A 104,223-nucleotide genomic window follows, 5' to 3' on the forward strand; every position below is an offset into this window, starting at 1 on the left:
ATTCCACGGGTAGCTCCCTTTTTCTTCTGCTCTCTCCTGGGGGAGTTTTTTGTAGTGCCCCCAGGGAAACCCCCCCCCCCCCCCCCCCCCCCCCCCCCCCCCCCCTCTTTCCCTCCCCCCCCCCCCCCCCCCCCCACAGCGGTGTTTCCAGTGGTGTCTCAACAGCCCTTTCCGGGCCTGCCAGAGGAGTGAAATGGCACTGAGCCGACGCCAGCGACGATCGGCGTTCCGGGGTGCACAGTACGTCCTGCTGCTCGTGATCGTCGTGGTCTTCGCGTTCCTGGCCAACTGGGGTCAGATCGGGCGGGCGTTCTTCGACCTGGACGTCGCCGCGCAGCAGTTCCCCGACGTCATCACGGTCGCGCTCAAGAACACCATCATCTTCACCGCGCTCGGGTTCGCGCTGGGCCTGGGGCTCGGGCTCGTGCTCGCGCTGATGCGGCTGTCCTCGGTGGGGCCGTACCGGTGGTTCGCGCGCGGGTACATCGAGTTCTTCCGCGGGCTGCCCGCGCTGCTGATCTTCCTCGCGGTCGGGGTCGGCGTCCCGATCGCGTTCCCGGACACGCACCTGCCGCGCAACGTCTCCATCATGATCGCGCTCGGCATCGTGTCCTCGGCCTACATGGCGGAGACGATCCGGGCCGGCATCCAGGCGGTGCCGCGCGGGCAGGTCGAGGCCGCCCGGTCGCTGGGCATGTCGCCGGCCCGGTCGATGATCACCATCGTCATCCCCCAGGCCTTCCGGATCGTGCTGCCGCCGCTGGCCAACGAGCTGATCATGCTGACGAAGGACTCGTCGCTGGCGTTCCTGCTCGGCACGACGCCGGCGCAGCAGGAGCTCGCGCAGTTCAGCCGCCAGGCCCTGCTGGAGGCGAAGGGGCTCACCCCGATCGTCGTCGCGGGCCTCTGTTATCTCGTCATCACCATCCCGCTGTCGATCCTGCAGCAGCGGCTGGAGAAGAAATACGGCGCCGGGGTGTCCGGCGGAGGTGCCACATGACCGACGTCATCGTCGAAATTTCCGGTTTGCACAAGGCGTTCGGCCCGCTGGAGGTGCTGAAGGGCATCGACCTGCAGGTCGAACGCGGCCAGGTCGTCTGCATCATCGGGCCGTCCGGGTCGGGCAAGTCGACGCTGCTGCGCTGCGTGAACCTCCTGGAGGAGCCGCAGCAGGGCAAGATCGTGGTCAACGGCAACGAGATCACCGACGAGGACGTCGACATCGACGGCGCCCGGCGCAAGATCGGCATGGTCTTCCAGGGCTTCAACCTCTTCGCGCACCTGACCGTGCTGGACAACCTCACCGTCGCGCAGCGGAAGGTCCTCAAGCGCGGCAAGGAGGAGTCCGTCCGGATCGCCCGGGAGAACCTGGAGAAGGTCGGCCTGAGCGAGAAGGAGACGTCGCTGCCGGGGCAGCTTTCCGGCGGTCAGCAGCAGCGCGTCGCGATCGCGCGGGCGCTGTCGATGAACCCGGACGTGATGCTGTTCGACGAGCCGACGTCCGCACTGGACCCGGAGCTCGTCGGCGACGTGCTCGCGGTCATGCGGCAGCTGGCCGAAGAGGGCATGACGATGCTCGTCGTCACGCACGAGATGCAGTTCGCCCGCGAGGTGGCCGACAGCGTGCTGTTCATGGACGGCGGTGTGGTCGTCGAGCAGGGCCCGCCCGGCCAGGTGATCGGCGACCCGCAGCACGACCGCACGAAGTCGTTCCTCAACCGGGTCCTCAACCCGACGCAGAGCCTCGACGGTGAATGAAGCTGCTGCCGCCTCCGCGTCGGCAGCCCGTGCTTGATCGCCCGGCAAGTCCGTGTGGACGTGCCGGGCGATCAAATCGGCGGCTATTGCATCGGCGAACGCCGCCGTTCCGCCGAAAAGAAACGTGCCGCTGGTCGCCAAAGCCGCCGTGACCAGCGCTCGCGCCCGATTGTGCGCATTCTCCACCCCTCTGGAAAGGAATACGCACACTGGTCAATGGTTGCCGATTAGCCCCTCCTCCTGGAGGGACATCGTGAATCGATCACATCGCGAATGATCGGCAGCGGCAATCGGCCAGGCCGGTGATCATCCGATGTTATAGTCGGTGCGGGGCAATGGGGTGGGGGAGACGATGACGACCGAAAACGCGCTGCCACCCCTAGACCCGTTCGCGGGCATCCCCGACCGCCGCTACGAGGTCAAGGCGTCCGACCTGCTGAAACCCGGCAACGGCGGCCTGCTGCGCTGGCGGCGTCAGGCCACGAACGCGCCGATCGTCTACGTCGAGGACGCCTACATCACCGGGACGCTCGACCTGCGCGCCGCGGACCTGAAGTACCTGTTCCGGTTCGAGCGCTGCCGGTTCGAGCAGCCGCCGGACGTGCGTGAGGCGAACTTGCTCGGCCTGGTCTTCCGCAAGTGCTGGCTGCCCGGGCTCAAGGCCCGCAACCTGCGCAGCCGCAACGACGTCCGGCTGATCCGCTGCGTCGTGCAGGTCGACGGCGCCGACCGCGAGATCGAGGAAACCACCGTGCAGCGCGGCGACGACCGCGAACGCGGGATGCCGAACGCCGCGGTCAACCTCACCGACGCGGTGATCGAGGGCTCGCTGGTGCTCACCCGGACGGTGATCTCGCACCCGCACGGCAAGGCGATCCACGCCGACCGGCTCGTGCTCAACGGCGCGCTGCTGGCCTACCGGATGGTCGCGAACGGCGAAGTCCGGCTCCCCGGCCTGCGGACCGGCGGTAACGTCAACTTCTCGGGCGCCACGCTGAACAACCCGGACGGCTTCGCGCTCAACGGCAACGGCCTGCACATCGGCGGCAGCCTGCTCTGCGAGGTCGACAACTACGGGCCCGCCAGCCAGCGGAAACGCTTCTCCGCGACCGGGATCATGTACCTGCCGAGCGCCACCGTGGACAGCGACATCGTGCTGCGCGAAGCGAAGCTGACGGTGTCGCAGCACGGGCCGATCGCCATCGACGCGTGGAAGTCCAACGACCCGTACCTCGACCCGCGGCCCGCGCTGGTCGTCGACCGGCTGCGCGTCGACGGCAACCTGGAGCTGTCGGACGGCCTGCAGGCGCTCGGCACGCTGCGCATGGTCAACGCCCGGATCGGCGGCTCGCTGCGGCTGGCCGGCGCCGAGATCACCGTCGTGCGCGGCACGTCGCAGCCCTACTACGACCGCGCGCTGCACCTCGACGGCACCGAGATCGGCGGGGACATCGAGGCGACGAGCCTGCGGGTGCCCGCCGGGCAGCTGCGGCTGGCCGACGTCACCGTCGGGGGCAACTTCCTGGCCTGGAACTCGATGTTCCGCCACCCCGGCCGGGACGTCTTCTCCGCGCGCCGGTCGAAGATCGCGGGCAACTTCCAGCTCACCGACGCCACGATCCACGGCACGCTGCGGCTGCAGGGTGTCGAGGTCGGCGGCAGCATCAACCTGGCAGGCACCCGGCTCACCGACCCCGGCCGCCGCGCCACCAGCAGTTTCTCCCTCGACGTCCGGACCGGCCGGATCGGCCGTGATCTCACGCTGCGTGACAACAACAGCCGTCCGTTCGTCGCCGAGGGCGGGGTCAACCTCGACGGCGCCCAGGTCGCGCGGCGCGTCGACCTGCGGGGATCACAGCTCGGCTCGCTGCCGCCGTTCGCGGTGGCGCTCGACGCGGGTGACGTCGCCGCGGACGAGTTCACGCTGACCCCGAGCGTGCCCCCGGCCGGAAGGGTCGTCCTGCGGCGGGCGCACTGCGGCACGCTGAACGACAACGAGGCGTTCTGGGCCGCGTCCGAAGGCATCGAGCTGGAGGACTTCCGCTACGACGCGCTCGGCAAGGGCATCCCGCTCGCCGACGACAAGGCGCTCGACCACCGCATCGAGCTGCTGCGCAAGGCGATGCGCGGGTACCGGCCGGGCCCGTACGACCAGCTCGCCCACATGCTGCGCGCGGCCGGGAACGAAGAGCACGCGTCGACGGTGGCGCTGCGCAAACAGCAGTTCCGCTACGAGGCGCTGGCCCAGGGCTTCAAGTTCTTCGGCCCGGGTGTCCGGACGTGGAGCTGGCTGCAGCGCTCGATGGTCGGCTACGGCTACCGCCCGGTGCGCGCGCTCGGCTGGCTGTTCACGCTGCTCGTGCTGGGCAGCCTGTGGTTCGGCCTGGGCACCGACGACTGCGTCAACTGGACGAACCCGAACCCCGCGCACCAGGTCATCGCGAACGGCCGGCGGTGCGTGGTCAACCAGCAGGACACGGGCCTGCAGTGGAACCCGGTGATCTACACGGCCGACCTGCTGGTGCCGATCGTCGACTTCGGCAACAAGTCGCGCTGGTACATGCACGGCACGGACAACTGGGTGGCCGCGGGCTTCACGGCGTCCGGCTGGATCCTGGCGACCACCGTGGCGGCCGGTGTGAGCCGCATGCTGCGTCGAGAATACTGATCTCTGGCCGTTTATCGGGCTGTCTAGCGTCTGTCCAAGATTTGCTGAGAAGTGGCTAGTCGAGGAAGCGGGACCAGAACGGGATGTACCGCGGGCCGTCCGGCGGGGCCGTGCTGATGCCGCCGGTCGAGAACTCGCGGTGCAGGTAGTCCCGCAGGTCACAGCCATAAACGATGATGTCGGTCTGGTACACCGAGAGCACCGGGTAGCCCATCGTCCCGCGGATGCCGGGCAGGTAGCGGTGCCCGCAGACCGGCACCAGCTGCGGCACGTCGGCCAGGCGCCGGCGGGCCTCGCGGACCGCGTCCTCCGGGCCGACGGGGCGGGTGCCCCAGTCGGGCAGCCAGAAGCCGTTGTGCTCGACGTCGTACAGCACGCCGTCGACCGGCCAGGCCAACCGTTTGCGCAGCTGCTCGGGGTTGCCGCAACGCCAGTCGGGCCAGCGGTCGCCGATCGGCACACCGGCGGACAGGAACGTGCGGTGGTCCGCGGCGAAGCTGAAGCCGAACCGGCGCTCGACGTCGTCGAGCTCGGCTTCGCTCAGCCCGGGACGCACCGGTTCCCGGAGGTTCTCCTGCAGGTGCCGTGCCTCCTCCGGGGTGAGGGCGCCGGCCGGCTGGACTGGGGTCATGACCCGAGCCTAAGCGGCGGCTCACCCCGCCGCGCGTTCTTTTCCGCCGTCTTCACGGGCGTGAGTTTGTTCTCTCATCAGCTGGATGGGGGGAACAGAGCGTGAGCGGGTGTAGTTCACTCTTGCCGTGACCTCACCACGACCGCAGAGCCGCGTGCGCGCCCCCGAACTGCGCGGCGACACCTGGCTGAACACCGGCGGCCGCCCGCTCACCCTCGCCGAGCTGCGCGGGCGCGTCGTGCTGCTGGACTTCTGGACCAGCGGCTGCGTCAACTGCCTCCACGTGCTCGACGAGCTGCGTCCCCTCGAAGCCGAGTTCGCGGACGTGCTGGTCACGATCGGCGTCCACTCGCCGAAGTTCCTGCACGAGGGTGAGCCCGCTTCGATCGAGGCCGCGGTCCGTCGTTACGAGGTGCACCACCCCGTGGTCAACGACCCGAAGATGGAGCTGTGGTCGCAGTACGCGGTCCGCGCGTGGCCGACGCTGGCCGTCGTCGACCCCGAGGGGTACGTCGTGCACGTCGCCGCTGGTGAAGGGCACGAAGAGGCGCTTCGCCGCGTCATCGCGGAGCTCGTGACGAAGCACGAAGCGAAGGGGACGCTTCGCCGCGGCGGCAGCCTGTACGTGCCGGCCGAGGAGCAGAACGACGAGCTGCGGTTCCCGAGCAAGGCCGTCGCCACCGCCGAGGGGCGCGTGCTGGTCGCGGACACCGGGCACCACGCGATCGTCGAGTTCGCTTCGGACGGCGAGACCGTCGTCCGCCGCTTCGGCAGTGGTGAGCGCGGCGCCCAGGACGGGCCGTTCGACGTCGCGACCTTCACCGAACCGTCCGGCATCGCGCTGTTGCCCTACGAGGTCGCCGAGCGCGCCGGCTACCACGCGGTTGTCGCCGACACCGCCGGGCACCGGCTGCGCGGCCTCGACCTGATCACCGGCGAGGTGACCACGGTCGCCGGCACCGGCGCGCAGTGGCGCAGCGGGCCGGACTCGGGCAAGGGCATCGAGGTCGACCTCACGAGCCCGTGGGACGTCGCCTGGTACGGCCCGGCCGGCGGGATCGTCGTCGCGATGGCCGGCAACCACACCCTGAGCGTGTTCGACCCGATCGGCGGCACGATCCGCCGCTTCGCCGGGACGACCGTCGAAGGCCTCCGAGACGGCGACGTCACCGAAGCGTTCTTCGCGCAGACGTCCGGCCTCGCGGTGGACGGCGAGAAGCTGTGGCTCGCCGACGCGGAGACGTCGGCCCTGCGCTGGATCGAGCCCGACGGCGACTCGTTCACCGTGCACACGGCGATCGGCGTTGACCTCTTCTCCTTCGGTCACACGGACGGCCCGGCGGACCAGGCGCTGCTGCAGCACCCGCTCGGCCTCGCCGTGCTGCCCGGCGACAAGATCGCGATCGCGGACACCTACAACGGCGCCGTACGCCGCTTCGACGTCTTCACGCGCGAAGTGACCACGATCGCGACCGGGCTCCTGGAGCCGCAGGGGCTGCTGCTGCACGACGGGAACCTGCTGGTCGTCGAGTCCGCGGGCAACCGCGTCGGCCCGCTGCCCACGACCGAGCCGACGGTCGTCAGCGGTGACGCGCACGCGGTCCGCCGTCCGCCGACGGTGCTGGCCCCGGGTGAGATCGACTTTTCGGTGGTCTTCGCGGCGCCGCCCGGTGAGAAGCTGGACGACCGTTTCGGCCCGTCGACACGGCTGGAGATCAGCGCTTCGCCGCCGTCCCTGCTGGCCGACGGTGTTGGCGCCGGCACGGACCTGACGCGCAAGATCCTGCTGGCTTCGGGTGTCGGTGAGGGTGTGCTGCAGGTGGTGGCGCAGGCCGCGAGCTGCGACGAGGGTGGTGAGCACCCGGCGTGCCGCATCACGCGCCAGGACTGGGGCGTCCCGGTGCGACTGTCGCCGGACGGGGCGCGGGAGCTGAGCCTGGTCATGGCGGGTGAGCCGCGCTCCGACGGGTAACATGCTGCCCGTGTCTGCCGGGCCGAAACTCGAGATCCAGATGCTGCACGACCGGGTGCTCGTGCGGCTGTCGCCGGAAGAGGGCGAGCGCCGCAGCAGCGGCGGCATCGTGATCCCCGCGACCGCGCAGGTCGCGCGCCGGCTCGCGTGGGGTGATGTGCTGGGCGTGGGGAACAGCGTCCGCAACGTCAAGATCGGCGACCGGGTGCTCTTCAACCCGGACGACCAGCTCGAGGTGGAGATCCAGGGCGACGCCCACCTGGTGATGCGCGAACGTGACATCCACGCGGTGGCGACCGAGCGAACCGAGCACGGCACGGGGCTCTACCTCTAGGGTCGAGCCGGCGGAGGGCGGGGGCGTGTCAGACGACGACGTGCGCAAGCGCGCCGACCCGACCAAGGCCGACCGCGAGTCGGCGCCGGTCGAGCCCGCGACCGCCGGGGAGATGATCGAGCCCGCCGAGCCCGCCGAGCCCGCCGAGCCCGCCGGTGTCGCGGAGTCCGCGACCGTGGCCGCAGGGGAACCCGCGGCGGCCGAGGCGGCGCCCGCCGGGGAACCCTCGGGGGCCGAGTCTGCGCTCGCGCCGGCCGCGGAAACTTTGGCGGCCGAAGCTGCGGAACTGCCCGCCGAAACCGAGCCACCGGCCGCGCCTGCCGAAGGGGCCGCGCCGCTTCCCGAGCCGGATGCGCCCGAGTGGCCGGATGAGCCTGCGACCGTCCGAGCCGAGATCGCAGCCGCCGAAGTGCAGCCCCCTGCGGAGGCGACCGCCGTCGGTGGGGCCACTGCCACCACCGATCTCTTTGCCGATGATCTGCTCGGGGAGCTGCTCGAAAACCCCGCGCCGCCCGTTCCCGAGACTCCCGCGCGGAAGCTGCGCAAGGGCGTTGCCCGCACCATGATGGCCATCGGGCTCGCTCTCGGGCTCTTCGTCATCCTCTACGCCATCGACCTCATCGCCAGCGCCGGGGACGTTCCGCGGGGTGTCACCGTCGCGGGCATCGATGTCGGCGGCCTGTCGCACGCCGACGCGGAAGCCAAGCTGCGCAAAGAGCTCGAGCCGCGGCTGACTCGGCCCGTTGTCGTCCACGGCGGGGATGTGCAGGCCGAGCTCGTTCCCTCGAGCTCTGGGCTGGGGCTCGACTGGCCGAACACCCTCGGCCTCGCCGGGCACCAGCCGCTGAGTCCGATCACGCGGATCATGTCCTTCTTCAGCAGCCGCGAGGTCGGCGTCGCCACGCGGACCGATCCCCACCAGATCAGCCAGGCCGTGCGCGCGCTCGCCGAGGGCAAGCTCAACCACGCCGCCACCGAAGGCGCCGTCGGGTTCATGCCGCTCCAGGGCAGCGACGGCGGTGTGACGCCCTACCCGGTCCTGCCCAGGCAGGGCCAGCAGCTGACCGATCTCGACGCCGCCGTGCACACCGTCACCGACCACTGGCTCGACCCCGCCGGGGTCAAGCTGACCATGGCGATCACGCCGGTGAAGGCGACCGCCGCGGGCGTCCAAGCCGCCTTCCGGCAGATCGTCGTGCCCGCGGTGGCGACGCCCGTCGTCGTGCACGGGCAGGGCAAGGACGTCCCGCTCAAGCCGGACGCCATCGCCGCCTCCTTCCAGTTCGCCGCGGTCGAGGGCGGGGCCGTCGAGGTCCGCATCGACCAGGGCAAGCTGCAGGCCGCGCTCACCGACGGGCTCGCGAGCACCGAGACCGACGGCAAGGACGCCCAGATCGTCTTCACCGGCGACCAGCCGAGCGTCGAGCCGTCCGAAGACGCGCGGAAGATCAACTGGGAGAAGACCTTCCTGCCGCTGATCGACGTCCTGAAGAAGACCGGCGGCCGGGACCTCCCGGTCGTCTACAACGCGACGAAGCCCGGCGTGACCACCGAAGCCGCCGGGGCGCTCGGCATCACCGCCGTGATCGGCGAGTTCACCACCGCCGGCCTCACCGGCCCGGCCGCGACGAACAACCGCACCCTCGCCGACCGCGTGTCCGGCACGATCGTCAAGCCCGGCGAGACGTTCAGCCTCGGCGCCCGCTCCGGCCCGCGCACCGCGGACGCCGGTTACGTGCCCGCCCCGGCCGACGAAGACGGCACCGGCCCCACCGTCGTCGGTGGTGGGGTCTCGCAGCTGGCGTCCACTTTGTACAACGCCGGCTACCTCGCGGGCCTGGCCGACGGCGGCCACCTCGAGCACGACCACTACCTCGACCGCTACCCGGCCGCCCGCGACGCCAAGGCCGTCAACGCCGACGGCAGCCCCGTCGAGCTCAAGCTGACCAACGACTCGCCGACCGGGATCGCCGTCCAGGCCACGGTCTCCGGCGACTCCGTCACCGTCCGGATCTGGGGCACCCGCCACTACCGCGTCGAGAGCCAGACCGGCGCCCAGGTCCCCGGCGACCCGCCCCCCGTCCAGTTCGGGGGCGTCAGCCCCTGCCAGGCGTCCATCGGCACACCCGGCTTCAGCATCACCGACACGCGCGTGCTCTACGACGTCGGCAGCGGCGCCGAAGTCCGGCGGACGTCGCACACCGCGACCTACGGTCCGCGTCCGACCATCCTGTGTTGAGTTGTCAGCGAAGGACCATGCACCCCTCCTCTTCGAAGGAGCGCAACCACGCCGGCTCGCGGAAGTGCTTGTTCCACCGCAGATCCAGCTTGTCCAGTTTGGACAGTTGAGCGACCGAGCCCGGCAGCGAGACCAACGCGTTCTCCCGCAGGTCGAGCTGGCGGAGCTCACTCAGCGAGCCGATCGACTCCGGCAGCGAAGTCAGCCCGTTGCCCCGCAAGTGCAGCTCCCGCAACGTTCCCAGCGTGCCGATCGACGACGGCAGCTGCGTCAGCTCGTTGCGGTAGAGCCGGAGTTCCCGCAGCGAAGCCAAACCCGAGAGATCCGCCGGCAGCGCGCGGATCCGGTTGTCCGTGCAGCCCAGGTACTTCAGCTTCCCCAGCCGGCACCACGCCGAAGGAAACTCGGTCAGCTGGTTGTCGCTGACGTACAGGTACTCGGTGAGCCCGGCCAGCTCACCCAGCTCGTCGGGCAGTGACGGGAACCGGTTGTGCCCCAGGTCGAGCGTGTGCACCGACGTCAGCGCCGAGATTCCCGGCGGCAGCGAGGAAAGCCGGTTCGCCGCCAGGTTGAGCACCTCCAGTCCGGTGTGCTCCCACAGCGACGCGGGCACCGCCGTGAGCGAGTTCCGGTAGAGGTCGAGCCGTGTCAGACCCGCAGGCAGCGACGGCACCGAAGTCAGCTCCCGGCCGCTCAGGTCCACTGCTGTCACGACGACCTCCGCGTCTCCGGCAGCAACGCCCACGTGTGCGCGTCTTCCGGTGTGGACACCTGGATCCGCAGCCCCGGCGCCTCCGACACCGCGAGCTCGGTCAGCCGGAAGTCCATCCGCCCGGCCCGCGGGTGGTGCAGCCGTCGCAGCCGCGCCCGCGGTTCGGCGACCTCGTGGCGCGCCCACAGCTCGGTGAACTCCGGGCTCAGCGCCGAAAGCCGCCGGATGTCCTCCTCCCAGGCCGGGTCGCCGAGGTGCCGTCCGTACTCGGCCCGCATCCGCGCGACCATGTGCGGGACCTCCTCGTCGTAGTTCAGCAGGAACCCCCGCGCGCTCGGCTCGGTCACGCAGCACCACAGCAGGTTCTTGTGCAGGCACGGCAGGCTGTGCCACTCCCAGAACAGCTCCTCCTGAGCCGCGTTCGACGCCAGCACGTCGAAGCGGCCGTTGACCACCGTGGCGGGCAACGGATCCAGCGCGCGCAGCACCTCGCGCACCACGTCCGGCACCGCCTCGTCCGACGAAGGCAGCCGCGACGGCGTCAGCTCCGCCAGCCGGTAGAGGTGCTCCCGCTCGGGGTGGTCCATCCGCAGCGTGCGCGCCACGGCGTCGAGCACCTGCGCGCTCGCGTTGATCGGCCGCCCCTGCTCCAGCCACGTGTACCAGGTGACGCCGACCCCGGCGAGCAGCGCCACCTCCTCCCGCCGCAGGCCGCTGAGCCGACGGCGAGGCCCGGGCGCGAGGCCGACCTCCGCCGGGCCGATCCGCGCCCGGCACGCCTTGAGGAACCGGCCGAGCTCCTCCCGGCGGCTCGTGGGGACCTGCGTCTGGGTCATAAGGGACATGGTGCCCGAGGGGTACGACAGTTTTGGAAGATCCAGCGGGCGAAGCGGGTGCTCCCAGTACCAGCATCACCAGGCTCTCCCAGCCCCAGCGCCAAAAAACCCAGAGTCGACGGCATGACACTGACCACCCCTGCCCCGGCCACGGACCGGGAAGCCCGGCCGGACCGGCGGCCGTGGTTCATGCTGGCCGTCCTGCTGCTCGGCCAGTTCATGGCGCTGCTCGACGTCACCGTCGTGAACGTCGCCATGACCGACATCCGCACCGACCTGCACGCGTCCGGCGCCGCACTGCAGCTGGTCGTCTCCGGTTACACCGTGGGTTACGCGATGCTGCTGATCACCGGCGCCCGCCTCGGCGAGCTGTTCGGACGGCGACGGCTGTTCGTCACCGGCGTTGTCACCTTCACCGTCTGCTCGCTGCTGTGCGGGCTCGCGCCGAACCCCGCCACGCTGATCGTCGCCCGGATCGCCCAGGGCGCCGGCGCCGCGTTGATGATGCCGCAGGTCATCAGCGTCATCCAGGCCCGGTTCACCGGCGCCGCGCGGGCCAAGGCGCTCAGCGCGTACACCGCCGTCATCTCCGTCGCGTTCGTCGCGGGCCAGGTTGCCGGCGGCGTGCTCGTCGGCGCCGACCTGTTCGGCGCGGGCTGGCGGCCGATCTTCCTGGTGAACGTCCCGATCGGCGTGCTCGTGGCCGCGCTCGCGGTCAAGCTGGTGCCCGCCGGAGCGGCGAAAGCGGGCCGCCGGCTCGACGTCGGCGGGCTCACGATCGCCGTGCCGGCGGTGGTGCTCGTCGTGCTGCCGCTGGTGCTCGGGCACGAAACCGGCTGGCCCGCCTGGACGTTCGGCTCGCTCGCCGTCGGCGTGCTGCTGGCCGTGCTGTTCGTCTTGGTGGAACGCCGGGTGCGCGACCCGCTCGTCGATCTGGCCGTGCTCGAGATCCGTGGTGTCGCGCCGGGGCTGGCCACGCTCGGGGCGGGCGTCGCGTCCTACGGCGGGTTCCTCTTCTGCGTGGCCCTGCACCTGCAGTCCGGCCTCGGCAAGACGGCACTGGCCGCCGGCCTGGCGATGGCGCCGGGCGGCGTGGTCTTCGGCCTGTGCGGGTTCTTCTGGAACCGGCTGCCGCAGCGGGTGCACAAGTGGCTGACGCCGTGCGGTTACGTCGGTTCGGCGGTCGCGTACGCGCTGCTCGCGCTGGGTGCGGACGGCGGCGCGCTGTTCTTCGCCGCGCTGCTGCTGTTCGGCCTGTCGATGGGACCCGCGTTCGGCTCCCTGATGGTGAACGCGCTGACGCACGTCCCGCTCGACCGCGCGTCGGACGTCAGCGGTCTGCTGACCACGACGCTGCAGCTGGGCCAGGTCGTCGGCGTGGCCACGTTCGGCAGCCTGTTCCTGACGCTCGCCACGACGTCGTCCGCGCACGCCCTCACCGCGACGATGACCTGCGCCGCCGTGCTGCTGCTCGTCGGCGCAGGTCTCGCCGTCAGGCGCTAGTGCGGCTGCCGCCCTTGACCCTGGCGTAGATCGCCGAGGCCGCGATGACCCCGACGACGGCGGCGGCGATCTGGAAGATGTGCCGGATCCAGTCGATGCCGTTCGTGTCGCGGACGCCGAACACCCCCGCCAGCCAGTTGCCGATGAACGCGGCCACGATGCCGACGACGATGGTCAGCCAGATCGGGATCTTCTGGTCGCCGGGCGCGAACAGCCGGCCGAGCACGCCCAGGATCAGGCCCACGATGATCGTCGAGATGATGCCCCAAAGTCCGCCGAGCACGGTCCCTCCTCGGATCGTCCAATAAGGGCCACCGTGACACCGATCCCCGCGGACCGCTCGCTTTGCCCCTCGATGGGGTGACAGAAAAAGACCCGGTCCGGCGCGCCTCGAGGGCTGCGCCGGACCGGGCCGAGATACGGGGGTGTTACCTGCTCACCCCACGGCGTCCGTAGGCGCCGGCGGCGATGCTCACACCGATGGCGGCGAGGACGACCTGCGTCAGGATCTCCAGCCAGTCGATGCCGTTGGTGTCGGCGTACCCGAGACCGCGCGCGATGGCCGTGCCGATGAAAGCGGCGATGATGCCGATCACGATGGTCAGCCAGATCGGGATGCTCTGCTTGCCGGGAGCGACCAGGCGGCCGAGAACACCGATGATCAGCCCGACGATGAGTGCGCTGACGATGCCGGCGACAGTCATCACTTTCTCCTCTCAAGGATCCGCGAACCCGGCCATTCGGGTTCGTCGGACTCGGAGAGCGGAGTGCCCGCATCGGGTGACCCCGAAACGCGAAAAGGGCCCTCCTCACACGAGGAGAGCCCTTTTCGTGACCTGTCAGAACGCGGCTTCGTCGAGCTCCATGAGCGCGTTGTCGGCGGCCTCGACGATCGCGCGGCGCGCGGTCAGCTCCGGCAGCACCTGCTTCGAGAAGAACGACGCCACGGCGATCTTGCCCTCGTAGAACGGGACGTCCTTGGCGGACGCGCCCGCGTCGAGCTTGCCGATGGCGACCTCGGCGTGCTTGAGCAGCTGCCAGCCGATGAGCAGGTCGCCGACGGACATCAGCAGGCGGACCGTGTGCTGGCCGACCTTGTTGATGTTCTGCGGGTCTTCCTGCGACGTCGTCAGGTAGCCGATCAGCGAGCCCAGCATGCCCTGGGTGTCCTCGAGGGCCTGCTTGAGCAGCCCGCGCTCGTTCTTGAGCCGGCCGTTGCCCGCCTCGGACTCGATGAACTTGGTGATCTCGCCGGCGACGAAGGCCAGGGACGCGCCCTTGTCGCGGACGATCTTGCGGAAGAAGAAGTCCAGCGACTGGATCGCCGTGGTGCCCTCGTAGAGGGAGTCGATCTTGGCGTCGCGGATGTACTGCTCGATCGGGTAGTCCTGCAGGAAGCCGGACCCGCCGAGGGTCTGCAGCGACTGCACGAGCTGCTCGGTGGCGCGCTCGGAGCCGACACCCTTGACGATCGGCAGCAGCAGGTCGTTGACGCCGTGCGCGACCTTCTGGTCACCCTCGCCGGTCCACAGCTGGTCCTGGAACGACGCCGTGTACAGGTACACCGCGCGGAGGCCCTCGGCGTACGCCTTCTGGAGCATCAGCGAGCGGCGGACGTCCGGGTGGTGCGTGATGGTGACGCGCGGGGCGGCCTTGTTCAGCATGTTCGGCAGGTCGGCGCCCTGGACGCGCTCCTTGGCGTACTCGAGCGCGTTGAGGTAACCGGTCGACAGCGTCGCGATGGCCTTCGTGCCGACCATCATCCGGGCGTACTCGATGACCTGGAACATCTGCGCGATGCCGTCGTGGACCTCGCCGAGCAGCCAGCCCTTGGCCGGGGTGCCGTGCTGGCCGAAGGTCAGCTCGCACGTCGTCGAGGCCTTGATGCCCATCTTGTGCTCGACGTTCGTGACGTAGGCGCCGTTGCGCTCGCCCAGCTCACCGGTCTTCGAGTCGAAGTGGAACTTCGGCACGAGGAACAGCGACAGGCCCTTGGTGCCCGGCTTGGTCTCGATGCCCGGACCCTCGGGGCGCGCCAGCACGAGGTGCATGATGTTTTCGCTCATGTCGTGCTCTGCCGAGGTGATGAACCGCTTCACGCCGTCGATGTGCCAGGAGCCGTCCTCCTGCTGGACGGCCTTGGTGCGGCCCGCGCCGACGTCGGAGCCGGCGTCCGGCTCGGTCAGCACCATCGTCGCGCCCCAGGCGCGGTCGATCATCAGCTGCGCCCAGTGCTTCTGCTCTTCGGTGCCGTTCTTGTTCACGATCATCGCGAAGTTCGGGCCCGCCAGGTACATGAACAGCGGGGCGTTGGCGCCGAGGATGAGCTCGGACGCGGCCCACTGGACCGTGGGGGGCAGGCCGAAACCGCCGAGGTCGTTGGTGAGGCCGAGGCGCCACCACTCGCCGTCGAGGAGCTGCTGGTAGCTCTTCTTGAACGACTCGGGGATCTTGACGCTGAAGGTCTTCGGGTCGTACACGGGCGGGTTGCGGTCGGCGTCGGCGAAGGACTCGGCGAGCGGGCCGGTCGCGAGCTTGTTGAGCTCGGACAGCACCCCGCGGGCGGTCTCTTCGTCGGACTCGGCGAGCACACCCTTGCCCAGGCGTTCCTGGACGCCGAGCACCTCGAAGAGGTTGAACTCCAGGTCTCGGACGTTGCTCTTGTAGTGGCCCATGTCGTCACTCCAATGTGTTCGGCTCCCCGGCCGGGCACATGTTCGCCTTACTCGCCGGTAACTTCAGGATATTACCTGCGGGTAACTGGAGCAAGCAGATCCGCACTTCCGAGTAACGGAAATCTACCGAAAAGTGGCCCTCTAGCTGCTTGAGCGGCTCAGCGGCTGCCCGGCAGCGCCGTTGTGTCGGCGGTCACCGGCACGTGGCCGTCCTCGGTCCGGGCGACCAGTATCCCGCCGCGGAAGGCGATGGTCACCGCGTGTGTCCGGTCCCGCGCGGAGAGCTTCCGGAGGATGCTCTTGACGTGCGTCCGGACCGTCTCGACGGACAGGAAGAGCAGCTTCGCGATCGCCGAGTTCTCGAGCCCTTCGGCGACGAGCTGCAGCACCTGGTACTCGCGCCTGGACAGCGGCATCCCGCCGCGCGGCGACGGCGGGCTGTCGTGCGCGAGGTCCCCCTTCGGCACGGTCGAGCGCTTCGGCCGCGCGGTGAGCGCGGCCAGCGCCGGGTCGATGTACCGGCGCTCGCTGTGCGCCCGGCGGATCGCTTCGGCAAGCCGTCGTGAATCGATCGACCGCGGCACGATCGCGTGCGAGCCGGCTGCGATCGCGGCCGCTAGGTACTGCTGGGTGCGATTCGCGTCACGGATGAGCGTGACGATGACCAGCGCCGGGTCGCCGGCGTTGAGCAGCTTCGTCAGGTGGCAGTTCGGGTCCAGTGCCGAATCGAGCACCACGACGTCCGGTTTGACCTGTTCGCACAGCTGCAAAGCGGCGTGGTGGCTGGCTGCCTGCCCGGCCCAGTGCAGCCCCTGGCTGCGGTGGACGAGCGCGGCGAGGCCGTCTCGGTAGATCGGGACCGGGTCGACGACCGCCACGCCGAGACTGCGGCCGCCGGGTCCGATCGGCCCGCTGGGCCTGCGGGTGGGCTCGATGCCGTGCATCGTGGGCCTCCGTCTCTGCGCCGTCGCTACTGGGACGCCGGACGCGTCCCCTCGGTTCACGCGTTCGGCACCGTCCGGTCCCCCCTGCGGGACCGGCCAGAAGTGACTCCTCCTGCTTGGTACGAGTCGCGATTGCGCAGCTCATGACGCCAGTTCCCCCTCATGGCCCAACCGCCCGGTCACAGCAAACTCTGGGTAGAAAACCCCGTCGCGACAACGGCTCGACGGGCACGGGAATGCCCGGACGGGGCGGTGGGTGCTACTGAGGGTGGCCCGCGCCGACGGGGTGCCGTGCCGTCGGTCCGGACGCCGGAACCGGCCGTGCCTCCCCTTCCTCCCGGCCTCGTTGCGTCTAACGGGTCAGACGCCGGTTGGGTGCGGATCATTACTGGTCAGCGGGTCACAACGGCATCCCGCAGTGCGGCGAACTCCACCGCGAGCCCGGCCGGCGTCCAGTGCGCGTTGAGCCCGCTCGGGTTCGGCAGGACCCAGACGCCGGTGTCGCCGATCCGGTGTTCCTGCCGCCCCACGCGCGCCTTCGGGAAGCCGAACGCGGTCCGGTACGCCGTGATCCCGACTACGGCGAGCCACCGCGGCCGGAACTGCTCGACCTTGGCTTGGAGGAGCCGCCCGCCTTCGCGCAGTTCGTCGCCGGAGAGCTCGTCGGCGCGGGCGGTGGTCCGGGCGACGACGTTGGTGATGCCGAGCTTGAGGTCGAGGAGCTCGTCCTGCTCACTCGGCTTGAAGAGCCTCGGCGTGAAGCCGCCGTTGTGGAGAGCGGGCCAGAAGCGGTTGCCGGGGCGGGCGAAGTGCTGCCCGAGCGCGCCGGAGTAGAGGCCGGGGTTGATGCCGCAGAAGAGGACGTCGAGGTTGGCGGTGAGGACGTCAGGGATGGTCTTGTCGTGCGCGGCGGCCAGCTGGGCCTTCGTGGGTCGGGTGCTCACCCGGCCCAGTTTCCGGCACGCTCGGGAGATGGTCACCGCGGACGGCTGTCACGTCGAGGTTTATCTGCTGCTGCCGCCGGCTGGGGAGGCGGAGATCGTGCACGCGGCGGTTCCGCCTGGGGCGTCGGTTCTCGAGCTCGGTTGTGGTGTTGGGCGGGTCACGCACGCGCTGTCGGAGCTGGGGCACGACGTTGTCGCTGTGGACGACTCGGCGGAGATGCTTTCCCACGTGCGGGCGGAGACGGTCTGCGCTCGCATCGGCGATCTGGAGCTCGGCCGCACGTTCGACGCGGTGCTTCTCGCCAGCCACCTGGTGAACGCCGAGCGGGACGCCGACCGCGAGGCGATGCTCGCCGCCGCGCGCCGCCACTTGGCGCCGGACGGCCGGCTGATCGTCGAGTGGCATCCGCCGGAGTGGTTCGACACCGTGGCGTCCGGCCAAGGCGGCCGGCTCGGCGAGGTGTCGCTCGAGCTCGCGGACGTGGTCCGGCAGGGGGATCTGCTGTCGGCGACGGTCCGGTATTCGGCTCGGGGGCAGCGGTGGGAGCAGGAGTTCACCTGCCGCCGGTTGGTGCGCGAGGAGGTCCTGACCTCGGCTGGGTTGGTTTTTGATGGCTGGCTTGTGGCCGATCGGAGTTGGTTCGCCGCCCGTCCCTGTCGCTGGGGGTAGCGGATTCACCACGAACCTGCGTACCCTGTGTGATCTCCCGCACAGCGCCGTACCGAGGAGGATTTTGTGCAGCTCCCGATCGTCCTCGGGCTGGTCGCGCTGATCCTGGCCGTCGCGGCTTTTGTTGTTGTCCTCGAGGATCGGCGGGCCGCCAAGCGGGCGGCTCTGCAGCGGAAAGCGCGGCTAGCGCGTCTGGGCGAGGTGGACCCGCTCGCGCCGGGCCGGCTGCACCTCGACCGGTGAACGCCGGACCAGAGCCAGCAGCAGCGCGCCGAACACCCAGCCGACTCCGGCGCCGAACGTGTTGTTCATGAGGTCGTCGACGTCGAAGATGCGGTAGACGTACGGTGCCGTCCCGAAGTTGGCCGTGACCTGCGTGATCTCGATGAGCAGTGACGCCGTGAAGCCGATCAGCGCCGTGCCGACGAGGCCGCGCCGCCACAGGATCCGGGCGAACACGCCCAGCGGGACGAACAACAGCACGTTCAGGCACGCCTGCTGGAACGTCTGCGTCATGAACCACTGCGACCCGTGCTTGAGCATTTCCGTGTGGATGTCGGTGATCCACTGGAACGGGTGCAGCTGCACGACCTGGCTCAGCCGGCGCGTGCCCGGCCCGGGCAGCGGCAGGAAGACGACCGCGAGGGTCATGCACCCGTAGAGCAGCACCGCCGCCGTGGTGGCGATGCTCCGCAGCCGGAGACCGCCGTGGCGGGCGAGCTGCGTCAGCAGCTGCGGCACCAGCACCACGGTCCACAGCGCGAGGAAGCCGATGAAGCCGTACTGCAGGGCGGTGACCTGTGCGTTCGTCATGCCCTCGACGTTATGGATCTTGACCGGGGCATTGCTTCGGTCGAAGAGCCGGACGGCCGGGTCGTCCCTCGGCCACTTGGCCGACCCGCGGCCGGGCCGATCGGTCAGTCGTCCCCGGTGTCCTCGGAGCGGTCCGCGCGCGTCGCGCTGACCAGCGTGCCGACGATGAGCAGCACCACTACGGCCAGCACGACGAGGACAACCTCGATGCCCATTGCTTCCCCCACATGTCGTAGTGCCCGGCACATCGTGACCGCGTGAAGCGTTGTTACGGCGGTGATCGATGTCATGCCGGGACGAAGCAGTCGTAACCGGATGCGGCTTGCGCTCACGCGGGAATGCCCACGACGCTCGGCACGTCGAAGTCTTGTGCGGGGCAACGAAAGGAAAGCTCATGGCACCGGTCCGGGTCGGCATCGTCGGGCTCAGCGCGAACGGCGGCTGGGCCGCGACCGCGCACGTGCCCGCGCTGGCCGCGGTGGAGGGCTACGAACTCCGCGCGCTGAGCGCGAGCAGCGCCGAGTCGGCGCGCGTGGCCGGGGAGAAGTACGGCGTGCCGCTGACCTTCGGCGACGCCGGGGAGCTCGCCCGGCACCCGGAGGTCGACCTGGTGGTCGTCGCGGTGCGGGTGTCCGAGCACCGGGCGCTGATCGAGCCGGCGCTGGCCGCGGGCAAGCAGGTGCTCAGCGAGTGGCCGCTCGGCGTGAGCCTCGCGGAGAGCCAGGCGCTGGCCGAGGCCGCGAAGAGCGGACAGACGGCGGTCGGGCTGCAGGGGCGGTCCGCGCCGGCGCTGCGCTACTTGCGTGACCTCATCAAGGACGGCTACGTCGGCCGCGTGCTCTCGACGTCGCTGATCGCCTCCGGCGGGAACTGGGGCCCGTCGGTCCGGGCCGGGCGGGACTACCAGCTGCACCCCGAAGGCGGGGCGACGATGCTGACCATCCCGTTCGCCCACACCGCCGACGCGCTCGCCATGGTGCTCGGCGGCTTCACCGAGCTGTCGGCGACCATGGCGACCGTCCGGCCGCGGGTGCGCGACGAGGTCACCGGCGACGCCGTCCCGATGACCGTGCCCGACCAGATCGCCGTCTCCGGCGTGCTGAACGGCGGCGCGGTCGCGTCGTTGCACCTGCGCGGCGGGACGTCGCCCGCGACCGACTTCCTCTGGGAGATCAACGGCACCGAGGGCACGCTGGTCGTCAACGCCGCCGATCCGCTGTTCTGGATCGCGAAGCTGACCTTGCGCGGCAGCCGCACCGGCACGCTGGAACGGCTCTCCGTGCCGACGCGGTACGAGCTGCCGCAGCTGGCCGGGCGCAGCGCCGAGCCGTCCTACAACGTCGCGCACGCCTACGCGCGCCACCTCAAGGGCGACCTGCCGGACTTCGCGCACGCCGTGCGCGTGCACCGGGTGCTGGACGCCGTCCAGCGGTCGGCCGACACCGGGACGCGGGTTCACCCGGACGCAGAGTAACTGTTACCGGCGGTAGTAGATTTTCGCCCACGCCCGACTTACTCTCGGGTAATGGACGACGTTGTCTACGACCGCGCGGGCCGGGGCGAGCCGCTGGTGCTGATCCACGGCATCGGCCACCGCCGGCAGGCCTGGGCGCCGGTGGTTCCGCTGCTCACGCCGCATCGTGACGTCATCGCCGTCGACCTGCCCGGCTTCGGCGAGTCGCCCGAGCCGGCCGGCGGATACGGCGTCGAGCCCGCGCTGGTGATGTTCAAGGAGCTCTTCACCGAGCTGGGCCTGGACCGCCCGCACGTCGCGGGGAACTCGCTCGGCGGCCTCCTGTCACTGGCGCTCGGCCAGGCCGGGCTCGTCCGCAGTGTCACGGCGTTGTCGCCGGCCGGGTTGTGGAACCGGACGCAGAAGATGTACGCGATCGCCACGCTCAAGGCCCACCGCGCGCTCGCCCAGCGCACACCCCCGCACGTCGTGCGCCGCATCGCGGCGGCGGCGGCCGGGCGCAAGGCGCTGACCGGCATGATCGTCGGGAAGCCGGCCCTGCTGACGCCGGACGCCGTTGTCGAGGACGCCCACGCGCTCGCGACCGCGCCGGGGTTCGAGCCGACCGCCGCGCAGTCCCGCGGGGACTTCCGCTTCACCGGCCCGGTCACCGGCGTCCCGGTGACGATCGCCTGGGCCGAGCACGACCGGATCCTCGCCCGGCCGCGCGTCGCCGACCTGCGGAACGTCGCTCCGAACGGGACGTTCCGGCTGCTGCCGGGCTGCGGGCACGTGCCGATGAACGACGATCCGGCGCTGGTCGCGAAGGTGCTGCTCGAAGGCAGCCAGTAGGTGACATTCGCTTTACGTCCGTCTTTTGACCCTGGTAGCCGACTGCTCCGCGAGGCAGAATCCTCCGCCGTGCGCCCGTGAGGGGCTCTGGGCGCGAATCGGAGGAATTCACGCATGAGGCTTTCAACCCGGCTCGTGGTGCTCGCCGCGGCCGCGCTGGCGACGACGGCGGTGACCACCGCACCCGCGTCCGCGGGCCAGCGCCCGGACCCCACCACCGACGTCCGGATCATCACGTTCAACGACCTGCACGGCAACCTGGAGCCGCCGTCCGGCTCCAGCGGCCGCGTCACGCAGTCCGACGGGACCACTGTGGACGCCGGTGGCGCCGCATACCTGGCGACGCACGTGAAGCAGCTCCGCTCGCAGGTGCGCAACTCGCTCGTGCTGTCCGCCGGGGACAACGTCGGCGCGTCGCCGGTGATCTCGGCGCTGTTCCACGACGAGCCGACCATCGACTTCCTGAACCAGCTCGGCGTGAGCGCGTCCGTCGTCGGCAACCACGAGTTCGACGAGGGTTACAAAGAGCTGCAGCGCATGCAGTTCGGCGGCTGCCACCCGACCGACGGGTGCCAGTTCGACAAGAAGTTCAAGGGTGCGGACTTCCCGTTCCTCGGGTCCAATGTGTACTTCACCAACGGCCTGCCCGCCTTGTTGCCGTTCACCGTCAAGTTCGAGAGCGGGGTGCCGGTCGGGGTCATCGGCGCGACGCTGAAGGACCTGCCGACCGTCGTCACGCCGGAGGCCATCAAGGGCCTGAAGTTCGGCGACGAGGTCGAGGCGATCAACCGCACGGCGAACCTGCTCGACTTCTTCGGCGTCAAGTCCCAGGTCGTGCTGCTGCACCAGGGTGACAGCACCGAGATCGAGGGCCCGAACGACTGCCGCGTCCTGCCGGGCCCGGCCACCGCGATCGCGAAGGCGGTGTCCCCGAAGGTCGACGCGATCTTCACCGGCCACAGCCACCAGCAGTACAACTGCGTGGTCAACGACCCGGCCGGCCAGCCGCGCCCGGTCATCCAGGGCGCGTCCTTCGGCCGGCTGCTGTCCGTTGTGGACCTGAAGATCAACCTGAAGACGCGGGACGTCGTCCGGTCGGCGACGCAGGCGCACAACGAGATCGTCACCCGCACGGTCACGCCGGACCCGGCCGTGGCGGCGCTGGTCGCCGACGCCAAGGCGAAGTCCGGCCCGATCGCGAACAAGCCGGTCGGCTCGATCACGGCGGACCTGCCCGCGGCGGGCAACCCGGCCGGCGAGTCCTCGCTCGGCGACGTCATCGCCGACGCGCAGCTCGCGGGCACGACGTCGAACAACGCGGTCATCGCGATGACCAACCCGGGCGGCATCCGCGCCGACCTGACGTACAAGTCGTCCGCGAACAACGAGGGTGACGGCGTGGTGACCTACGGCGAGGCGTTCACCGTCCAGCCGTTCGCGAACATCATGCAGACGATCACGCTGACCGGCGCGAACCTGAAGAACGTGCTGGAGCAGCAGTGGGCGCCGGGGGTGAACCCGAAGTTCCTGCAGATCTCGAGCTCGCTGCACTACAGCTGGTCGGCGTCCGCGCCGCAGGGCTCGCGGGTCTCGAACATCACGGTCAACGGCACGCCGGTCGACCCGGCGGCGACGTTCCGCGTGTCGGTGAACAACTTCCTCGCCGCGGGCGGGGACGGCTTCACCGAGTTCACCAAGGGCACGAACCTGGCCGGCGGACCGGTGGACCTGGACGCGCTGATCGCGTACCTGGGCGCCCACCCGAACCTGGCCCCGCCCGCGGCCGACCGGATCACGCAGCTGCCGTAGTCCGGTTTTTCCAAGACGCCGTGGCGACAATGGAGCCATGACGACTTGGGAAGACGTCGTGCGCCTGGCCTCGGAACTGCCCGAGGTCGAGGCGTCGACCTGGTACCGCACGCCCGCCCTGAAGGTGGCGGGCAAGGGGTTCGCGCGGCTGCGCACCGAGGCCGAGGGCGGCCTGGTCGTGATGTGCGGGCAGGACGAGAAGGCCGCGTTGCTGGATTCCGGCGACGCGGCCTTCTTCACGACCCCGCACTACGACGGGTACGGCTCGATCATCGTCGACCTGGAGAAGGTGGACGTCGATCAGCTGCGTGAGCTGCTCGAAGAGGCGTGGCGGCTGAAGGCGCCTCGCCGGCTTCTCACGTGAGCTCGCCCTTGAGCATGCTCATCAGGATCATGTCGTGGCGCGTGCCGTCGTCGGCGACGAACGCTTCGCGGTGACGGCCGTCTTCGGAGAACCCGACCTTGCGGTAGACGTGCCGCGCGCGCTCGTTCTCGGCGACGACCCAGAGCGTGATCATGTGCAGCCGCATCGAGTTGAAACCGTAGCGGCACATCAGGCGCAGCGCTTCGGTGCCGTACCCGCCGCCGTTGCGGTATTCGGCGTCACCGATGTAAATGTCCAGCTCCGCGTTGCCGACCTCGGGCTCGGCGTCGCGGAGGTCGACGATGCCGATGAGCTTGCCGTCGGCTTCGATACCCAGGACGACGAGTTCGTAGGAGTTGACCGGGCGTTCCTCGGCGCGCTTGCGGTACTGCGCGAGCGACCGCGGGTAGCCGTTGTTCATCCAGCGGCCGACCTCGGGGTCGTTCCCCCACACGTGGATCTTGTCCGCGTCCTCCGGCTCCAACGCGCGCAGCCGGACGAGCTCCCCCTCGAGCACTTCTCCCCCTAGTCCCGCTTCAGCAGCAGGAAGTCGTCGACGTTGAGCAGGCCGAGGAACTGCCGGACCGGGGTCGGCATGGCCTGCCGCGACTCATCATGCACGAGCCGGGGTGAGTGCACGCGGTAATTTTTCCGCTGGGTGACGATGGTGCAACTCTCCGCGGCCAGCACGTTCTTCACCCAGTCGGTGTCAGGTCCGTAGGTGAGCGCGACGACAAAGCCGTCGTCCGCGCGGAAGACGTTCAGCGGCGTGCGGTACTCCTTGCCGGACTTACGTCCTTTGTGGACCAGCAGGCCGAAGCCCGGCGCCCAGTTCACGACGTACTTGTTGATCCGGTTGGTCACCACGCGGTTGAAGCGGGCGAGTCCTTTGGGCAGCACCATGGACCCACGATATCAACAAGCGATGAATTAATCGATCGGGTGACCCCGGCTCCCGGCGCGCACCGCGCCGATGGTGGGATATGGCGCATGTCGACCGAATGGCCGCTGCGCCAGGACCCGGAAGCGCCGGTGATCATCGCCCTGGCCCTGGTCAACGATCCGGCCGCGCTGGGCTTCGTCGTGCTCGACGACGAGGACGACTGGTTCATCAGCGACGGCACCGAGCTGTCCGACGACGTGCTCGTCAACCGCGAGAGCTTCGGCAAGATGTCGGTGCGCGAGGCGTTCGAGCTGCTCCCGCAGCTGGCGGCGCTGGCCGGGCTCCCGACGGGCATGGCCGCCGACTGGGACCCCGAGCGCCGCACGTGGCTGCTCTCGTCGGTGACGGGTTCCGACGACGAGGACGAGGACATCCGGCTGCTCTCACAGCGCCGCGCGGCCTGGAAGTTCGAGGGCTCCCCGGACGACGAAGCCCAGATCAGCACCGGCCTGACGGAGATCCCGACCGGCTCGGGCGCCCCGGCCCGCGCGGTCCGCCAGGTCGTCCGCGAGCAGGACGGCACGTGGCTGTTCGTCGGCTTCGAGGTCCCGGAGGCGGAGGACTTCGAGGTCGAGGGCCTGGAGTTGGAGCACGTCGCGAACCTGTACCCGGACGTCCGGACCGTGCTGAAGGCGGCGCCGGGCCAGGTGTACGACCGCGAGACGCCGGACTCCGAGTGGGAGCTCGTCGAGGGTTAGCGCAGCGCGGGCTCCCATGCGTCCCACCCCGCCCGGCAACTTTCCCCGCGACAAGTGTCCTGGCGCGACACCGTCCGTTCGTCCTTACAGTGAAAGCCGGCGATCGGCGCCGGTCAGGACCCGTGAGGAGCAGCAATGCCCAAGTACGCCGCAATCATCTACGCCTCCGACGTCGACCCGACCAAGCCCGAGGCCACGGACATGATGAAGGACTACGACGAGTTCGGCGCGGCCGCGCAGGCCGTGATCCGCGGCGGCGCGGCCCTGTACCCGACGGCGACCGCCACGACGGTCCGCGTAACCGGCGGCAAGGGCGGCGACGTCGTCACCAGCGACGGCCCGTACGCGGAGACGAAGGAAGCCCTGACCGGCTTCTACCTGCTCGAATGCGCCGACCTCGACGAAGCCGTCAAGGTCGCGTCGCAGATCCCGGGCGCCTGGGACGGCGCCATCGAGGTCCGGCCGGTCGTCGACTTCGGCAAGTGACCGGCGCCGGGGACGCGGTCGCGCGGCTGGTCCGGGACGAGGGCACCCGGGTACTGGCCACGCTGGTCCGCGTCACCGGCAGTGTCGACCTGGCCGAAGACGCGGTCCAGGACGCCGTCGTGCGCGCGTTGGAGACGTGGCCGCGCGACGGCGTCCCGGACAATCCGCGCGGCTGGCTGCTGGTCGCGGCCCGCCGCCGCGCGGTCGACGTCGTCCGCCGCGAGGCGAAGCGCCTCGGGAAGGAGGCGGACGCGATGCCGGCGTTCGACCCGCGCCCGGACCCGGTCTCGGTCCGCGACGACCTGTTGAGGCTCGTCTTCACGTGCTGTCACCCGGCGTTGTCGCTGGACGCCCAGGTGGCGCTGGCGCTCCGGACGTTGGGCGGCCTGTCGACCGCGGAAGTGGCCCGGGCGCTGCTGGTCCCGGAAGCGACGATGGCGAAGCGTCTGACGCGCGCGAAGCAGAAGATCGCGCAGGCTCGGATCCCGTACCGCGTGCCCTCGGCGGAGGAACTACCCGCGCGGCTGGCCGGCGTCGCGTCGACGGTGTACCTGATCTTCAACGAGGGTTACACGGGCCGCGTTTCCCTGCTGGCGGAGGCGGTCCGCCTGGCCCGCCTGCTGGCCGAGCTAATGCCCGACGAGCCGACGGCGCTGGGGTTGCTGGCGCTGGTGCTGCTGCAGGACGCGCGTCGCGCGGCCCGGTTCTCGTCGGGTGCACCGGTGCTGCTGGCCGACCAGGACCGTTCGGCGTGGGACTTCGAGCTGATCAAGGAGGGTGTGGCGCTGGTGGGCGTCGGCCTGCGCCGGACACCGTCGATCCCGAACCCGTACGTGGTCCAGGCGGCGATCGCGGCGTGCCACGACCTGGCCCCGTCGTACCCGGAGACGAACTGGGACGCGGTGATCTCCTGGTACGACGTGTTGTTGTCGATCCAGGACACCCCGGTGGTCCGCCTGAACCGCGCGGCGGCGGTGGCGGAGAGGGACGGGCCGGCGGCGGGGTTGGCTCTGGTGGATGCCTTGCCAGGGCTGGAGGACTACCCGTGGTGGCACGCGTCGCGGGCGGAGCTGTTGCACCGCTTGGGTTCGCCGTCGGCAGCTGACGCTTTGGGACTTGCGGTGGAAACCGGGTTGCCGGACGCTCACACAGCTCATTTACGAAGCAGAATCCGGTCGTCGTACTTGCGTTGAGCCCTATCGGTCTTCGGCTTTCGATTCATCCGGTTTACTGAGAGCCGTCTTGATCCCGTTCAACATAGTTTGCTCGCCGATGCGCCCTCCAGACCTCAGCACGACCATGGCCACCACGACCATGGCCACGAGTGCTGCTCCGGCGATTGCCAACGCAGTCCCGGTGCCTACCAGCAAGCCGGCTACGACATACACACCCACGACCAAGACGAGCGTGACGACCAGAAAACCACCCAGCTTCATGGCATTCGGCGGGGTCCACGGGGCTGCTTCGGTCGTAGCTTCGGGGTTGATACCACTGGCGGACAGTGTTCCGGCCGACTTGCTCGAAACCAGGGCTCTGTCAGTTGATTCTTCAACTCCGCTCAACAGGGCAGAAATCGAGAAATCTTCGGTCAAACCTTCGGGAACTACGCTCGTTCGTCCCGCTTCCTCCAGTCGAAGTAGGTGGTCGTAGGGCACCCAAACGTCGTCGTGCTCAGAAATGGGAACCTGTTCCGAGCCGGAAAGGCCTGGGATCGTCGCTTCGATCGACCGCAGTTCTGCGCGAATCGCTGTTAACAACCCGCGGCGACCTTTCTGTGGCCCGCTGACCAGGATCGTGAGGACACTGTCCTCACGATCCGCTTTGAGCAATGCCCGATTCTGATCCATTCGGAGAACGGCGCCGGTGCGCCACACTGTTCCTTTGCTTACCAGCCGGTTCATGCGAACGATCACGCGGCTCATCACGCTGAGTGGCAGCACTTCGTACCTGATGGAGAAGCGGAGAGAGTCGCCCCAGTCTCCGGTGTCCGGCTCTTCTTTAGTAAGGAGATCGGGAACCAAAAAGATTCCTTCCGACTCGAAGCATAACTCGAACTTCTTCATCATTTCGACGATGAAGATGCGTGAACTCGGAGGGTACTCTTCGCCGGATAGGATTGTGTCGACATTTCGCCACTCGAGCAAGCCCTTCAACTGGCCTGCAAGATTCGAATTCAGTATCCGATAGACGCCACCCGTGACCCATCTGGGGCTCAAGATATTCGTGTCGCGGAGCCGTGGATCTTCGCGGAAGCACAAAACTGTTCCCAAGTCATGCAGGAAACCAATCAAAAGTTCGCGTGACTGGGCCGTCGTCACCCCGTGGCGCACGCAGGCGGCTTCGTATTCGCTGTACGGAAGATAGTCTGCGGGAAGTTGTTCAAGGTACTCCTTTACCTTAAAAAATGACTCCGGAAGCGGATCCCAGACGTGCGGAAGCTTGTCGACTGTCTCGGCGATCACGGCCGCCAGCTCCTCGATGCCGACAACTTCGGCGCATGAAGTCTCGCATATGGCAATGATGTTTGGATACTTCAGCCGAAGCCCGCGGCGGTCGATGTCCAGGTTGATCCCTTCGCATTTGTTGCCTACAATGATAACGGGGGATCCGCCGGAGAATCCTTGGATGATCTTCAGCCAGTACTCGACACGATTTTGATCTTCGCTTTGTCGAGCGTCTAGTGCGAGCAAGTATACGCTGCGTTTTGTTAGGAAGAACTGGTGTGTCGCATGCATTATCTCTTGGCCGCCGAAGTCCCATGCGTTGACGGTGACCGTGCCGTTTCTTGTCGACGCATGGCGCCAACGAGTGATCTCTATCCCCTCGGTCTTGCGCTCGTCTGAATCGAACGTTCCGGACACCAGTCGCCTGATGAGTGAGGTTTTTCCTACTGAACCCTCGCCGACTACAAGGAGTTTTGCCTCTCCGAGTGGACGCGCATCGGATGTGTCGCGGATGTAATTCCATATGGCTCTGGGAGAACTGTGCAGGTCAAGGATCTCGGGTGGAAAGGGGAGGGCGTTGCCGGCCAGGTGCAATGAGCTGAGCTTGGGTGGCAGTGGTGACGTCGTCGGCAGCGAATCAATCAGATTAGAGGCGAGATCGATAACCTCGATTTGCTCAAGTTCAAGCAAACCTTGTGGAAACTCGGCAATCTTGTTTCCTGGCAGTACTGCGCCTTTCAAGTTGCGAAGGTTGCCGATATTCTCAGAAATGGATGTTAGCAGATTGTCGGCCAGGTCGATCCACTGCAGTTTCGGGCAGGAGTCGAAGAGCCACTCGGGAATGTGAGTGATTCGTTGAGTGCCGGAGCTGACACCGATGGTCCGGGCCATTGATGTGGGGAATTCCGGTTCCTCATAGGGAGACTCTGGGCCAGTGGCCCTCGCTCGTCGAGTACTGCCGGTGCCATGTGCGCTCAGGCAGAGCACCTTCAGGCTTTCGAGCTCTTTGACGCGTGGTGGAATTTCAGTCAGGCCATTGGCCCAAAGCTGCAGGTTTTCCAGCGATGAGGGAAGTGGAAATTCGCTGTAGCGAGCCGAGTTCTTGAGCCTGTTATTCGCCAAGTCGAGAGCCTTGAGATTTTGTAGCTCGACTAGTTGGCCGGGTAGCGTCTTTAGTCCGCAACCGTCGGCGACGAGTACTTCAAGTTTTGCAAGTTTGCCTATTGATTCGGGGAGAATCCCGATCGCATTGTCTGACAAGGACAGTTCGCGAAGGTTGATAAGATCAAGAATTTCCGACGGAAAGGTCTCTATGCCGCAGGTGTCAAGTTCGAGAACGTGCAGCATCGGGAACTTTTTTCGAATCAGGTCAAACGCTATGTTCGCATTGTGCAGGCGTCGCAGGTTCAGAGAATGTAACTCGTCGACTGCGTTGAAGAGAAAGAGAAGTTCAGTGCTGGAGATCGAAAGATCGGCCACGGCCAATCTTCCGGTCGCCCTGGCTTCCATTATCATGACCTGGAGGTTATTCTCGTTGCCCTTCTCGCGGGGGAAGATCGCCATTGCATCTCCTGGTCATTTACTGTTGGTCTGGGGCGCGCATCCGAGGCTGTTGTAGCGACTGTTCGCGTTGAACTTGTGCGATCGAGGTCGCGCGAAGGTCGAGAGATGTTACAGGGCGGTGGCGTTGGAGTGCGATCGACCGCAACCCTCAACGAAGAAGGCCCAGGGACTCTGTTCCCTGGGCCTTCTTCGGAGAGCGGATGACGGGAATCGAACCCGCGTATTCAGCTTGGGAAGCTGATGTTCTACCATTGAACTACATCCGCAGTGCGCCGCAAGCATACACGGCGGCGTGATCCCCTTGTCCAGGGCCCTCCCTGCTTGACGTCGGCGCGTCAAGTGACAACACTTGTTGTCGACCTCGGAGGTGAGTGCCATGGACGAGCCCGAGCTGTTCCGGCAAGGCGGGTTCCGGCTGGCCCAGCGGCTGTTCATCGACGGGGACATCCGGGGTGACGAGCGGCAGGTCGCCCGGCTCCGGGAGTTCGCCCAGGTCGAGGACCGGCTCGCCGACGACGTTGTCACCTGGATGGCGCAGCAGCCCAAAGGCCAGGGGCGGAAGCTTTTCGAAGACGCGCTGAAGGGTGGCGCTCCCGCTGAAGGGCCGCTGAAGGCCTTCTTCGACGAGGTCGACGCCAAGCCCTACTGGGTCGACGACGAGCGGATCGAGCGGGGCGCCAAAGCGATCACCCGCGCCGGGCTGCTCGGACTCTTTCCGCTCGGGGACATGTCGCTCATGGGCGGCTACCTCGCCTCGCGCGCGACAAAATCCCTGGTCGGGACCGGCGAGATCGAGTACAAGGCCACCCGTCGCCTCGTCGAGACCGCTGCCTGGTGGATCGACGTCACCACCCCCGGCGCCCTCAAGCACGGTGCGCAGGGGTACGCCTCCGCACTGCGGATCCGGCTCGTGCACGCCCATGTGCGCGCCGCCATGAACCGGCGGGACGACTGGGACTACGCCTCCTGGGACAAGCCCGTCAACCAGGTGCAGACCGCCGGAACGCTCCTGCTCTTCTCTCTCGTCTACGTCTTCGGCACGCAGCTGCTCGGCCTCCGCTACTCCGCGCGCGAACGCGGCGACATCCTGCACCTCTGGCGCTACATCGGCTGGCTCATGGGCGTCGACGACGAGCTGCTGCCCACCTCCGAAGAGGACGCCTGGCGGCTGCTCTGGCTGCTCGCCGCCACCGAGTTCATCCCCGACGACGACTCGAAGCGGCTCGCCAAAGCGCTGATCGAGGCCAACGCCGCCGTCGGCGAAGGGCGCGGCGCCGTCGGGAAGGTGCTTTCCCACGTCTCCGTCGCCGTGCACTCGTCGATCAGCCGGCTGGTGCTCGGGAAGAGCAACGCCGACTTCCTCGGGCTGCCGAACGATCCCGTCGCGCAGGCCGCGATCGTCGCCGTCGCCGGGGTGAACTTCGCCGCGGAGACCGTGCGGCGGTTCATTCCCGGGGCCACCGCGCTGCAGGAACGGATCGGTGAGGCCGGGCGCCGCGGGTACGTGAGGCGGCTCGAGAAGCTCTTCGCGCCCGACACCACGTACGCGCAGCACATGCGGGCCGCCTGAACCCACCGGATAGGCTTCGCGGCGTGCTGCTCAGTGACCGTGACCTCCGCAAAGAGCTCGAAGCCGGCCGGCTCGGCATCGACCCCTTCGACGCCGGCATGGTCCAGCCGTCCAGCGTCGACGTCCGGCTTGACCGGTACTTCCGCGTCTTCAACAACAGCAAGTACACCCACATCGACCCGCAGCTGCAGCAGGACGACCTGACCTCCATGGTCGAGAAGGAGGGCGACGAGCCCTTCGTGCTGCACCCGGGCGAGTTCGTCCTCGGCTCGACGTTCGAGCTCGTCACCCTGGCCGACGACCTCGCCGGCCGCCTCGAAGGCAAGTCCTCGCTCGGCCGGCTCGGGCTTCTCACGCACTCGACCGCCGGGTTCATCGACCCCGGCTTCTCCGGGCACATCACCCTGGAACTGTCGAACGTCGCGAACCTGCCGATCACGCTCTGGCCGGGCATGAAGATCGGCCAGCTGTGCATCTTCCGCCTGTCGAGCGCGGCCGAGTTCCCCTACGGCTCGAGTGAGGCCGGGTCCCGCTACCAGGGGCAGCGCGGCCCGACCCCGAGCCGGGCGTACAAGAACTTCCACCGCGTCGACACCTGGCGCTAGGCCGCGATCTTCTCGTCCCAGTCGATCCGGTGGTTCCACATGAAGGCGTTCGGGTCCTCGTCGAACGGCTTCGAGAACGCCCGCTTGATGAAGAAGTCGCGGACGACGCGCCCGACCGGGCCGATCACCTTGTCGTCGCCGTTGCGCTTCCCCGCCGCGACAACGGCCTCGACGCGCTCGCGCCGCAGGCCCTCGTACGTGCTCAGCGCGCGCTCGATGTCCGGCACGTCCCGCAGGCATTTGCCCAGCGTGACGGCGTCTTCGATGGCCATCGACGCGCCCTGGCCCGCCGCCGGTGACGTCGCGTGCGCCGCGTCGCCGATGATCACCATGCGGCCGCGGTGCCAGACCGGGACCGTCGGGAAGTCGAACGTCGGCCACGCCGGGTAGACCTCGCGGGTCGCGCGGATGATCTCCGCGGCCGGCGTCCGGTCGGGCGCCACCAGGTGCAGCAGTTCGGTGCGCAGCTTCTCGCCGGCGAGCGTGGCCAGCTCGGACGCCGTCGGCTCGGTCTTGCGGGCCGGGTTCGCGAACCACCAGACGCGGCCGTCCATCGGGCTGACGACGTGGCAGAAGAACACGCGCTTGCCGAAGACCATGTTCAGCACGCCGGGCTCGTCCGGCAGGGACAGGCCTTCGGCGAACCCGCCGGTGTTGAGCAGTGGCACGTACCGCGGTGACGGCGCGTCCGGGTCGATGATCGTGCGGACCCGCGAACGGAGGCCGTCGGCGCCGATCAGGAGGTCGCCGTCGGCGTGCGAGCCGTCCGAGAAATCCGCCCTGACCTGCGAAGACGTCTGGCTCGCGCCGATCAGGCGTTTGCCGTACTCGGCGTGGATCCCGCGTCGCGCGGCCTCGTCGCGGAGGGCGACGTAGAGGTCGGAGCGCAGCACAGTCTGGCTGACGGTGCCGTCCGGCAGCGTGCCGCCGAGCGGGAACTCGGCCAGCCGGGTGCCGTTGCCGAGGCCGATCGACATGCGTGGCGAGTCGAAGCCGGTGCTCTTGACGACGTCCTTCAGGCCGAGCGGCAGCAGCGCGTCCAGGCCGTTGACCGCCAGCGTGAGGAACGCGCCGACCCCCTCGGCCCCGCGGTCGTACGCCTCGAACAGCACCGGCTTGTGCCCGGCCTCGTGCAGCGCGATGGCCGTGATCGTGCCCGCGATGCCGCCCCCGATGATCAGCGCCTTGGTCATCTCGTTCATCCCCTCGAAACTCTTAGAAACTAATTCGTTCTGTCGAACTAAAGAGTGGGCTAGGCTGGGCGCTGTGTCAAGTGAGCGAGCGCACCTGGTCGAAGAAGTCCTGCTCAGGTCCCGTGAGCTGTCGACGGAGACGGTCATGTTCCACACCGCGATCTCCGAGACGCGGGGCCTGTCGGCGGTCGACAGCAAGGTGCTGGACTACCTCGCGCGGTTCGGGCCGCAGACGCCGAAGGAGCTGACGCGGCTGTCCGGCCTGGCGCCGGCGTCGGTGACGGCGATGATCGACCGGCTGGAGCGCAAGGGCATCGTCAACCGCCGTCCGCACCCGGACGACCGCCGCCGGGTCCTGATCGCGCTGGACGAACAGGCCATCGCGAGCGGCATCCACCTGTGGGACCACCTCGTCAAGCGCATGTACGAGCTTTGCGACCGCTACAGCGACGACGAGCTCCGCACGGTGATCGGGTTCGTCGAGACGGCCACGGCCATCACCCACGAGTCGACGGCGAGGCTGACCGGCTCCACGGACGGGTGAAGGTAGAGGCGCCCGGCCCGCTCTCGTGCCAGGCTCCGGAAGGTCGTCTCGGCCCCGGAGGTGGCAAGGAGTGCTGTTGCCCGCAAGACCGCTTCGCCTGGTTATCGTGCTGGCACTGGTCTTCTTGGCCTCGGCCCTCGTGCCGTCGGCGGGAGCGGCCGCCGATCCGCCGTTCAAGGTGGGCTACGACGGCGTCGTCTACGGAGACTTCCTGTACGCGGGCAACGGCGTCATGCGCTGCCCCGTCGCGGCGGACGGCGCGCCGGCGGGCGCGGCGGTGGCCACGCCCGCCGCGTGCGCGAACACCGCGGACCGCAAGGACACCCTGGCCAACGACGACTTCTTCATGCAGTGGGCGGACGTCGACACGGACGCGGCGACGTTCGACTCGGCCAGCGCGTCGGTGCGCATCCCGCCCGGCGCGAAGATCGTGTTCGCCCGGCTGAACTGGGCGGGCAACACCACCGCGAAGACGTGCGGCTCGCGCGAGGGCGCGCCCGCGGTGCTGCCGCCGGGGGCGCCTGCCACGCAGAACGTCCGGCTTTCGGTCGGCAGCGGAAAACCCGTCGACGTCGCGCCGACGGGGTTCGCCGAAGAGCCGGGGCAGTACTACTCGGCGCACGCTGACGTGACCGGCCAGTTCGCCGCCGCGCCGACCGGGGCGGCGCTCGCCGTGACGGTCGGCAATGTCTGGGCTCCCAAGGGTTTCGACTGCGCGGGCGGCTGGTCGCTCGCGCTCGTCTACGCCTACCCGGAGCGCAACGCCGACTACGCGCCGAACAAGCGCAAGGTGGTCGTCTACGACGGGCACGTCCAGCCCACCGACGTCCCCACCGAAACGACGGTCACGGGCTTCCGCGCCGCGGCCGCCGACGCGCACATCGGCGTCACCGCGTACGACGGCGACTGGGGCGGCTCCGGCGACCAGTTCCTCGTCGACGGTGTCCCGGCCGCCGAGCCGGCGACCGGCGGGACGTCGAACTTCTTCGTCTCGAACGCCGACAACGCCGCGGCGCCGGGCGTGAAGAACAACTTCAGCGTGGACGCGAAGGCGTTCAACGTCGACACCATCCCCGCCGGCGCGACGAGCGCGAAGCTCGGCTTCGTGACCAGCGGCGACACTTATCTCGCGCAGAACCTGGCGTTCTCGGTGCCGGTGCCCGAGCTCCAGATCGCGTTGCACACGAAGCAGCCGAAGGCGCACGCCGGCGACCCGGTGACCTTCGCCGTCACCGTGGCGAACCCCGCGAGCGTCCCGGCGTCCGACGTGCGGGTCGCCGACGACGCCGTCCCGGGGTGTGCGAAGCCGCTCGGGACACTCGCCCCGGGCCAGACGGTCGACTACACCTGCACCGGCCCCGCGCCCGCCGACGACTTCACGAACACCGCGAAGGTCACCGGCACGAGCGGACCCGGCGAGCCGCTCGACGGCGTCGCGTCGGCGCACGTCGACGTCATCCACCCGGCGCTCGGCCTCACGAAGACGGCCGACAAGCCCGCCTACCGCGCCGGCGACACCGCGACGTTCACGATCAGGGCCACGAACACCGGCGACACCGGTCTCGGCGGCTTCCAGGTGACCGACACGAAGACGCCGTCGTGCGCGCAGCCGTTGGCCGGATCGCTTGCGCCCGGCGAAAGCCGCACGCTGACGTGCACGGCGCGCGCCCCGATCGCCGACGGTGTCAACACCGCCGGCGTCGCGGGCACCGACGAGCTCGGCAAGCAGGTGAGCGCGACCGCGGACGCGCCGGCGCCGACGATCGCGCCCGCGATCGAGGTCACCAAGACCGTGGCGCCGCCGGTGATCCACGCGGGTGACGCCGTCACGTTCACCGTCGCGGTGAAGAACACCGGCGACAGCCCGCTCGCGCCGGTCAAGGTCACCGACGACACGACAACGTCGTGCTCGCGCACGCTCGATGGCCTGGCCGCGGGCGCGACGCAGACGTACACGTGCACGGCGAACCCGTCGTCGACAACGACGTCCCGCGTGACCGCGACCGGCACCGACCTGGCCGGCCGGCCCGTGAGCGCGAGCGCGTCGGCGACCGTCACGGTGATCACCCCGGCGCTGACGCTCACGAAGGACGCCACGCCCGGCGTCGTGCGGGCCGGCGACCTGATCACGTTCACGATCACGGTCGCCAACGCCGGTGACGCGCCGCTGACGGAGGTCGCGGTCACGGACGACCACACGCCGGCGTGCGCCAAGACGATCGGCGCGTTGCCGCCGCGGAGCAGGCAGACGTACACCTGCACCACGCCGGCGCCGGCCGACGACTTCACCAACACCGCGGTGGCCTCGGGCCAGGACCAGCTCGGCCGGACGGTGAAGGTCACCGACGACGCCGTGGTCGACGTCATCCACCCGGGGGTGGCGCTCGCCGCGCAGGCTTCGCCCGCGCAGGTCCGCGAAGGCGACACGGTGACCTGGACGATCACCGCGACCAACACGGGCGACGTGCCGCTGACCGGGGTGGCGGTCGCGGACGAGGTCGCTGGGTGCGCGAAGCCGCTGGGTGTGCTGGCGCCGCAGGCGACGCAGGCGTACACGTGCACGACTGTCGCGGGCGCGGCCGGGCTCACGAACCGTCCGGTGGTGACCGGGACGGATCCGACCGATCGGCCCGTGACGGCAACCGCGGAGGCCGCGTTCGTGGTGCAGCACCCGGCGGTGGCGATCACGGCCACGGTAACGGGCGGCCCGTTCCGGGAGGGCGATGTCGTGCCGCTGCGGATTGCGGTGCGCAATGCCGGTGACGTGCCGTTGACGGGGGTGCGGGTCGCGGACGTGCCTCAAGTGGCGGGGGCGCGCCCAGACTCCCGAGCCTCCGGCCCTACGGCCGCGACTCCACGAGCCACCGGTCCGCAGGCGCGGGCCACCGGCTGCGCCCAACTCCTCGACGGCTCCCTCGAGCCCGGCGCCACCCAGGACTTCGCCTGCAGCCTCACCGCTCCCGCCGACGACGTCACCGCCGCCGTGCAGGTCACCGCCACTCCGCCCGTCGGACCTGCGGTCGCCGCCACGGGGACCGCAGGCATCGACGTCATCCATCCCGCCATCACCATCGGCAGGACCGTTGACCGCGCGATGGTGCGCGAGGGCGACACCGTGACCTCGACGATCACCGTCACCAACACCGGTGACAGCCTGCTCCGCGACGTCTCCGTTGCCGACCAAGGCGCACCGGCATGCGCCAAAGCTCTCGGCACCTTCGAACCGCAAGCAAAGCAGACCTACACCTGCACCCAGACCGCCGGCGGAGCCGACTTCGCCGCCGCCGCGCGGGTCACCGGCACTGACGCCACGAACCGGACGGTGACCGGCGCTGCCGAGGTGCCCGTGGACGTCATCCACCCGGCAATCGCCGTCACGGATGACGCCGCACCCGCTCAGGTGCGGGTCGGCGACACCGTCACCTTCACCCTCGTCGTCACCAACACCGGGGACGTCCCACTGACCGATGTGTCCCTTGTGGACAGCCGCACTCCGGCGTGCGCTCTGACCATCGGCACCCTCCCTCCCGACGCCCTCCAGCGCCACTCCTGCACGGTAAACGCGGGCACCGACAATTTCGTGAGCTCAGCCACCGCAACCGGCACCGATCCGACGAAACGCCAGGTCAGCGCAACCGACGACGCCGCCTTCACCGTTCAGCACCCCAGCCTGCGGATCACCAAGGACGCGAAGCCCGGCACAGTCCGTCAAGGCGACGAAGTCACCTTCACGATCACCGTCACCAACACCGGTGACGTCCCCCTGACCGCCGTCAAAATCGCCGACGAGCCCGCTTGCGCCAAGACCTTCGACAAACTCGAAGTCCGGGAATCCCAGACGTACGACTGCAAGACCACAGCCCCGAAGGACGACGTCACCAGCACCGCCGAAGCAACCGCGGAAGCGCCGATCGGACCGCCGGTCACCGCCAAGGGTGACGCGAAAATCGACGTCATCCACCCGAATGTAGAAATAACGAAGGACGCGAAGCCCGCCACAGTCCGCGTAGGCGACGAAGTCACCTTCACCATCACCGTGACGAACAGCGGCGACGTTCCCCTGACCGCCGTCCAGGTCACCGACGAGCCCGCCTGCGCGAAGAGCTTCGACAAGCTCGAAACCCACCAAGCGCAGACCTACACCTGCACCCGCAAAGCGCCGGACGACGATTTCTCGACCACCGCCGAAGTGACCGGAATGGATCCGACCGGTCGCTCAGTGCAATCGACCGTCATCACGAAAATCGACGTCGTCCACCCCGAGATCGCGGTCATGAAGGACGCGGCTCCCTTCGAAGTCCGCCCGGGCGAAACCGTCACCTTCAGCGTTCTGGTCAAGAACACCGGCGACGTGCCGCTCGCCGCCGTGTCCGTCGTGGACGACCACACGCCGTCCTGTGGGCGCACCACTCCCGAGCTGGCCGCGGACGGGGAAATCACCTACACCTGCACGATGATCGCCGGTCAGGAAGGCTTCACGAGCAGGGCGACCGTCACCGGGCAAGATCCGACCGGGCGTCCCGTGAGCGCGTCCGGCGAGGCGACCTTCAAAGTCCGGAGCGGCTGAATGGAGTAACGCTGGAGCGCCCGATTGCCGCGGGTTCCGTGTCCGTCGGCGAACGGCGGGCCGAAGAATGTGACCAGTGCGTTCGTAGGGTTCTCGCTGTAATCGTTCCGTGATACGTTCTCGCGCCGTGTCCCCCATTGGTGAACGTGCTCGCGTGGTGATGGTGTCACTCAGTGTGCTGCTCGGCGTTTTCTCCGCCGCGACAGGCACCTGGATGGCCACCGCCGAAGGAAACACCGCTGAGCTCGGCGCCGCGGCCCTGGTGCTCCCCGACGCGCCCGGCGCCTCCGGTGGCGGCAGCGGCACCGACCTCGCCGGTGGCCAGGCCTCCACGACGAAGCAGCCTTCGGCCGAAACGCCGGCGCCGTCGTCCAGTGCGACGCCGACGCCGACCCCGACCGAGACCTCCGCGCCCCCGCCGACGACTTCCGAGGCCGCGCCGCCGCCGAGCACCAAGGCCGCCGCGCGGGTTGCCTCTTCGGTCGCCGAGCAGGTCATCAACCTCGTCAACAACGAGCGCGCCCAGGCGGGCTGCAAGGCGCTGGCCGAGGAGTCGCACCTGACGAAGGCCGCGCAGGACTACAGCGACGACATGTCGGCGCGCAACTTCTTCTCCCACACCAACCCCGAGGGCGTCACCTTCGACCAGCGCATCAAGAACGCCGGCAACCCGAAGCCGGGCGCGGAGAACATCGCGAAGGGCCAGACGTCCGCGGCACAGGTCATGGACTCCTGGATGAACTCCGAGGGCCACCGCGCGAACATCCTGAACTGCTCGCTCACGAAGCTCGGCGTCGGCTTCACCAAGGCGGGCAACTACTGGGTGCAGGACTTCGGCTACTGAGGCGCCTAAGCCGGGTTGTTCCACCGCTCCGCGATGTCGCCGTACCGAGCCAGCACGGTCGCCCGCAGGTCGGGATCCGACCGCGGCACCGGCTCGATGAACACCTCCGTGACGTCGTTGAACGTCTGGGTCAGTTCGGCCGCGATCCGGACGCAGGCGTGTTCGACGTCGGCGGCGCCGAGCGAGTCGTCGAAGTCGACGCGGGTGCAGACCAGGACCTGGTCGGTGCCCATGAGCATCGTCTGCAGGTCGACGACGGCCTCGATCTCCGGCGCGGCCGAGAGGTGGTCACGGACGCCGCGGACGATCTCCGGGTTGGCCTGGCGGCCGATGAGCAGGCCGCGGTTGGTCCGCCCGAGCAGGTACGCGACGAAGGCGAGCAGCACGCCGATGATGATCGACGCGAGGCCGTCCCAGACCTCCGAACCGGTGAGCTGGTGCAGGCCGATGCCGGCGAACGCGACGATGAGGCCGATCAGCGCCGCGGAGTCCTCGAAGAGCACGGTCTTCGGTGTCGGGTCGTCGATCAGGCGGAGGTACGCCCAGAATGACCGGTTTTCCGCTTTGGACTCCCGGACGGTCTGGCGCACGGCCTGCACCCACGACGTGCCTTCGAGCAGGAACGCCACGGCCAGCACGATGTAGCTGAGGATCGACGTGCTCTGCGCCTCACCGTGCCCGAACAGCGTCGAAACGCCCTCGTAGAGCGCGAACATCGAACCCGACGCGAAGATCGACACCGCGGCGAGCAGCGACCAGAAGTAGCGCTCCTTGCCGTACCCGAAGGGGTGCACGCGGTCGGCCGGGCGGTCGGAGCGCTTCAACGCCGTCAGCAGCAGGACTTCGGTGAAGGTGTCCGCCACGGAGTGGGCCGCTTCGGACAGCATCGCGCCCGAGCCGGTGATGATGCCCGCGATCAGCTTCATGATCGCGATCGCCAGGTTCACCCCGCCGGCGAGCAGGACGGTCAGCGTGCTTTCGCCACCGGGCTTTTCGGGTTCCTCGCTCACGGTGGTGAGCGTAATGGTCAGAGGCGGCGCAGGCCGTGCAGCACGCGCTCCATGAGCGCCACGGCCGGACGGCCGTCGGTGTTCACGCGTGTGTCGTGGATCGTCACCAGGCCCTGGTCGGCCATGTCGTCGAGCAGCACCCGGGCGACGCCGAGCGGGACGCTGAGCCGCGCGGCGACCTCGGCGACCGAGCGCGGGTGGTGGCAGATCGAGCGGACCGAACGGAACTCACCGGTCAGCCGGGCGCCGTTCCAGTGGGCGCCGGCCCGCGTCGAAACCATGGCTTCGATCGCCAGGTGGCGCCGCGACTGCGTGCGGCCGCGCGTCAGCACGTAGGGACGCACGAGCGTCCGCTGGCTGGGAACGTGATCGAGGGCTGGGGTGCCGCGAAGGGCGTGCCGGCCGGTGGCGGGGCGGGAATCTTCCCCGGTCCGCAGGTCCTCGCCCATCCTCGCTGCCCCCTGATTCCGTGATCGCCGAATTTGCCTCGCTGGCAGCGTTGGCGGCGAGGGAAAGGCCAGGATACGCCCGTTGTCCAGTCTTCAGGCCACTGTTTGTCCTTTGCCTGATAGGCCATTTCAGTGAATATCGCGGACATTGTGGCAGTAATCGATTGCCGCTACGAATTCCCAGCTAGTGGACGCCTTGATCGACTGGTGACAACCAGTAGTGCCACGGCTACGAGAATGAGGGCCGACTGCTCGACAATGGCGATCGTGCCGTAGGGAATGGTCGTTTTCATGCCCAGCCAGCAATAGGTCACCACCGCTCCCGCGGCCAGCGGAAACGCGGGCGGGCGCAGCCGCAGGACCACGACGGCGGTGATCGCTTCGAGCGCCAGGAGCAGTCCGACGAGCAGCCAAGGGTGGACGTCCAGACTGCGCAGGATCTGGAACGCGCTGCTCGCGCCGACGCCCAGGGCGAGCGCGACCCAGGGGTTGCCCGGCGTCGACGTCCAGACCGGCGAGCGGAACCGGAACGCCACGACGACCAGCGTGACGGCGACCACGGCGGCCCCGGCGAGCTGCGCGACGGGTGCGACGAAGGGCGCGAAGGAGTAGGTGATGGCGAAGGTGGCGACGGCGCCGACGACCAGCGACACGCTCCAGAGGCTCAGGCCGACCTTCTTCAGCCAAGGTTCGCGGCCGAAGAGCGCCTCGGCGACCGCGATCGGCGCGCCGATGCTCCACACGACGTGCAGGGTCAGCACGTAGACCGTCCACGGCGCGCCGATGCCGAGCCAGGCGATGTGCCCGGGTGTCAGCAGGTCCAGGCCGAGGTAGTACGGGTTGAACAGCGTCTGCGTCAGCAGGCCTTCTTCGAAGACGCCGAACGCGAGGGCGAGCGTGAGGATCGTGGGCCAGCCGCGGCCCCGGCGGCGGGCGGCTTCGCGGATCAGCAGCGCCGCCGCGCCGTAGAAGGCGACGTAAAGGGCGAACATGCCGAGCTGCTGCCCCAGTTCGGGCGGGCCGGCGAGGTACTGGTCGGCGAGCAGGAACTCGGCCGTGAACGGGGCGAGGATCGCCAGGGTGAGGGCCGCGGACTTTCGCATTCCCGCATCGTCGGGCGGACGGCGGGACGGTGCCTGGGCCAACGATCACGGCCCGGCCAGGACGAATGTCATGGCCGGGCCGCGGGTCGTCAGGCTTCTTCGGCGGGCTCCGCCGCGAGCGTCGGCGCCCCGAGGGCGATCGGCTTCGGCTCCGGCTTGCGCTTGACCGACTCCAGCAGCATCTGCGCGACGTCGACGATCTCGACCTTCTCGCTCGCGCTGCCGTCGCTCTGGCGGGCCGTCAGACCGTCGTTCAGCATCACCTTGCAGAACGGGCAGCCGGTCGCGATCTTCGACGGCGCGGTGCCGAGCGCCTCGTCGACGCGCTCGACGTTGATCCGCTTGCCGATCTTCTCTTCCATCCACATGCGGGCGCCGCCGGCGCCGCAGCACATCGACTTGTCGCCGTGCCGCGGCATCTCGCGCAGCCGCGCGCCGGTCGCGCCGACCAGCTCGCGCGGCGCCTCGTAGACCTTGTTGTGGCGGCCGAGGTAACACGGGTCGTGGTAGGTGACGTCCTCGGCGACCGGCGCCACCGGGACCAGCTGCTTCTCCCGCACCAGGCGGTTCAGCAGCTGCGTGTGGTGCACGACGTCGAACTGGCCGCCCAGCTCCGGGTACTCGTTGGCGAGCGTGTTGAAGCAGTGCGCGCAGGTCACGACGACCTTGCGGGCCTTCCGCTCACGTCCCTCGAACACCGAGTTCAGGACCTCGACGTTCTGCTGCGCCAGCATCTGGAACAGGAACTCGTTGCCCGCGCGGCGGGCCGGGTCACCGGTGCAGGACTCCTCCGAGCCGAGCACCTTGTACTTGACGTCGGCCATGTGCAGCAGCTCGGCGACCGCCCGCGTCGTCTTCTTCGCGCGGTCCTCGAACGCGCCGGCGCAGCCGACCCAGAAGAGGTACTCGGCGTCGCCCATGTCGCCGTCGAACACCGGGACCTCGAAGTCCAGGTCCTCGGTCCAGGCCAGCCGGTCCTTGGCGTTCTGGCCCCACGGGTTGCCCTTGTTCTCCAGGTTCTTGAACATGCCGTTCAGCTCGCTGGGGAACGACGACTCGATCATCACCTGGTAGCGGCGCATGTCGACGATGTGGTCGACGTGCTCGATGTCCACCGGGCACTGCTCGACGCAGGCGCCGCAGCTGGTGCACGACCACAGGACGTCGGGGTCGATGACACCGCCGTCGTCGCCGATCAGGGCCTTCTGGGATTCGGCGATCGCGAGGACGTCGATCCCGGCGTACATGTTGTCGCCGGACAGCCCGACCTCGTCGCCGGCCATGTCGCGCTTGCCGCCGGCCATCAAGTACGGCGCCTTCGCGTACGCGTGGTCGCGCAGCTGCGTGATGAGCAGCTTCGGCGACAGGGGCTTGCCGGTGTTCCACGCGGGGCACTGCTCCTGGCAGCGGCCGCACTCGGTGCACGTCGAGAAGTCCAGCCAGCCCTTCCAGCTGAAGTCCTCGATCTTGCCGACGCCGAAGGTGTCCTCGTCCGGGTCGGCTTCCTCGAGGTCGAGGACCTTGCCGCCGCTCATCATCGGCTTGAGCGCGCCGAGGGCGACGCCGCCGTCCTGCTCGCGCTTGAAGTAGATGTTGAAGAACGCGCTGAAGCGGTGCCACGCGATGCCCATGGTCATCGTGCGCGCGACGACGATCAGCCAGACCGTGGCGCTCATCAGCTTGACGAACGCGAACACCGTGACCAGGTTCGGGCTGGCCGGCAGCAGCTGGCCGATCGGGTTCGAGACGAAGGCGGCCCAGGTCGGCGTCTCGTGCGCGCCGAGCGCGGCCTTCGCGGCGCGGACGCCGATGATGCCGATGCCCTCGATCAGGACGACGGCCTCGATGAAGTAGGCCCACTTGAAGTTGGAGCCCTGGAAGCGCGACTGGCGGTCGGCGCGGCGCGGGTGGTTGCGCTGGCGGATCGCCATCAGCACCAGGATGCCGACGATCGTGCCGACCCCGAGCAGCTCCATGAGCAGCTGGAACGGCGGGAAGTCGTCGAGGATCGGCCAGCCCCAGTGCGGGACGAAGACCTCGCCGTAGGCCTCGAACAGGGCAAGCGAGCCGAGCAGGAAGCCCCACATGACCAGCCAGTGGGCCGGTCCGACGCTGCGCTTCCGGTTCATCCGGGTGTGGGCCGCGAACTCCTTGATCAGCGTCTTCATGCGGGGCATGAAGGGGCCGTTGCGGGTCGCGTCGGGCTGCCCGAGGCGGATGACCCGCACAAAACGGGCGATCGTCGCGGCGAACATGCCCCAGGCGACGAGGCCGAGCACGACGGAGATCCCGCCGAGCGTCAGTTGCAGAGCGCCCATCGTTCGGGTGCCTTTCGTCCGGATGGATCAGTGGTGGTGCCGGGAGACTAACCGTCCTTACTGATGAGTAACCCGTTGAGTGGGCCTAAGTCCCACCGATGTGGTGTACGTCGCTCTTTGTTTCGGGACGATCGTTCAGGTAGTTTTCACCCTATGGGTGCGTACCTTCTGCTTGCGCTGGCGATCGCCGCCGAGGTCTCCGCGACGGTCTCGCTGAAGCTCTCCGAGGGCTTCTCCAAGCTCGGGCCATCGATCGTCGTGGTGATCGGGTACGCGATCGCGTTCGTCGCGCTTTCGCAGGTGCTGAAGCTGGGGCTGTCCGTCGGCGTCGCGTACGCGATCTGGGCCGCGGCCGGGGTCGCGCTGGTGGCGATCATCGGCGTGGTGTTCCTCAAGGAGCCGGTCAACGCCGCCATGATCGCCGGGCTGGCGCTCGTGATCGGCGGGGTGGTGCTGATCGAGCTGGGGAGTGCGTCATCGTGAAACTGCAGGTCGACGGCCGGAAGGTACGCGGGGAGAAGCGGCGCGCGGAGATCATCGCGGCCGCGCTGCGCGTGATCGAGCGAGACGGCGTCGCGGGCGTGACGCACCGGACGGTCGCCGCCGAGGCCGGCGTGCCCACGACGTCCACGACCTACCACTTCTCGTCGCTGGACGACCTGCTGGTCGCGACGCTCATCTCGTGCGCCCGCGACATGGCGACCGAGGTCTACTGGATGATCGACCGCGCCCGCTCCCGCGGCTCGCGCGGCGCCGAGGAGGTCGCGGGCCTGCTCGCGGAGGCGCTCGGGCCGCGGCGCGGGCGGACCATGGCCGAGTACGAGCTGTACCTGCTGGCCGCGCGGAAGCCGGAGCTCCGCCCGGCCGCGCGGCGCTGGCTGGACGTCCTGACGTCGATGGTGAGGCACGACGACGAGGTGGCGTTCCGGGTGTTCCTCGCCGGGATCGACGGGCTGCTGATCCAGGGTTTGATCGACGACGGGCCGCCGTCCGCGGACGAGCTGCGGCCGGTGGTGGACTACCTGCTGAAACCGCGTTGACGCTTGGCTTAGTTTCGGATCATGCGGACTTTCGGTGCCTACGAGCTCGACGACGACCGGACGCGGCCGGACCTCGAAGTGGTGTGGAAGTTCCTCTCCACCGAGGCCTACTGGGGCCGCTGGCGCACGCGCGAACAGGTCGAAGCCGCGATCGAAAGCTCGTGGCGGGTCGTCGGCGCGTACCGCGATGGGGAGATGGTCGGCTTCGCGCGCGCCTTCTCGGACGGCGTCAGCAGCGCCTACCTCGCCGACGTCTTCGTGGTGGACTCCGCGCGCGGCAGCGGGCTCGGCAAGGAGATCGTGCGCGAGATGATCGACAACGGGCCCGGCGCCGGCTTCCGCTGGATGCTGCACACCGCCGACGCGCACGGGCTCTACCGGCAGTTCGGCTTCGGCGAGCACACCAAGGGCCGCTACCTCGAACGCGAAGGCGTCAACAAGGAAGCCTTGCGCTGAAGGGCGAAGTACAGCGCGCCCGGGACGGCCAGGCCGATCAGCCACGAGATGTCGGCGCCGCCGAGCAGGGGGGCCATCGGGCCGACGAAGATGCCTTCGACGTTCGAAAACGGGATCTGCACGGCGATCCCGGCGAAGTACGCGATCAGCGCCGGCGCCGCCCAGCGGCCGTAGCGGCCGTTCGGGTCGTACATCGCTTCGAGGTCGTAGGACTCCCTGCGCACCAGGTAGAAGTCGACCAGGTTGATCGAGCTCCACGGCGTCAGGAAGTACAGCAGGAAGTCCAGGAACAGCACGAAGTTCCCGAGGAACTCCCCGCGCCCGAGCACCGCGATGACCCCGCCGAGCACCCCGACGATCGCGATGTACCCGACGCGGGCCTGCTGCGACAGCGCGGCTTTGCGGCTGAACGCGGTGAGCGCGGTCGCGACCGTCATGTACCCGCCGTAGATGTTCAGCACGTTCACCGTGAACTTGCCGAGCGCGATCGCCAGCAGCAACGGGATGAGCAGCGCCTTACCGCCGAGGCCGACGACGTACGCGACTTCGTGGCCCTTGAACGCCTTCCCGGCGACGGCGTACGCGAGCGCGCCGAACGACATCGCCCACGTGGCGCCGAGGACCGTGCCGCCGTAGGTCCACCAGAAGGTCGCGCGCACCGACGTCGCCGACGGCAGGTAGCGCGAGGTGTCCGCGACGTACGGGCCGAACGTCAGCTGCCACGACGCCGTCAGGGAGAGGGCGAGCAGGAACTTCGGGAAGTCGAGGGTCGGCGCACTGAGGACGGCGCCGAGGTCGTGGCCGCCGACCAGGCGGACCGTGAGGTACACGAAGACGACGACGCTCAAGGCGGAAGCCACCCAGCCGAACCGGTGGATCAGCCGGTACCCGACGATCGCGATCAGCGCGGAAAGGGCGGCGTACACGCCGATCGCGGCGTCGGCCGGGAGGCCGGTGATCTCCGCGACGGCCTGTCCGCCCAGGACGTTCCCGCTGGCGAAGTACCCGAGGTACATCACGACGACCAGGACCAGCGGCAGGACGGCGCCGTACACGCCGAACTGCGCGCGCGACTGGATCATCTGCGGGATGCCCAGCTTCGGGCCTTGGGCGGCGTGCAACGCCATCGGGACGCCGCCGAGGACGTTCCCGCCCAGGACGGCGACCAGCGCCCACAGCGGGTGCACCCCGACGAGCACGGTCAGCGCCCCCGTGACGGCCGACGTGATCTGCATGTTCGCCGCGAACCAGAGCGTGAAGAGGCTGCGCGGGTGGCCGTGCCGTTCGGTCTCCGGGACCGGGTCGATGGACCTGCGTTCGAGCGTCGCCGCCACGGTGTGCCTCCTGCTGATCGTGCTTCGGGAGGTATTAACCGTCGCCCGGCGGGCCGGTCCTAGGCCTGTGGCGGCGATTTCGTCTGGTATTCCAGACGGCTGCCTGGTCAGGCGGAGGTCGCGCCACTCCCGTCAGTCGCCGGGGGTGACGGGCCGGATCACCGCGTGAGGTCGGTGCGGAGTGCTTCCCACGATCGGGGGGAAATCCGGAGGGTTCCGCCCGGGCGGTCCTTGGTGTCGCGGATCTGCACCACTTCCGCGAGCGCCACTTCGACGCACTCGGCTTCGGGCCCGCTGTGGCTGGACTTCCGCCAGGTCATGAAGCCTCCAGTTCGGCGATCACCCCCTCGATGAACTCGTGGGATTCGGCCGAGTCCATGGCGAGGGAGGTCATGGTCCGCGCGGCCGACTTGTAGTCCGCCACCTGATCCTCATCGTAGAGGTAGGCGCTGCCGCGGTACTGGTCCAGAAAGACGATCGCGGGCAGGTCGGAGTACTCGAAGACGCTGAAGGAACCGTTGAGCCCGGGGTGGTAGTCGCCGCCGGACGGAACGATCCGCGCGGCGAGCTTCGACGGGAGTTCGAGGAGGTGGCGAAGCTGGTCGAGCAGGGTCTCGGCGCCGCCGATCGGCTGCCGGAGGGCGGATTCGCCGATGAGGATGGAACATTCGGGCGCGCCGCGCTCGCGGAGCGCGGCCTGGCGGATCATGCGGACCCGCAGGCGCGATTCGAGCAGCTGGGCCGGCGTGCCGCCGCGAACCAGGACGGACCGCGCGTAGTCCGGGGTCTGCAACAACCCGTGCACCAGCATCGGCTGCCAGCTGAAGATCGAGGCGGCGGTGCGCTCGTACTCGGCCAGCGTGGTCAGGACCGGTGGGGCATCCGGCATGTCGCGCTCGAGCCAGTTGGGCTCGCGGGCGTTCTCCGCCAGCTCGAGCAGCCGCGTCCGCTCCTCGACGCTGACCTGCATCCGCCCGAGCAGGAGCGCGACCTCCTCGACCTTGGGCACCCGCAGCCCGAGCTCCCAGTTGGACAGGTCGCCCGGGCGGACGTCCGCCCCGCGAGCCAGCTCGCGCAGGCCGATGCCGCGCGCCTGGCGCGCCTTCCTCAGCCCGAACCCCAGTGCTCGCGACCGGGGTGTCGCTATCGGTGGTGACATGACCGCAGTGTGTCATCGGCCACCGACAAAAACGTGCCCGGCACTGTCGCCGATCCGCGACAGCGCCGGGCCGTGAAACCTGACCTGTGAAACCTAACCCTTGTTCTCGTACACCGGCGTGATCACCGCGCGCGCCAGTGTGTGGCCGAACATGGTGAAGCCCAGGAACGCCGGGGTCGCCTCACCATCGACCTCGAGCTTGTCGACGTCGAGCGCGTGCACCGCGAAGTAGTACCGGTGCGGGCCGTGGCCGGGCGGGGGAGCCGCGCCGAGGAACTGCTTGACGCCGCCGTCGCCCTTCAACGTCACCGCTCCGTCGGGGAGGCCGGAGCCGTCGCCCGCGCCCGAAGCCAGCTCCGTCACCGAGGCCGGGACGTTGAACACGGCCCAGTGCCAGAAGCCGCTGCCGGTCGGGGCGTCCGGGTCGTAACACGTGATGGCGAAGCTCTTCGTCTCCGCGGGGAAGCCTTCCCAGGCCAGGTGCGGCGAGCGGTCTTCGCCGCCGGCGCCGAAGATGCCGGACAAGTGGGGCGTGGCCAGGGTTTCGCCGTCGGCGACGTCGGTGCTCCGGACGGTGAAGGACGGCACGTCGGGCAGGGATTCGTACGGGCCGGGTGCTTGCGGCATGGATCCTCCTGATCATGGAACTGGAGTCTTGCGCCAGGTTAGGCCCCTCCCGCCACCCCCGCGTGTCAGGGACGGATCTCAGGGTCTTTCGGGGGGTTACCCCCATGTGCCGGCCATCCCTTCGCCAATACCGTTTTCGCAGCAGAGGAAACAACTGAGGGGACCAACGACCATGGCGCGCCCGCTTCTTGCCGTAGGTGGCATCGTCCTGATCGGCGTCGGCCTGGCGACCGCGTTCGGCTGGGGCTGGGGATCGGACTTCGAGAACACCAAGACGCTTTCGGAGTCGATCCGCAGCGTGAAGCTGGAAGGCGACTCGGGCTCGGTGAAGATCCGCGCGGGGTCGGGGCCCGCGACGGTCCACCAAGAGGTGAACTACCACTGGCGCGGCAACCCCGGTGACACCTTCTACCGCGTCGAGGGTGACCAGCTCGTGCTCACCGACTGCGGGACGAACTGCTCGGTCGACTTCGAGGTCGTCGTGCCGGCGAACATCCCCGTCACCGGGAAGGTCGACTCCGGTGGCCTCGACATCGCCGGGATGGCGAGCGTGGACGTCCAGGCCGACTCTGGGCACGCCCGGGTCGAGGACGTGCCCGGCCTGGTGAAGCTGCGGCTCGACAGCGGGGGGATCGACCTGCGGAACGTCGGGGAGGTCCAGCTGCACGCCGACTCCGGCAGCATCAGCGGCACCGACGTGCGCGGTCCGGTCGACGTGACGTCGTCGAGCGGGAGCGTCGAGTTCACCCTCGCCGAGCCGAACAACGTCAAGGTGAAGGCCGACAGCGGCAGCGTCGAGGTCGCCGTGCCGGGCGGGCCCTACCGCGTCCTCGGGGACAGCGACAGCGGGCACCGCGAGATCGACGTCCCGACCGACGGCTCCGCGCCGCACACCCTCGACCTCACGACCGACAGCGGCAGTGTGACCGTCCGCGCCGCCTGACCCTTTCTCACCACTGGAGCTTCCTTCACCATGGGCAAGATCGAACGGCGGGTCCTGGCCGCCGCACTGGCCGGCGCCATCACGATGTTCGGCGTCGTCGGCTTCCTCCGCAGCGAACCGGAACGCCCTGCGCCCGCGCAGGGCGTTCCGGTCAGCGTCACGTCCCCGCACCTGGCGAAGCTGGCCGTCGTGCACGTCCGGTGAGACCCCGTGAGCGGAGTCACACCCGTTCGGGGCGAGTTCGGGCGCCGAGGCCGGGAACAAGAACCCGGAGCCGGTCGTTAGGCTGGACGTAGAGGTTGAGCGCAGTCGACTCAAGTCCAGCTTGACGCGACACGCGAAGGCCCGATAGAACTTGCCAAGGCCCCGCTCAAGGCGGGGGCGAACGTGCAGGTCACGGACGAAGCAGGCTTACACAGGAGGAAAGCACCATGGCGCGAGCGGTCGGCATCGACCTCGGCACGACCAACTCGGTCGTCGCCGTCCTTGAGGGCGGCGAGCCGACGGTCATCGCCAACTCTGAAGGGTCCCGGACCACCCCCTCGATCGTCGCCTTCGCCAAGAACGGCGAAGTGCTGACGGGCCAGCCGGCCAAGAACCAGGCCGTGACGAACGTCGACCGGACGATCCGGTCCGTGAAGCGGCACATCGGCACCGACTGGAAGACCGAGATCGACGGGAAGAACTACACGTCGCAGGAGATCAGCGCGCGAGTGCTGATGAAGCTGAAGCGCGACGCCGAGGCGTACCTGGGCGAGACGATCACCGACGCGGTGATCACCGTCCCGGCGTACTTCGAGGACGCGCAGCGGCAGGCCACCAAGGAAGCCGGCCAGATCGCCGGCCTGAACGTGCTCCGCATCGTCAACGAGCCGACCGCCGCCGCGCTGGCGTACGGCCTGGACAAGGGCGAGAAGGAACAGACCATCCTGGTCTTCGACCTCGGTGGCGGCACGTTCGACGTCTCGCTGCTGGAGATCGGCGAGGGCGTCGTCGAGGTCCGCGCGACCTCCGGTGACAACCACCTCGGTGGCGACGACTGGGACGAGCGCATCGTCAAGTGGCTGGTCGACAAGTTCAAGGCCACGAACGGCATCGACCTGACCAAGGACAAGATGGCGCTGCAGCGCATCCGCGAGGCGGCGGAGAAGGCGAAGATCGAGCTGTCCAGCTCGAACTCGGCCGGCATCAACCTGCCCTACATCACGGTCGACGCCGACAAGAACCCGCTGTTCCTCGACGAGCAGCTCTCGCGCGCCGAGTTCCAGAAGATCACCTCGGACCTGCTCGAGCGCACCCGCAACCCGTTCAACAACGTGATCCGCGACGCGAACATCGCCGTCGGCGACATCGACCACGTCGTGCTCGTCGGTGGTTCCACCCGCATGCCGGCCGTGTCCGAGCTGGTCAAGGAGCTGACCGGCGGCCGCGAGCCGAACAAGGGCGTGAACCCGGACGAGGTCGTCGCGGTCGGCGCGGCGCTGCAGGCCGGTGTCCTGAAGGGCGAGGTCAAGGACGTCCTGCTGCTGGACGTCACGCCGCTGTCGCTGGGCATCGAGACCAAGGGTGGCGTGTTCACCAAGCTCATCGAGCGCAACACCACGATCCCGACCAAGCGCTCGGAGATCTTCTCCACCGCGGACGACAACCAGCCGTCGGTGCAGATCCAGGTGTTCCAGGGTGAGCGCGAGATCGCCGCGCACAACAAGAAGCTCGGCATGTTCGAGCTGACCGGTCTCCCGCCCGCCCCGCGTGGCGTGCCGCAGATCGAGGTCACCTTCGACATCGACGCGAACGGCATCGTGCACGTCCTGGCCAAGGACCTCGGCACGAACAAGGAGCAGTCGATGACGATCACCGGTGGCTCCGCGCTGCCGAAGGACGACATCGAGCGGATGGTCAAGGACGCCGAGGCGCACGCCGAGGAAGACAAGACCCGCCGCGAAGAGGCCGAGACCCGCAACCAGGCCGAGACGCTGGTCTACCAGACCGAGAAGTTCCTCAAGGACAACGACGACAAGCTGCCCGAGGACCTCAAGGCCAAGGTCAAGTCCGCGATCGACGAGTCGAACGAGGCGCTCAAGGGCACCGACTCGGCGAAGATCCGCGAGTCGATCGAGAAGCTGAACACCGCTTCGCAGGAGCTGGGCACCGCCCTGTACGCCAACGCGAACGCCGACACGGCCGCGGGTGCGGCCGGCGCTTCGGGCGCGGCCGGTGGCGACGCCGGTGCGGCCGGCGCGACGGGCGCCAAGGCCGATGACGTGGTGGACGCCGAGATCGTCGAAGAGGACGAAAAGAAGTGACCCACAGCTACGACGAATCCGAGAACCAGGGCCGCGGCCCCGAGGAGCCGGTGGTCGTGCGGGACCGGCGCCGGGTGGACCCCCAGACCGGGCAGGTCCGCCCGCCCGGTCCGGCCCACGCCGCGCCGGACCCCGACGAGGAGCCTGTGGAGCACGCGGGCCCCTCGCTGGGCGAGTCCATTGTGGACGACTCCGTCGTGGTGGTCTCCGGCGTGGAGAAGGAGCTGGCCGAGCGCACCGCCGACCTCCAGCGCCTGCAGGCCGAGTACGCCAACTACCGCAAGCGCGTCGAGCGTGACCGCGAGGCGGTCGTCCTCGGCGCGAAGGCGACGGTGGTGAACGACCTGCTGCCGCTGCTCGACGACCTCGAGCGGGCCGAGCAGCACGGTGACCTCACCGGGGCGTTCAAGGCCGTCGGCGACAAGCTGATCACCGGGCTCCAGCGCGCGGGGCTCGAGTCGTTCGGCGCCGAGGGCGAGGCCTTCGACCCGAGCGTGCACGAAGCCGTGCAGCACAACACCTCGCCCGACGTGGCGGGCCCGACGGTCACCGTGGTCATGCGCCGCGGGTACCGCTTCGGGGACCGCGTGCTGCGGGCGGCGCTGGTCGGCGTGACCGACCACGAGCCCGGCGCGGCCCCGGTGGACCCGTCCGTCGGTGGCGAGCTGCCACTCGACGGGCGCCTCGATGACCAGCAGCAGTAAGCAGTATCCGGTTCCAGTGGGAGGAGGAGACGCCCGATGAGCGCACGGGAATGGATCGGCAAGGACTTCTACCGTGAACTGGGCGTCTCCTCCGACGCCACAGCCGACGAGATCAAGAAGGCCTACCGGAAGCTGGCCAAGGAGAACCACCCGGACGCGAACGCCGGCAACGCGGAGGCGGAGCAGAAGTTCAAGGCCGTCTCCGAGGCGTACGGCGTGCTGTCCGACACGGCCAAGCGCAAGGAGTACGACGAGGCACGGCGGCTGTTCGGCGGCGGCGGGGGCGGGTTCAACTTCCCCGGTGGCGGCGGCACCGGCAGCTTCGACGTCGGGGACATCTTCGGCCAGGCCGGCGCCGGGCAGCAGGGCGGTTTCGGCGGGCTCGGCGACATCCTCGGCGGGTTGTTCGGCCGCGGCCGGACGACGGCGGGCGCGACGGCGAACCGGCCCCAGCGCGGGGCCGACGTCGAAACGGACGTCCGGATCGACTTCACCGAGGCGGTCAAGGGCGCGACCCTGCCGCTGCGGCTGTCGAGCCCGGCGACCTGCTCGACGTGCGGCGGCAACGGCGCGAAGCCGGGCACCTCGCCGCGGACCTGCCCGACCTGTTCCGGTTCGGGGCTGGTCAGCCGCAGCCAGGGCGCGTTCGCGTTCTCGGAGCCGTGCCGCGACTGCCGCGGCCGCGGGCAGATCATCGACGACCCGTGCCCCGAGTGCGGCGGCGAAGGCGTCAGCACGCGGACCCGCACGCTGACCGTCCGGATCCCGTCGGGTGTCGACGACGACCAGCGGATCCGGCTGGCCGGCCAAGGCGAGCCCGGCCGGGGTGGCGCGCAGGCGGGCGACCTCTACGTCCGGGTGCACGTGGCTCCGCACGCGCTGTTCGGGCGCAAGGGGCTCGACCTGACGATCTCCGTGCCGGTGGACTTCACCGAGCTCACGCTCGGCACCACGATCACCGTGCCGACCCTCGAAGGCAAGGTCTCGCTCAAGGTGCCGCCGGGCACCGCGAGCGGGCGGGTGCTGCGCGTGCGCGGCAAGGGCATCGCCAAGCGTGACGGCGCGCAGGGTGACCTGCTCGTCACCCTCACCGCGGCGATTCCCGCCAAACTGGACGACAAGGCGCGCGAAGCTCTGCAGGCGTACGCCGAGGCGATGGCCGGGCACGACCCCCGGCCCGAGATCACTGAGCTGCTCGAAGGCAGGTGAGTGGGATGTTCGGCGGGATTCCCCAGGAGGGGGACGAAGAGACCCCGGTGTTCGTCATCTCGGTGGCGGCCCAGCTGGCGGGGATGCACGCGCAGACGTTGCGCACCTACGACCGGCAGGGCCTGGTGTCCCCGGGCCGCACGTCCGGTGGCGGGCGGCGCTACTCGATGCGGGACATCGCGCTGCTGCGCGAAGTCCAGCGCCTGTCGCAGGAAGACGGCGTCAACCTGGCCGGCATCAAGCGCATCATCGAGCTGGAGAACCAGGTCGACGCGCTGCGGGCCCGCCTGCAGGAGCTGACCGAAGAACTGGCCGCGGCGTACGCGGCCGGGGAACAGGCCGCGGCGGCGGCGCACGCGTCCTACCGCCGGGACCTGGTTCCGCTGAACCCGCAGACCGCGATGGTGGTCTGGCGGCCGAAGCGCCGCTGACGTCCTGAGCACGCAAAGCCCTCCCCGGGTCTCCGGGGAGGGCTTTCGCGTTCAAGCCTTGAAGTTCAGCAGCTGCCGGACCTCGGCGGTCCGCGACTCGATGACGCGGCGGGCCAGGTCACGGGCGTCGGCGTTGATCCCGCCGGCGGCGCCGTTCTCGGTCTGGGCCAGCTCGACGGCGCCCTGTTGCTGGCCGGTCAGCACGTCCAGGTACTTGCGCGTGAACTCCGTGTCGTTCGTGGACTTCAGCGTGCCGACGAGGTCGGGCGCGGTCATCTTCATGCCGCCGTGGCCGGCGTGGACGTGCGGGTTCATGTCCATGCTCTCCGGCCGGTTCCAGGTGCGCAGCCAGCTCTTCATGGTGTCGACCTCGGTCTGCTGCGTCACCTCGATCGCCGCCGACAGCTCCTTCACCGGCGCCGGGAGCGGGCGCTGCTTCGCCAGCCGGACGATGTCGATGCCCTGCTGGTTCTGGGTGAGCAGCATCTGCAGGAACATCACGTCGGCGTCGTTGAACTTCGCCGGGGTCCACGTCGCGCTGCTGCCGCAACCGGCCAGCAGCAGCGCGACGACGACCAGGACCAGCCTCACTGACGCTGCCAGAGGGCCGGGGTGCTCGGCGGCTCCCAGCCCGCGATCGCCGTGTGCGGCTGGAGGCAGCGGTAGCTCACGCCGTTGTAGGTCACGACGTCACCGGCCTTGTACGCCGTGCCGGCCTTCCACGTTCCGCTCGACGGCGGGGTCGTCGTCGGGGGCGGGGTCGTGGTGGGCGGCGGGGTCGTGGTCGGGGGCGGCGTGGTGGTGGGCGGCGGGGTGCCGCCGCCACCGACCTGCAGGTCGATGCAGCTGTAGAAGGCGTTGGCCGTGTCGGAGATGTTCCAGATCGCCAGCACCTTCACCCGGCCGGAATACCCGGACAGGTTCACCGTGTGCTGCACGGTCGCGGGCGGCTGCTGGCCGTTGCCGTTGAACGACGCGACGAGCGTGTTGCCGACGTAGTACTCGTAGCTCTTCGTGGCGTGCCGGGCGGTGAACACCCAGTTGAACGTCACCGAAGAACCGACCGACTTGGCCGGCCACGGCTTCGACTCGTCGGCCAGCTCGGCGAACTGCGCCAGGCCGGCGTTGCAGCTGCGCAGGCCCTTGGGGCCTTCGACGCTCTGCGGTTCGTAGACGATCTGCCCGCAGTTCGGCACCTTCCCGGCCGCGCAGTTGGCCTGGCGGCTGGGCGGGTCGGAGACGTACCCGTGGGCACTCGCGGAGGTGGCGGGGAGGACGACGACCAGCACCGGCGCGAGGATCGCACCGGCGGCGGCCGCGAAGAGCTTTCGCTTCAGGGTCATTTCGGCTCCTCGTGGGGGAACGGCGGTGTTCCGGAGGGAGGACGAACGAGCACGTCCGGGGAAGACGTGGTCTAGACCATAAGGCGATTCGGGCACAACGGTCAACAAACAACGGCCGTTCGGAGACTTCGCTAGCCCGCTCGGCTCAGTGCGAAGGTCGGGCCGGTTGCTGCAGGTGTTCGCCGAAGAAAGACGTCACTCGGCGCCATGCGTCCTCGGACGCCTCGTGGTGGTAGGTGAACCCGACGACCTTGAGCAGCAGGTTCAGCGGCGGCTTGACCTCGATCTTGTTGGCGAACCCGTGGCTGGCGCCGTCGTACTCCTCGACGTCGTGCGGGATCTCACGCTCGGTCAGCGCGGTCTCCAGCTTGGCCGCGGCCCCGCGCAGCGAGAAGTCCTTCTTGCCGAAGCTCGCGACGATCGGGCACGCGTCGTCGAGCACCGACAGGTTCTTCGGCAGCTGCCCGTAGTACGGCGCCGACGCTTCGAAGCCGCGCGACGCCGCGACGAGCGCGAAGCCGCCGCCCATGCAGAACCCGGCGATGCCGATCCGGCCCGAGGAGTCCGGGCGCGCGGCCAGGAGCGCGCGCGACGCCTCGATGTCGTCGAACGTCCGGCCCTGGTTCGCGAACATGTCCGAGAACACCCGGCGCACGCACCGGCGGAAGCCGCCCCGCGCGTACAGGTCCGGGCTGAGCGCCAGGTAGCCCTCGCCGGCGAAGCGGTCGGTGATGTTCTTCGTGTCCTGGCTCAGCCCGAACGCGTCGTGGATGAGCACCACCCCCGGGTGCGGGCCCTCGCCGGCGGGCTCCGCCAGGTAACCGCCGATGGTGCCGTCCGAAACCGGAATAGTCGTCTCCATATAGCGACGATAGCGCGTTCAGTCCAGGGTGAACGGGTCGTAGGAGATGCGCTCGAGGTCGATCCCGGCGGCCAGCAGCTTCGCGATCGTCGCCTGGATCATCGGCGGTGAGCCCGACACGAGGACGTCGTGGTTCTTCCACTTCCCGCGCTGGGTCACCGCGTGCGCGAGCGTGCCGCGGTCACCTCCGGTCACCGCGCCCTCCTCGGTGACCGGGGTGACGGTCAGCCACTTCGACACCGCGGAGATCCGCCGCAGGTCGTCCAGCGCGTAGAGGTCTTCCGGTCTTCGGCCGCCGAAGAAGAGGTGCACCGGCGGGTTCCGCTTCCAGTGCGCCAGGTCGTCGAGGATCGACACGAACGGGGTGACGCCGGTGCCGCCGGCGATCATCAGGAGCCGCCGCCGGGTGGTCGTCGGCCGGACGAAGAGGTTGCCCATCGCCGGGCCGAGGCGCCAGACGTCACCCGGTTTGGTGTGGTTGACGATGCTGCCGCTGACCCAGCCGCCGGGCACCGTGCGGATGTGGAAGCTCATCTGACCGTCGCCGCGCGGGGCGCCCGCCGGCGAGAGGTACCGCCACATGCGGGGGCGCTGCGGCACCTCGACGCTCACGTAGCTGCCGGCGCGGTACGGGAGCAAGCCCTCGGTCTGCACGCGCACCAGTGCGACGTCGCGGTTGAGCTTGCGGTGCTCCAGGACGGTGGCCGCCCACGCCGCCGGCCCGGTCTCCGCCTGGGCGGCCTCGCGCATGGTCTTGGCGATGATCCCGTACGCCGTGGTCCACGCGGACTCGACCTCCGGGGTCCACTTCTCCTTGAGGAACCGCTTGAGGGCGGCCAGCAGCGCGATCCCGACGGCGTCGTAGTGCCGGGCGACCACGGCGAACTTGCGGTGGTCGCGGCCCAGCTGGCCGAGGAAGGTGACCAGCTCGTCGGGCCGGTCGACCATCTGCACCACGTACACGATCGCGCGCAGCAGCCTGCTCCGCTGCGTCGTCATGGTGACCGGGAAAAGATCGCGGCAATCGGGGGCGACCACGAACAACGCGCCGTAGAAGTACTGCGCCAGTTCGTCGGCTTTCGGCTCGACCGCCGCAAAACTTTCGCGGATCAACCGGGCCAGCTCGCGGCCTTCGACGGCCGAAACGGGAACGGCTTCGGGCGGTTCGAAGACCTTTACGGATTCAGCAGTCATCGGGAACGGTGATCTCCAGTCGTGCCAAGGATTTTCCACGTATGCATGCGGCGTCGCTGTCGCTGTGCCGCCCCCGAGGGTTCCCGACTGTAGGCGCATTCCCGTGCAGATGCGCGTGATTCCGCGCGGTCCCGCTCGAACGGAGCAATTTCACCACGCGCGGTAAACCTCGCCTGGCGCAGCGTAAAAACGATCACCCGAACGGATTCGGTGGACCCGGTAACAATTTCCGGAGTTCGGCCGACTCTTTCCCGGTACGAGTGTCGGACGCGATTTTCCGAACTAGTCGATCGTGAACGGGTCGTACTGGATCTGGTCCAGCGCGCTGCCCGCCACGAGCATGCGCGACACCGTCGCGCGGATCATCGCCGGCGAGCCGGCCACCAGGATGTCGTGGTCCGGCCAGGAGCCGTACCGGGTGACCGCCTCGGCCAGCGTGCCCTGCTCGAACCCGGGGACCTCACCGCCGCGCTCGACCACCGGCGTGATGTGCAGCCAGGGGTTGACCGACGCGAGCGCGCGCAGTTCTTCCAGGTCGTAGAGGTCCTCGCGGGCCGGCCCGCCGTAGAACATCCAGACCTTCGGGTTCTCGCCCCACAGCGCGAGGTGGTCGAGGATCGACCGCAGCGGGGCGACGCCGGTGCCGCCGGCGACCATCAGCACGCCCCGGGAGGACTCCCGGTCGACCGTCAGCCGGCCCAGCGGCGGGCCGAGCCGCCAGACGTCGCCGGGCTGGGTGTGGCTGACGATGGCGCGGGAGACCCAGCCGCCGTCGATCGCGCGGACGTGGAACTCGATGCCGCCGTCCTCGCGCGGCGCGTTGGCCGGCGAGAGGTAACGCCACAGCCGGGGCCGCTGCGGGACTTCGATGCTCATGTACTGGCCGGGGTGGTAGGGCACCGGCTGGTCGGGCAGCAGCCGGACCAGGGCGAGGTCCCAGGTCAGCCGCCGGTGTTCGACCACGGTGGCCTGCCACGACGGCGGGTTCGTGTCGGAGGCGGCGGCGTCCTGCATGGCCCGCGCGGCGATGGTGAACGCCTCGGCCCACGCGCGCTCGACCTCGGGCGTCCACTCCCGGCCGAGGTGGTTCTTCAGCGACGCCAGCAGCGCGGTGCCGACGGCCTCGTAGTGGCGCGGGACCACGCCGAACTTGCGGTGGTCGCGCCCCAGCTGCCGCAGGAACGGCGCGAGGTCGTCGGGCCGGTCGACCATCTGGACGATGTGCACGAGCGCGCGCACGAGCCGGCCGCGCTGGATCTCCATGTTGATCGGGAAGAAGTCGCGCGTGGTCGGCGCGAGGGTGAACAGCATCCCGTAGAAGAACTGGGAGATGTCGGCGATGTAGGGCTCGGACTTCGCCCAGCTGTCGCGGATGAGCTGGACCATCGCGGTGACGGCCGCCGGTGCTTCACGCGGGCTCGACGACCGCGGGAACGGGCTGACGGAATCGGCGGTCATGAGTCGGTGTCGGCCGCTTTTGGGGGGTCCAGGGGGGCCTGCCCCCCGGCCGGGGCCTGGGGCTCGGCCCCAGAAGACACTGGTCGGGGACGGCTGAGCGGGAGCACCCGGTCATTCACCGCCGGCCCGGGTGCGGCGAACGCGCTTCCGCTCAACACCGCCTCCTGGGTCCATCGCCACTGCTGCCACCTCGACACTCGGACGCGCCGCGCGCGCGGCTCGTCCGCAGGGTATCCGCCAAGCGGCCCTTTGCCCGCATTGTTGCTCCGACCGGGTGTATCGCCACCACGGACGGCGTGGGGGACCTCACCGGAGGCGTTCCTTGCCCGCGCAAGCGATGGACAATAAACTTGTATTGCACAAGTAATGGCCAAGGAGGGCTGATGGGCTTCGACGACACCGACGACGTCCGGGTCGAGCTCATGCGCGAGCTGAAGACCGCGTCCCAGCTCCAGCACGCCTGGATCATGCAGGCCTGGCAGGACCAGCCGGGGCTGCACCCGGCGGCCGCGATGCTGCTGTCCGACCTGGCGAAGAACGGCGAGGCGCGACCGTCCGAGCTGGCGAAACGCCGGTTCGTCGACCTCTCGGTGGTCAGCAGGCAGATCACCCAGCTCTCCGCCGCCGGGCTGGTCGACCGCCGTCCCGCGCCCGAAGACGGCCGGGCGTCACTGGTGAGCGTGTCCGAGAAGGGCCGGGCCGAGCTCGCCCGCTGGCGCGCCAACTACCTCGAGTTCATGGAGAAGGCGCTCGGCGACTGGGACGACGAGCGCGTCACCGACCTCATCGGCCGGCTCGCCGAGATGAACGCCGACCTCCGCCGTGCCCTCGGCAGCGCCGCGTGCCTCGCTGACACGACCAAGTGACCTCCGGTGAACCAGTCACACCCGGAGTGGCATTTTGCACTCCGGAAATTGTCCGTTCGGGCCTGACTCGGCGGTCGACCCCAGGGTTACCTTCGGTGGGTGGCGCGTAGCCGGGTCGCACTGCTGTGCGCGTTGGGGGTCGACAACTTCGGCTCGGGTCTTTTCCTCCCGTTGGCCCTGGTCTACGTGACGCAGGTCGTCGGGATGCCGCTCGTCGTGGCGGGCACCGCCGTCACGCTCGGCACCGTCGTCGGGCTCGTCGTGCCACCGCTGGCCGGCCGGCTCGTGGACCGCGTCGGGCCGCGCGCGGTGGTGATCGGCGCCCAGCTGCTGCAGGCCGCGGGGGCCGGCGCGTACCTCGTCGCCGACAGCGTGGGCCTGGTGGTCGCCGCCGCCGTGCTGCTCGCCTCCGGGCAGCAGCTGTTCTACAGCTCGTTGTTCGTGCTCATCGCCGACGTCGCGGGTGACGTCCCGAAGGATCGGCCGTTCGCCGAGGCGGGGATGGTGCGGGCCGGCTGCTTCGGCCTCGGCGGGCTCGTCGCGGGCGCGCTGCTGACCTGGCTCGGCGCGGCCGGCTACCGGATCGCGCTCCTGGTGGACGTCGTGACGTTCCTCGTCGCCGCCCTGGTCCTCGCCGTGTCCGTCCGGCTCGCGCGGCCGCACGAGCCGCACCGCGAACGGTCGGTCAAGGTGCTGCGCGACCGGCCGTACCTCGCCCTGATCCTCTTCAGCGCCCTGTTCGGCCTCTCCCTCGAGTTCTTCCTGATCGGCACGCCGGTGTTCGTGCTCGACCGGATGCACGGCCCGGCCTGGCTGCCCGGCGCGATCCTCGCCCTGCTGACCGTGGTGACCAGCCTCGGCGGCACGCTCGCGCTGCGGCTCACCGCGAAGCTGACCCGGATCGCCGCGATGCGGGCGGGCTCGGCGTTGTTCGCCGCGTGGTGCCTGGTCAGCCTGGGTGTGCTGCTCGTGCCGGACGGCTGGCGGGTCGCCTACCTGCTGGCGGCGACGCTGGTGTTCGCCGCGGGTGACCTCGTGTTCGGGCCGCGGTCGGGCGCGCTGGCCGAGGCCGCGGCACCTCCGGTCGCCCGCGGGCGTTATCTGGCTGCGTACCAGTACGCGTTCACGGTGGCGCAGGTGATCGCGCCCGCCGTGGTCGCGTTGTTTTCGGTGGCCGACTGGTTACCCTGGGTGCTGGTCGGGGCGTGCGCCGGCCTCGCCGTGGCCGGGCTCGGGATGCTCGGCAGCCGGTTGCCGGCCGACGCCGTCGCACCCGGTCAGAGTTGAGCGGAACAGACTCAAGTTTTCGTGCGTTAAGGATAGTGTCAGGTCTCGGTCAGGCCTGTCACCAGGACTTTTGAAGCATCGAGCATGAGGTGAGGGATGGACGCTTTCAACCCGACCACGAAGACCCAGCAGGCGATCTCGTCCGCGGCGCAGGCGGCCACCATGGCCGGCAACCCGCACGTGTCGGCCGCCCACCTGCTGGGCGCCCTGCTGGCGCAGGGTGAGGGGCTGACCGCACCGCTGCTGACCGCGGTCGGGGCCGACCCGGGGGTGGTGCACAAGGAGCTCGAGCCGATCATCGCGGCGCTGCCGTCGGCGACCGGCGCGACCGTGTCGAGCCCGCAGTTCGACACCTTCGCCGTCAAGTCGCTGACGCACGCCCAGAAGCTCGCGACCGAGCTGGGCGACGAGTACGTCTCGACCGAGCACCTGCTCGTCGGGCTCGCCACCGAGGGCGGCCAGGTGGCCGACCTGCTCAAGCGCCACGGCGCGACGCCGGACGCGTTGCAGGAGGCGTTCGTCAAGGTCCGCGGCTCCGCCCGGATCACCAGCGAAGACCCGGAGAGCACGTTCAAGGCGCTCGAGAAGTACGGCGTCGACCTGACCGCGCGGGCCCGCAACGGCGAGCTCGACCCGGTCATCGGCCGCGACACCGAGATCCGCCGCGTGGTGCAGGTGCTGTCGCGGCGCACGAAGAACAACCCGGTCCTGATCGGCGAGCCCGGCGTCGGCAAGACGGCGATCGTCGAAGGGCTGGCCCAGCGCATCGTCGCCGGCGACGTGCCGGAGTCGCTGCGCGGCAAGCGCGTCGTCGCCCTCGACCTGGGGTCGATGGTGGCCGGCGCGAAGTTCCGCGGCGAGTTCGAGGAGCGGCTGAAGGCCGTGCTCAAGGAGATCACCGACTCCGCGGGCGAGGTCGTCACGTTCATCGACGAGCTGCACACGATCGTCGGCGCCGGCGCGACCGGCGAGGGCGCGATGGACGCCGGCAACATGATCAAGCCGATGCTCGCCCGCGGTGAGCTGCGAATGGTCGGCGCGACCACGCTCGACGAGTACCGCCAGCACATCGAGAAGGACGCCGCCCTGGAGCGGCGCTTCCAGCAGGTGCTGGTCGGCGAGCCGTCGCCTGAAGACACCATCGCGATCCTGCGCGGTCTGAAGGAGCGTTACGAGGTCCACCACGGTGTCCGGATCACGGACGCCGCGCTGGTCGCCGCCGCGACGCTGTCCGACCGCTACATCACCGCGCGCTTCCTGCCGGACAAGGCCATCGACCTGGTCGACGAAGCCGCGTCCAAGCTGCGCATGGAGATCGACTCGCGGCCGGTGGAGATCGACGAGGTCGAACGCGCCGTCCGGCGGCTCGAGATCGAGGAGATGGCGCTCGCCAAGGAGAGCGACGCGGCTTCGAAGGACCGGCTGTCGGCGTTGCGCGCCGAGCTGGCCGAGAAGCGCGAGACGCTGACCGCGCTGACCGCGCGCTGGCAGAACGAGAAGGGCTCCATCGAGAAGGTCCGTGAGCTGAAGGAAGAGCTCGAGCAGCTGCGCGGCGAGTCCGAACGCGCCGAGCGTGACGGTGACCTGGGCAAGGCCGCCGAGCTGCGCTACGGCCGGATCCCGGCGCTGGAGAAGGAGTTCGAAGCGGCCACCGCGGCGAACGAGGCCAGCCAGCAGAACGTCATGCTGAAGGAAGAGGTCGGAGCGGACGACGTCGCCGACGTCGTGAGCGCGTGGACCGGCATCCCCGCCGGCCGGCTGCTCGAAGGCGAGACCGGCAAGCTGCTCCGGATGGAGGAGGAGCTGGGCCGCCGGGTCATCGGGCAGGCCGAGGCCGTGCAGGTCGTGTCCGACGCGGTGCGCCGCGCGCGGGCCGGCGTCGCCGACCCCGACCGGCCGACCGGTTCGTTCCTGTTCCTCGGCCCGACCGGCGTCGGCAAGACCGAGCTGGCCAAGGCGCTGGCGGAGTTCCTGTTCGACGACGAGCGGGCGATCCAGCGGATCGACATGAGCGAGTACGCCGAGAAGCACTCGGTGGCGCGCCTGGTCGGCGCTCCGCCGGGGTACGTCGGGTACGACCAGGGCGGGCAGCTGACCGAGGCCGTCCGGCGCCGGCCGTACTCGGTGGTGCTGCTCGACGAGGTCGAGAAGGCCCACCCGGACGTCTTCGACGTGCTGCTGCAGGTCCTCGACGACGGGCGGCTGACCGACGGCCAGGGCCGGACGGTGGACTTCCGGAACACCATCCTGATCCTGACGTCCAACCTCGGTTCGCAGGCCATCGCCGACCCGTCGCTCGACGAGCGGCAGCGGCGGGACGCGGTGCTGCAGGTGGTCCAGCGGCAGTTCAAGCCGGAGTTCCTCAACCGGCTCGACGACATCGTGGTGTTCCACGCGCTCGGCACCGAGCAGCTGACGTCCATTGTGGACATCCAGGTCGCGCGCCTGGCGGCCCGGCTGGCCCAGCGGCGCCTGAGCCTCGACGTCACCGAAGGCGCCCGCGAGTGGCTCGCGCTCAACGGCTTCGACCCGATCTACGGCGCCCGTCCGCTCCGGCGGCTGGTCCAGTCGGCGATCGGCGACAAGCTGGCGAAAGAGCTGCTGTCCGGCGAGATCCGTGACGGCGACACGGTCCGGGTCGACATCCCGGAGCTGGAAGCCGGTGACTCGCTGACCGTCACCCGCGTGTGAGTTTCACCAGGCCAACCGGCGTTCGTCTTCGTAGACGGCGCCGGTTGGCCCGTTTTCGTCCACAGTGGCCAGCCGGATGGCCACTTCGGCGCCTTCGTCAGGGGTGCGGGTGCCGCGGAAGCCGTTGAAGTCCGTGGCGACGTGACCGGGGGCGGCGCCGTTCACCTTGATCTTCGTGTCCGCGAGCTCTCGTGCGTAGTGGACGGTCAGCGCGTTGAGCGCGGTCTTCGAGGACGAGTAGGGCATGGACGGCTGCCCCACCCAGGCGCCTTCTTCGCCGAGGGAGCCGCGTTTGCTGGTCACGTTCACGATCCGGCCCGCGGGTGAGCGCCGCAGCAGCGGCAGGAACGCGTTGGTCACGCGGACGACCGCGAACACGTTGGTCTCGTAAACCCGGCGCAGCGTTTCCGCGGACTCTTCCGACGGCTTCCCGTAGCCGCCCGCGCTGATCCCCGCGTTGTTCACCAGCACGTCCAGTTCGCCGACCTCCGCCACGGCGTTTTCGACGTCCTCGTCGGAAAGGACGTCGAGCCGGACGAAGTGCGCCCCGACCTCCTCGGCCGCGGCTTTCCCGCGCCGGTCGTCCCGCGCTCCCAAGTAGACGGTGAATCCCCGCCGGACGAGCCCGGCCGCGATCGCCTTGCCGATGCCCTTGTTGCCGCCCGTCACCAATGCTGTTGTCATGACAACAGCGTACGCCGAAGTTTGTTGTCATGACAACAGCGCCGTAGGGTGGGGCGCGTGGAGCGGCTGAGCAAGGACGACCAGGCGTTGTGGCACGCGTGGAAGCGCGCGGCCGAAACCGTGCGCGCGCGGGTCGTCGAAGACGTCGCCGCCGCGACCGGACTGTCCGATCCGGACTTCGGCGTGCTCACCCGCGTCGCCGAAGACGGGCGGGGACGGCTGCGGCAGAACCTGCTCGCCGACTCCATGGGCTGGCACCGCAGCCGGTTGTCGCACCACCTGACCCGCATGGAGCAGCGCGGCCTGGTGACGCGGCGGGCCGTCGACGGCGGGGTCGAAGTGCTCATCACCGAGGCCGGCCGCGCGGAGGTCGCGCGGGCGCGGCCGGTGCACGCCGCCGCCGTGCGGGCCCACCTGGTCGAACCGCTGGGAAAGGCCGACCGCGCCACGTTCCTCGCCGGTCTTGAAGCCCTGGCCGAATCGCGCGATTAGGCGATTTGTCGACCCGGAAACGGCTAAATGGTCCGAACGGGCCCGGCGACACGGGTACCGGCGATCATCTCTTCGGCGTAGCAGGCGATACCCTCACCGTCGTGGGTATTCCGGCGTGGATCTGGTTCGTCATCGCGGCCGTCGCCCTGGTGGCGGGCCTCGGGCTGCTCGCGGCCGACCGGGCGAAGGAGGGCTCGCGCAACCGCGAGCGAATGCGCTGGGCGCAGTTGCGCGGCTGGCAGTTCGTCGAAGAGGACGAACGGCTGCCGCAGCAGTGGTCCGGCGGCGCGATCGGCTACTTCGGCGCGGACGCCGCCGTCAACGTCGTCGCGGGGTCGACCTTCACCTCCGACGGCCGCCGACCGGTGTTCATCTTCGACATCGAGTCCGAGGGGCAGATCCCCGCGGTCGTCGTCGCCGTGCGCTGCAACAAGAAGCACAAGATCCCGATCGAGATGTGGCTGTCCAGCGTGCCGTTCCAGCGCGCCGACATGCCCGAGATGCTCGGCCCGATCGGCTCGCGCTACGCCTTCGCGGACGACGCTGACGGCGCCCGCGTCGTGATCACCCAGGAGCTCGTCGACGCCGCGGACCAGCTCGGCGGCGACGTCGGCGTGGCGTGGCTGGAGAACGAGTGGGTGCTCGCCAGCGTCGTCCCGACCGCCGGGCCGTCGCGGCTCGAGCGCCTGCTGCGCGACCTCGGGGAGATCGCGGACATCGTCGACCCGTTCGACGAGGACTACGACGCCGGCCGCCACCAGGCGAGCGCGCCGATCCCGTCCACCGGGAGCACGCCGCCGACCCCGGCCGCGGGGATCCCGGCCCAGCAGCCCCCCGCGGAGCCGCCGGCCTCGCAGGACTAGAGCACCCGCTGGTCCAGCACGCTGACCGCCAGTGTGCCGCGCAGTGACGTCGTGCCGCCCTGGACGTGGACCACGTGGTCGACGCCGAGGTCGCCGCTGAACGCGCCTGATGTCGTCTTGACCAGGCCGGACGCCGGGCCGAGCTGGCCGCCCAGCTCGTGCTTCTGCTCGACGTCGAGGACGCCGGTGAAGCTGCCGTGCTGCTCGGACGTCGCGCCGATCGCGCCCAGCGTGCCGAGGTCGACGCCCTGGCCCGCGGACCGGTGCACGCTCACCCCGCCGGTGGTGACGTCGACCTGCTCCGCGTTTTCGGTGAGCACGTCGACGCCGTTCGGCAGCCACACCCCGGTGTGGCGGGTCTCGGCCGCTCCGGCTTGGGTGAGGCGCTGTTCGCCGGTCGTGATGGTGGTCAGCTCGCCCAGCTGCAGCTCGCGCCCGTCGTGGTGGCGGTAGTCGATCGGCAGAGTGCTCTCGGCCGGGCCGGCGAGCGCGGTGGCGGGGGCCGCGAAGAGCAGGGCCACGGGCGCCGCGCCGGCGGCGACCATGGGCAGGTAGCCGCTCTTGCGCCTGCTGTGCTTACCCATGATCGGGACGATAACCCGAGGCCGAACCGGCTGCACCCCGAGGCCCTGACCACTGGGTATCGTTCACTCACATGACCACCACCAACATCTTTTCCGGGGGTCCGGGTGGCGGAGCCCCCGGCCCGGGGCGAAGCCCCGGACGTCACACCGCTGTGATCACTGGGGCCACCGCGGGCATCGGCGCGCAGTTCGCGCGCACGCTCGCCGCCGAGAAGTACGACCTGGTGCTCGTCGCCCGGGACACCGCGCGCCTGGAGGCGTATGCCGCTGAGCTGCGGGAAAAGCACGGTGTCGCCGTCGAGGTGCTGCCCGCCGACCTGTCCGAAGTGGACGGACGAACCGCCGTCGAAGAGCGGCTCGCCGCCGGCCCGGTCGACCTGCTGGTGAACAACGCCGGGTTCGGGCTGAACGGCGACTTCTGGACCATTCCGCCGGACGCGCTGCAGCGCCAGCTCGACGTCAACGTCACCGCCGTGCTGCGGCTGACCCGCGCGGTGCTGCCCGGCATGATCGAGCGCGGTCACGGCGAGATCATCCAGGTCAGCAGCGTCGCGGGCTTCTTCAGCGGCCGCGGCTCGACCTACACGGCCAGCAAGAACTGGGTCACGTCGTTCACCGAAGGCATCGCCGCGTCGCTGCCGAAGGGTGTCCGGATGATGGCGCTGTGCCCGGGTTTCACCGCGACCGAGTTCCACGAGCGCGCGGGCATCGGCAAGCCCGGCCCGAAAATCGCCTGGCTGGGTGTCGAACAGGTGGTCGGCGAAGCGCTCGCGGACCTGCGCCGCGGCAAGGTGATCTCGGTGCCGAGCCTGCAGTACAAGGCCGTCGTCGCGATCGGTGGCCTGCTGCCCCGCGCGGTGCTGCGCCGGATCAGCGGCGGCCGCGGCCGGACCTGAGTCCGCACTTTCACGTGAAAGTGCGCGGTAGGGCTGTCCCTACCCCGAAGACGCGCGTGCGCACCAGGGTCATCGAAGGGCTGTCTCCCTAGCGTTCTCCGCATGACGAATGAGGCGGTTCGGCTCGAGGCCGTGCGCAAGGAGTACAACGGCGTGGTCGCGCTGGACGGGGTCTCGATCTCGTTCCCGCGCGGCGGGTTCACCGCGGTGATGGGCCCGTCCGGCTCGGGCAAGAGCACCTTCCTCCACTGCGCGGCCGGCCTCGACCGGCCGACGGCGGGCCGGGTCGTGCTCGACGGCCAGGACCTCGACGGCAAGAGCGAGACCTACCTGACGAAGCTGCGGCGCGACCGCGTCGGCTTCGTCTTCCAGGCGTTCAACCTGCTGCCGGCGCTGACGGTCGAGCAGAACGTCGTGCTGCCGCTGCAGCTGGCCGGGAAGCGCCCGGACAAGCGGCTCGTGGCGCGGATCCTCACGCACGTAGGGCTCGACGGCCGCCGCAAGCACCTGCCCGGGCAGCTCTCCGGCGGGCAGGCGCAGCGCGTGGCGATCGCGCGGGCACTGGTCACCGACCCGGCCGTGCTGTTCGCCGACGAGCCGACCGGCGCGCTCGACACCCGCACCGCTGCGGACGTGCTCGGCCTGCTGCGCGACTCCGTCCGGTCGTCGGGTCAGACGGTGATCATGGTGACGCACGACCCGGTCGCCGCGTCCTACGCCGACGAGGTCGTGTTCCTCGCCGACGGCCGGATCGCCGGCCGCCTCGCCCGGCCGACCGCGGAAGCCGTCGCCGAGCGGATGACCCACCTCGGCGCCTGGGGCCGGGTGGCGGCGTGATGTTCTCCCTCGCGATGCGGACCCTCCGCCTGCGCAAAGGCGGGTTCCTGGCGACGTTCGTCGCCGTGTTCTTCGGCGCGCTGATCGTCTCGGCGTGCGGCGGCCTGATGGAGACGGGTATCCGGTCCGAGACGCCGGTGCAGCGGCTGGCCGCGGCGCCGATCGTCGTCGGCGGGCCGCAAACGCTTGCGCTGCCCAGAGAGGACCCGGCCACCCTCGACCCCGAGGACAAGCACAAGGTCAAGAACGCGACCCTGCCCGAGCGCGTCCGGGTCGGCGCGGCGCTGGCCGACCGCCTGCGCGCGGTCCCGGGCGTCACGAACGTCGTCGGGGAGGTCAGCTTCCCGGCGCAGATCGGCACCGCGAGCGCGCTCGGGCACGCGTGGGACTCCGCCGTGCTCACGCCGTACACGCTGAAGGGCGAAGCGCCGAAGCCGGGCGAAGTCGTCGTCGACGCCGGGCTCGGGATCGCCGTCGGGGGCACCCTGCCGATCGCGGCGCACGGCGTTGTCGGCCAGTACCGCGTCTCGGGGATCGCCGAAGCGCCGCAGGCCATGCGGGACCCGGCGCTGTTCTTCGCGCCTTCGGACGCTGAAAGGCTCTCGGGACACCCGGGAACCTTCGACACCATCGGTGTCTTCGGCGGTGACGTCGCCGCGGTGTCGGCGGTCGTCGGGGACGCCGGGGTCGTGACGACCGGCGCCGACCGCGGCGCCCTGGAGTTCCCCGAGGTGAACCAGAGCGGCGAAAACCTGATCGTCCTGGCCGCCGTCTCCGGTGGGCTGTCGGCGATGGTGATGGTTTTTGTCGTCGCGGGCACGCTCTCGCTGTCGACCCAGCAGCGTCAACGTGAGCTCGCGCTGCTGCGGGCGATCGGGACGACCCCGCGTCAGCTGCGGCGGATGGTGCTCGGCGAGGCGCTGGTGGTCGGCCTGCTGGCGGTCGCGGCCGCGGTGGTGCTCGGCCCGGTGCTGGGGAACTGGCTGTTCGGCCGGCTCGCGGCCAACCACGTGGTCCCTGAGGTGCTGCGGTACGAGCAGGGCTGGCTGCCGGCGACGGTGGCCGCGGGCGCGTCGCTGCTGGCCACCGTGGCCGCGGCCTTCGTCGCCGGACGCCGCGCCTCGAAGGTCCGCCCGACCGAGGCGCTCGCCGAGGCCGCTGTCGAGCGGCGCTGGCTGACGCCGATCCGGCTGGTCACCGCGGTCCTGTGCTTCGCCGGCGGGACGGCGCTGGCCATCGTCACGGTCGCCGTGATGACCGGCCCGGTCGCGGCCAGCACGGCCGGTCCGGCAGTGATGCTGTGGGCGTTCGGCCTCGCGGCGATCAGCCCCGGCGTCACGAAGGTGATGGCGATGCTGCTGCGCTGGCCGGTCCAGGCCGTCAGCGGTGTCACGGGCCGGGTCGCGCTGCTCAACACACGCGTCGGCGCGGTCCGGACGGCCGGCGCGGTCACCCCGATCATGCTCGCGGTCGGCATCGCGACCGCCAACATCTACCTGCAGACCACGCAGGAAGCCGTCTCGAACGAGGCGTACACCGCGGACCTGCGCGCGGACGCCGTGGTGGCCGGCCCGGGCGGGCTCGACCCGTCGGTGCTGGGGCGCGTGCGCTCGGCGCCGGGGGTCGCGGGCGCGTCGGAGTACGTCACGAGCACGGTGTTCGTCGAAAAGCCGTACGACTCGAACAACGACCAGGACGGCTGGCCCGCGCTCGGCGTCAGCGAGCTGACGGGGACCGCCGTCGAGGTGCCGACGACGCTCGGCCGCCAGGTCGGCGACACCCTGTCGCTGCGGCTCGGCGACGGCGCGCCGGTGGACGTGCGGGTGTCCGCCGTCGTGAGCCAGCGGCCCGGGTTCGAACGGCTCGTGCTGCCCGCGTCGCTGCTGGCCCCGCACACGACAACCGGGCTCGCGCCGCAGCTGCTGGTCCGCGCCGCTCCCGGCGTCGACACGGCGACGCTGACTTCGCACCTTCGCGAGGCGACAGCGGGGTTGCCGGTGCAGGTCGGCGACCGCGACGACCTGATCGCGGCGCACGCCAAGGGCAACGAGATCGGCGCCTGGGTCAACTACCTGCTCGTCGGGATGATCATCGCGTACACGGTGATTTCGGTGGTGAACACGCTGGTGATGGCCACCGGCAAGCGACGCCGCGAGTTCGGCCTGCAGCGGCTGAGCGGGTTCACCCGCGGCCAGGTGCTGCGGATGGCCGGGGTCGAGGGCGGGCTGATCGCGACCATCGCGGTCCTGCTCGGCACGGCGACGGCGGCCGGCGCGATCGTGCCGTTCTGCCTGGTCGTGACCGGCACGGTGCTGCCGTCCGGGCCGCTGGCCGTCTACCTGGTGGTGCTCGCGCTCGCCGTGACCCTCTCGCTGGTGGCGATCCTGGTCCCGGCCTGGGCGGCGACGCGCGGGCGTGCGGTCGACGCCACATCCATCGGGGAGTGACGACGGCCGTGTGTAAGACTCTCGGCCGTGGCGAACCCCGGGTTGGATCAAGCGGCGAAACTCGAACTGGCCAGGCTGGTCACCGATCTTTCCGTGGTGCACGGAAAAGTGACCCTGGCGTCCGGCAAGGAAGCCGACTACTACATCGACCTCCGGCGGGCGACGCTGCACCACGCGGCCGCGCCGCTGATCGGCAAGCTCCTGCGCCAGCTCACGGCGGACTGGGACTACGTGGCGGCCGGCGGCCTGACGCTCGGCGCCGACCCGGTGGCGCTGGCGATGCTGCACTCGGCGGCCACCGACGGGGTGGTGCTCGACGCGTTCGTGGTCCGGAAGTCCGTCAAGGAACACGGCATGCAGCGCCGCATCGAGGGCATGGAGGTCCGCGGGCAGCGCGTGCTGGCGGTGGAGGACACCTCCACGACCGGCGGCAGTGTGCTCGACGCCGTCGCGGCCCTGCGTGAAGCGGGCGCGAACGTGATCGGCGTGGTCACGGTCGTCGACCGCGACACCGGGGCGCGGGAGGCCATCGAGAAGGAGGGCCTCGAGTACCGGTACGTCCTCGGCAAGGACGACCTCGGCCTGGACTGACCCACGCCTGTCGTGAGTGGTAATTAGGGTTAGAACCCCAATTACCACTCACGACCGCCAGGTCACTTCTTGAACAGGTCCTTCGCCGCGTCCTTGACGTTCTCCACGGCGCCCTTGAGCCCGGCCTTCGCCTGGTCGGCCTGGCCCTCGGCCTGCAGCTGCTCGTCGCCGGTCGCCTTCCCGGCCGTCTCCTTGGCCTTGCCACCCAGCTCTTCGGCCTTGTTGCTGATCTTGTCGCCCAGCGACATGGGGCACCTCCTCCTCCGGCGGCGCCCCGGCGGGGCGCGCTCGTGTCGGAAGGACCACCGAGGCGCGTGATCGTCACGGACTCGCCCCGGTGACCACCGTCACCCACAATCAAGCCGTGACGTTCTCCGGCTCCCGGTGTCCTGTCTTCAAGGAGGTGCCGTGACGACCACCGCCACGCCGCTCGACGACGCGACCCTCGTGGGCCGCGCGCGGGACGGCGACGTCCGGGCGTACGAGCAGCTCGTGCTGCGCTACCAGGGCCCGATGTTCCGGCTCGCGGTGAAGATGCTCGCCCACCGCGGCGACGCCGAGGACGTCGTGCAGGAGGTGTTCCTCAACGCCTGGCGCAAGCTCGACCAGCTCGGCGAGGACGCGGCTTTCGTCGGCTGGCTCTACCGGGCCACCACGAACCGCTGCCTCAACACGATCCGGGCGCGGCGGCCGCAGGCCGACGTCGACCTGGACACGGCCGAGTCGCCGCGGGCGGACCTCCAGCCGGAGCGGGCCGCGCAGGTGAGCGGCCAGCTCGCGGCGTTGAACGCGGCACTGGCCGAGCTCACGCCCGAGCAGCGGGCGTGCTGGCTGCTGCGGGAAGTGCACGGCCGGTCCTACGAAGAGATCGGCGAAGTCGTCGGCGCGAACACGACCGCGGTCCGCGGCCGGATCGCGCGGGCACGGGCCCAGCTGGCGGAGGTGATGAAGCCATGGCGATGACGGACTACGAGCTGCCCTGCGAACGCGATGTCGAGCAGGTGTGGGAGCGACTGGACGCGGTCGGCGCCGGGCTGGCCGACGAGCACGAGCTGACCTGCCCGCACTGCCGCGCCGCGCGCGAAAGCCTGCTGGCGCTGCGCGAGGCCACGGCGGAACTGGTTCTCGAGGACGACGTGCCGTCGCCCGACCTGTTCGGCCGGATCATGTCGGCGGTGCGGGCCGAGGTGCGGCGCGACCGGATGGTGCGGCTGCCGACCCCGGAACCCGGGTTCGTCGAGATCAGCGAGCAGGCGGTGGCGGCGGTGCTGCGCTACGCGGCGGACACCGTCGACGGCGTCCGCGCGCGACGCTGCCGGGTGCGCACCGGCGCCGACGGCGTGGTCGAAGTCGACCTCACCCTCGCGGTGAGTTTGCGGAACGCTACCGGCGGTGAAGCGTTGGCGAAGGTGCGGGAGCGGGTGACCGCGGCGGCCGCGGCCCGGGTGGGCCTGACGCTGGCGAAACTCGACCTGCTGGTCGACGACGTTTATGAAGTTCACGGGGAGCCAGGGGAATGAGCGTGGAGTACGTCATCGCCGATCCGGTGATCGCCAGCGTGGCGGCGAGGGCGGCGATCACCACGCCCGGCGTGGTGCGGCTCGAGCCGGGCCTGCGCGGCCTGGTGACGGCGTGGACGCGGGCGGCCCGCCAACGCTGGAAGGGCCTCGACCCGGCCCCGGCGGACGGCATCCGCGTCCGCACGGCCGACGGCCGGGTGAGCGTGCAGATCGACCTGGTGACGGCGTCCGCTGACCAGGCCGGGGCGGTGGGCCGCGCGGTCCAGCGCGCGGTCGGCCGGTACGTGGCCGAGCAGACCGGGCTGGCCGTCGACGAGGTCTCGGTGTCCATCATGGACATCGAGCCGGCGCCCCGGTGACCGCGCGCGAAGCCGTCGAGAAGATCGTCGGCGCACTGTCGGGGGTGGACGGCCTGCGGCCGGCGACCCCGGTGTCCCCCGAGACGACGTGGCTGCCGGTGGACTGGGAAGGCATGGCGGTCGACCTGACACCGGAACTGGTGCAGATCCGCCTGATCGCGACCCGGCTGCCGATCCCGCCGTTGCTGGACCTGGCCGCGGAGCTCGTGCGGCCGGTGCTGGCGGGGACGGAGTGGTCGCAGGCCAAGCTGCGCTTGGTGGTCACGGACATCGACGGCGCGGCCTTCGTCTGAGGTCGAGAGCCACGTCACACGATCGAGCGAGTGACGATCTCCCTCCCGCTGGGTCTTACCTACACACGAGGCAGAAAGCCTTGAGGGACAGGACATCCGGGAGGACCCCATGACCGCGACCGCCGAGAAGAACACCGTGGCCACCAAGGCCGAGACGGCTCTCGTCAGCACGCAGGGCACCACGACCATCGCCGACACCGTGGTCCAGAAGATCGCCGGGCTCGCCGCGCGTGAGGTCGCCGGTGTCCACGCTCTCGGTGGTGGCGCGGCTCGGGCGCTGAGCGCCATCCGCGACCGCATCCCGGGTGCGTCCGCCAGTGCCGGCCAGGGTGTGTCGGTCGAGGTCGGGGAGAAGCAGGCCGCCGTCGACCTGCAGATCCTCGTCGAGTACGGCGTGGCCATCGCGGACCTCGCGCGGGCCGTGCGCCGCAATGTGATCACCGCGATCGAGCAGATGACCGGGCTGGAGGTCGTCGAGGTGAACATCAACGTCAACGACGTCCACATCCCCGGGGACGACGAAGAGCCCACCACCAGCGACCGGGTGCAGTGACCGTGAGCGCGACGCTGCTCGGCCTGCTTTACGGTCTGGCGCTGGGTTTCGCCGCCGGTTTCGGCGGGTTCGGCGCGTTCATCGCGGTGCTGGTGCTCGGCGGGCTCGGCCTGCTGGCCGGCCGCTGGCTCGACGGCAAGCTCGACCTCTCGGCGCTCGTCGGCGCCGCGCGCGATCGGAGGTGACGCGTGGAACGCGGAGTGACCACTGTGGACCCGCGGGCGGTGCGGCGGATCGCCGCGCGCGCCGCCCGCGAGGTGGACGGCGTCGCGGGGGACGTCACCGCCGAGGCCACAGTGGACGGTTCATCGGCCACAGTGGACGTCCGGCTCCCGCTCGCCTACCCGGCCCCGATCACGGCGACCGTCGAGAAGGTCCGGGCGCACCTGCTCGGCCGCACGACGGAACTGACCGGGCTCACCACGAGCCGGGTGGACATCACGGTCGCGCTTTCGCGCCCGGAACAGCCCCGTCGGAGGGTCCAGTGAGGCGGCCCAGGCGGAGCGTGCCCGCGGTTCTGACGGCGCTGGTCCTGCTCGCGGCGTGCGCGCTCGTCGTGACGGCGCTGGTCCAGCGCCTGCTCGGCGAGCGGCCGCTGGTGTCCTACGACGCGGTCGCCGCCCGCGTGCACGAGACCTCCTGGAACGAACTGCCCGTGCTCGTCGGGGGCGGGGCAGCGGTTCTGGCGGGGTTCGTGCTGCTGGCGGCGGCCGTGCTCCGCGGGCGGCCGTTGGTCGTGCCGCTGGTCGCGGCGCCGGGATTCGCCACGGGGACAGCACGCCACGGCTTGCGCACGTCGTTGCGAGCCACGGCGGCCGGGGTGGACGGCGTCTCGTCGGCCGCGCTGAAGCTGGGACGGCGGAAGGTGAAGGTGCGCGTGAAGACGAAACGGACGAACCGGGACGGGCTGGCCGAAGCGGTCGAAGCCGCGGTGCAGCAGAGGCTGGACGACGTCGGGCTGGCCCGGCCGCCGAAGGTGCGAGTCCGAGTGAGGGGAACACGATGAACCGGCCCGCCGCTCTCAACCGGACTCTCCTCGCGCTGGTCGGCCTGCTTCTCCTCGCTGCGGGCGCGTTCGCGCTGGCGACCCACTTCGGCCGTCTCCACGTCCTCGACCCGGCCGCACCCCTTGTTCCCGGCAACGCGCCCCCGCCGACCTGGGTATTCTGGGTGGCGATCGCCGTCGCGGTCGTCCTCGGGCTGTTGTGCCTGCGGTGGCTGGCCGCGCAGGCGTTCCGGCGGCCCAAGTCCGTCGCCTGGCGGTCTGAGGACACCGCCGGGGCCACCGTGCTCGACTCCGCCACCGCCGCCGCGCCCCTGGCCGAGGACGTCGAGACCTACGAAGGCGTCCGGTCCGCGTCGGCCTGGCTGTCGGGGACGCGGGACGCGCCTGAGCTGCTGCTCGTCGTCACGACGGACCGCGACGCCGGCGCCACCGCCGTGCGGGAGCGGATCGCCGAGCACGCCGTGCCCCGGCTCAAGCGGGCCTTGGAGGTCGATGAGCTCCCGGTACGGCTGGAAATTCGGCTGACGGCGAAATCCGGGGTCCGGGCGCGGTGAGCCGGGCGTAGCGTCGCCCGGTATGGAAGAGCCCCGTGAGCCGCCGCGGCCGTCCGATCCGAACCGGAAGAAACCGGACGGCGCGCCCGACCAGTACCCACACGAGGAGCCGACCACCTATCCCGCCAAGCGGCCGCCGGAATTTCCACCGGGTGTAACGCCTCCGTCACCGCCCAGGTGAAGAAGTTGCTCCGGTGGGTTGAACATCACAGCTCTGGGCATCCTGGAGGGCGGCCGATCTCGATCAGCGGAGTAAAGTCGCTGGTAGGGGTCGGTGAAGGGGGCGTGTGGTGGCGAAGTTCCTGGCCGAAATGACCGTCGCGGTGCACATGCTCGCCCTGCTGCTCATCGGGTTCGGCGGGTTCGTCGCCTGGCGCTGGCCGAAGCTGATCTTCGTCCACATGTTCGCGGCGGCCTGGGGCATCCTCGTCAACGTCACCCCGGTGCCGTGCCCGTTCACCGCGCTGGAGAACTTCTTCCGTCACCAGCAGGGCCTCGGAGACCTGCCCGGCGGCTTCAACGCGTACTACCTGTACGACACGGTCTTCCCCCGGTCGTGGCTGCCGGCGATCGGCATCATCGCGATCGCCGTGGTCGCGTACTCCTACGTCGGCGTCTACCAGCGCTGGCGCCACCGCCACCACCCCGAAGACACCCAGCCCCGCGCGGTCCACCTCGGCTGAGGCACTATCAGCGCATGGAACGTGTGCTCGGCATCGGTGGTTACTTCCTCCGCGCCGCGGACCCGGCGGCCCTGGGCGCCTGGTACCGCGACTGCCTCGGCCTCGACGCCGACGAACACGGCCTGTGGCAGCAGGCGGCGGGCCCGACGGTCTTCGCGCCGTTCGAGGCCGGCACCGACTACTTCGGCTCGCCTGCCCAGCAGACCATGCTGAACTTCCGGGTCCGCGACCTCGACGCGATGCTCGCCCAGCTCCGAGCCCAAGGCGCCGACGTCGCCGAGGAGACGCAGGACATGGCGGGGGTCGGCCGGTTCGGCTGGGTCACCGATCCCGAGGGCAACCGCATCGAGCTTTGGCAGTCCGCCTAGAGCCGCGGCCGCGGGTGGGGCGACAATCGACGCTGTGAGCGCATCGCACGACGTCGGACCCACCGAGTGGGTGAGCCGCGAAGAGGTCGGCGTCGGTCCGTGGCCGGGTGAGTGGCCGTCCGACGAGCGGTACGACCCGGACCTGCTGCGGGACGGCGACCGCCGCAACGTCGTCGACGCCTACCGCTACTGGCGGCGCGAAGCAATTGTGTCCGATGTGGACAGCCGTCGGCACCCGTTCCACGTCGCCATCGAGAACTTCCAGCACGACCACAACATCGGCACGGTCGTCCGCACGGCCAACGCGTTCGCCGCGGCCGAGGTGCACATCGTCGGCCGCCGCCGCTGGAACCGGCGCGGCGCCATGGTGACCGACCGCTACCAGCACCTCCGCCACCACGAGGACGTCGACGGGCTGCTCGCCTTCGCCGCGGAAAACCGCCTCGCCCTCGTCGCGGTCGACAACACGCCCGGTTCGCAGCCGGTCGAGACGGCCGAAATCCCGCGCGAGTGCGTCCTGCTGTTCGGTCAGGAAGGGCCAGGGCTGTCGGCGGGCGCGCAGGAAGCGGCGTCCCTGGTCGTGTCGATCGCCCAGTTCGGCACCACCCGGTCGATCAACGCCGGGGTCGCGGCCGGGATCGTCATGCACGCCTGGGTCCGGCAGCACGCCGACCTGACCACCGCCTGGTGACTACGCCGGCGCGACCTCGACCGGGATGCCGTTCAGCACCGATGTCCCGGACGGCACGTCCAGCAGCGTCTCGTCGGCGACCAGGTTCGAGTTGACGCCGGGGTTCGCGCGCGCCACCCGGGTGCGCGAACCGTCGACGTCGTGGCCCCAGCCGTGCGGGATGCTGACCACGCCTTCGCGGACCTCGTCGGTCACCTCCACCGGCACTTCCAGCTTGCCGGCGCGGGAAGTCACCGACGCGAGCGCGCCATCGGTGAGGCCCAGGCGGGTGGCGTCGGCCGGGTGCACCTGCACCGTGCACCGGTTGCCGCCGCGGACCAGCGGTTTCAGGTTGTGCATCCACGAGTTGTTCGAGCTCAGGTGCCGTCGCCCGATCAGCACAAGACCGTCTTCTTCGGGCTTGGCGAGCTCGGCGCGCAGCCTCGGGACGTCCGCGACGATCGTCTCCGGCGCCAGTTCGATCCGCCCGGACGCCGTGCACAGCACCTCCGGGATCCGCGGCTTCAGCGGCCCGAAGTCCATCCCGTGCGGCGCGGCTTCGAGGTCGGCCAGCGTGACGTCGTAGGGCCCGGCGCGCAGCATCAGGTCGACCAGCCGCGCGGGGCCGGTCCGGTCGTGGGTGACCTCGAGCTTGGCGCGGCGCGCGACGTCCGCGGCGACGAAGTCGTCGAGCGCCTCGACGTCCGCTTCGGGGCCCTGACCGGTGACGATGCCGGTGAGCCGCAGCATCGTCTCCCACTCCTGCGGCAGTTTCGACGGCAGCGTCGCCGGGGTCCAGTTGGCGACGTTGCGCACCGAGAGCTGGTAGAAGGCCAGGTCGAAGTGCGGCCGTTCGAGCGGCGACGGCCCGGGCAGGATGACGTCCGCCTGGCGTGACGTCTCGTTCAGGTAGACGTCGACGGAGATCATGAAGTCGAGCTTCTTCAGCGCCTCGCTCAGGCGCCCGGCGTTCGGCGTGCTCAGGCACGGGTTGCCGCTGACGGTGACCAGCGCGCGGACCTGGCCCTCGCCCGGGGTTTCGATCTCGTCGGCGAGCGTCGCGACCGGCAGCTCGCCGACCACCTCGGGGTACCCGCGCACCCGGCTGTGCCACCGGCCGACGGCGAACGGGCGCCGGTTGCCGGTGGGCTGGCACGCGGCCAGCGGGAACATCGCGCCGCCCGGCTCGTCGAGGTTGCCGGTGAGCACGTTGAGGACGTCGACCAGCCAGCTCGCGACCGTGCCGAACCGCTGGGTCGTGGTGCCGATCCGGCCGTAGACGACGGCGTTCTCGGTGGCGAGTTCGAGCGCCATCCGGCGGATCTCGGCGGCGGGGATGCCGGTGCGCGGCGCGACGGCTTCGGGGGTGAACGGGCGGGCCAGCGTGCGGACGTCGTCGAGGCCGGTGAGGTGGGGTTCGAGCCGGCCGGGGCGTACCCGGTTTTCCGCGAACAGGACGTTGACCAGTGCGAACAGCAGCAGGGCGTCGGTGCCGGGCCGGATGGCGTGGTGCTCGTCGGCGAACTGCGCGGTGCGCGTGCGGCGCGGGTCGACCACGACGATCTTGCCGCCGCGGTCGCGGATCCCGCGCAACCGGCCGCGGACGTCCGGCGCGGTCATCAGGCTGCCGTTCGAGACGAGCGGGTTGGCGCCGAGGATCAGCAGGTGCCGCGTGCGGTCGAGGTCGGGCACGGGGATGGCGAGGGGGTCGCCGAACATCGTGCCGGACGAGTAGTGCTTCGGCATCTGGTCGACCGACGTCGCGCTGTAGAAGTTCTTGGTGCCCAAGGCTTTGTAGAGCACCCGGCCGTAGAGCGTGAGCGCGATGTTGTGCACACCGGGGTTGCCCGCGTACACGGCGACGGCGTCCCGGCCGTGCTCCTCGAGGATCGGCGGGAGGCGCCGGTCGATCTCGTCGTAGGCCTCCTGCCAGCTGACCTCGACGAACTCGCCGTCGCGCTTGAGCAGCGGTGCGGTCAGCCGATCGGGGTCGTGGTGCAGCGCCCCGAGCGACGCGCCCTTAGGGCAGATGTAACCCTTCGAGAAGACGTCGTTCTCGTCGCCCTTCACGCGCGTGACCTGCTGGTTCTCGTCAAGCGTCACCTCGAGCCCACAGGTCGCTTCGCACAGCGGGCAGGTGACGTGGGCTGTGGTCATAACAAGTGAACATACCGAGCGGTATGTCGACGGGCAAGGCAGGATTGCGTCATGGACGTCTCGGCCGCCGAACGTGCGGTGACCGCCCGCCACCTGCGCCGCGTCTGGGCGCTCCCGGCGACGGTGCTGGGCCGCAGCGGCTGGCCGGCTTCGGCCGGACAGCGGGTGCACTGGCATTGGAACTACTGGTGGCAGGCGCACCTGCTGGACACCCTCGTGGACGCGCAGCTGCGTTCGCCCACTGCGTCGCGCCTGGCGGTGATCCGGTCGTTCGTGCGTTCCGTGCGGTTGCGCAACTTCGGCCGCTGGACCAACGACTACTACGACGACATCGCGTGGCTCGGCCTTGCGCTGCAACGGGTCCAGCACCTCGGAACCGACGTCGGCCCGGCCCTGGCGGCCATCGACACCCAGCTCCTGTCCGGCTGGACGGAGGCGGCGGGCGGCGGAATCTGGTGGCGCCGCGGCGACGACTTCAAGAACACCCCGGCCAACGGCCCGGCGGCGATCTTCCACGCGCGGTCGGGAAACCTGCCCCGCGCCCGCGAGATGACCGCATGGCTGACGTCCACTTTGGTCGATCCCGCGTCCGGCCTGGTCTGGGACGGGATCCACGCGGACACGGGCGAGCTGGTGAAGCACATTTACACGTACTGCCAAGGGGTTTACCTCGGCGCATGCTTGGAGCTGTCCGAACTGGACAATGCGGCGCGCACGGTGCGCGCGGTGGCCGAGCACTGCGCACCGGGTGGCGTGATCCGCGGCCAGAGCGGCGGAGACGGAGGATTGTTCGCGGCGATCTTGGCCCGGTACTTGGCTTTGGCGGCGGGAATATTGCCCGGCCCGGAGGCGGCGGTGGCGCGGTCGCTGGTGCTCCGCTCCGCCGAGGCGTGCTGGTCGGGGGCTGCGGAGGGGCTGGTGTTCAGCGCTTTCTGGGATCGTCCGGCGCCGCCGTTGCCCTTGCCTTCGGACGCGCCGGAGCGAGACATGTCGGTACAGGTGGGCGGCTGGATGCTCCTGGAAGCCGCGGCGACGCTGTCGGATTGACTCAGCTGGACTTCGGAGGTTCCTTCAGAGATCGTCAGGAACAACGTGAGGTTGTAGACCGCAAGGCCATCCTCGGCCCGCGTACAGCGGTGCCCCTGCCGATGACGCGCTCAACGCTCCCACCTCGTACCCCGGCAGCAGCTGCTCCATCGAGGTCATCAGCTCGCTCGCGATCCCCCGCCGCCGGTGGGCGGGGTGGACCGCGACGCCCTCGACGTGGCCCGTGTTCAGGATGCGGCCGTCGTGCGTCAGGCGGCGTTGCACCAGGGACGCGTGGCCGACCAGCTCGGCGCCGGAGAACGCCAGCGCGTGCATTCCGCCGAGCGTGTTTTCCCAGCCCGGGAGGTCGAAGTCCCGGTAGGCGCCTTCGAGCAGGTCTCGAACCGCGCCGAGCTCGGCGGGCGGCAGCTGGGCGGTGTGCGCGAGTCGGATCACGCTTCAGCAGCCGCAGGAGGCGCCGTGCAAAAACTTCGGTGTCAGGTGGATCGACTCCGGGGGCCGGTCCGGGTCCGCCATGCGGGACATCAGCAGCCGCACAGCTCGTTGGCCGATGTCCGCGACCGGCTGAGCCAACGTTGTCACCGCCGGGCTGACGCGGCGGGCCCACTCCATGTCGCCGTACCCGACCACCGCCAGCTCCGACCCGATGCGGATGCCGCGGCGGTGGGCCTCGTACTGGACGCCCACCAGCATCGACTCGTCCGCGACCACCAGCGCCGTCGGGGAGGGCCAGCCGTCGAGGAGCTTGGCCGTCGCGCGGGCCGCTCCACCTGACGTCGACAAACCGGACTCCACCAGCTCGCGGTTGAACCGCAGGCCCGCCTGCTCCAGCCCCAGCCGGTACCCGCGGACGCGCTCGCGGCTGACCTCCAGGCTCTCCTCGCCCGAAATCAACCCGATCTTGCGGTGCCGCCCCGACGTCAGGTGCCGGACCAGCGACGCCACCGCGTGCACGTTCTCCGTGCCCACCTGGTCGACGTCGTTGCGCGCGGCGACGCGGTCGACCAGCACCGTCGGCACCCCCATCCGGACCAGGCCGTTGACCACCGCCTCATCGCCGGGGGACGGGACCAGCAGCACGCCGTCCACCAGGTCCGCCCGCAACGCGCGCACGATGGCGGCCTCTTCGGTGACGCTGTCTTCGGTGTCGGCCAGCATGACGTCGCAGCCCGCCTGGGCGGCCGCGCCGCGGATCGAGCGCAGCAGCGCCCCTGAGTACGGGTTGGCGTGCACCCCCATGGCGACGCCGATCCGGTAGGTGACCGGGGGGTCCCACAACCGGAGCTCTGGCGAAAGTGCGGTCATCAGGCCTCGCAGACGCTCAGCCGAACGGTATCCGCTGAACGCTCCGCGCGAGACCCCTATCCTGATTAATCACTGATGTGAGTGAACCGGCGGGCAACCGCACGACTCACGGTGACGCAGAGTGGGCGCGAGCCGCACCGTCTCGGCCTTGCGGGCCGGGTCGTTGATCCGGGCCAGGAGCAGCCGCACGGCCTGCCGCCCGATCTCCTCGATCGGCTGGGCCATCGTCGTGAGCGGCGGGTCGACCAGGTCCGCCCACTCGACGTCGTCATAGACCACGACCGGCAGGTCACGCCCGATGCGCAGGCCCCGCCGGCGCGCCTCGTGCAGCACCCCGACCATCATGCTGTCGTTCCCGACCACCAGCGCGGTCGGCGGCTCGGGCAGCGCCAGCAGCGTGCTCAGCGCCAGCGAGCCGCCATCGCCTGAGGAGTTTCCGCAGGCCACGAGCTCGGACGACCACGTGAGCCCGGACCGGCCGAGCCCCAGCCGGTACCCCAGCACCCGCTCCTCGCTCGTCGACAGCCCGGGCGCGCCGCTGATCATCCCGATCCGCCGGTGCCCGAGCGTCGCCAGGTGCGCGGTCAGCGCCGACGTGGCCTGGATGTTCTCCGTGCCCACCTGGTCGACGTCGGCGCGGGTGGTCAGCCGGTCGATCAGCACCGTCGGGACGTCGAGCGACACGAGCTCGCCGATCACCGGCGCGTCGCCGGGCGCCGGGGTGATGAGCAGGCCGTCCACCCGGCGGGAGCGCAGCGCGCGCACCGTGTCACGCTCCGTGTCCGCGGTGTCGTGCGTGTCGGCCAGCAGGACGGTGTACCCGTGCGTGGACGCCTCCCGTTCGATCGCTTGCATCAGCGTCGCGAAGTACGGGTTCGCCACCAGCGAGATCGCCATGCCGATCGACCGGGTCCCGCCGGTGACCAGCGAGCGCGCGATGGCGTCGCCGGTGTAGCCGGTCGTCTCGATCGCCCGCAGCACCGCGGCCTTCGTGTCCTCGGCGACCGCGCGGGTCCCGTTCACGACGTGCGACACGGTGGTGATCGAGACGCCGGCGAGCTCGGCGATGTCGCGTTGGGTCGGCCGCGACGATCTCGGCTGGGGCATGCCAATCCTTTCCGGCAAGCGTTTGCGCAAACGCTTGCGTCCGAGGTGCAGTCTGTCTACCTTCCCGACCATCGGCAAGCTTCGACACGAACAAAGGGTGGGAACCCATGAGACAGCGCAGTCTCACCGCCGTCGTGTTGGCCGCCGTCCTCGCCGCGACGACCGGATGCACGGTCGAACGCCACTGGGGCGGCAACACCACCACCGGCGGGAGCGGCAAGGCCAAGGTCGGCTTGGTCACCAAGACCGACACCAACCCCTACTTCGTGGCGCTTCGCGATTCCGCGAGAGCCACCGCGCAGGCCAACGGCGCCGACTTCAACGCCCTCGCCGGGCAGTTCGACGGGGACAACGACGGCCAGGTCCGCGCCATCGAGAACCTCATGCAGCAGGGCGTGACCACGATCCTGATCACGCCCAGCTCCTCGACCGGCGTGCTGAAGGCCATCAAGGACGCCCGCGACGCGGGGGTCCTGGTCATCGCCCTCGACACCGCCACCGAACCGCCGGACGCCGTCGACGCCACTTTCGCCACCGACAACTTCGCGGCCGGCGAGCAGCAGGGCGCGTACGTCAAGGCCGCGCTCAAGGGCGTCCCGCCCAAGCTGCTGATGGTCGACGGCACCGCGGGCAGCTCGGTCGACACCCAGCGCCACGGCGGCTTCCTCAAGGGCATCGGGCTGACCGACGGCTCGCCCGAGATCAAGGGGCACACCGCCGCCAACGGCGACCAGAGCCTCGCCCAGCAGGGCATGGAGAACCTGCTCCAGCGCAGCACCGACATCAACGCCGTGTACTCGATGAACGAGCCGATGGGCCGCGGCTCCTACGCGGCGCTGCAGGCCCGCGGGCTCACCGGGCAGATCGTGATGGGCTCGATCGACGGCGGTTGCGAAGGCGTCCAAAACGTCAAGGACGGCCAGTACGCCGCGACCGTCATGCAGTTCCCCAAGAAGATGGCCGAGCAGGGTGTGCTCGCGGCCGTCGAGTACGCGAAGACGGGGAAGAAGCCCACGGGCTTCCTCAACACCGGTTCCGCCGTGATCACCGACAAGCCGATGCCCGGGGTCGAAAGCCACGACACCGCGTGGGGCCTGCAGAACTGCTGGGGAGGAACGAAGTGACTACGGCAACCGTTGCTCGTCCATCCACAAAGGAACGCGAGTCGCTGGGCGAGTTCCTCCTCCGCGCGCCCGCGGTGGGCCCGGCGCTCGCGCTGGTCGTCGCGATCGTGGTGTTCTCGCTGGCCACGGACACGTTCTTCGACCTCGACAACCTGTCCACGGTAGTCCAGCAGTCCCTGGTCGTCGGGACCCTCGCGCTGGGCCAGACGCTCGTCATCCTCATCGCGGGCATCGACCTGTCGAACGCGTCGTCGATGGTCGTCGCGACGCTGATCATGGCGAAGCTGGCCGCGGCCGGCACGAACGGGTTCGTCGCGCTGCTGGCCGGGATCGTGCTGACGGTCATCGTCGGCATGTTCATCGGCGGGCTCGCGACGCGCGTCAAGCTCCCGGCGTTCATCATCACGCTCGGCACGTTCACCATGCTCACCGCGGTGTCGAAGCTGATCGCGGGCGGCCAGGCCGTCCCGGTGACCGACGGGCTGCTGCAGTGGCTCGGCACCAAGCGGTACCTCTTCGGCGGCATCCCGATCACGTACGGCATGACGCTGGCGCTGCTGATGTACCTCGGTGTCTGGTACGCGCTCACGAAAACCGCGTGGGGCAAGCACGTCTACGCGGTCGGCAACGCGCCGGAGTCCGCACGGCTGTCCGGCATCAAGGTCAACCGCACGGTCCTCTCGGTGTACATCGTGGCCGGGCTGGCCTTCGGGCTCGCCGCGTGGCAGGCGCTCGGCCGGACGCCGAACGCCGACCCGAACCAGTTCCAGCTCGGCAACCTCGACTCGATCACCGCCGTCGTCCTCGGCGGGACGAGCCTCTTCGGCGGCCGCGGCTCGGTGCTCGGGACGCTGATGGGCGCGCTGGTCGTGGCGGTGCTGCGGTCGGGGCTGACGCAGATGAACGTGGATGGCAACTACCAGGACCTCGCCACCGGCGCCCTGCTGATCGCCGCCGTTGTGGTGGACCGGATCGCGAGGAGGCAGCAGCAGTCATGACCGAACCGATCCTGCAGGCCCGTGGCCTGGTGAAGCGCTACGGCCGGGTGACCGCCATCGACGGCGCCGACTTCGACCTGCTGCCCGGCGAGGTGCTCGCCGTGGTCGGCGACAACGGCGCCGGGAAGTCGTCGCTGATCAAAACCCTGTCCGGAGCGGTGATCCCGGACGAGGGTGAGATCAAAGTGGACGGTGAGACCGTTCACTTCAAGTCCCCTTTGGACGCCCGGCACTACGGGATCGAGACGGTGTACCAGGACCTCGCCGTCGCGCCCGCGCTCGACATCGCGTCGAACATGTTCCTGGGCCGGGAGAAGCGGCTGAGCGGCCCGTTCGGGCTGTTCCGGAAGCTCGACACGGCGACCATGCGGTCGGAGGCGCAGCGGATCCTCGACGAGCTGGGCATCAACATCAAGTCGATCACCCAGCCGGTCGAGACGCTCTCCGGTGGTCAGCGCCAGGGTGTCGCCGTCGCGCGGGCCGCGGCGTTCGGTACCAAGGCCGTGATCATGGACGAGCCCACCGCCGCGCTCGGGGTCGCCGAGTCCGGCAAGGTGCTCGACCTGATCGGCCGGATCCGCGACCGCGGCCTGCCGGTGGTGCTGATCAGCCACAACATGCCGCACGTGTTCGACATCGCCGACCGCATCCACGTGCACCGCCTCGGCAAGCGCGTCGCGGTCGTCTCGCCGAAGACGCATTCGATGAACCAGGTGGTCGGCCTGCTCACGGGTGCGTTGCGGCTCAACGAGAACGGCGAGATCGAAGAAGCTGCGGCCGCGACCCACGTGGCCGGTTTGAAGTGAAGGTGCTGCTGGCGGGTTTGTGCACCGTGGACGTCGTCCAGCGGGTCACCGAGCTTCCGGCGCCGGGTGAGAAGGTGCAGTCGTTGCGGGTGGACGTCGCGGCCGGTGGGCCCGCGACGAACGCCGCGGTGACGGCCGCCGCGCTCGGCGCCGAGGCGACCCTGCTGACCGTCCTCGGCGCACACCCGCTGGCGGCGCTCGCCCGCGCCGACCTCGAAGCGCACGGTGTGCGCGTCGTCGACCTGGCCCCCTCACTCACCGACCCACCGCCGGTCAGCGCGGTGGCCGTCCGCGACCGCGACGGCGAACGCACCGTCATCTCCCGCAACGCCGCCGAGTGGCACTTTCACGTGAAAGTGCCGCTTTCCGAGGCTCGTGGGGCTGATGTGGTGCTGGTGGACGGGCACTATTCGGAACTGGCGCTGGCCGTCGCGCGGGAAGCGGAGGCGCCGGTCGTGCTGGACGCCGGGAGCTGGAAACCCGTGCTCGACGAGCTCCTCCCGCTGGTCGACGTCGCCGCCTGCTCGGCGCACTTCAAGGCGCCGGGACCGGGGCTGCACGAGCGGGGCGTGCCGACCGTCATCACCACCGCGGGGCCCGGCCCGGTGCGGTGGTCCACTGCGGACGGACGCTCGGGTGAGGTGCCTGTCGCCGACGTGGAAGCGCGAGACACACTAGGTGCGGGAGACGTCTGGCACGGCGCGCTCGCCGTGGCCGTGACGCGCGAACCGACGGTGACGGACCGGATCCGCTTCGCCAACGAGGTGGCCGCCGAACGGGTGCGGCATGTGGGACCGCGGTCGTGGACGACCGCGATCGCAGGAAGGAACAGGACATGACGGCGTTCGACGACCTGCTGGCCCGGGCCGAGGGCCTGACCGTGCGCGGGCAGCGCAACGTGCTGGGCATCATCGGCGCGCCCGCCTCCGGCAAGACCACGCTGGCCTGGGCGCTGGCCAACGCGCTCGGCTCGCGCGCCGCCGTGGTCGGCATGGACGGCTTCCACCTGGCGCAGGTCGAGCTGCGCCGGCTCGGGCGCGCCGAGCGCAAGGGCGCGCCGGACACGTTCGACGCGGCGGGCTACTACCACCTGATCCGCCGGCTCGCCGAAGGCCGCGAGACGGTCTACGCGCCGGAGTTCCGCCGCGAGATCGAGGAGCCGATCGCCGGCGCGGTCCCGGTCGCGCCCGAGGTCCAGCTCGTCATCACCGAGGGCAACTACCTGCTGCTGCCGGACGACCCCTGGAGTGGGATCCGGCCGCTGCTCACCGAGGCCTGGTTCCTCGCGCCGGACGAGCCCGAGCGCATCGAACGCCTGGTGTCGCGCCACCGCCGGTACGGCCGCTCGCTGGTCGAGGCCCGCCAGCGCGCACTCGGCTCGGACCAGCGCAACGCCGACCTCATCTCGCAGACGCGGGACCGCGCGGACCTGGTGCTGGAGAACCTGCCGCTGGTCAACTTCGCGCTGTGAGCGTCCTGGTCGTCACCGGCGGCAGCCGGGGGATCGGCGCGGCCATCTGCACGCTGGCGGGCTCGCGCGGCTACGACGTCGTCGTGAACTACTCCGGTGATCCCGCGCCCGCCGCGGACGTCGTCGCGCGGGTGCGTGCGTCGGGGCGCCAGGCGGTCGCGGTCCGCGCGGACGTCTCGGACGAGGACGACGTCCGCGCGCTGTTCGACGCGGCCGCGGAGCTGGGGCCGGTGACCGGGCTGGTCAACAACGCCGCCATCACCGGGAACACCCCCGGACGGCTCTCGGACTACGAGGTCGACGTCGTCCGCCGGACGTTCGAGGTGAACGTCACGGGGGTGTTCCTGTGCTGCCGCGAGGCGGTCCGCCGCATGACGGACGGCGGCGCGATCGTCAACATCTCCTCGACGGCGGCCCGCACGGGCTCGGCGGGCGAATGGGTGCACTACGCGGCGTCGAAGGCCGCGGTGGACACACTGACGTTCGGCCTGGCGCAGGAGGTCGCGGCGGCGGGGATCCGGGTCAACGCCGTAGCGCCGGGGATGATCCACACCGGGCTGCACGAGGCCGCCGGCCTGCCGGACCGGATGGCGAAGTACGCGCCGCAGATCCCGATGGGCCGCGCCGGCCAGCCCGCCGAAATCGCCGAAGCGGTGCTGTTCCTGCTGTCGCCGGCGTCGTCGTTCACGACGGGCGCGGTGCTGGACGTCGGTGGCGGCCGGTGACCGATCGACCACTTTTCGTGCAACGTGAATGACCTTCGGTCACCGGCGTCCGCCTGCTGAGACTTCCGGAGACGGCGAGATCACGATCGGACGGGGAACTTGGTCACCGCCGTTTAGGCGAGCGAACGCTGTGCAACGCTGGGGAGCCGCCACGCGAAAGGACGGCTTCGAAAGCCATGGCAAAACTCATGTCCGTGCACCACCTCGCGCTCACCGTGACCGATGTGGACCGCAGCGTCCCGTGGTACGCCCGGGTCCTCGACCTCGAGGAGGTCACCCGGCGCGAAGAGCCGGACACGGGGCTGCGGAAGGTGGTGCTGAGGTCCGCGGGTGACGAGTTCTCCGTGGTGCTGGTGCAGCACGCCGACACCGGCAGACGCGGGTTCGACGAACGCAGAGCCGGCCTCGACCACGTCGCCTTCAAGGTCGGCTCCACGGCCGAGCTGGCCGAATGGGAGGAGCGCCTCGCGGAGTTCGGCGTCTCGTACCTCCCGACGGCGCCGTCCCGCACCTTCGAGGGCTCTTACGTGGTGATCTTCCGCGACCCGGACGGCATCCAGCTCGAGATCTGGGCCGACCCCGAGCTGTGAGTCAGGCGCGGGCGTCGTCCGTCTCTTCGACCGGGCGGCGCATCTCCTGGCGGTAGCGCAGCACGCCGTAGCCGGTCCCGAACACGAAGAACACGATGCTGATCCACAGCGCCGCCGTCTTCAGCCACGGCAGCGCGTCCAGCAGGCCGGCGCCGTAGTAGCCGAGCAGGACCAGCGTCGGAACCCACAGCAGCCCACCCAGCGCCGTCGCCGCCATGAAGCGGCGGGGGTCCATGCGGGCCGCGCCCGCGATCAGCGGGGCCAGCGTGCGGATCCACGGGATCCAGCGGGCCGCCACGATCGCGAAGAACCCACGCCGGTCCAGGAACCGCTGGGCGCGGTCGAGGGCCTGGCGGTTGAGCACCTTGCCGTCGCGGCGGGCGATCAGTTTCGTGCCGCTGGTGCGCCCGATGTAGTAGCCGATCTGGTTGCCGAGCACGGCGACGACCAGCGCGGCGCCCGACAGCAGCCACGCGTTCAGGTCCGAACCGTGCTGGGCCAGCACCACACCCGCGCCGAACAGCAGCGAGTCGCCGGGCAGGAACAGCCCGATGATCAGCGCGCACTCGACCAGCACGAAGCTCAGCACGATCACCCAGACGAGCAGCGGACCGGCCGTGTCCAGCCAGCTCACGCCGACGCCCGCGGCCTCGATGCTCACGACGTTCACCCCCCGAGCCTACGGGGCGCAGGTGAACTCCCCGCGGCCAACGGCCGAATCGAGCCGCCCGGAAGATTCCGCCCCCACGAACCGTGAAGGCCCCCTCACCAGCGGTGAGAGGGCCTTCCGGAGCCAGGTGGCTCAGAACTGCGGCAGCGACTCGCCCTGCACCGCTTCGATGTCCAGCTCGACCTTCACCGTGGTGCCGACCGCCGCGACCCCGGCCCGGACCATCGCGCTGTAGTTGATCGCGAAGTCGTTCCGGTGCAGCGTCGTCTCGGCGTGGAACGCCGCCCGCACGCCGCCCCACGGGTCCGGGCCCCAGCCGCCGTAGGTCAGCTCGAGCTCGATCTCGCGGCGCTCGCCGTGCAGCGTCAGGTCACCGACCAGCGTCCACGAGTCCACGCCGCGCTGGCGCAGCCCGGAGCTGGTGAACGTGATCACCGGGTGGACGTCGACGTCGAGGAAGTCCGGCGAGCGCAGGTGGTCGTCCCGCATCCGGATGCCGGTGTCGATGCTCGCCGCCTTGATCTCGGCGTGCACCGTCGAGCGCTCGGCCGGGCGGCCGATCTCGATCCGCCCGGACACGTCCGGGAACCGCGCCTTGATGCTCGCGATGCCCAGGTGCCGCGCGGTCGCGACGACCGACGTGTGCATCGGGTCGATCACCCACGGCCCGGCCGGCGGCAGGTCGATCGCCTCGGCGACCGGCGCCAGCACGACGTCGCCGAGCGAGCCGGAGCCGTCCGAGGCGACCTGCGCCATCCGGGCGACCGGGGTGTACCCGGCCGCCGTGACGACCGCGGTGTAGCTGCCCGGCGCGAGCGCGTCGGTGACGACCTCGCCGCGGACGTCCGCCGCCTGGCGGGTGACCTGCCGCCCGGCCGGGTCGGTGACGGTGAGCACCGCGTGCTCCACCGCCCAGCCCTCGGCCGTGCGGAAGGTCGCGCGCAGGCCCGTCATGACCGGTCGACCAGCTCGTCGAAGGCCTGGTCGTAGCTCAGCTTGACGTCGTGGTCCGCCTCGCCGCCGGTCAGCTCCACCTGGCTGGTCGCCGGCGGGTAGCCGCTCGCGACCACGGTGTACGCGCCCGCGGGCAGGTCGCTCACGACGTACCGGCCTTCGCCGTCGGTCCGCGCGACCGCGGCCACGTTGCCCTCGGGGTCGAGCACGGTGATCCGCGCGTCCGGGACGACCTTGTCGCCTTCGGTCCGCGCGACGCCGGTGAGCTGCACCGAGCTGGACAGCTCCAGGTCGTGGCGCAGCACGCCGCTGTCCGGCACGGTCAGCGTCACCGCGACGGGCCGGTAGCCCGCGCCGCTGGCGACCAGGGTGTAGGCCCCGGCGCCGACCCCGACGAAGGCGTAGGTGCCGTCCGCGGTCGTGATGAACGCGCCGTTCACCTCGCCCCGGCCGTCGGTCAGCGTCACGGTCACGCTGGCCAGCGGGGAACCGGTCGAGGCCGCCCGCACGGTGCCGGTCAGCTCGCCGGACCCGGTGAGCGTGACGTCGACCGTCGCCGGCCCGTTGCTGATCACGACGCTGGAGGCCTGCGGCTGGTGGCCGTGGGCCGCGACGATCAGGACGTACGCGCCCGGGCCCTGGCTCGGCACCGAGTAGCTGCCGTCCGGGGCGCCGGTGGCCCGCGCGACCTGACGGCCGCGCTGGTCGATCAGGGTCAGCGCGGCGCCCGAGACGTGGCTGCCGTCCTGGCGGCGGACGTGCCCGGTCACCGGCACGCCACCCGCGCCGAGGGGGACGTCGATCTCGGAGTCCGCGACGGAGTTCGTGATCGGCAGCGCACCCGACACGGCCTGGTAGTCACCGTGGCCGTTGGTGCTCAGCGCGTGCTTCCCGCCGCCGACCAGGGCCGGTTCGCGGTCGACCGGGTGCACCGGCTCGACGATCTCGGTGGGCTCGTCGGCGAAGTCGTGCTCGTGCTCGTCGAGCAGCGCCTCGCCGCCCTCCATCGTCGCCGCGGCCGGGGCCGCGTTGGTCAGCGGGATCTCCTTCATGAACAGCAGGACGATCGTGGCCAGCAGCGCCACCGCGCCGGCGATGTAGAACACCGTGGTGATCGATTCGGTGAAGCCGATCAGCACCGGGGTCCTGATCGCCTCCGGCAGGTTCTGGATGCCGCTGGTGTCCCCGGACAGGCTGCCGATGCCGGCGCCCGCGCCTTCCGGCAGCTTGCCGCCGAACGCCTTCGTGATGTTGGGCAGCAGCGTGTTGAACAGGACGGTCAGGAAGATCGCGACACCGGCGGTGCCACCGATCTGGCGGAAGAACGTCGCCGACGCGGTCGAGACGCCCATGTCGCTGCGCGGGCCCGCGTTCTGCACCGCGATGATCAGCGTCTGCATGCACTGGCCGAGGCCGAGGCCGATGATGGCCGCCGCGACCAGCGGGTGCCACAGCGGCGAGTCGTACTTGACCTGCGCGAAGAAGAACGCGCCACCGGCGATCAGGATGGTGCCGACGATCGGGAAGATCTTGTAGCGCCCGGTCTTCCCGGTGAGCCGGCCGGACACGATCGAGCTGAGCATGATGCCCGCCATCAGCGGCAGCATCAGCAGCCCGGACTCGGTCGGCGTGTAGCCCTGCACGACCTGCATGAACTGCGGGATCATCGTGATCGCGCCGAACATCGCGACACCGACGATGACGCCGCCGATGATCGCCACGGTGAACGTCGAGTTCTTGAACAGCCGCAGCGGGATCAGCGCGGCTTCCTTCATCAGCCGCTCGACCAGGATGAACGCGATGACGCCGACTCCGCCGATGATGTAGCAGAGGATGGCCTTCTGGTCGCCCCAGCCCCACTTCTGGCCCTGCTCGGCGACGATCAGGAACGGCACGACCGCGACGATGAGCGTGAGCGCGCCCCACCAGTCGATCTTGTGCTCGTGGCGCTCGTGCGGGACGTTGAGGACCTTCGCGACGACGAACAGCGCGATGATGCCGATCGGGACGTTGATCAGGAAGACCCAGCGCCAGCCGTGCAGGCCGGCCAGGTTGTCGATGCCGGCGAAGAAGCCGCCCAGCACCGGGCCGAGCACGGTCGACAGGCCGAACACGGCCAGGATATAACCCTGGTACTTCGCCCGCTCACGCGGCGGCACGATGTCGCCGAGGATGGTCATGGCCAGCGACATCAGGCCGCCGGCGCCCAGGCCCTGAACCGCGCGGAACGCGGCGAGCTCGTACATCGACGTCGAGAAGGTCGACGCGGCGGAACCGGCGACGAAGATGCCGATCGCGGCCAGGTAGAACGGCTTGCGGCCGTAGATGTCGGACAGCTTGCCGTAGATCGGCGTGACGATCGTCGAGGTGATCAGGTACGCCGTGGTCGCCCAGGCCTGCAGGTCGAAGCCGTGCAGGTCGTTGGCGATCTTGACGATCGACGTGCCGACGATGGTCTGGTCGAGCGCGGCGAGGAACATGCCGCACATCAGGCCGCTCAGGATCGTGACGATCTGGCGGTGGCTCAGCCGGGGCGGCTGACCCACCTCGGGTTGAGCGACTGCTTCGGTGGTGGAACTCATGCGTTGGCCCCCTTGGCCGGTGCACCGGCGGACGCTGCGGCGTCGGCCAGCTGTGGAGAGTGGTTCTCGATACCTGTGTTGAGTCGGCCGAACAACTTGTTCAGGGTCTGGATCTCCCCTTCGGTCCAGTCCCCGAGCACGTCGGCCAGCCATTGGTTGCGCTGCTTGCGGTTCTCTTCGAACACCCGCATGCCCTCGCTCGTCGGGGCGAGCAGGCAGGCCCGGCCGTCCTCGGGATCGGCCTGGCGCTCGACCAGGCCGTGCTGGACGAGGGAGCTCGACTGCCTGCTGATCGTGGAGATCTCGGAGTGGAGCGAGTCGGCGAGCCGGCTGGTGCGCTGCGGGCCCTCGTGGATGAGGGTGAAGAGGATCGCGTAGGCCGCTCGTTCGATGCCGTCCGGACCCTGCTTGGACACCTGCGACTTCGCCTTGTTGATCAGGCGGACCAGGCGCACCAGCTCGTGGCCGAGCTGGTCGGCGAGGTCGAGCTCGGCGGTCGGCCGGGTGGCGGAGCTGTTCGGTGCCATGGCGATCCTTCACACGCGGGCGGCGTTGGTTGGCGGCTGCAACTAGTTGCCTCCGGCAAGGATGTGCCTTCATCAGCGGTTGTGCAAGCGGAGCGTGGCCGATGTGTCGGAACACACTTTAGTTGCCGTATGCAAGCAGATTTCTCCCGGGTTGCGCGGGGAACAACGGCCGCCGTCGCCGGTTGGAAAGGGTATGACCGACGACACAGCGCTGAAGGACTTCCTCGCCAGTCACCGCCACGGCGTCCTGGCCACGATCCGCCGGGACGGGCGGCCCCAGCTGTCCACGATCACGCACCTCTACAACGCGGAGACCGACACGATCACCGCGTCGATCACCGAGACACGGGCGAAGACGAAGAACATGCGCCGCGACCCGCGGGTCACCTACCACGTCGGCAGCGAGGACGGCTGGAGCTACGTCGTCGCCGAAGGGCGGGCCACGCTCACGCCGCCGGCCGCGGCCCGGGACGACGAGACCGTGGAGGGCCTCGTCGACTACTACCGCCGGGCCTCGGGGGAGCACCCGGACTGGGACGAATACCGCGAGGCGATGGTGACCGACCAGCGCGTTCTGCTGACGGTGCACATCGACAAGGTGCACGGCCTGATCCGCTGAACCGGCAGAATCGAAACAAAACTTCCGCAGTGCGGACTATCCGGGCTTACCATGGGGGCATGGGCAACGATGCACTGGTCACCCGGCTCCGCGACCTCGTCGGCAAGAGCGCCGTGCTCACCGACGCCGACGTCACCGCCTCCTACTCGCGCGACATGATGCCGCTCGCGCCGTCCGGCGAACCGCTCGCCGTGGTGCTGCCGTCGAGCACCGAGGAGGTGCAGGCCGTCGTCAAGGCGTGTGCCGAAGCGCGGGTGCCGATCGTGCCGCGCGGCGCGGGCAGCGGCCTGTCCGGCGCCGCGAACGCCATCGACGGCTGTGTGGTGCTCTCGCTGGTCAAGCTCGACCGGATCGTCGAGATCGACGCCGGGAACCGGCTGGCCGTCGTGCAGCCCGGCGTGGTCAACCTGGACTTCCGCAACGCCGTCGAGAAGGACGGGCTGTTCTACCCGCCGGACCCGTCCAGCTACGACTGGTGCACGATCGGCGGCAACCTCTCCACCAACGCCGGCGGGCTCTGCTGCGTGAAGTACGGCGTCACCACGGACTCGGTCCTCGGTCTGGAAGTCGTCCTGGCCGACGGCTCACTCCTCAAGACGGGACGGCGCACGGTCAAGGGCGTCGCCGGCTACGACCTGGCCCGCCTGTTCGTCGGCAGCGAGGGCACGCTCGGCGTCATCACCCAGGCGACGGTGCAGCTCAAGCCCCTGCCCCAGGCCCCGGCGACGTTCGTCGCGGGCTTCACGACCACCGAAGCCGCCGGCGAGGCCGTCGCCCGGGTGGTGCGCGAAGGACTCGTGCCGTCGTTGCTGGAGATCATGGACGCGTCGTCGATCAAGGCGTCCGAGATGTACCTGAAGACGGACCTCGGTGCGGGCTCGGACTGCCAGGCGCTGCTGCTGGGCCAGTCCGACGCCGGCGGCGAGGTCGCGCGCCGCGAGCTGGCCGCGTTGGAGCAGATCTGCGTCGACTGCGGCGCGGACCTCGCTTACACGACCGAGGACCTCGAAGAGGGCCGGATGCTGCTGCAGGCCCGCCGCGTCGTGCTGACGGCCCTGGAGACGTACGGCCTCTGGCTGACCGACGACGTCTGCGTCCCGCGCACCCGCATCGCCGAGCTCATCCGCGGCTGCGAAAAGGTGAGCTCCGAGGTGGGCCTGCGCATCGCGGTGGTCGGCCACGCCGGCGACGGCAACATGCACCCGACGATCGTCTACCAGCCCGACGACCCGGACGAGTTCGCCCGGGCCCAGCGCGCGTTCGACGAGATCCTCGAGGTCGGCCTGTCCCTCGGCGGCACGGTGACCGGCGAGCACGGGGTCGGCAAGATCAAGCGCGAGTGGCTGGAGCGGGAGATCGGGCCGGTCGGGATGCGCGTGCACCGGCAGATCAAGCAGGCGCTGGACCCGGAGAACCTCTTCAACCCGGGGTCGATGTTCTCGATGACCTAGTCGGGTACTACGTCCGAGTACTACAATGGCTTCATGAGTCAGGTGGCTGTGCGCGAGCTGAACCAGGACACCGCCGGTGTGCTGGCCAGGGTGAAGGCCGGCGAGGATGTCGAGATCACCGAGCGCGGTACGGTCATCGCCCGCATCGTTCCCGCGCAGCCGAGTCCGGTCTCGGCGCTGATCGCTTCGGGAAAGCTGCACCCGGCCTCGGTGGACGGGCCGATGCCGCGCCCCCACGGACCTGTCCGTACCGATCTTGAAGCCGGGCAACTGGTCAGCGCGCTCCGCGACGACGAACGGTACTGATGATCTACCTGGACACGGCCGCGCTGGTGAAGCTGATCCGGCACGAAGCCGAGAGCGAGGCGCTGGTCGACTGGCTGGACGAGCGGCAGGGCACCCTGCTCGTGACGTCGGCGCTGGCCGAAGTCGAAGTGTCCCGGGCTCTCCTGCGCAGCGATCCCGGTCTGCTGCCCGATGTTCCGGCCGTGCTGGCGCGGGTCGCCAAGTACGAGATCGACGACCTGGTGCGCCGGACCGCGGCCGCCTATCCGTCGCCTGACCTGCGTTCGCCGGACGCGATCCACTTGGCCACGGCGCACGCCGTGTTCGGCAGGCAGCTGACCTCGTTCGTCACTTACGACCAACGTCTGCTGGCCGTCGCCGAAGCGATCGGGCTGCCGATCGCCAGCCCCGGCGCAGCCGGTTAGTCCTTGATGCGGGGGATGCGCTGGGTGACCTCGGGGTCCGCCTCCGCCAGCGCCTTCTTCTCGCGGCGGGACTTCAGGAACTCCAGCGCGATCGGCACCACCGACACCAGGACGATGAGCACGAAGATCGCGTCGACGTTGTCGCGGATGAAGCCGATGTTGCCGAGCAGGGACCCCAGGACCGTGATGCCCGCGGCCCACAGGATGCCGCCGATGACCGTGTACGTGAAGTAGCGCTTCGGGTCCATGCGGCCGATGCCCGCGATCCACGTGATGAACGTCCGGACGAACGGGACGAACCGGGCCAGCACGACCGCCTTCGGGCCGTGCTTCTCCAGGAACTCGTGGGTCTTGTCGACGTACTCGCGCTTGAAGAACTTCGAGTCCGGCCGGTTGAACAGCTTGGGCCCGACGAAGTAGCCGATGTAGTACCCGACGACGTTGCCGAGCAGGGCCGCGACCGTCACCAGCACGCAGACCAGCCACAACGGCGCGTCGAGCGTGCCGTTCGCGATGAAGAGGCCCGCCGTGAACAGCAGGGAGTCGCCGGGCAGCACCGGGAAGATGCTGCTCTCGATGAAGATGATCAGGCAGAGCACCGCGATGACCGGCGTGGTCAGGCCGCTCAGCAGGTGCTGCGGGTCCAGCCATGACGGCAGCAGGGACATCGTGTTGACCGTGCTCTGGGCGAGAATCACCTCAAAAACGGTACAGGGTCACCCTGAGTCGTCACTGAGACCCGGTCAGACCAGCGTGAGCAGCCCCACGACGGACCCCGCCGCGAGGCCCAGCAGCACCGCGAGCATGAGGATCCAGTACACCGGCAGCTGCGCCGCCTGCCGGACCGGGAGCGGTTCCGGGCGCGGTGCGTAGGCGGTCGGGGCGTCGGCGGCCGCGTCGAGGGCCGCCCGCTCGCGCTCCAGGGAGTCCGCGCCGGCGCCCGAGAGCAGCCCGTACGCCGAGGGCAGCTCGTTGATCGCGCTCGTCGGGACCGCGTCGGTGCCCGGCTCCGGCGGCGACGCCGGCAAAGACGAAGACGCCTCCGAAGGCGGCGGCGACGCCTGCGGGGCGAAGACGGCTTGCGCGCGAAGGGCGTCCGCCAGCAGTTGCTCGGGGTCCTTCGGCTCGCTCATCTCCGCCCGTCCGTCGTAGGAAGCTACGTGCTCAAGGTAGCCGTACCCACCTCGGCGACCCATTCACCCCGGCGCAGCACCTTCGCCGGCCGCAGGTCCTGGTCGAGGACGACGATGTCGGCCGCGTACCCGGGGCAGAGCATCCCGGTGTGGCCGGCGATGCCGAGCAGCTCGGCGGGCCGTTGCGACGTCGCGTGCACCGCGTCGAGGATCCCGAGTTTGGCACCCCGGACGAGGTTGCGGAAGGCGGTGTCCATCGTCAGGGTGCTGCCGGCCAGCGAACCGTTGTCGGCGAGGGTGGCGACGCCGTCGTGCACGTCGACCTCGAGACGGCCGAGCGTGTAGCGGCCGTCGGCGGCGTCGGTGGCCGACATCGCGTCGGTGATCAGCACCGTCCGGTTGCGGCCGGCGTGCTTCGCGGCCAGGCGCACGACCGTCGGGTGCAGGTGCACCAGGTCGCAGATGAGCTCGATCGTGATGCGCTCGTCGTCGAGCAGGGCCCCGATCGGCCCCGGCTCGCGGTGGTGCAGCGGCCGCATGCCGTTGAACAGGTGCGTCGCGACCGTCGCGCCCGCGTCGATCGCCGGCAGCAGCTGCTCCTCGACGCCGTCGGTGTGCCCGATCGCGGCGATGACGCCCGATTCGGCCAGCTGCCGGACAGCCTTGATCCCGCCGTGCAGCTCCGGGGCGATGGTGACCATCCGGATCGCGCCCTGGCCGGCGCGCAGGAGCTTCTCGACCGTCCCGGTGTCCGGTTCGAGCAGGGTTTCCGGATCGTGCGCCCCACACCGGGCCTTCGAGATGAACGGCCCCTCCAGGTGGATGCCCGCGACCTCGCCGTCCTGGGCGAGCTCACGCAGCGCGGCAACCTGCTCACGCAGGATGTCCACCGGATCGGAGACCAGGCTGGCGAGCATGGTCGTGGTGCCGTGACGGCGGTGCGCCCGCACCGCCGTCAAGAGCTCCTCGGGATCGAGGGAGGTGAACGAAGCACCTCCCCCGCCGTGGCAGTGGGTGTCGACGAATCCTGGCACGACCAGTGCCCCGCCGACGTCCACGTGCTCGCCGGACGGCGGGGTCCCCGAACCCACGCCGGCGATCCGCCCGTCGGAGACGGCTACCCAGCCGTCGTCGAGTACACGGTCCGGGGCGGCGACCCGGCCGCCCATGATCACAAAATCTCCGGCGCCTCTCACGTACCCCAGCATATATTGGTCTGGACCAAGCATGGTGATACGACTCAGTGATCGGAATGGTCCACCCGGGTCACTGTGGGGCCTGCATGGCCTTCTGGAGTGCCTCGAGAGCCCGGCTGGCTGTCGACTTGACGGTACCCTTGGAGATGCCCGCGGCCTCAGAGATTTCGGCCTCGCTCAGCCCACCGTAGTAACGCAGCACCAGCACCTCGCGCTGGCGCGGCGGCAGCTTGGACAGCGCGCTGACCACGGCCTGGTGCTCGCTGGAGAGCATCGCGAGGCTCTCCGCCGACCGGGCGTTGACCGCGTGCGGCGGCACGTACTCCCGCGCGGTCTTGCGCCGGCGCAGCACGCTGCGCGACCCGTTGACCACCGCGGTGCGCAGGTAGCCGACGGCCGCCGCGGCGTCCCGGAGCCGTCCCCAGTTGCGATGCAGGCCGGTGAAGGCCTCCTGGACGACGTCTTCCGCGGTCGCGGGCTCGTCGACCAGCAGGATCGCCAGCCGGACCAGCCGCATGCGGTGCTGGCGGTAGAGGTCTTCGAGGGTCAGCGGCGCCGGCGTCTGAGCCGGGGCCGGACCGTCCATGACCCGCAGGTGGCCGAGGGTCGCCTCGACACTGCGTTCCGCATTGCCCTCGAGCATGAACCCCTGCCTGTCCTCGACCCCGGTTTGCACGGTGTGCCGCGTCAGCAGGTTCACGGTATTCACAGCGCTCACACAGGTACTGACGCACGCCCAGCCTATCGGGTTGGCCTGTCGCCGCCACAGATCGGATGCTGGGACACGACGGTGACCCGGGTAGCGTCGGTCCCGTCCCGCCCCCGCCCGACCCCGGAGATCCACATGGCCTGGTACCTCGTCGAAATCACCTACGTCCAGGAGAAGATGCCGGAGGTCCGGCCCCGGCACCGCGAGTTCCTGCGGAACCTGGCCGCGGACGGGCGTGTCGCGGTCGCCGGGCCGCTGGGCGACGGCTCCGGCGGCATCACGCTCTACCAGGCCGACGACGAGGCGCACCTCAAGGAGACGATCGACCAGGACCCGTACTTCCTGGAGGGCGTGGTCGCGGAGCGGTCGATCCGCGAGTACAAGCCGGTCATCGGCGCCTGGGTGCCCGACGCGTCATAGGTCGAGCACGGCGGTGCCGCGGTCGACGCAGAGCCGCATCGGCTCGCCGTCGGCCGTCGGCACCGCGCAGGTCCCGCAAAAACCTTGGCGGCACGAGTACGCCGTGCCGGGCCGCGCTTCGAGGACGACGTCGAGCGCGCTGCGGTCGGCCGGGACGTCGAGGACCAGCCCCGACCCGCGCAAGGTCAGCCGGAACGGCTCACCCGCGACGATCGGCGGCGGCGCGAACCGCTCGAAGTGCACCGCGCCCCTGGTCAGGGCCAGGTCGACGCGGACGCCGGTGATCATCGGCGCCGGGCCGCAGCAGTACACCGCCGCCCCTTCGGGCAGATCTTCCAGGAGCTCCGCGCCCGAGGCCGGGATGCCGTAGTCGGTGTCGGGCCGGATCCGGACGCGTTCGTCCCCGTCCAGCTCGTCGAGGAACGGCATCGACGAGCGGCTGCGGCCGGTGTAGACCAGCCGCCAGTCCGCGCCTCTCGCGGCGGCGGCGCGGACCATCGGCAGGATCGGCGTGATCCCGATGCCGCCCGCGATGAACAGGAACGGCCCGTCGCCGACGAAGGGGAACGCCGTCCGCGGGCCGCGCACGGTGACGCGTGTCCCCGGGCGCAGCGCGTGGACCTCGGTGGACGCGACACCGATCTTCCGCACGGCGATCCGGTAATGGTCCTTTTCCGACGGGTCGCCGCAGAGCGAGTACTGCCGCACCAGGCCGGACGGCAGCACGAGGTCGATGTGCGCGCCGGGTCGCCACGCGGGCAGTGGCACGCCGTTCGCGAGGCGCAGGCCGACCACGCCTTCGGCCTCGGACCGCACCTCTTCGACCACCAGGTGCAGGTTCCGGTCCACGGCACGCACCGGCGGTCGCCGCTTCCCGCTGAACTGCGACATCCGGCGGTAAACGCCCACGACTCCGACCAAAGTGGACATGAGCCGGTCGGTCCGGTCACTCCCGTCCAACCGCGTCGGCCGGCCAAGCCCCGCACTTTCACGTGAAAGTGCGAGGCCCAGGTGGGCACTTTCACGTGAAAGTGCCGCTTCCGGTTTGGTCACTCCGCCGCCCGGGCGGCGGGTGAGGCGGCCAGGTACGCCACCGCCTGCTCGGTGCTCCCGGTCTCGGTCGGGTGATAGCGCTTTCGGAAGTACGGCCGGATCTCCCGCGCCAGCTGACGCCCGGTCGGCAGCAACCCACGTTTCGCCGCCCGGCGGTAGCCCCGCAGCGACGCGCGGCCGGGCCGGGTCGGATCGTTACGCATCAGATATCGCGTGCCACGCGCGAAGACCCAGGCGAGTACCGGCGTCACCGCGGCCATGCTGCGGACGCGGCGCGTGTACCGGCCGTCGAGGTGCATGAACAGGTCGAAGGCGACGGACCGGTGCTCGACCTCTTCGGCGCCGTGCCAGCGCAGCAAGTCGAGCATCACCGGGTCGGCGCCGGCCCGCTCCAGGGGCGCGTCGAGCACCCACTGGCCGAGGAACGCGGTGTAGTGCTCGATCGCGGCGACGATGCCGAGCCGTTCGACGAGCCACTCCTCGGCGGCCCGGCCGGTCAGGTCCCGGTCGCCGAGCAGCTTCCGGAACAGCCACTCCATCTGCGCGATGAACGGCCGCACGGGCACTCCCGCGGCCTCGAGGTGCGTCGCGGCGCCGTCGTGGGCCTCGGCGTGCACGGCCTCCTGGCCGATGAACCCGAGGACGTCCGCCTTGAGCCGCTCGTCGCGGATCAGCGGCACGGCCTGCTTGAACACCTCGACAAACCAGCGCTCGCCCTCGGGCAGCGCCAGGTGCAGCACGTTGATCGTGTGCGTCGCCTGCGGCTCGCCGGGGATCCAGTGCATCGGCAGGCTCGCCCAGTCGAACTTGACGTCGCGGGCGTGGAGGACGAGCTGCTCTTCCTCGGCCGTCACGACGCGCGCCCGGAAAGCTCGTAGTCGGCGGGGTCCACCTTCCGCGTCTCCAGCCAGTAGCGCCAGGTGAAGCCGGGCCAGATCGTCCGGTTCACGCCCTTGGCGTCGAGGTACCAGCTCTTGCAGCCGCCCTGCGTCCAGACGCCCTTGACCAGCTTGTCCTGGATGTCCTGCTGGAACTTGTCCTGCACGCCGGGCCGGACGTCGACCGCCGCGGCGCCGCGCGAGTCGGCGAGCTTGATGGCGTCGACGACGTACTTCGACTGCGACTCGATCATGAAGACCACGGAGTTGTGGCCCAACGCGGTGTTCGGGCCGAGCAGGAAGAACAGGTTCGGGAAGCCGGAGACGGTGATGCCCTTGTGGGTCCGCATCCCTTCGACCGCCCACTCCTTGGCGAGGTTGCGGCCGTCGGCGCCGGTGATGTCGAGGTACTCCAGCGCGTCGGTCACCTTGAAGCCGGTGCCGTAGATGATCGCGTCGACCTCGTGCTCGACCCCGGCGGAGTCGACGATCGAGTGCGCCTTGACCTCCTTGACCCCGGCCGTGTTCACGTCGACGTTCGGCCGGCTCAGCGCCGGGTAGTAGTCGTTGGAGATCAGGACGCGCTTGCAGCCCATGGTGTAGTCCGGCGTGACCTTCTTGCGCAGCGCGGAGTCCTTGATGCCCTTCGCGATGTTGCGCTTCGCGATCAGCTCGCCAGCCTTCATGATCCCCGGGTGGCCGTTGAAGCCGACGGCGCGGACCTCGAGCAGCCAGTACAGCGCGTTGCGGTAGAGGCGCTGAGCGCCGGGGACGCGCTTGAACAGCGTCTGCGCCCAGTCCGGCATCGCGTGGTCGGGCTTGGGCATGATCCACGGCGGGGTGCGCTGGAAGAGCGTCAGCTCGGCGACGTCCGGGGCGATCTTCGGGACGAACTGGACCGCGCTCGCGCCGGTGCCGACCACGGCGACCTTCTTGCCACGCAGGTCGTACTCGTGGTTCCACTGCGCCGAGTGCCAGGTCTGGCCCTTGAACTTCGTGATCCCGGGCAGCTCGGGGACCTGCGGGATGTGCAGGCCGCCCACACCGGAGACGAGGAACTGCGCCGAGAACTCGCGGCCGTCCTTCGTGGTCGCCGTCCAGCGGCGTTCCTTCTCGTCCCAGTGCGCGTCGGTGAGCTCGACGCCGAAGCGGATCTTCTCGCGCAGCCGGTACTTGTCCGCGACACCCTTGAGGTAGTCGAAGATCTCCGGCTGCGGCGAGAACGACCGCGACCAGCTGGGGTTCTGCTCGTACGAGAACGAGTACATGTGCGACTGCACGTCACAGGCGCACCCGGGGTACGAGTTGTCGCGCCAGGTGCCGCCCACCTCGGCGGCCTTCTCCAGGATCACGTAGTCCCGGATGCCGGCCTTTTCGAGCTGGATCGCCTGGCCGAGCCCGGAGAACCCGGTGCCCACGATCACGACCTTGAACCGCTCGGTCATCTGTCTCGGCCTCCGCTGCTTCGAGGAAACTGCGGAGATGACGTTACCTCAAGTAACAGTTACTTGGAAGTACTACCTACCGACTAGTACGTCCCGCCGAGCTTCGTGTGGTCCCAGCTGACGATCTTCGTCGGGTGGAAGACCAGCCCGATCCGCTTGGGGGCCTGACCTGCGATGAAGGCGCTCAGTTCGGACGGTACGGGGTCTCCCGGCTTCGCGCCCGCGTACCGCTGCATGAGCGTGATGCCCATCCGGGTGACCTCGTCGGTGTCCTCGACGAGCTGGACGTCGGCCTCGAGCGAGACGCCGCGGAGCTTCTCGTAGCTATCGCCGTCCTCGATGAGCACGGTGGCCTCCGGCAGCCGCCGGAGGTTCTTCGCCTTCTGCGATGTGCCGTACGTCCAGGTCGCGACGCCGTCCTCGTGCGGGAAGTACCAGAGCGGCGCGAGGTGTGGGCGGCCGTTCGGGCCGACGCTGGCGACGTTGATGACCTTCTGCTCGCCGAGGTACGCGCGCACCTCGTCCTCGGTCATCCGGATCCGGTCACGACGGGACATCTTCACCCCTTGGTGGCGGCTCGCCCACCGTGGCCGGTGACCGCCGACTCGAACGCGCCGCGCGCCTCGATGTCGGCCAGCGCGGCCTTGTCCGCCGAAGGTACCCGGCTGCGGGACCCGATTTCGATGATCGGCGGGAGGAACGCGCGGAGCAGCTTGAGGCCGCCGACCCAGCGCGGCACGTGGATGGTCCGGGCGCGCTTGAGGATGCCCGCTTCGAGGTTGTCGAGGGCGACGTCCAGCGGGTAGGTCTTGCCGATCAGGCCGGGCATCGACGAGCGGAGCTTGCCGAACACCGGGTGCGCGTCGGCGCTTTCGACCAGGTCGGTGCGGATCCACGTCGGGTGCGCGACGCCGACCTTGACACCCAGGTGGGCGACTTCGGCGCGCAAGCTGTTGGAGAACGCTTCGACGCCGGCCTTCGCGGCGGCGTAGTTCGCCATGCCCGGCGCGTGCGTGATCGCGGCGAGGCTGGAGATGGCGAGCAGGTAGCCCTTGCGGTTGATGACGTGCGGCAGCGTGACGCGGAACGTGCGCCAGACGCCGAGCAGGTCGACCTCGATGACCTTCTCGAACGCGGCCCGGTCGACCGAGCGGACGAAGCCCGCGGTCGCGATGCCGGCGTTGGCGATGACGATGTCGATGCCGCCGAAGTGCTCGACGACGCCGGCCGTGGCCGCTTCGAGGGCGTCCCAGCTCGTGACGTCGGCTTCCCAGGAGTGCGCGTTCGCGCCGATGCGGTCGGCGACCTTCTTCTGCTCTTCGGCTTCGAGTCCGACGAGGGCGACCTTCGCGCCGCGCGCGGCGAGCCGTTCGGCCAGCCCGGCACCGATGCCGCGCGCGGCACCGGTGATCAGCACGACCTTGCCGTCGACCTTCTTGGTGCCGCTGAGCAGCGAAAACGGGTTGGCCACGGTGCCCTCCTAGATGTCACTTGAGGGCACCGTACCTCAACTTACCCATAGTAAGCTACCCGAGAGTAGTGGGGGGGGGGGGGGGGGGGGGGGGGGGGGGGGGGGGGGGGGGGGGGGGGGGGGGGGGGGGGGGGGGGGGGGGGGGGGGGGGGGGGTTGGGGGGGGGGGGGGGGGGGGGGGGGGGGGGGGGGGGGGGGGGGGGGGGGGGGGGGGGGGGGGGGGGGGGGGGGGGGGGGGGGGGGGGGGGGGGG

The 104,223-nt window shown here is 69.9% G+C and carries 110 protein-coding genes and 1 tRNA gene; 64 read left to right on the forward strand and 47 right to left on the reverse strand.

Annotation, left to right across the window (positions count from 1 at the left end):
• Window positions 1–193: 193 nt before the first annotated feature.
• From ACZ61C_RS14905 to ACZ61C_RS14915, 3 genes are all read left to right on the forward strand, one after another.
• Window positions 194–1,000, forward strand: coding sequence for an amino acid ABC transporter permease (locus ACZ61C_RS14905; RefSeq protein WP_465306787.1), 807 nt, complete (start codon window positions 194–196; stop codon window positions 998–1,000).
• Window positions 997–1,758, forward strand: coding sequence for an amino acid ABC transporter ATP-binding protein (locus tag ACZ61C_RS14910; protein ID WP_465306789.1), 762 nt, complete (start codon window positions 997–999; stop codon window positions 1,756–1,758). The genes ACZ61C_RS14905 and ACZ61C_RS14910 overlap by 4 nt, the downstream gene beginning before the upstream one ends.
• Window positions 1,759–2,110: 352 nt before the next feature.
• Complete coding sequence (locus ACZ61C_RS14915; protein WP_465306791.1) at window positions 2,111–4,426, forward strand: oxidoreductase; 2,316 nt, start codon at window positions 2,111–2,113, stop codon at window positions 4,424–4,426.
• Between the two features lie 55 nt (window positions 4,427–4,481).
• On the opposite strand, the gene ACZ61C_RS14920 is transcribed toward ACZ61C_RS14915, so the two are convergent.
• Entirely contained in the window at window positions 4,482–5,057 is a 576-nt protein-coding gene (locus ACZ61C_RS14920; protein ID WP_465306793.1) for a hypothetical protein, read from the reverse strand.
• Window positions 5,058–5,211: 154 nt separating this feature from the next.
• Here ACZ61C_RS14920 and ACZ61C_RS14925 point away from each other — a divergent pair, with 154 nt between their 5' ends.
• From ACZ61C_RS14925 to ACZ61C_RS14935, 3 genes are read left to right on the forward strand one after another with little or no spacing between them, the layout of a single operon-like run.
• Window positions 5,212–7,029, forward strand: a complete 1,818-nt coding sequence (locus ACZ61C_RS14925; protein ID WP_465307048.1) for an NHL domain-containing thioredoxin family protein — start codon at window positions 5,212–5,214, stop codon at window positions 7,027–7,029.
• A gap of 1 nt (window position 7,030) precedes the next feature.
• Entirely contained in the window at window positions 7,031–7,363 is a 333-nt protein-coding gene (locus ACZ61C_RS14930) for a GroES family chaperonin (protein WP_465306795.1), read from the forward strand.
• Window positions 7,364–7,388: 25 nt separating this feature from the next.
• A complete protein-coding gene (locus ACZ61C_RS14935) occupies window positions 7,389–9,602 on the forward strand; it encodes a VanW family protein (protein ID WP_465306797.1) in 2,214 nt (737 codons plus the stop codon).
• A 4-nt stretch (window positions 9,603–9,606) separates the two neighbouring features.
• Here the strand turns inward: ACZ61C_RS14935 and ACZ61C_RS14940 are convergent, their stop codons facing one another.
• A complete protein-coding gene (locus tag ACZ61C_RS14940; RefSeq protein ID WP_465306799.1) occupies window positions 9,607–10,314 on the reverse strand; it encodes a leucine-rich repeat domain-containing protein in 708 nt (235 codons plus the stop codon).
• Window positions 10,311–11,150, reverse strand: a complete 840-nt coding sequence (locus ACZ61C_RS14945; protein WP_465306801.1) for a helix-turn-helix transcriptional regulator — start codon at window positions 11,148–11,150, stop codon at window positions 10,311–10,313. The genes ACZ61C_RS14940 and ACZ61C_RS14945 overlap by 4 nt, the downstream gene beginning before the upstream one ends.
• 123 nt (window positions 11,151–11,273) lie before the next feature.
• Between ACZ61C_RS14945 and ACZ61C_RS14950 the strand changes: the two genes are divergently transcribed.
• Complete coding sequence (locus ACZ61C_RS14950; RefSeq protein ID WP_465306803.1) at window positions 11,274–12,653, forward strand: MFS transporter; 1,380 nt, start codon at window positions 11,274–11,276, stop codon at window positions 12,651–12,653.
• Here ACZ61C_RS14950 and ACZ61C_RS14955 read toward each other — a convergent pair.
• The 5 genes from ACZ61C_RS14955 to mug all read right to left on the reverse strand — a co-directional run bounded on the left by ACZ61C_RS14955 (window position 12,643) and on the right by mug (window position 17,216).
• On the reverse strand, window positions 12,643–12,936 hold the full coding sequence (locus ACZ61C_RS14955) for a GlsB/YeaQ/YmgE family stress response membrane protein (protein WP_370969631.1): 294 nt from the start codon (window positions 12,934–12,936) through the stop codon (window positions 12,643–12,645). The genes ACZ61C_RS14950 and ACZ61C_RS14955 overlap by 11 nt on opposite strands.
• A gap of 145 nt (window positions 12,937–13,081) precedes the next feature.
• Complete coding sequence (locus ACZ61C_RS14960) at window positions 13,082–13,357, reverse strand: GlsB/YeaQ/YmgE family stress response membrane protein (protein ID WP_465306806.1); 276 nt, start codon at window positions 13,355–13,357, stop codon at window positions 13,082–13,084.
• Window positions 13,358–13,492: 135 nt separating this feature from the next.
• Window positions 13,493–15,328, reverse strand: coding sequence for an acyl-CoA dehydrogenase (locus ACZ61C_RS14965; protein WP_465306808.1), 1,836 nt, complete (start codon window positions 15,326–15,328; stop codon window positions 13,493–13,495).
• A 158-nt stretch (window positions 15,329–15,486) separates the two neighbouring features.
• Window positions 15,487–16,272: a response regulator transcription factor gene (locus ACZ61C_RS14970; protein WP_465306810.1), complete on the reverse strand. Its 786-nt coding sequence runs from the start codon at window positions 16,270–16,272 to the stop codon at window positions 15,487–15,489.
• A 392-nt stretch (window positions 16,273–16,664) separates the two neighbouring features.
• On the reverse strand, window positions 16,665–17,216 hold the full coding sequence (gene mug, locus ACZ61C_RS14975) for a G/U mismatch-specific DNA glycosylase (protein WP_465306812.1): 552 nt from the start codon (window positions 17,214–17,216) through the stop codon (window positions 16,665–16,667).
• 28 nt (window positions 17,217–17,244) lie between these two features.
• Here mug and ACZ61C_RS14980 point away from each other — a divergent pair, with 28 nt between their 5' ends.
• Window positions 17,245–17,886 carry a class I SAM-dependent methyltransferase gene (locus ACZ61C_RS14980; RefSeq protein WP_465306814.1) on the forward strand — a complete coding sequence of 214 codons (642 nt, stop codon included), beginning with the start codon at window positions 17,245–17,247 and terminating at the stop codon, window positions 17,884–17,886.
• A 66-nt stretch (window positions 17,887–17,952) separates the two neighbouring features.
• Window positions 17,953–18,129 carry a hypothetical protein gene (locus ACZ61C_RS14985; protein WP_465306816.1) on the forward strand — a complete coding sequence of 59 codons (177 nt, stop codon included), beginning with the start codon at window positions 17,953–17,955 and terminating at the stop codon, window positions 18,127–18,129.
• Here the strand turns inward: ACZ61C_RS14985 and ACZ61C_RS14990 are convergent.
• The gene (locus tag ACZ61C_RS14990) at window positions 18,070–18,699 is read right to left on the reverse strand and encodes a VanZ family protein (RefSeq protein WP_465306818.1); all 630 of its coding nucleotides are present in this window, start codon (window positions 18,697–18,699) and stop codon (window positions 18,070–18,072) included. The two genes, ACZ61C_RS14985 and ACZ61C_RS14990, sit on opposite strands and share 60 nt — an antisense overlap.
• Window positions 18,700–19,093: 394 nt before the next feature.
• Here ACZ61C_RS14990 and ACZ61C_RS14995 point away from each other — a divergent pair, with 394 nt between their 5' ends.
• From ACZ61C_RS14995 to ACZ61C_RS15010, 4 genes are all read left to right on the forward strand, one after another.
• The gene (locus ACZ61C_RS14995; protein WP_465306820.1) at window positions 19,094–20,173 is read left to right on the forward strand and encodes a Gfo/Idh/MocA family protein; all 1,080 of its coding nucleotides are present in this window, start codon (window positions 19,094–19,096) and stop codon (window positions 20,171–20,173) included.
• A gap of 51 nt (window positions 20,174–20,224) precedes the next feature.
• On the forward strand, window positions 20,225–21,004 hold the full coding sequence (locus tag ACZ61C_RS15000) for an alpha/beta fold hydrolase (RefSeq protein ID WP_465306822.1): 780 nt from the start codon (window positions 20,225–20,227) through the stop codon (window positions 21,002–21,004).
• A 114-nt stretch (window positions 21,005–21,118) separates the two neighbouring features.
• The gene (locus tag ACZ61C_RS15005; protein WP_465306824.1) at window positions 21,119–22,813 is read left to right on the forward strand and encodes a bifunctional metallophosphatase/5'-nucleotidase; all 1,695 of its coding nucleotides are present in this window, start codon (window positions 21,119–21,121) and stop codon (window positions 22,811–22,813) included.
• A gap of 37 nt (window positions 22,814–22,850) precedes the next feature.
• The gene (locus tag ACZ61C_RS15010; RefSeq protein WP_465306826.1) at window positions 22,851–23,177 is read left to right on the forward strand and encodes an MmcQ/YjbR family DNA-binding protein; all 327 of its coding nucleotides are present in this window, start codon (window positions 22,851–22,853) and stop codon (window positions 23,175–23,177) included.
• Here ACZ61C_RS15010 and ACZ61C_RS15015 read toward each other — a convergent pair.
• Window positions 23,170–23,694, reverse strand: a complete 525-nt coding sequence (locus tag ACZ61C_RS15015; protein WP_465306828.1) for a GNAT family N-acetyltransferase — start codon at window positions 23,692–23,694, stop codon at window positions 23,170–23,172. The genes ACZ61C_RS15010 and ACZ61C_RS15015 overlap by 8 nt on opposite strands.
• A gap of 8 nt (window positions 23,695–23,702) precedes the next feature.
• On the reverse strand, window positions 23,703–24,080 hold the full coding sequence (locus ACZ61C_RS15020) for a nitroreductase family deazaflavin-dependent oxidoreductase (RefSeq protein WP_465306830.1): 378 nt from the start codon (window positions 24,078–24,080) through the stop codon (window positions 23,703–23,705).
• A gap of 87 nt (window positions 24,081–24,167) precedes the next feature.
• Between ACZ61C_RS15020 and ACZ61C_RS15025 the strand changes: the two genes are divergently transcribed.
• The 3 genes from ACZ61C_RS15025 to ACZ61C_RS15035 all read left to right on the forward strand — a co-directional run bounded on the left by ACZ61C_RS15025 (window position 24,168) and on the right by ACZ61C_RS15035 (window position 26,497).
• A complete protein-coding gene (locus ACZ61C_RS15025) occupies window positions 24,168–24,818 on the forward strand; it encodes a hypothetical protein (RefSeq protein ID WP_465306832.1) in 651 nt (216 codons plus the stop codon).
• A 135-nt stretch (window positions 24,819–24,953) separates the two neighbouring features.
• A complete protein-coding gene (locus tag ACZ61C_RS15030) occupies window positions 24,954–25,304 on the forward strand; it encodes a YciI family protein (RefSeq protein ID WP_465306834.1) in 351 nt (116 codons plus the stop codon).
• On the forward strand, window positions 25,301–26,497 hold the full coding sequence (locus ACZ61C_RS15035) for an RNA polymerase sigma factor (protein ID WP_465306836.1): 1,197 nt from the start codon (window positions 25,301–25,303) through the stop codon (window positions 26,495–26,497). The genes ACZ61C_RS15030 and ACZ61C_RS15035 overlap by 4 nt, the downstream gene beginning before the upstream one ends.
• Before the next feature lie 3 nt (window positions 26,498–26,500).
• Here the strand turns inward: ACZ61C_RS15035 and ACZ61C_RS15040 are convergent, their stop codons facing one another.
• On the reverse strand, window positions 26,501–29,311 hold the full coding sequence (locus tag ACZ61C_RS15040; RefSeq protein WP_465306838.1) for a COR domain-containing protein: 2,811 nt from the start codon (window positions 29,309–29,311) through the stop codon (window positions 26,501–26,503).
• Between the two features lie 195 nt (window positions 29,312–29,506).
• Window positions 29,507–29,577, reverse strand: a tRNA-Gly gene (locus ACZ61C_RS15045).
• Window positions 29,578–29,687: 110 nt separating this feature from the next.
• Here ACZ61C_RS15045 and ACZ61C_RS15050 point away from each other — a divergent pair.
• Both ACZ61C_RS15050 and dcd read left to right on the forward strand, forming a co-directional pair.
• Window positions 29,688–30,881, forward strand: coding sequence for an oxygenase MpaB family protein (locus ACZ61C_RS15050; protein WP_465306840.1), 1,194 nt, complete (start codon window positions 29,688–29,690; stop codon window positions 30,879–30,881).
• Between the two features lie 23 nt (window positions 30,882–30,904).
• Complete coding sequence (gene dcd, locus ACZ61C_RS15055) at window positions 30,905–31,486, forward strand: dCTP deaminase (RefSeq protein ID WP_465306842.1); 582 nt, start codon at window positions 30,905–30,907, stop codon at window positions 31,484–31,486.
• On the opposite strand, the gene ACZ61C_RS15060 is transcribed toward dcd, so the two are convergent.
• Window positions 31,483–32,679, reverse strand: a complete 1,197-nt coding sequence (locus ACZ61C_RS15060) for an FAD-dependent oxidoreductase (protein ID WP_465307050.1) — start codon at window positions 32,677–32,679, stop codon at window positions 31,483–31,485. The genes dcd and ACZ61C_RS15060 overlap by 4 nt on opposite strands.
• A gap of 73 nt (window positions 32,680–32,752) precedes the next feature.
• Between ACZ61C_RS15060 and ACZ61C_RS15065 the strand changes: the two genes are divergently transcribed.
• The 3 genes from ACZ61C_RS15065 (at window position 32,753) to ACZ61C_RS15075 (ending at window position 38,634) form a co-directional block, all read left to right on the forward strand.
• Window positions 32,753–33,223, forward strand: coding sequence for a MarR family transcriptional regulator (locus ACZ61C_RS15065; RefSeq protein WP_465306844.1), 471 nt, complete (start codon window positions 32,753–32,755; stop codon window positions 33,221–33,223).
• A gap of 106 nt (window positions 33,224–33,329) precedes the next feature.
• Window positions 33,330–37,790: a DUF7507 domain-containing protein gene (locus ACZ61C_RS15070; RefSeq protein WP_465306846.1), complete on the forward strand. Its 4,461-nt coding sequence runs from the start codon at window positions 33,330–33,332 to the stop codon at window positions 37,788–37,790.
• Window positions 37,791–37,944: 154 nt separating this feature from the next.
• Window positions 37,945–38,634 carry a CAP domain-containing protein gene (locus ACZ61C_RS15075; RefSeq protein ID WP_465306847.1) on the forward strand — a complete coding sequence of 230 codons (690 nt, stop codon included), beginning with the start codon at window positions 37,945–37,947 and terminating at the stop codon, window positions 38,632–38,634.
• Window positions 38,635–38,639: 5 nt separating this feature from the next.
• Here the strand turns inward: ACZ61C_RS15075 and ACZ61C_RS15080 are convergent, their stop codons facing one another.
• The 4 genes from ACZ61C_RS15080 to ACZ61C_RS15095 form a co-directional block, all read right to left on the reverse strand.
• Window positions 38,640–39,644, reverse strand: a complete 1,005-nt coding sequence (locus ACZ61C_RS15080) for a cation diffusion facilitator family transporter (protein ID WP_465306849.1) — start codon at window positions 39,642–39,644, stop codon at window positions 38,640–38,642.
• 17 nt (window positions 39,645–39,661) lie between these two features.
• Entirely contained in the window at window positions 39,662–39,988 is a 327-nt protein-coding gene (locus ACZ61C_RS15085) for a DUF742 domain-containing protein (RefSeq protein WP_465306851.1), read from the reverse strand.
• Window positions 39,989–40,263: 275 nt separating this feature from the next.
• On the reverse strand, window positions 40,264–41,196 hold the full coding sequence (locus tag ACZ61C_RS15090; protein ID WP_465306853.1) for a hypothetical protein: 933 nt from the start codon (window positions 41,194–41,196) through the stop codon (window positions 40,264–40,266).
• An 89-nt stretch (window positions 41,197–41,285) separates the two neighbouring features.
• The gene (locus ACZ61C_RS15095) at window positions 41,286–43,514 is read right to left on the reverse strand and encodes a (Fe-S)-binding protein (protein ID WP_465306855.1); all 2,229 of its coding nucleotides are present in this window, start codon (window positions 43,512–43,514) and stop codon (window positions 41,286–41,288) included.
• A 153-nt stretch (window positions 43,515–43,667) separates the two neighbouring features.
• Here ACZ61C_RS15095 and ACZ61C_RS15100 point away from each other — a divergent pair, with 153 nt between their 5' ends.
• Genes ACZ61C_RS15100 through ACZ61C_RS15110 form a run of 3 tightly spaced genes read left to right on the forward strand, consistent with a single transcriptional unit; the run spans window position 43,668 to window position 45,010 of the window.
• Entirely contained in the window at window positions 43,668–43,997 is a 330-nt protein-coding gene (locus tag ACZ61C_RS15100) for a DMT family transporter (RefSeq protein WP_465306857.1), read from the forward strand.
• Window positions 43,994–44,554, forward strand: coding sequence for a TetR/AcrR family transcriptional regulator (locus ACZ61C_RS15105; RefSeq protein ID WP_465306859.1), 561 nt, complete (start codon window positions 43,994–43,996; stop codon window positions 44,552–44,554). Before ACZ61C_RS15100 ends, ACZ61C_RS15105 begins: the two co-directional genes overlap by 4 nt.
• A 21-nt stretch (window positions 44,555–44,575) precedes the next feature.
• Window positions 44,576–45,010, forward strand: a complete 435-nt coding sequence (locus tag ACZ61C_RS15110; RefSeq protein ID WP_465306861.1) for a GNAT family N-acetyltransferase — start codon at window positions 44,576–44,578, stop codon at window positions 45,008–45,010.
• On the opposite strand, the gene ACZ61C_RS15115 is transcribed toward ACZ61C_RS15110, so the two are convergent.
• The 4 genes from ACZ61C_RS15115 to ACZ61C_RS15130 all read right to left on the reverse strand — a co-directional run bounded on the left by ACZ61C_RS15115 (window position 44,968) and on the right by ACZ61C_RS15130 (window position 48,130).
• Window positions 44,968–46,344: a purine-cytosine permease family protein gene (locus ACZ61C_RS15115; RefSeq protein ID WP_465306863.1), complete on the reverse strand. Its 1,377-nt coding sequence runs from the start codon at window positions 46,342–46,344 to the stop codon at window positions 44,968–44,970. The genes ACZ61C_RS15110 and ACZ61C_RS15115 overlap by 43 nt on opposite strands.
• 158 nt (window positions 46,345–46,502) lie before the next feature.
• Complete coding sequence (locus tag ACZ61C_RS15120) at window positions 46,503–46,664, reverse strand: DUF397 domain-containing protein (protein WP_465306865.1); 162 nt, start codon at window positions 46,662–46,664, stop codon at window positions 46,503–46,505.
• Complete coding sequence (locus tag ACZ61C_RS15125) at window positions 46,661–47,503, reverse strand: helix-turn-helix domain-containing protein (protein WP_465306867.1); 843 nt, start codon at window positions 47,501–47,503, stop codon at window positions 46,661–46,663. The genes ACZ61C_RS15120 and ACZ61C_RS15125 overlap by 4 nt, the downstream gene beginning before the upstream one ends.
• Window positions 47,504–47,596: 93 nt before the next feature.
• Window positions 47,597–48,130, reverse strand: coding sequence for a YbhB/YbcL family Raf kinase inhibitor-like protein (locus tag ACZ61C_RS15130; protein ID WP_465306869.1), 534 nt, complete (start codon window positions 48,128–48,130; stop codon window positions 47,597–47,599).
• A gap of 172 nt (window positions 48,131–48,302) precedes the next feature.
• Here ACZ61C_RS15130 and ACZ61C_RS15135 point away from each other — a divergent pair, with 172 nt between their 5' ends.
• From ACZ61C_RS15135 to ACZ61C_RS15160, 6 genes are all read left to right on the forward strand, one after another.
• Window positions 48,303–49,073, forward strand: a complete 771-nt coding sequence (locus tag ACZ61C_RS15135) for a DUF4097 family beta strand repeat-containing protein (RefSeq protein WP_465306871.1) — start codon at window positions 48,303–48,305, stop codon at window positions 49,071–49,073.
• 30 nt (window positions 49,074–49,103) lie between these two features.
• Window positions 49,104–49,277, forward strand: a complete 174-nt coding sequence (locus ACZ61C_RS15140) for a hypothetical protein (protein WP_465306873.1) — start codon at window positions 49,104–49,106, stop codon at window positions 49,275–49,277.
• Window positions 49,278–49,504: 227 nt separating this feature from the next.
• Window positions 49,505–51,379: a molecular chaperone DnaK gene (gene dnaK / locus ACZ61C_RS15145; protein ID WP_465306875.1), complete on the forward strand. Its 1,875-nt coding sequence runs from the start codon at window positions 49,505–49,507 to the stop codon at window positions 51,377–51,379.
• Window positions 51,376–52,083, forward strand: a complete 708-nt coding sequence (gene grpE, locus ACZ61C_RS15150; protein WP_465306877.1) for a nucleotide exchange factor GrpE — start codon at window positions 51,376–51,378, stop codon at window positions 52,081–52,083. The genes dnaK and grpE overlap by 4 nt, the downstream gene beginning before the upstream one ends.
• 36 nt (window positions 52,084–52,119) lie before the next feature.
• Window positions 52,120–53,292: a molecular chaperone DnaJ gene (gene dnaJ / locus ACZ61C_RS15155; RefSeq protein WP_465306879.1), complete on the forward strand. Its 1,173-nt coding sequence runs from the start codon at window positions 52,120–52,122 to the stop codon at window positions 53,290–53,292.
• 5 nt (window positions 53,293–53,297) lie between these two features.
• Entirely contained in the window at window positions 53,298–53,723 is a 426-nt protein-coding gene (locus ACZ61C_RS15160) for a heat shock protein transcriptional repressor HspR (RefSeq protein ID WP_465306881.1), read from the forward strand.
• 51 nt (window positions 53,724–53,774) lie between these two features.
• Here ACZ61C_RS15160 and ACZ61C_RS15165 read toward each other — a convergent pair whose 3' ends face one another.
• The 5 genes from ACZ61C_RS15165 to ACZ61C_RS15185 all read right to left on the reverse strand — a co-directional run bounded on the left by ACZ61C_RS15165 (window position 53,775) and on the right by ACZ61C_RS15185 (window position 58,580).
• Entirely contained in the window at window positions 53,775–54,314 is a 540-nt protein-coding gene (locus tag ACZ61C_RS15165; protein WP_465306884.1) for a DUF305 domain-containing protein, read from the reverse strand.
• Window positions 54,311–55,066 (reverse strand): lytic polysaccharide monooxygenase, encoded by a 756-nt coding sequence (locus ACZ61C_RS15170; RefSeq protein WP_465306886.1) that lies wholly within the window; start codon window positions 55,064–55,066, stop codon window positions 54,311–54,313. Before ACZ61C_RS15170 ends, ACZ61C_RS15165 begins: the two co-directional genes overlap by 4 nt.
• Window positions 55,067–55,211: 145 nt before the next feature.
• A complete protein-coding gene (locus tag ACZ61C_RS15175; RefSeq protein ID WP_465306888.1) occupies window positions 55,212–55,928 on the reverse strand; it encodes a dienelactone hydrolase family protein in 717 nt (238 codons plus the stop codon).
• An 18-nt stretch (window positions 55,929–55,946) separates the two neighbouring features.
• Entirely contained in the window at window positions 55,947–57,050 is a 1,104-nt protein-coding gene (locus tag ACZ61C_RS15180) for a globin domain-containing protein (protein ID WP_465307052.1), read from the reverse strand.
• A 354-nt stretch (window positions 57,051–57,404) separates the two neighbouring features.
• The gene (locus ACZ61C_RS15185) at window positions 57,405–58,580 is read right to left on the reverse strand and encodes a globin domain-containing protein (RefSeq protein WP_465306890.1); all 1,176 of its coding nucleotides are present in this window, start codon (window positions 58,578–58,580) and stop codon (window positions 57,405–57,407) included.
• Between the two features lie 383 nt (window positions 58,581–58,963).
• On the opposite strand from ACZ61C_RS15185, the gene ACZ61C_RS15190 reads away from it, so the two are divergent.
• The 3 genes from ACZ61C_RS15190 to clpB all read left to right on the forward strand — a co-directional run bounded on the left by ACZ61C_RS15190 (window position 58,964) and on the right by clpB (window position 63,424).
• A complete protein-coding gene (locus ACZ61C_RS15190; RefSeq protein ID WP_465306892.1) occupies window positions 58,964–59,446 on the forward strand; it encodes a MarR family winged helix-turn-helix transcriptional regulator in 483 nt (160 codons plus the stop codon).
• Between the two features lie 99 nt (window positions 59,447–59,545).
• Entirely contained in the window at window positions 59,546–60,733 is a 1,188-nt protein-coding gene (locus ACZ61C_RS15195; protein WP_465306894.1) for an MFS transporter, read from the forward strand.
• Between the two features lie 96 nt (window positions 60,734–60,829).
• On the forward strand, window positions 60,830–63,424 hold the full coding sequence (gene clpB, locus ACZ61C_RS15200) for an ATP-dependent chaperone ClpB (RefSeq protein WP_465306896.1): 2,595 nt from the start codon (window positions 60,830–60,832) through the stop codon (window positions 63,422–63,424).
• Between the two features lie 3 nt (window positions 63,425–63,427).
• On the opposite strand, the gene ACZ61C_RS15205 is transcribed toward clpB, so the two are convergent.
• Window positions 63,428–64,108, reverse strand: a complete 681-nt coding sequence (locus ACZ61C_RS15205) for an SDR family oxidoreductase (RefSeq protein ID WP_465306898.1) — start codon at window positions 64,106–64,108, stop codon at window positions 63,428–63,430.
• 57 nt (window positions 64,109–64,165) lie between these two features.
• Between ACZ61C_RS15205 and ACZ61C_RS15210 the strand changes: the two genes are divergently transcribed.
• Both ACZ61C_RS15210 and ACZ61C_RS15215 read left to right on the forward strand, forming a co-directional pair.
• Window positions 64,166–64,600, forward strand: coding sequence for a MarR family winged helix-turn-helix transcriptional regulator (locus tag ACZ61C_RS15210; protein ID WP_465306900.1), 435 nt, complete (start codon window positions 64,166–64,168; stop codon window positions 64,598–64,600).
• Between the two features lie 101 nt (window positions 64,601–64,701).
• Entirely contained in the window at window positions 64,702–65,463 is a 762-nt protein-coding gene (locus tag ACZ61C_RS15215) for a hypothetical protein (RefSeq protein WP_465306902.1), read from the forward strand.
• Here ACZ61C_RS15215 and ACZ61C_RS15220 read toward each other — a convergent pair.
• Window positions 65,460–66,047: a hypothetical protein gene (locus ACZ61C_RS15220; RefSeq protein WP_465306904.1), complete on the reverse strand. Its 588-nt coding sequence runs from the start codon at window positions 66,045–66,047 to the stop codon at window positions 65,460–65,462. The genes ACZ61C_RS15215 and ACZ61C_RS15220 overlap by 4 nt on opposite strands.
• 152 nt (window positions 66,048–66,199) lie before the next feature.
• Between ACZ61C_RS15220 and ACZ61C_RS15225 the strand changes: the two genes are divergently transcribed.
• The 4 genes from ACZ61C_RS15225 (at window position 66,200) to pyrE (ending at window position 70,818) form a co-directional block, all read left to right on the forward strand.
• A complete protein-coding gene (locus tag ACZ61C_RS15225; protein WP_465306906.1) occupies window positions 66,200–66,943 on the forward strand; it encodes an SDR family NAD(P)-dependent oxidoreductase in 744 nt (247 codons plus the stop codon).
• 102 nt (window positions 66,944–67,045) lie between these two features.
• On the forward strand, window positions 67,046–67,780 hold the full coding sequence (locus tag ACZ61C_RS15230; protein ID WP_465306908.1) for an ABC transporter ATP-binding protein: 735 nt from the start codon (window positions 67,046–67,048) through the stop codon (window positions 67,778–67,780).
• On the forward strand, window positions 67,780–70,227 hold the full coding sequence (locus ACZ61C_RS15235; protein ID WP_465307054.1) for an ABC transporter permease: 2,448 nt from the start codon (window positions 67,780–67,782) through the stop codon (window positions 70,225–70,227). Before ACZ61C_RS15230 ends, ACZ61C_RS15235 begins: the two co-directional genes overlap by 1 nt.
• Window positions 70,228–70,254: 27 nt before the next feature.
• On the forward strand, window positions 70,255–70,818 hold the full coding sequence (gene pyrE, locus ACZ61C_RS15240; RefSeq protein WP_465306910.1) for an orotate phosphoribosyltransferase: 564 nt from the start codon (window positions 70,255–70,257) through the stop codon (window positions 70,816–70,818).
• A gap of 62 nt (window positions 70,819–70,880) precedes the next feature.
• Here the strand turns inward: pyrE and ACZ61C_RS15245 are convergent, their stop codons facing one another.
• The gene (locus tag ACZ61C_RS15245; RefSeq protein WP_465306912.1) at window positions 70,881–71,066 is read right to left on the reverse strand and encodes a CsbD family protein; all 186 of its coding nucleotides are present in this window, start codon (window positions 71,064–71,066) and stop codon (window positions 70,881–70,883) included.
• Window positions 71,067–71,226: 160 nt separating this feature from the next.
• Here ACZ61C_RS15245 and ACZ61C_RS15250 point away from each other — a divergent pair, with 160 nt between their 5' ends.
• From ACZ61C_RS15250 to ACZ61C_RS15305, 12 genes are all read left to right on the forward strand, one after another.
• Window positions 71,227–71,781 (forward strand): RNA polymerase sigma factor, encoded by a 555-nt coding sequence (locus tag ACZ61C_RS15250; RefSeq protein WP_465306914.1) that lies wholly within the window; start codon window positions 71,227–71,229, stop codon window positions 71,779–71,781.
• Window positions 71,772–72,338 (forward strand): Asp23/Gls24 family envelope stress response protein, encoded by a 567-nt coding sequence (locus tag ACZ61C_RS15255; RefSeq protein ID WP_465306916.1) that lies wholly within the window; start codon window positions 71,772–71,774, stop codon window positions 72,336–72,338. The genes ACZ61C_RS15250 and ACZ61C_RS15255 overlap by 10 nt, the downstream gene beginning before the upstream one ends.
• The gene (locus ACZ61C_RS15260; RefSeq protein ID WP_465306918.1) at window positions 72,335–72,697 is read left to right on the forward strand and encodes an Asp23/Gls24 family envelope stress response protein; all 363 of its coding nucleotides are present in this window, start codon (window positions 72,335–72,337) and stop codon (window positions 72,695–72,697) included. The genes ACZ61C_RS15255 and ACZ61C_RS15260 overlap by 4 nt, the downstream gene beginning before the upstream one ends.
• Window positions 72,694–72,990 (forward strand): hypothetical protein, encoded by a 297-nt coding sequence (locus ACZ61C_RS15265; RefSeq protein WP_465306920.1) that lies wholly within the window; start codon window positions 72,694–72,696, stop codon window positions 72,988–72,990. The genes ACZ61C_RS15260 and ACZ61C_RS15265 overlap by 4 nt, the downstream gene beginning before the upstream one ends.
• Window positions 72,991–73,099: 109 nt before the next feature.
• Window positions 73,100–73,543, forward strand: a complete 444-nt coding sequence (locus ACZ61C_RS15270) for an Asp23/Gls24 family envelope stress response protein (protein ID WP_465306922.1) — start codon at window positions 73,100–73,102, stop codon at window positions 73,541–73,543.
• A 2-nt stretch (window positions 73,544–73,545) separates the two neighbouring features.
• The gene (locus tag ACZ61C_RS15275) at window positions 73,546–73,728 is read left to right on the forward strand and encodes a hypothetical protein (RefSeq protein WP_465306924.1); all 183 of its coding nucleotides are present in this window, start codon (window positions 73,546–73,548) and stop codon (window positions 73,726–73,728) included.
• 3 nt (window positions 73,729–73,731) lie between these two features.
• Window positions 73,732–74,031 (forward strand): Asp23/Gls24 family envelope stress response protein, encoded by a 300-nt coding sequence (locus tag ACZ61C_RS15280; RefSeq protein WP_465306926.1) that lies wholly within the window; start codon window positions 73,732–73,734, stop codon window positions 74,029–74,031.
• A 17-nt stretch (window positions 74,032–74,048) separates the two neighbouring features.
• Window positions 74,049–74,549, forward strand: coding sequence for a DUF6286 domain-containing protein (locus ACZ61C_RS15285; RefSeq protein ID WP_465306928.1), 501 nt, complete (start codon window positions 74,049–74,051; stop codon window positions 74,547–74,549).
• Window positions 74,546–75,103 carry an alkaline shock response membrane anchor protein AmaP gene (gene amaP, locus ACZ61C_RS15290; RefSeq protein ID WP_465306930.1) on the forward strand — a complete coding sequence of 186 codons (558 nt, stop codon included), beginning with the start codon at window positions 74,546–74,548 and terminating at the stop codon, window positions 75,101–75,103. The genes ACZ61C_RS15285 and amaP overlap by 4 nt, the downstream gene beginning before the upstream one ends.
• 290 nt (window positions 75,104–75,393) lie before the next feature.
• Entirely contained in the window at window positions 75,394–75,786 is a 393-nt protein-coding gene (locus ACZ61C_RS15295) for a DUF2784 domain-containing protein (RefSeq protein ID WP_465306932.1), read from the forward strand.
• 14 nt (window positions 75,787–75,800) lie between these two features.
• The gene (locus ACZ61C_RS15300) at window positions 75,801–76,154 is read left to right on the forward strand and encodes a VOC family protein (RefSeq protein ID WP_465306934.1); all 354 of its coding nucleotides are present in this window, start codon (window positions 75,801–75,803) and stop codon (window positions 76,152–76,154) included.
• A gap of 34 nt (window positions 76,155–76,188) precedes the next feature.
• A complete protein-coding gene (locus ACZ61C_RS15305) occupies window positions 76,189–76,845 on the forward strand; it encodes a TrmH family RNA methyltransferase (protein WP_465306936.1) in 657 nt (218 codons plus the stop codon).
• On the opposite strand, the gene ACZ61C_RS15310 is transcribed toward ACZ61C_RS15305, so the two are convergent.
• The gene (locus ACZ61C_RS15310; RefSeq protein WP_465306938.1) at window positions 76,846–78,981 is read right to left on the reverse strand and encodes a molybdopterin-dependent oxidoreductase; all 2,136 of its coding nucleotides are present in this window, start codon (window positions 78,979–78,981) and stop codon (window positions 76,846–76,848) included.
• 51 nt (window positions 78,982–79,032) lie between these two features.
• On the opposite strand from ACZ61C_RS15310, the gene ACZ61C_RS15315 reads away from it, so the two are divergent.
• Window positions 79,033–80,028, forward strand: a complete 996-nt coding sequence (locus ACZ61C_RS15315; protein WP_465306940.1) for a glycoside hydrolase family 76 protein — start codon at window positions 79,033–79,035, stop codon at window positions 80,026–80,028.
• A 24-nt stretch (window positions 80,029–80,052) separates the two neighbouring features.
• Here the strand turns inward: ACZ61C_RS15315 and ACZ61C_RS15320 are convergent, their stop codons facing one another.
• The 3 genes from ACZ61C_RS15320 to ACZ61C_RS15330 all read right to left on the reverse strand — a co-directional run bounded on the left by ACZ61C_RS15320 (window position 80,053) and on the right by ACZ61C_RS15330 (window position 82,440).
• On the reverse strand, window positions 80,053–80,463 hold the full coding sequence (locus tag ACZ61C_RS15320; protein WP_465306942.1) for a GNAT family N-acetyltransferase: 411 nt from the start codon (window positions 80,461–80,463) through the stop codon (window positions 80,053–80,055).
• A 3-nt stretch (window positions 80,464–80,466) separates the two neighbouring features.
• Window positions 80,467–81,333 (reverse strand): LacI family DNA-binding transcriptional regulator, encoded by an 867-nt coding sequence (locus ACZ61C_RS15325; protein ID WP_465306944.1) that lies wholly within the window; start codon window positions 81,331–81,333, stop codon window positions 80,467–80,469.
• 69 nt (window positions 81,334–81,402) lie between these two features.
• Window positions 81,403–82,440, reverse strand: a complete 1,038-nt coding sequence (locus tag ACZ61C_RS15330; RefSeq protein ID WP_465306946.1) for a LacI family DNA-binding transcriptional regulator — start codon at window positions 82,438–82,440, stop codon at window positions 81,403–81,405.
• A gap of 107 nt (window positions 82,441–82,547) precedes the next feature.
• On the opposite strand from ACZ61C_RS15330, the gene ACZ61C_RS15335 reads away from it, so the two are divergent.
• The 7 genes from ACZ61C_RS15335 (at window position 82,548) to ACZ61C_RS15365 (ending at window position 88,154) form a co-directional block, all read left to right on the forward strand.
• Window positions 82,548–83,564 (forward strand): substrate-binding domain-containing protein, encoded by a 1,017-nt coding sequence (locus tag ACZ61C_RS15335; protein WP_465306948.1) that lies wholly within the window; start codon window positions 82,548–82,550, stop codon window positions 83,562–83,564.
• Window positions 83,561–84,562, forward strand: a complete 1,002-nt coding sequence (locus tag ACZ61C_RS15340; RefSeq protein ID WP_465306950.1) for an ABC transporter permease — start codon at window positions 83,561–83,563, stop codon at window positions 84,560–84,562. Before ACZ61C_RS15335 ends, ACZ61C_RS15340 begins: the two co-directional genes overlap by 4 nt.
• Complete coding sequence (locus tag ACZ61C_RS15345; protein WP_465306952.1) at window positions 84,559–85,368, forward strand: ATP-binding cassette domain-containing protein; 810 nt, start codon at window positions 84,559–84,561, stop codon at window positions 85,366–85,368. Before ACZ61C_RS15340 ends, ACZ61C_RS15345 begins: the two co-directional genes overlap by 4 nt.
• Before the next feature lie 2 nt (window positions 85,369–85,370).
• A complete protein-coding gene (locus ACZ61C_RS15350; RefSeq protein ID WP_465307056.1) occupies window positions 85,371–86,207 on the forward strand; it encodes a PfkB family carbohydrate kinase in 837 nt (278 codons plus the stop codon).
• A complete protein-coding gene (locus ACZ61C_RS15355) occupies window positions 86,204–86,839 on the forward strand; it encodes a nucleoside/nucleotide kinase family protein (protein ID WP_465306954.1) in 636 nt (211 codons plus the stop codon). The genes ACZ61C_RS15350 and ACZ61C_RS15355 overlap by 4 nt, the downstream gene beginning before the upstream one ends.
• Window positions 86,836–87,564 carry an SDR family NAD(P)-dependent oxidoreductase gene (locus ACZ61C_RS15360; protein WP_465306956.1) on the forward strand — a complete coding sequence of 243 codons (729 nt, stop codon included), beginning with the start codon at window positions 86,836–86,838 and terminating at the stop codon, window positions 87,562–87,564. Before ACZ61C_RS15355 ends, ACZ61C_RS15360 begins: the two co-directional genes overlap by 4 nt.
• 176 nt (window positions 87,565–87,740) lie before the next feature.
• Window positions 87,741–88,154, forward strand: a complete 414-nt coding sequence (locus ACZ61C_RS15365) for a VOC family protein (RefSeq protein WP_465306958.1) — start codon at window positions 87,741–87,743, stop codon at window positions 88,152–88,154.
• Between the two features lies 1 nt (window position 88,155).
• Here the strand turns inward: ACZ61C_RS15365 and ACZ61C_RS15370 are convergent, their stop codons facing one another.
• From ACZ61C_RS15370 to ACZ61C_RS15385, 4 genes are all read right to left on the reverse strand, one after another.
• A complete protein-coding gene (locus ACZ61C_RS15370; RefSeq protein ID WP_465306960.1) occupies window positions 88,156–88,824 on the reverse strand; it encodes a DedA family protein in 669 nt (222 codons plus the stop codon).
• Window positions 88,825–88,956: 132 nt separating this feature from the next.
• Window positions 88,957–89,778, reverse strand: coding sequence for a YceI family protein (locus ACZ61C_RS15375; protein WP_465306962.1), 822 nt, complete (start codon window positions 89,776–89,778; stop codon window positions 88,957–88,959).
• Window positions 89,775–92,360, reverse strand: coding sequence for an MFS transporter (locus tag ACZ61C_RS15380; RefSeq protein WP_465306964.1), 2,586 nt, complete (start codon window positions 92,358–92,360; stop codon window positions 89,775–89,777). Before ACZ61C_RS15380 ends, ACZ61C_RS15375 begins: the two co-directional genes overlap by 4 nt.
• The gene (locus tag ACZ61C_RS15385) at window positions 92,357–92,887 is read right to left on the reverse strand and encodes a MarR family winged helix-turn-helix transcriptional regulator (protein WP_465306966.1); all 531 of its coding nucleotides are present in this window, start codon (window positions 92,885–92,887) and stop codon (window positions 92,357–92,359) included. Before ACZ61C_RS15385 ends, ACZ61C_RS15380 begins: the two co-directional genes overlap by 4 nt.
• A gap of 193 nt (window positions 92,888–93,080) precedes the next feature.
• Between ACZ61C_RS15385 and ACZ61C_RS15390 the strand changes: the two genes are divergently transcribed.
• The 4 genes from ACZ61C_RS15390 to ACZ61C_RS15405 are packed head-to-tail and all read left to right on the forward strand — an operon-like array spanning window position 93,081 to window position 95,667.
• Window positions 93,081–93,506 (forward strand): PPOX class F420-dependent oxidoreductase, encoded by a 426-nt coding sequence (locus tag ACZ61C_RS15390; RefSeq protein ID WP_465306968.1) that lies wholly within the window; start codon window positions 93,081–93,083, stop codon window positions 93,504–93,506.
• Between the two features lie 59 nt (window positions 93,507–93,565).
• The gene (locus tag ACZ61C_RS15395) at window positions 93,566–94,957 is read left to right on the forward strand and encodes an FAD-binding oxidoreductase (protein ID WP_465306970.1); all 1,392 of its coding nucleotides are present in this window, start codon (window positions 93,566–93,568) and stop codon (window positions 94,955–94,957) included.
• A gap of 33 nt (window positions 94,958–94,990) precedes the next feature.
• Window positions 94,991–95,263: a type II toxin-antitoxin system Phd/YefM family antitoxin gene (locus ACZ61C_RS15400; protein WP_465306972.1), complete on the forward strand. Its 273-nt coding sequence runs from the start codon at window positions 94,991–94,993 to the stop codon at window positions 95,261–95,263.
• Complete coding sequence (locus ACZ61C_RS15405) at window positions 95,263–95,667, forward strand: type II toxin-antitoxin system VapC family toxin (protein WP_465306974.1); 405 nt, start codon at window positions 95,263–95,265, stop codon at window positions 95,665–95,667. The genes ACZ61C_RS15400 and ACZ61C_RS15405 overlap by 1 nt, the downstream gene beginning before the upstream one ends.
• On the opposite strand, the gene ACZ61C_RS15410 is transcribed toward ACZ61C_RS15405, so the two are convergent.
• The 4 genes from ACZ61C_RS15410 to ACZ61C_RS15425 form a co-directional block, all read right to left on the reverse strand.
• Window positions 95,664–96,365 carry a DedA family protein gene (locus ACZ61C_RS15410; RefSeq protein WP_465306976.1) on the reverse strand — a complete coding sequence of 234 codons (702 nt, stop codon included), beginning with the start codon at window positions 96,363–96,365 and terminating at the stop codon, window positions 95,664–95,666. The two genes, ACZ61C_RS15405 and ACZ61C_RS15410, sit on opposite strands and share 4 nt — an antisense overlap.
• Before the next feature lie 45 nt (window positions 96,366–96,410).
• Window positions 96,411–96,800, reverse strand: coding sequence for a hypothetical protein (locus ACZ61C_RS15415; RefSeq protein ID WP_465306978.1), 390 nt, complete (start codon window positions 96,798–96,800; stop codon window positions 96,411–96,413).
• Between the two features lie 23 nt (window positions 96,801–96,823).
• Window positions 96,824–97,975 carry an N-acetylglucosamine-6-phosphate deacetylase gene (gene nagA, locus ACZ61C_RS15420; protein WP_465307058.1) on the reverse strand — a complete coding sequence of 384 codons (1,152 nt, stop codon included), beginning with the start codon at window positions 97,973–97,975 and terminating at the stop codon, window positions 96,824–96,826.
• A 91-nt stretch (window positions 97,976–98,066) separates the two neighbouring features.
• Window positions 98,067–98,639 (reverse strand): RNA polymerase sigma factor, encoded by a 573-nt coding sequence (locus tag ACZ61C_RS15425; protein WP_308677894.1) that lies wholly within the window; start codon window positions 98,637–98,639, stop codon window positions 98,067–98,069.
• Window positions 98,640–98,840: 201 nt separating this feature from the next.
• Between ACZ61C_RS15425 and ACZ61C_RS15430 the strand changes: the two genes are divergently transcribed.
• Window positions 98,841–99,125, forward strand: coding sequence for a YciI family protein (locus ACZ61C_RS15430; protein ID WP_465306980.1), 285 nt, complete (start codon window positions 98,841–98,843; stop codon window positions 99,123–99,125).
• On the opposite strand, the gene ACZ61C_RS15435 is transcribed toward ACZ61C_RS15430, so the two are convergent.
• From ACZ61C_RS15435 to ACZ61C_RS15455, 5 genes are all read right to left on the reverse strand, one after another.
• On the reverse strand, window positions 99,120–100,055 hold the full coding sequence (locus ACZ61C_RS15435; protein WP_465306982.1) for a PDR/VanB family oxidoreductase: 936 nt from the start codon (window positions 100,053–100,055) through the stop codon (window positions 99,120–99,122). The two genes, ACZ61C_RS15430 and ACZ61C_RS15435, sit on opposite strands and share 6 nt — an antisense overlap.
• A 119-nt stretch (window positions 100,056–100,174) precedes the next feature.
• Window positions 100,175–101,032 carry a metal-dependent hydrolase gene (locus ACZ61C_RS15440; RefSeq protein ID WP_465306984.1) on the reverse strand — a complete coding sequence of 286 codons (858 nt, stop codon included), beginning with the start codon at window positions 101,030–101,032 and terminating at the stop codon, window positions 100,175–100,177.
• Window positions 101,029–102,501: a flavin-containing monooxygenase gene (locus ACZ61C_RS15445; RefSeq protein WP_465306986.1), complete on the reverse strand. Its 1,473-nt coding sequence runs from the start codon at window positions 102,499–102,501 to the stop codon at window positions 101,029–101,031. Before ACZ61C_RS15445 ends, ACZ61C_RS15440 begins: the two co-directional genes overlap by 4 nt.
• Before the next feature lie 83 nt (window positions 102,502–102,584).
• Window positions 102,585–103,058, reverse strand: coding sequence for a pyridoxamine 5'-phosphate oxidase family protein (locus ACZ61C_RS15450; protein WP_465306988.1), 474 nt, complete (start codon window positions 103,056–103,058; stop codon window positions 102,585–102,587).
• A gap of 2 nt (window positions 103,059–103,060) precedes the next feature.
• Window positions 103,061–103,972, reverse strand: a complete 912-nt coding sequence (locus tag ACZ61C_RS15455) for an SDR family oxidoreductase (protein WP_465306990.1) — start codon at window positions 103,970–103,972, stop codon at window positions 103,061–103,063.
• Window positions 103,973–104,223 lie beyond the last annotated feature (251 nt).

The sequence above is a fragment of the Amycolatopsis sp. NPDC104587 genome, assembly GCF_055583645.1.

Coding starts and splice junctions, on each gene's coding strand:
- ACZ61C_RS14905 (WP_465306787.1), top strand. CDS start 194: ATGGCACTGAGCCGACGCCAGCGACGATCGGCGTTCCGGGGTGCACAG.
- ACZ61C_RS14910 (WP_465306789.1), top strand. CDS start 997: ATGACCGACGTCATCGTCGAAATTTCCGGTTTGCACAAGGCGTTCGGC.
- ACZ61C_RS14915 (WP_465306791.1), top strand. CDS start 2,111: ATGACGACCGAAAACGCGCTGCCACCCCTAGACCCGTTCGCGGGCATC.
- ACZ61C_RS14920 (WP_465306793.1), bottom strand. CDS start 5,057: ATGACCCCAGTCCAGCCGGCCGGCGCCCTCACCCCGGAGGAGGCACGG.
- ACZ61C_RS14930 (WP_465306795.1), top strand. CDS start 7,031: ATGCTGCCCGTGTCTGCCGGGCCGAAACTCGAGATCCAGATGCTGCAC.
- ACZ61C_RS14945 (WP_465306801.1), bottom strand. CDS start 11,150: ATGACCCAGACGCAGGTCCCCACGAGCCGCCGGGAGGAGCTCGGCCGG.
- ACZ61C_RS14950 (WP_465306803.1), top strand. CDS start 11,274: ATGACACTGACCACCCCTGCCCCGGCCACGGACCGGGAAGCCCGGCCG.
- ACZ61C_RS14960 (WP_465306806.1), bottom strand. CDS start 13,357: ATGACTGTCGCCGGCATCGTCAGCGCACTCATCGTCGGGCTGATCATC.
- ACZ61C_RS14965 (WP_465306808.1), bottom strand. CDS start 15,328: ATGGGCCACTACAAGAGCAACGTCCGAGACCTGGAGTTCAACCTCTTC.
- ACZ61C_RS14970 (WP_465306810.1), bottom strand. CDS start 16,272: ATGCACGGCATCGAGCCCACCCGCAGGCCCAGCGGGCCGATCGGACCC.
- ACZ61C_RS14980 (WP_465306814.1), top strand. CDS start 17,245: ATGGTCACCGCGGACGGCTGTCACGTCGAGGTTTATCTGCTGCTGCCG.
- ACZ61C_RS14990 (WP_465306818.1), bottom strand. CDS start 18,699: ATGACGAACGCACAGGTCACCGCCCTGCAGTACGGCTTCATCGGCTTC.
- ACZ61C_RS14995 (WP_465306820.1), top strand. CDS start 19,094: ATGGCACCGGTCCGGGTCGGCATCGTCGGGCTCAGCGCGAACGGCGGC.
- ACZ61C_RS15000 (WP_465306822.1), top strand. CDS start 20,225: ATGGACGACGTTGTCTACGACCGCGCGGGCCGGGGCGAGCCGCTGGTG.
- ACZ61C_RS15005 (WP_465306824.1), top strand. CDS start 21,119: ATGAGGCTTTCAACCCGGCTCGTGGTGCTCGCCGCGGCCGCGCTGGCG.
- ACZ61C_RS15010 (WP_465306826.1), top strand. CDS start 22,851: ATGACGACTTGGGAAGACGTCGTGCGCCTGGCCTCGGAACTGCCCGAG.
- ACZ61C_RS15020 (WP_465306830.1), bottom strand. CDS start 24,080: ATGGTGCTGCCCAAAGGACTCGCCCGCTTCAACCGCGTGGTGACCAAC.
- ACZ61C_RS15025 (WP_465306832.1), top strand. CDS start 24,168: ATGTCGACCGAATGGCCGCTGCGCCAGGACCCGGAAGCGCCGGTGATC.
- ACZ61C_RS15030 (WP_465306834.1), top strand. CDS start 24,954: ATGCCCAAGTACGCCGCAATCATCTACGCCTCCGACGTCGACCCGACC.
- ACZ61C_RS15040 (WP_465306838.1), bottom strand. CDS start 29,311: ATGGCGATCTTCCCCCGCGAGAAGGGCAACGAGAATAACCTCCAGGTC.
- ACZ61C_RS15050 (WP_465306840.1), top strand. CDS start 29,688: ATGGACGAGCCCGAGCTGTTCCGGCAAGGCGGGTTCCGGCTGGCCCAG.
- ACZ61C_RS15060 (WP_465307050.1), bottom strand. CDS start 32,679: ATGACCAAGGCGCTGATCATCGGGGGCGGCATCGCGGGCACGATCACG.
- ACZ61C_RS15090 (WP_465306853.1), bottom strand. CDS start 41,196: ATGCGAAAGTCCGCGGCCCTCACCCTGGCGATCCTCGCCCCGTTCACG.
- ACZ61C_RS15095 (WP_465306855.1), bottom strand. CDS start 43,514: ATGGGCGCTCTGCAACTGACGCTCGGCGGGATCTCCGTCGTGCTCGGC.
- ACZ61C_RS15100 (WP_465306857.1), top strand. CDS start 43,668: ATGGGTGCGTACCTTCTGCTTGCGCTGGCGATCGCCGCCGAGGTCTCC.
- ACZ61C_RS15110 (WP_465306861.1), top strand. CDS start 44,576: ATGCGGACTTTCGGTGCCTACGAGCTCGACGACGACCGGACGCGGCCG.
- ACZ61C_RS15120 (WP_465306865.1), bottom strand. CDS start 46,664: ATGACCTGGCGGAAGTCCAGCCACAGCGGGCCCGAAGCCGAGTGCGTC.
- ACZ61C_RS15125 (WP_465306867.1), bottom strand. CDS start 47,503: ATGTCACCACCGATAGCGACACCCCGGTCGCGAGCACTGGGGTTCGGG.
- ACZ61C_RS15130 (WP_465306869.1), bottom strand. CDS start 48,130: ATGCCGCAAGCACCCGGCCCGTACGAATCCCTGCCCGACGTGCCGTCC.
- ACZ61C_RS15135 (WP_465306871.1), top strand. CDS start 48,303: ATGGCGCGCCCGCTTCTTGCCGTAGGTGGCATCGTCCTGATCGGCGTC.
- ACZ61C_RS15140 (WP_465306873.1), top strand. CDS start 49,104: ATGGGCAAGATCGAACGGCGGGTCCTGGCCGCCGCACTGGCCGGCGCC.
- dnaK (WP_465306875.1), top strand. CDS start 49,505: ATGGCGCGAGCGGTCGGCATCGACCTCGGCACGACCAACTCGGTCGTC.
- dnaJ (WP_465306879.1), top strand. CDS start 52,120: ATGAGCGCACGGGAATGGATCGGCAAGGACTTCTACCGTGAACTGGGC.
- ACZ61C_RS15160 (WP_465306881.1), top strand. CDS start 53,298: ATGTTCGGCGGGATTCCCCAGGAGGGGGACGAAGAGACCCCGGTGTTC.
- ACZ61C_RS15170 (WP_465306886.1), bottom strand. CDS start 55,066: ATGACCCTGAAGCGAAAGCTCTTCGCGGCCGCCGCCGGTGCGATCCTC.
- ACZ61C_RS15175 (WP_465306888.1), bottom strand. CDS start 55,928: ATGGAGACGACTATTCCGGTTTCGGACGGCACCATCGGCGGTTACCTG.
- ACZ61C_RS15185 (WP_465306890.1), bottom strand. CDS start 58,580: ATGACCGCCGATTCCGTCAGCCCGTTCCCGCGGTCGTCGAGCCCGCGT.
- ACZ61C_RS15190 (WP_465306892.1), top strand. CDS start 58,964: ATGGGCTTCGACGACACCGACGACGTCCGGGTCGAGCTCATGCGCGAG.
- clpB (WP_465306896.1), top strand. CDS start 60,830: ATGGACGCTTTCAACCCGACCACGAAGACCCAGCAGGCGATCTCGTCC.
- ACZ61C_RS15205 (WP_465306898.1), bottom strand. CDS start 64,108: ATGACAACAGCATTGGTGACGGGCGGCAACAAGGGCATCGGCAAGGCG.
- ACZ61C_RS15220 (WP_465306904.1), bottom strand. CDS start 66,047: ATGGGTAAGCACAGCAGGCGCAAGAGCGGCTACCTGCCCATGGTCGCC.
- ACZ61C_RS15230 (WP_465306908.1), top strand. CDS start 67,046: ATGACGAATGAGGCGGTTCGGCTCGAGGCCGTGCGCAAGGAGTACAAC.
- ACZ61C_RS15235 (WP_465307054.1), top strand. CDS start 67,780: ATGTTCTCCCTCGCGATGCGGACCCTCCGCCTGCGCAAAGGCGGGTTC.
- ACZ61C_RS15245 (WP_465306912.1), bottom strand. CDS start 71,066: ATGTCGCTGGGCGACAAGATCAGCAACAAGGCCGAAGAGCTGGGTGGC.
- ACZ61C_RS15255 (WP_465306916.1), top strand. CDS start 71,772: ATGGCGATGACGGACTACGAGCTGCCCTGCGAACGCGATGTCGAGCAG.
- ACZ61C_RS15260 (WP_465306918.1), top strand. CDS start 72,335: ATGAGCGTGGAGTACGTCATCGCCGATCCGGTGATCGCCAGCGTGGCG.
- ACZ61C_RS15270 (WP_465306922.1), top strand. CDS start 73,100: ATGACCGCGACCGCCGAGAAGAACACCGTGGCCACCAAGGCCGAGACG.
- amaP (WP_465306930.1), top strand. CDS start 74,546: ATGAACCGGCCCGCCGCTCTCAACCGGACTCTCCTCGCGCTGGTCGGC.
- ACZ61C_RS15300 (WP_465306934.1), top strand. CDS start 75,801: ATGGAACGTGTGCTCGGCATCGGTGGTTACTTCCTCCGCGCCGCGGAC.
- ACZ61C_RS15310 (WP_465306938.1), bottom strand. CDS start 78,981: ATGACCACAGCCCACGTCACCTGCCCGCTGTGCGAAGCGACCTGTGGG.
- ACZ61C_RS15315 (WP_465306940.1), top strand. CDS start 79,033: ATGGACGTCTCGGCCGCCGAACGTGCGGTGACCGCCCGCCACCTGCGC.
- ACZ61C_RS15325 (WP_465306944.1), bottom strand. CDS start 81,333: ATGACCGCACTTTCGCCAGAGCTCCGGTTGTGGGACCCCCCGGTCACC.
- ACZ61C_RS15330 (WP_465306946.1), bottom strand. CDS start 82,440: ATGCCCCAGCCGAGATCGTCGCGGCCGACCCAACGCGACATCGCCGAG.
- ACZ61C_RS15335 (WP_465306948.1), top strand. CDS start 82,548: ATGAGACAGCGCAGTCTCACCGCCGTCGTGTTGGCCGCCGTCCTCGCC.
- ACZ61C_RS15345 (WP_465306952.1), top strand. CDS start 84,559: ATGACCGAACCGATCCTGCAGGCCCGTGGCCTGGTGAAGCGCTACGGC.
- ACZ61C_RS15355 (WP_465306954.1), top strand. CDS start 86,204: ATGACGGCGTTCGACGACCTGCTGGCCCGGGCCGAGGGCCTGACCGTG.
- ACZ61C_RS15365 (WP_465306958.1), top strand. CDS start 87,741: ATGGCAAAACTCATGTCCGTGCACCACCTCGCGCTCACCGTGACCGAT.
- ACZ61C_RS15375 (WP_465306962.1), bottom strand. CDS start 89,778: ATGACGGGCCTGCGCGCGACCTTCCGCACGGCCGAGGGCTGGGCGGTG.
- ACZ61C_RS15380 (WP_465306964.1), bottom strand. CDS start 92,360: ATGAGTTCCACCACCGAAGCAGTCGCTCAACCCGAGGTGGGTCAGCCG.
- ACZ61C_RS15385 (WP_465306966.1), bottom strand. CDS start 92,887: ATGGCACCGAACAGCTCCGCCACCCGGCCGACCGCCGAGCTCGACCTC.
- ACZ61C_RS15390 (WP_465306968.1), top strand. CDS start 93,081: ATGACCGACGACACAGCGCTGAAGGACTTCCTCGCCAGTCACCGCCAC.
- ACZ61C_RS15395 (WP_465306970.1), top strand. CDS start 93,566: ATGGGCAACGATGCACTGGTCACCCGGCTCCGCGACCTCGTCGGCAAG.
- ACZ61C_RS15400 (WP_465306972.1), top strand. CDS start 94,991: ATGAGTCAGGTGGCTGTGCGCGAGCTGAACCAGGACACCGCCGGTGTG.
- ACZ61C_RS15405 (WP_465306974.1), top strand. CDS start 95,263: ATGATCTACCTGGACACGGCCGCGCTGGTGAAGCTGATCCGGCACGAA.
- ACZ61C_RS15415 (WP_465306978.1), bottom strand. CDS start 96,800: ATGAGCGAGCCGAAGGACCCCGAGCAACTGCTGGCGGACGCCCTTCGC.
- ACZ61C_RS15425 (WP_308677894.1), bottom strand. CDS start 98,639: ATGCTCGAGGGCAATGCGGAACGCAGTGTCGAGGCGACCCTCGGCCAC.
- ACZ61C_RS15430 (WP_465306980.1), top strand. CDS start 98,841: ATGGCCTGGTACCTCGTCGAAATCACCTACGTCCAGGAGAAGATGCCG.
- ACZ61C_RS15435 (WP_465306982.1), bottom strand. CDS start 100,055: ATGTCCACTTTGGTCGGAGTCGTGGGCGTTTACCGCCGGATGTCGCAG.
- ACZ61C_RS15445 (WP_465306986.1), bottom strand. CDS start 102,501: ATGACCGAGCGGTTCAAGGTCGTGATCGTGGGCACCGGGTTCTCCGGG.
- ACZ61C_RS15450 (WP_465306988.1), bottom strand. CDS start 103,058: ATGTCCCGTCGTGACCGGATCCGGATGACCGAGGACGAGGTGCGCGCG.